Origin of the sequence: Trinickia symbiotica (assembly GCF_003028655.1) — a bacterium.
In the GTDB taxonomy this organism is placed as follows: Bacteria; Pseudomonadota; Gammaproteobacteria; order Burkholderiales; family Burkholderiaceae; genus Trinickia; species Trinickia symbiotica_A.
Genome location: NZ_PYUC01000002.1, coordinates 1 through 113,545, shown reverse-complemented (window position 1 = coordinate 113,545; position 113,545 = coordinate 1). Strand labels below are relative to the sequence as shown.

Genomic DNA, 113,545 nt, shown 5'->3' with positions numbered 1-113,545 from the left:
AAGCAAGCTGGTGTCGCGCACATCTTTTTGATGTCGGCGATGGGCACGCACGAGGAAGCCGTCCCGTCCTTGGGGGAAGCCTATTGGGTCGGCGAACAGGCACTCATCGGGACAGCGCCGCGGTGGACCATCCTGCGGATGAACTTCTACGCCCAGTCGATGGCGGACGAGATCAAGATGTCCCTCGGAGGCGGTGTGCTGGCGGGCCTAGGCGATGAGCGAGTGGCCTACGTCTCCCGAGACGACGTAGCCGCCGCGGCAGCGGGCGCGCTGCTTGGAGAAGGGCATTCGGGTGCGATCTATAACCTCACAGGTCCGGCCAGCATTACGGGTGCCGAACGAGCGTCCATCGTTTCGGAAATCGTTGGAAAGCCGATTGGCTACGTCGCCATCACGGTGGATCAACTCCGCGCTGGCCTGGCTCAAGCGGGTCTTCCCGAACTGATCCTCGATGCGATGACGGAAATCAAGACGAGCTTCATCGAGGGCAAGTTCGACATTGTGACAGGCGATGTCACGCGTCTTTCAGGTCATCCCCCTAAGTCACTGCGCGAAATCCTCGCCGTAGAGCTGGCATAGAGAGGACAGGCGCATGGCTCGAAAATACTCCTACTGGATCAGCACGGCGCTTGTGTGCCTGCTCTACGCCGCGTCGGCGACCCACTATCTGATGATGGGGGAGCTATGCTTCCGCTCATCAGGCTGTCGCGAGCAGGGCGCATCGTGAACGTGTCCAGCGCCGCCGGTTCGTTGGCAATCAATGCCGATCCCAATTCCCCGACTCGTCCCTATTTTGGGGTGACTTATGCTCTGTCCAAAAGCGCACTCAATTCGATCACCCTCGCACTAGCCATCGAACTGGAAGACGCCGGGATCAAGGTTCGCGCTGCCAGCCCTGCCATCACCGCGACGGCGATCAACGATTTCATGGGTGGCGAAACCGTCGAGGTCGGCGTGCGGTCGCTCGTCGCTGCGGCGCTCGATATCGATAGCCCGACAGGCAGCTTCACTGGACCGGACGGTCCGATACCGTGGTGATTGGGCCCGAGCTTGCGATCCCGGTCACGACAAGACGGCGCGTACCGACCGCACACCCGCGGCCTGGTCTGTTTTGCGCTGCTTCCAAACACAAATTTGCCGACGTACATGCGACGTGTCTCTTAGGGTGTATGGGCGTTTGTTTCAACCTCTCCTGGACTGCTTGACTTTCCGTTCCGACCCAGCCATTCGTGAGCCGGATCATGAGCATTCAAACTCGTCGCGAGACAGTCGAGGAACCGACGGACTCTCAGTGGCACGTGTCTCGAGGTCGGCATGAGCGCCCAAATAGGGAGGTCAAGCGGGGTGGCATCTGTCAAGGACACGCTCGTTAGAGCGCCAGAGGATATTCCGTCGACCACGTCCCAATAGGAAAGGAGGGCGATGCCAAGACCTTCAAGGCAGGCTTCACGAATCCCCTCCGCGCTTGAGCAAAGAAACCGCCCCCCAATCTTGATCATATGAGGCTCTTCCCCCCTGAGGAACGGCCAGTGCGTAGTGTGAGTAAGGCGTAGGCATTCATGCTTCGCAAGGTCGGTACCTGTCTTCGGTACTCCGTGAACTTCCAGGTACTTCGGCGATGCGCATAAAACGCGCGGGTTCTGAGACAGTTGGCGCGCCACCAGGCGAGAGTCCTTCGGATAGCCGAGACGAATCGCGACATCAATGCCCGCCTCAACCAGGTCAAGGATCTTGTCGCTCAGGATGAGCTCGACTTTGAGTGACGGGTTCTCCGATAAAAGCTTCTGAATGAGCGGCACGATAACGCGTCTTCCAAATATATGGGGACTCGTGACTTTCAGGCTCCCCGTCGCACCGTGAGTGCTTGGAGCGATTGCATTGCAAGCCGATTCACTCAGTTCCAGCAGCGAACGGGCGTACGGCAGAAACTCCTCGCCTTCGGGCGTGAGTCCGCTTGCCCTGGTTGAACGGTGGATTAAGCGAACGCCGAGCTCCTGCTCAAGCGACGCAAGAGCGCGGGATGCAGCCATAGAAGTGAGGCCGATTCGACGCGCGGCAGCGGCTAGGCTGCCCGTAGCCGCAGTCTCAACAAAAACCCGCACGTCTCTGGTGTCCATAATAACGGATTCCGTTACACACCCAATCGAAATACACCGTTTACCGCACTTTTACGCCAAGTGTACATTGAAATTTGTTACGAAGCTCTCCAATCTCGAAGTTGCATGGGTAATTCCAAGCATCGATGAACGAAGGCTTTGGCAACAGGACTAGAAAGACTCGGCGGCAGCTGATCTTGTGAGAGCCGGAGCTGCTTCGGTCTGCGTTCGAACAGTTCGAACGCTCTCCGGTGCATTGGCGAATTTGGGGGGGAACATGTGAGGCGTGCCGCAATGGTTTGGTGCGGTTCGATGTCAAACCTCCTTTGAATTTTTAACCAGTAAGGGAATTTTATGGATCTTTTTCTGAATGGCAAAACTGCAGTCGTGACCGGTGCAAGCCAAGGTCTGGGTCGCGCGATCGCGTTGGAATTGGCGAAAGAGGGAGTTAAGGTCTTCGCCACTGCGCGCAACGAAGAACTGCTCGCCAGCTTCAAGCAAGAGGTCCTGGCCGTAGGCGGCCCGGAGCCGGTGATCTTCGCTCAAGAATTTCTTGCTGCGGACGCGCCGAAGAAGATCGGCGCTGCTGCGTTCGAGAGTCTTGGAGAGATTGACATCCTGATCAACAACGCCGGCGCCAGCCAGCCCGTCGATGTTGTTGCTCCCGAGGAAGAGTGGGAGAAAGGTATGACGCTCGGCTTCACTCGTCAACGCCAGCTTGCTCAGCAGTTCTTGCCGCGAATGATGGAGCGCAAGCAGGGGTCGGTCCTGAACATTACGGGCACGACGGAGCCAACTCAGATCAACGTGTCTGCGGTTTCCAAAGCAGCAATTGCCGTTTGGTCGAAAGGTCTGTCCCGCTCGGTTGGCGCATACGGCGTTACCGTCAACTGTCTCCAGCCCGGATTGTTGGATACCGCGCAAATCCGCCGTCTTTTCCCTGGCGATGAGCGACGCAAGTTTGCGGAGCGCGAGATCTCGATGAAGGACTTCGGTGAAGCGCAGGACGTTGCCAACATGGCGACGTTCCTCGTCTCTCCACGTGCTCGATATGTTACTGGGACGGTTGCCGTCGTTGACGGTGGTATGCGCCACTACTCGTTCTAAAATTCGAACGAGCCGGACCCGTTGGGCTGCGCGGACGTTATATCAGGCCGCGCAGCCGGAAGCGTGCAGCATGCCGATGGAAGTTGAGTGGATCGGTCAACGTCTCTTGGATCGGAAATGCCGCAGCAACGCGTTGCCGTCTAGGAGGCCGAGTTAAAAAGTCACGTTTAGTCGTGTGGCACATAACGAGAAGAATGCCCACTAGCGTAGTGAGCTAGAAAATTCTCTGACAAACACCGTACCAAGGTCGCTCGGCCGTACACAAATTCCGGCGATACACGGCACGTACACACCGCGCTTCAACTGATTGGGCAGATCAGGTCGTGGGGATCCAGGGATTAATAAGCTGCAGTCCGCCCGCTTCGTAGCGCGAGGCATCGCGGGACGCGACGATGAATCCTCGCGAGGCGGCAATCGCGGCGATATAGCCGTCCGGCGTTGGGAAGCCGCGCCCGCTCTTTCTTGCCGTCGCTGCCAGTTCGGCATAGTGCTCAATCAACCCGCCCGAGCGGGCTGCGACACTTCGCGACGCCTTCGAGCGCATCCCTAAAATGTCGCCCGACGCTGCCGATCGGTACATGGCTGATATCCGAAATGCTGACTTCGACGACGAGGTGCGTGATCCGTGGCAGAAGTAATCGTCGATACATGTGTCTGGATCGATCTCAGTAAAGGCGCTCTCGACGCTGAAGCGCTCTACAACGTCGCTGGCTCCCAATTGGTCCATGTCTCCGCGATCTCGCTTGGCGAATTGGAATTCGGCGCACAACTTGCAGGCGACGTCCGCGAGCGAGCACAGCGCACTGCATTTCTGCGTGCCATCGAACGGATGTCGGTGCTTGCAGTGACACGAGAGACCGCTCGATCATTCGGACTGCTCGCGACCATGATGAAGGCGGCGGGCCCTAGCCCACGCCCGCGTTATAACGATCTCTGGATCGCTGCTCAGGCTCATGAACATCATCTGCCGCTGCTCACTAGCAACCCAGATGATTTCCGCGCACTAGACATGATCGAAATCATCGAAGCCCCGAAGAGGGCTCATTGAATGCAGGCGTCGCGAGTACGTTTGTGCTAGCGAACCGTCACATTGCTGGTGGCCAGCTTTCTACTGGCGCTGCTGGTCACATGGCCGATTGCGCGGATCGAAGGCAGGCTCCGACGGCGGCGTGCCATGCGGAGCTAAGAAGCGCAGCATGGCAAGCGGGAGAGGGTCGTGTGATTTCGATCCTGCGCCGGTTTGCACCCAGGCGAGCGAAGCCCGTTAAAATGCGCCGTCGACAATCGCATGGCGGAACATGTCCGCCGAAGATTTTCATGAGACGCCTCGTGCGCGCGGTACCCGTGCTTCTGCTCTCGGCCTCGGTCCGGCTGTACGCAGCTGATCTGCCTGCCGATGTCGCCTCGCAGCTACCGTCCGGTTTCGAGCCGATGGTCTTCGAGCCAGGCCCTCTGATCGATGGCGGGCGGCACACGTGGCTCGTCGTTGTCCACCGGCACAAGGATACGGCGGATACGCCCTCGGCACGCCCCTTCCTGATTTTCGAGGAAAAAGCCGACGGTACCTACAAGCTCGCCGCGCGCAATGACGCGGTCGTGCTGCGCGCCGACGACGGCGGCCAGTGTGACCCGTTTGAAGACGGTGATAACGGAATCGCCGTCAAAGGCAACTATTTCACCGTGCAAAACGGTGTCGCGTGCGGTGCCCATTGGACCGATTTCATAACGTTCCGCTACGCGCCTCAGCGCCACGCCTGGTTGTTTCACAGCGATATCTTCGACTCCTTCGATCCACTCGGCAACACGCCGGACACAACCCGGATGACACGTGAAAATCCCGAGAAACCTGTCACATTCGAGGCTTGGCCCCCTGAACACTGACGTTTTGCCATCGGGAGGTGGGAGGGTCGTCCGCCGGCTGCACCGATGCGGACTACCTCAACGCATCCGGCAAACATCTACGTACCTCGCACGCGCACTTGAACAGAACATGGGCGTCTTGTGACAGAGGCGATTACGATCCATCAACTGTGACCGGAAATATCACGTCTCGGACGCCGCAAAGACATGTTCACGTTTGTTCGAAAATCGCTCCACGCCTCGTCCCGGCTGGTGGTCTTCCTGATGCTGATGTTTTTGGGACTGCTCAGCTTCGGCGGCGGCTGTTCCGGATTTTTTAATGGTGCTCTATTACTGCAGGCTCGCAACTGGCCGATCACCGAAGCACGGCTTGAACGTTGCGACCCAAGTTTGTCTCAGCGAAAGAACGGAGAGTATTACTGGCGGCTTTACGCCACTTGGAAGTATGGCGATGGCATGAAACGGGGATACAGCGATCTCTGGTCACCTAACGACGCCCCCACTTATCCTGCCTCGTCTGATTCAGCCGTCGTCGACGCTCATGATCGATCCGCGATCATCGCACGTTATTGCAGTTCACTCGCGTTGACCCAGTTGCGCGCGTCACCCACTCATCCGTCGTGGGCCGTCCGCAATGACGCCGTCGAGCGCGGTGAATGGAAGCGCGAGCTCTCGATGGGCATAGCGGCAATTTTCCTTGGTTTGTTCCTGATGAGTTTCTCGCTCCTCGTTCTGCTTGTTGATGAGCGGAAGGATCCGCGCTACCCAAATACGATCAAGAGGTGCTTTCTGAAGGTCAGGGAGTTGGTCGTGAAAGCGCGTTGAAACCCGATGGGGGATTTCGTCTGCCGCTCGCGACCTTGCCGCTGCGTGGTGGGCTTAGGAGGAAGAGCGTGCTCAGTCGACGGCCTACAGTGCATTTCCCCGAACTCGAACTTTCATGTACTCAAAAACGTACTCATTCGACGTTGGCTTGTCGTAGGACGCGATTTCTTTCAGGCGTCCCAAAAGCAAAAAGCCCGCAATAGCGGGCTTCATCGCGAACATCATCCAGCAAACTGATCTCTGGATCTAATTTCCTGGTGCCAGGAGAGGACCCTCATAGAATAGATAGTGCATTGATAATAAAGACAAAATGTTCCGTGTTTGCGGAATCGTGTACTCATTAATGTACTCAACGGCGACACGCTGGAATTTTCGTCGGATCGTTGCGAAAGCGCCACGTTCAGGCGACCGGGCTAGGTTGGCGCGGCAGGTTATAACTATCTGCCAAAAGGGCCGACAACCAGAACACAAGAGCCATCATTCCTGACCGTGATGCTCGACACCGCCGCGGCCGTCGCCTACCCGGGCAAGGTCATCCTGCAATCGGGAAATGCCCGTCCGCAAGTCGCCATCGCCTCCGAACAGAAGCCGCTCGAGGTGGTTGCCGAGCACCTCGGTGAAGTCGTGATAGCGACGAGTCGGTGCGTAGGGAAACGACGAAACCAGTCTGGTCCCCGCGAGTTGATCCATGACTGCAATGACGCGGTTGCGCTGCAGAACGTATCGGTCTTCTGCAACGGAATGGCGTGCGTTTCCGGCTGCGCCATGCAGCACGAAGTACTTCATCAGTTCGGGAGAGGTCAGTGTCTCTATCGCCTGCCACGCACGCTCGGTAGCGCGTGCTCCGTTCCGCAATGGGATCGCGAGCAGCGCTCCGCCAAGCGGCGATATGGGCGTCATGTCGCGCGTTATCGTGGGATGGGACTGCAGTCCGATACGGCCGCCTTTCTGCAACAGCATGTGACTGTCGAGGAGGCCGTAGCGATTCGACCAGTGGTAGCACATCGCTGCCTTGCCGCCTCCGAACGTCTTTGCATTGCGCGTCCAGTCCATGCTGCGAAGATTGGGCGGCGACCACGGAATTAGCGCGCACAGATACTCGATTACGTTTCGCCCGCCTTCATTGTCGACGAGCAGCACGCCTCGTTCGTCGTAGATCATCTGTCCTTGCGCGCCGAGAATCTGCAGGAACGATTCGGCAAGTGGCAGCCCCGGCGCCGCATTCCACGTGATGCCCGCGCGTTCGAGACTCGGGCGATGCAGACGGCTCGCGCAGCGGATCACGTCGTCGAAGGTCCTCGGCGGGTCGAGTCCTTCCGCTTCGAAAAGATCGCGGCGATACCAGAGAAAATTAAGCGTCGGCTGCAGGGGGATCGCATAAAGCTGCCCGTCGACCCAGCCCGCCTGCCAGACGGTATCGTAGAAATCGGCCCCTGAAAAGCTTCCGCCTGCCTGCAACGACTGCAGCTCGCACAGACGGCCGTCTCCGCAAAGTTCCGCTAGCCATGGAAACGGAATCGCGACTAGCACGGGCGCGTTGGCGTCCCGTTGGCTCGTGTCGTCGAGCGTGAGATCGAGTATTCGGCGATACGCGTGCTGCGGCCAGGTGAGCACCCGCAGGCGATGGCCGAGAAAACGCTCGATGTCCGGACGGTTGCGCTTGAGGATGTCGAATACCGGGTCCTCGTACGCGACGAGCGTCAACTCTATCTTGTCGTCAAAACCCTCAGCGGCGGCACGCGGCCAGGCGATTTCCGAGGCAGGCGCGAGTGTCGCGGCATCGAAGCGATCGAACGATGATGTATCGCTTGCGCTGATGATGAGCCGTACGGTGTGCTCGGTGATCCGGTCGAAACGGGCGAGCAGCGCCGTCGAGGGCGTGATACAGGTGCGATTGCCGCTTCCCGGCAGCGCGCGAAATTGCAGCCATCCTTTCGCCTTCAGCGCGAACACGATCCGGCGCGCACTCGTGCGTGCCAACCCGGACCGATCGGCGAGCGCTGTGATGGTCGTGTCCTTGCCGTCTAGGTGAGTTCTGAAGGAGCGCGGCGAGGACCGGCCATAGCGTAGAAGCGTCCGCGCCGAGCTCGGCCCGCAGGAGGTCAGCCAGCGTATTCACGACAGCGAGCGTCGCTCGACGGTCACGTGCATGCATGGAGTCCCCTTTCCGATCGCCGTCAGTGTAGCAGCGACGGCCGCCGGAATGCGCGTAAATTCCTGGTCAACCAATTGATTACATTAAGCATAACCAAAATGGACATTGAGCGATGCGGGCCTTTGCCGGATGCCGGCATACGATGCAATCACGCCATGCCTTGACGGCCGGCAACGACACCAAAAATGGAGACGACGATGAAACGACTGTTCCGCCTCATGGCCGCGGCGGCGTGGCTGCTGTGCAGTGTCCACGCGCTGGCCGCCGGCCTCAGGTTTGTCGTGGTGACCCACGCCCCCGACGGCGATCCGTTCTGGAACGTCGTGAAGAATGGCATCGCGGACGCACAGCATGATTTCGGCGTGACGGTCGACTACCGCAACCCGGCCAACGGCGATCTCGCAGAAATGACACGTTTGCTCGAGCAGGCCGGAGCGCGTCACTATGATGGCGTCGCCACGACGATTGCCGACTTCGACGTCATTCAGCGGCCAGTGAAAACGATCGTGGAGAAGGGCGATCTCGTCATCACGTTCAACTCGGGAACGGAGCAGCAGAGCCGCCAGCTCGGTGCGCTGCTGCATGTCGGGCAGCCCGAATACGAAGCGGGCAAAGAGGCGGGCGAGCGCGCCAAGGCGGCGGGTGTGAAGCGCTTTCTGTGCGTCAACAACAACGCAACCAATCCGCTTTCGTTCGAACGATGCCGCGGCTTCGGTGACGCAATCGGTGTGGACTTCAAAAAAGCCACGCTCGATTCCGGCAACGATCCGATTGAAGTCGAAAACAAGGTGTTCGCGGCGCTTCACGCGCATCCGGAAACGCAGGCTGTGCTCGCGCTCGGCCCAACGTCGGCGGTGCCTTCGCTGCGCGCGATCCAAAAGCTCGGCCTTGCCGGCAAGATCTACTTCGCGACGTTTGACCTCACGCCGGAAGTCGATCAAGCGATCCAAGCCGGTACCGCCGCGTTCGCGATCGACCAGCAGCCCTATCTGCAGGGCTATATCCCGGTTGCGTTGCTCGCCATCATGAAGCGCGACCACACGCGCGATGTCGCCAAAGCCTGCGCTGCGCTCAAGGCCGATCCGAATTTCGAGCAACGTGTGCGGATGTACGGACTGGCGCCGCATTTCGTCAGCAACGGAGTGGACACGGGCCCGGGATTTGTGACCCGCACGAACGTTGCGCTCGTCGAAAAATACGCCGGCAAATACCGCTGATCGGCTCACGACCGTGGCCAGCCGGTGGTCGCCCACTGGCCGCTCCCCTTCCACGCAGTCTATCCAAAGGATGTTTTATGTTTCAACTAGCCGTATGCGCGGAAATGGTGTTTCGCGAGCTCCCGTTCGTCGAGCGTGTTCGCGCAATTGCTCGACTGGACTTTCAAGTCGAGATTTGGGACTGGACGAAGCACGACATTGACGCGCTCGTTGAGACCGGCGCGGTGTTTTCGTCGATGACAGGCTATACCAGCGGCGACCTTGTCACGAGGCAGGGTGCGGCGCAATTGCTCGAGACTGCCGAGCAGTCCATCGAGGTCGCGAAGCGGTTGCGCTGCCCGCGCCTGAATCTGCATGGCACCGGACTAGGCCCGCAGGGATTGCCGATTGAGCCGGCCGCGGCAACGACCGGCGAGATGTGGCTGGCGGCATATCGCACCCTGAGTGACGTTGCGCAGCTCGGGCGGCGTGCGGGCGTCACGTTTTGTCTCGAGAATCTGAATACCGAGGTCGATCATCCGGGCGTGCCGTTCGCACGCGCCGCAGATACGCTCGCGCTCGTCGCGGCGGTGGATAGCCCGTATCTGCGGCTCAACCTCGATCTGTATCACGCGCAGATCGGCGAGGGCAATTTGATCGAACTCGTGCGGCGCGCATTGCCGTACGTCGGCGAGATTCAGGTGGCGGACGTACCCGGTCGCTGCGAGCCGGGCACCGGCGAGATCCACTATCCGGCGATCGCACGGGCGTTGGCCGAAGCCGGCTATCGAGGCACGGTCGCGCTCGAGGCTTGGGCAAGCGGCAGCGACGAGCTGTCGCTGCAGCGGTTCCGGGACGCATTCGCCGTGTGAAGCAACGCCAGCTGCCCAAAGAGCGCGTTTCTTCCAGTTATATATATATCGAACTCCTAATCATCAAATACGGAGTGCAACAGCTCCGACGCATTCCAATCATCGCCGAGGTCGTTCATATGTTGAAAATTGCACTGCTGGGGGCTGGCCGGATCGGCCAGGTACACGCCCGATCGATCGCTGCCCATCGGGATAGCCAACTCGTTGCCGTAGCCGATATCGTTGCTGGTGCGGCAAGTAAGCTTGCCGCCGAGTACGACGCACAGGCTCGCTCGGTCGACGACATCCTTGCCGACTCGACGATCGACGCCGTGCTGATCGCAACGTCGACGGACACGCATGCAGACCTGATCGAGCGTGCGGCGGCAGCGGGAAAGGCCGTGCTATGCGAGAAACCCGTTGACTTGTCGGTCGAACGCGCGCTGGCGTGTCAGGCGAGCGTGAACCGCACCGGCGCCACGGTCATGATCGGCTTCAACCGGCGTTTCGATTCGAACTTCAGTGCGTTGAAAACCGCGCTGGATGCGGGGGAAATCGGCAAGGCCGAGCTGTTGACGATCACGTCGTTCGATCCGGCGCCGCCGCCGTTGTCGTATATCAAGGTATCGGGCGGCCTCTATCGGGATATGATGATCCACGACTTCGACACGGCCTGTTGGTTGATGGGCGGTGCACCGGCGCGAATTTTCGCCAGCGGGGCAGCGCTCGTCGACGCGCAGATCGGTTCAGCGGGTGATGTCGATACCGCTGTCGCGACGTTGTCCTGGGCGGACGGGCGGGTCGCCGTGATCAAGAATTCGCGCCGCGCCGGCTACGGCTACGATCAGCGCATCGAACTGCTCGGCTCGGGTGGGCTGCTCGCAGCGCAGAACGTGCTTGAAAATACGGTTGAAAGGATCAGCGACGCGGGGACGCTCTCGGCCAAGCCGGTCTACTTCTTCCTCGACCGTTATCTGCGTGCATACGAAGCGGAGTGGCGTGCCTTCGTCGATGCAGTGAGAGGGGGAACGCGCGCCGCCGTGACGCTGGCGGATGGCGTGCTGGCCCTTGCTTGCGCGGAAGCTGCCGCGCGGTCAGCGCAGTGCGGCAAAACTGAGTCGATTGCGCCGGACCTGCGTGGCACGTGACACAGTGTTGCCGGCGCAATGGTTTCTCCACATTGAACCGGGCATGGCCAAAACGGTTTGCCGAGGGTACACACGAATCACCAAGTGGAATACCGGCCTGCCGTAGCAATCGCGGGTTAGGGTAACAGCCCGGCCCGCGAGCGGAGGCGAGGGCCGGTTCGCCGCTACTTCAACGGACTCAGCGAACGGTTCATTGCGACCACGTCCTCGTGGCTGGGGTTTGCCCCCAGCTTCGCAAAATGCTCTGGCATCTGGTCACGCTTCTCTGCGGCTTGCCCTTTGATTGCAGCGGCGAGTGCTCGGCGCATTGTTTCCGCATCATAGTCGCAGCAATACGCTGGCGTGGAGGGCTGTTGGCGCCACGAACCCTCGAGTGAGCCCGCATCGATCGGGTCAAAACCAGCCTGGTTGACGAGTGACATAACGATCTGCTTCGATCGAGGGTCGTCCCCGGCGACGGCCATGGCTAAACGGCCCGGATGGCCTTCCGGCAGCCCAAGCTTCTGGAGCGAGTACGCCAACACATTGTTGAACGCCTTGATCACGGGCCGCCCGAGTTGCCTGGAAACCCAAACGCTTTCCGTCATCCCGTCGTCAATCTCGGGAATCCGGGCGTCACGAAGGCCCGGATAGTAATTGCTGGTGTCGACAACGGGTACGTTCTGCGGCACGGCATCGAACAGACCGGACGGAAGTTCGCTCATTGCTGGCAGCGGGATGGAAAGGACGACGACGTCGACGCCAGCGACGGCCCCGTATAGATCCGCCGCTTTTGCGCCGATCTCGTCAGCAAATTTGCGCACACCTTCCACGCCATCTGCGTTTGCGACACATACCTCATGCCCTCCGGCTTTCATCTTGCGTGCGATGGTGCCGCCAATGTTACCGGTTCCGATGATTCCAATCTTCACGAGAACTCCTTGAGTTTCTACGTTGGTGAACTGCGATTTTAGGTTGTTCATGTCATAATCGTAAGTACACACCAAAAAGTAAGTGACTAATCGGCATAGATATGGCGACAGATCGGGACTGGGGCTGCAACGATCCGCAGAAGAGAATCGAATGGGCTGCTGCGACCACAGAGGCTCTGCGGGTCCTCGAAGGGAAATGGAAGATCATCATCCTGTGTCAACTCTTTGCTGCAAAAGGTCCTTTGCGGTTTTCGGAGTTGGAGCGGTTGATCGAAGGCGTCAACCAGAAGATGCTGATTCAGCAGCTCCGGCAGTTGGAAAAAGACGGCATCGTCTGGCGGACGGTACATCCGCAGGTGCCGCCGAAGGTGATGTATGAACTAACAGAAAGCGGCTTTGCACTGGGGCCCTCGATTGCGTCGTTAATCGAATGGGCGGAATCGAGGCGCGAACATGCGGCTGAACCTCCCCGCGACGCCAATGCGTGATTGTCGACCAAGGGGAGTGGGGTGGTCATTGCCAGACGGTGGGCGCGGGTGACGCCTGAACGATCATTGTGACGAAGTCGGCAATGTCCTCCATTGCGCTAACGGAGTGATGCAAGCCCCCGTCCATCGTGAGAAACCCGTGGATCGTGCCGTCGTAACGCTTGACGCGCGTGGGCACGCTGGCTTGGGAAAGCCTTTGCGCATATTGCTCACCCTCTGCGCATAGCAAGTCATATTCGGCAGTAAGCACGAACGCCGGCGGCAGGTTGCGCAGATCATCAGCATACAAAGGCGCGAACCGCGGGTCTCGCCGCTGTGTTTTCGCCGGGATATATTGGTCGAAAAACCATGCGATCTCATCTCGAGTCAGAAACGGTGGCTCGAACTTACGCATAGATTCGGAATCGATGTCGCCGGCGACGCTCGGATAGACGAGAACCTGCGCGGAGATTGTCGGTCCCGCGGCATCTCGAGCAAGTTGCGACACTACTGCGGCAAGGTTACCGCCCGCACTATCGCCCGCCACGATGACCGGCACCGTCTTCCCAGCGATGCCTTCGATGTTGTTTGCCGCCCAGCACAACGCAGCATAAGCATCGTCAACAGCGGCGGGAAACGGGTGTTCAGGAGCGAGCCGGTAGTCGACCGAGATGATCGCGCAGTTTGTGCGAGTGGTCAGTTTTCGGAGGACCGCATCGTAGTCCTCAAGCGTCCCTACGGTCCAGCCCCCACCGTGGTAATAAACCATTAGCGCGGAAGGCTGCTCGCAAGGCAGGTACCTCTTGACGGCAATTGCCCTGTTTGCGGCGGGCACAGTGCACTCTTTGACGCTACAAAGCTCAGGCCCATGCAGTGCGCGAGCGCTGAGGGTCCGCGTGAGCTCTCGAAGCGCGGCGACAGAAATGCTGCCGACCTTTGGTACACCGGCGGCGGCCATGGCGTCGAGAAGTTCTTGCACACGAGGATCAACCGGCATGGATTTCTCCTTCAAAGATTTTGCTAGACCGGAATCTGCATCGGATCCATGTATTCGCGAATGGACGACACCTTGTTATCGCGAATCTGAACCAGGAAGTGGTACCGATTGCGATACGTTCGGCCATCGTGCCACTCGCCTTCCGCTTCCAACTCAACGGCGACTCGATCACCTTCTGCAGTGAGGCCAAGCACTCGGTGCTCCATTCCGTTCGGTAACACTCGATGCATATTGGTCATCATGCGACGCGTTCGTGCAGCATCCTTGGGGCCCGCGACCTTTACGCGCTCAGGGTCGCCGATGACCCACCAGGTTGCATCATCGGTGAGCAACGAGATCGCTTCCTGCATTTTCATTTCGAAGGCAAGTGCAAGGAAACGAAGTGCTGTTTGTTTGTTTGCATCAAGCTCATTACTGGGCATGTTGTTCGACGCTCGCAGATATATGTTGCGGGGGCTCGACAGAAGGCATACCGTCTGCATTAACATTCAGTCGAAGTTGCTACGTTGCTTTCCCAACGCTGCCTCGACGCCCTTGCGCAAGTCGTCAGTGGCGGCACAGTGAGCAATTGCCGTCGCTTCCTGAGCCAACTGGTCGTCAAAACTGCCGTAGGCAGCACGGTTGAGAAGAGCCTTTGTTTTGGCCATGGCGGTGGCGGGCCCTGCGGCTAGGCGCCGCGCTAGCTTTTGGGTTGCGTCCAGTAGCTCCGATTCACTTACTACTTGCGTGACAATGCCTAACTCCATGGCCTGCCTTGCATCGAGCCGCTCTCCGAGGAGCGCGAGCCGCTTCGCGGCCTTTATGCCCATCGCTGCCGTAAGCATGCCACTCAGACCACAGTCCAACGACAAACCAACGAGCACGTGCGCGGCAATGAAATATGTGCTCTCGGCGCTGATGACGAAATCAGCCGCCAAGCATAGCGATAGCCCGGCGCCAGCCACCGCTCCACGCGTGGCAACGACGATCGGTTTCGGCGAGTCGAGTAAAACCTTGGGCAGCCGGTTGCCGATCAAGAGTTTTTGCTCGAAGGCATCGAATCGCCTTTCGGAGGAGAGGTACAGGAGCTCGCTGAAGCCTTTCAGGTCTCCACCAGCACAAAAGGCTTCACCTTCTGCCTGCATGACGATGCATTTGACCGCTGGGTCGGCGCTAGCCAAACGCACTTTATGAATCAGCTCGCTCGTGAGCTCGGGGTTTAAGGCATTGCGCGCCTCGGGACGATCCAACGTGATAGTTGCGACCCGTTCGTTGACAGCAAACTTGACGTATTCGAGCATGTTCAGTTCCTCTTTCGAACCGGAAGATCTGGCTGCAACGGCACTGGTTGCGATAGTGTTGAAGGTCTTCTTGCAGCCGGTAGCCTGTTGATCCGTAGCGTGCGGTCACAGCCGATCGAAATCACGCTGCTTCGACTTCGGCGCGCCCGTTGTTGAGCACGACCACATTGCGCTCCGCTACGCGCGACCTGAAACTGAAGAGTTCACTGTCTCGCCAAATTTCGGTAACGACTGTCTCCCCGGGGTAAACCGGCGCGGAGAAACGCAATTGCATTGCGCGTAGCCGTTCAGGGCGGTTGTCACAGCATGTTTGCAAAATGGCGCACGTGCCGACACCGAACGAGCATAGTCCGTGGAGGATAGGCCGCTCGAAACCTGCCTTCTTGGCTAGTTCAGGGTCGGCATGGATCGGGTTGTAGTCACCCGACAAGCGGTAGATAAGAGCGGCTTGGGGCAGCGTATCAACGGTACATTCAAAATCTGCCGGACGCTCCGGGATCGAGTGGACCGGTGGAGCGTTGGCAATGGTGCTCCCGCACCCCCCGTCTCCGCGCAAGACGTATGTGGAGGTGACTGTGCTGACGATGTCGTCGCGATCCTTTTCGCGCAGCTGCTTTTCGAGGTACAGCATGGCACCCTTGCCGGCCCCCTTATCGATGACTCCGCTGATGCGATAGGAGCCGACGTAAGTCTTCCCCGGTTCGAGCGGACGGTGAATCGTGAATGACTGTTCGCCGTGCAGAATCTTGACCCAGTCTACTTCCAGCTCAGGTTCCTTGAGCCAAGCCCCTGGATGGCTGATTACGTTAACCATGGATGGGAATACTTTTAGCCCATTCTCGTAAGTGAACTGCAGATGGTTCCTGTCACTGGGTGCTGCGCCGATACCTATGCCAAGCGAATAGAGAATGCAGTCCTGTGGGCTAATGTGCTGAGCAATCGGGGAAAACCGCTTGGCAAGTAATCTTTCGAGGTTCATAGGTCACTGTCCCTTCAGAGATCAGACTGGGTCCCAAGTGAACACATCGCGCGACCGGTCTAAGGGAAAGAACGATCCACTCAGCATCGGAATAGCGCGCTCGACACAACTCTCGACGGTCCATCCGTCGCCGGCGTGCGCCGTTCGGATAGGGCGAGGCTGCGAGAACAGATAAATTTCGTTGCTACGCACCCCGAATATCTGACCTGTGACGTCCTTTGCGCCGTCCGTAAGAAGCGCGCAGGTGAACGGCGCGATCTTGGCGGCTTCCATGCGCATGTTGATCTTCGTGCGCTCGATCCCCTCCGGAGTGTCGGTGGGAATGGTTCCTACCATGCGAGTGAAAGCGAACGGAGCGATACAGTTTGAGCGGACGTTGAATCGCTGCATGTCCAGCGCGATTGCCTTCGACATGCCCACGATGCCCATTTTGGCAGCGCAATAGTTGACTTGCCCAAAATTTCCAATCAAACCGGATGTGGAGGTCATGTGTACGAACGCGCCCCCTTCTTGAGCCTTGAAATGCGGGGCGGCGGCACGTGACATGTTCCAGCTACCCTTCAGATGCACTCGGATTACCGCATCGAAATCATCCTCGCTCATCTTGTGAAAGATGATGTCGCGGAGGTTGCCCGCGTTGTTCACAATGCCATCGAGACGTCCATATACGTCTATGGCTTGTTGCACGATTGCCTGCGCCGCATCCCACTCGGCCACACTATTCGTGTTGGCGGTCGCTATGCCGCCGAAGCTTTGAATCTCCTTTACTGTTTGGTGTGCTGGGCCGGTGTCGCTTCCCGAACCGTCGATGTTGACGCCGAGATCGTTGACGATAACGCTCGCGCCTTGGCGAGCCGCTTCAAGGGCAATGCATTTGCCGACGCCAGCTCCGGCGCCGGTGACGATGATGACTTTTCCTTCCAGAAGACGTTCCATAGGAAGATGCTCTCGACTTTAAGTTGCGGTTAGGCGGAAGCTCCCCGGAGTTAGGGGAGTCTTTGATAAATGTACTGCATGACGATAGTATGCTTCAATACTAAGTATGCAGCGCGACCTTGGAGGCGTCAACCACGAAGTTGATGTCATTCGCAGAGCTCGTTCGCCGGGGCGCCGCGGCGATGCGAGCTACCTCTATCGGAGGAGCCGCGCACGGTGCTATTGAAGGCGGCTCGCGCTTCCCAATCAGACATCGCCCGTAAGCGATCTTTTCAAGCCGTAGCCCGTCGCAATGCCTGCGCATTGGTCCACGTCGCACACATCGACCATCGCCCAACGATTGCAGATGCTTGCATATCGTCTGCAACCATACTATAGTCGGGTTGACAGTCGACCGCCGAGCTCGAGTACTCGTGAACCTCATGGTTTAGGTCGCGCAACCCGTTTCGCGCACTGCGATTAGTGTGATGCTCGGATCCGCGTGGATGACAACAGAAAGTAGTTGGTTTAGGAGCGACTTGGCGACGGAATTCGTCGGAAAGTTATCGTGGAGCGGCAAGGAGTTCGATCATGAGCAAGATTGGATGCATCGCGGCGGTTGATCGAGAAGGTCCGCGGGTCCTGGGGCGCACATCGAGCGATTTACCCGTGATGTTTCGAGTGGTCAATCGCGTGGCGATCATTACGCTGAATCGACCGTCCGCGCTCAACACATTGTCGCCAGAAATGGTGCGCGAATTGACGCTTCACATCGAGCACTGTGGGGTCGACAGAGACATAGCGGCAGTTATCGTGATGGGGATGGGCGATACATTTTGCGCGGGCGTCGACCTTCGGACCTTGTATCTAGCCGCCATGGCAGGCGATAAGAAGTGGCGTCAGCTTATCGCCGACGAGTACCGGCTAATTTTTACCTTCCAGCAACTGAAGAAGGCGGTGGTGGCTGTAATGGACGGCTTTTCAACAGGGGGCGGCATTGGCTTGGTGCAATGCGCGTCGCTGCGCATTGTCAGTGAACGAAGCAGGTTTCAGGTAAACGGACCACGCATTGGGTTCGTTCCGGATGGAGGTGCCACATGGTTCCTGGGCAAGCTGCCGGTCGAGTTGATGCTGTATATCGGCTTGACGTCAGCAACGATAACCGGTGCCGATGCGATCGGGTGCGGTCTTGCGGACGCCTATGCATCCAGTTCGTCCCTGCGTGGATTTGAAAGGCGCTTAAATCTGCTGGATGCAAGCGACCTTCGGCAAAGCCTAAGAGAGGTATTCGTGTCTCCATCGGACGTTGCTCCGGACACCTCCTTGGCGGCTTTCCTGCCGTTGATTCGAGAACACTTCGCTGCTCATTATTCGGTTGAGCAGTGCATTGGATCGCTCTCAAATGGGTTCAGTCGTGAATCGGACGCGGCCAAGCGGGCGTGGTTTCAAGCAACGCTTGATTCCCTTCGAGCACATTCTCCACTGATGCTGAACGTGATGCGTGAAGCTTTGCTGCGCGGACGGAAAATGACGCTTGCCGAAAATTACCGCATGGAATTCGACCTGACCATGCGCGCAATAGAGGTGGGTGATTTTTGCGAGGGGGTTAGGGCGCATGTGATTGATGGCGACAACGCTCCGCGCTGGATGTTTCCTACGCTTGAAGACGTCAATTCCGCTGTTCTGGACAAGTTCTTTTCGCCGTGGACGTGTTGCGCGCCACATCCGTTAGCGTCGCTCGCGGCATGAGAGAGGATCGGGTCGCGACACGGAAGCTCGGCCTATCTTTTGGGGGGCATGGGCAGATCTATCGAAGTCATTGAATGGAATGTGAAATGAAAATACTGGTGGCGGTCAAGAGGGTCGTTGACTACAACGTCAAAGTGCGAGTCAAGTCAGACGGCACGGGTGTCGACATCGCAAACGTGAAAATGTCAATGAACCCGTTCGACGAAATTGCGACTGAAGAAGCGGTTCGTCTGAGGGAAGCTGGGATTGCAACAGAAGTGGTTGCGGTGTCCGCAGGGGGACCTCAATCGCAGGAAACCCTGCGTACCGCTCTGGCGATCGGCGCAGATCGCGCGGTTCTGATCGAGTCTGAAGAAGACCTGCAGCCGCTTGCCGTTGCCAAACTGTTGAAGGCGTTAGTGGACAAGGAGCGGCCGCAACTCATCATTCTTGGCAAACAGGCGATCGACGACGATTCGAATCAAACGGGCCAGATGCTTGCAGCCTTGGCGCACCTGCCGCAAGCGACGTTCGCGGCGAAAATCACTGTTGCTGACGGCAAAGCCACGGTGTTGCGTGAAGTGGATGGCGGCGCGGAAACGCTGTCGCTTACGCTTCCGGCTGTCATCACGGCAGACCTGCGCCTGAACGAGCCGCGCTACGTCACGCTGCCGAACATCATGAAGGCGAAAAAGAAGCCACTCGAAACGATCAAGCCTCAAGACCTTGGTGTCGATGTCGCACCGCGACTGAAAACCCTGAAGGTTGTGGAGCCGCCAAAGCGCTCCGCCGGCGTGACGGTGCCGGACGTGAAAACGCTGGTCGGGAAGCTAAAGAACGAAGCTAAGGTGTTGTGACAGGGGACTGGAGAAATGACGAAACCGGCTAATCTGGTATTGGCAGAACACGACAACGCATCCATCAAGTCCGCGACATTGCACACCATCGCCGCCGCTCAGAGGATCGGTGGCGACATTCACGTGCTGGTGGCCGGCCACAACGCCCAGGCTGCGGCGAATGCCGCTATGGCAATCGCGGGCGTCAGCAAGGTCTTGCTCGCCGACGCGCAGCAGCTCGCCGAAGGCCTCGCGGAGAATGTCGAGGCAACGGTGCTGAACATTGCAAAGGACTATTCGCACATCCTCGCGCCTGCAACGGCATACGGTAAGAATATCGCGCCGCGTATTGCCGCGAAGCTCGATGTCGCACAAATCAGCGACATCACCGCAGTGGACAGCGCGGACACATTCGAGCGGCCGATCTACGCAGGGAACGCTATTGCGACGGTGCAATCGACCGACCCGATCAAGGTCATCACCGTGCGTACGACCGGCTTCGACGCGGCAGCGGCGGAAGGCGGCACCGCATCGGTGGAGAACATCGACGCAGCGGCGGATGCAGGCATCTCGCAGTTCGTAAGCCGTGAAGTGACGAAGCTTGATCGTCCCGAGCTGACGTCGGCGAAGATCATCGTCTCCGGTGGTCGAGGTCTCGGCAACGGCGATAACTACAGGCAGGTGCTGGAACCCCTTGCCGACAAGCTGCATGCGGCGCTCGGAGCATCGCGCGCGGCTGTCGATGCGGGCTTCGTGCCCAACGACTTTCAGGTCGGCCAGACTGGCAAGATTGTCGCGCCGCAACTGTATGTCGCGGTCGGAATTTCTGGTGCGATCCAGCACCTCGCGGGCATGAAGGATAGCAAGATTATCGTCGCGATTAACAAGGACGCCGAGGCCCCGATTTTCAGCGTCTCCGATTATGGCTTGGTCGGAGACCTGTTCACGATCGTACCGGAACTCGTCAAAGAGCTTGGTTAGAAAAATGCAGCTGCGCTTGCATGCGTCGATGTTTGGCGGCATGTGAAGTCCACATCAAGACGAAACCATTATGAACTTTGCTCTTACTGACGATCAGATTGCCATACGCTCCGCCATTGAAGAAATCTGTCGAGATTTCGACGATGACTATTGGCTCAAGCGTGACAAGGATGGGGGGTTTCCTCACGAGTTCCATGCGGCCATGGCTAAGGCCGGATGGCTCGGGATAGCGATGCCGGAACAATTCGGTGGCGCAGGGCTGGGCATTACCGAGGCGGCGCTGATGATGGAGACCGTTGCGGCCTCGGGCGGAGGTCTATCGGCGGCATCAGCTATACATATGAACGTGTTCGGTCTTCATCCAGTCGTTGTCCATGGCACGGATGAACAGAAAGCGCGGTGGCTGCCATCGATCATCGACGGACATCACAAAGCGTGCTTCGGGGTGACGGAGCCAAATACGGGCCTGAATACACTCAAGCTGAAAACGGCGGCTGTTCGTCAAGGCGATCGCTATGTTGTGAATGGTCAGAAGGTCTGGATTTCGACCGCCCAGGTCGCCGATAAGATCATGCTTCTTGCGCGCACGACCTCCGCTGATGAAGCGACGGCGGCAACACGCGGCCTGAGCCTTTTCTATACGGATCTGGATCGTAGTAAAGTCGAAGTGCGAGAAATCGAGAAGCTTGGCAGAAAGGCCGTGGATTCAAATCAGCTGTTTATCGACGGACTGGAGATTCCGTTGGAGGATCGTATTGGCGAGGAGGGGCGGGGATTTGAGTATGTCCTGCACGGCCTCAATCCAGAGCGCATCCTTGTCGCAGCAGAGGCGACCGGTTTGGGCAAGGCCGCGCTGCGGCGGGCATCGACATACGCAGCGGAGCGCGTCGTCTTCGACCGTCCTATCGGCATGAATCAGGGCATCCAGCATCCTTTGGCCGAGCGCTGGGTGGATCTCGAAGCAGCAACCCTTCTATATCAACGCGCGTCGTTTCTCTACGACGAAGGACGATCCTGCGGGGCGGAAGCGAACGCAGCGAAGTTTTTCTGTGCGGAGGCGGGGTTTCGGGCCTGCGAGACCGCCGTATTGACGCATGGCGGTATGGGGTACGCAAAGGAATATCACGTTGAGCGATATTTCCGCGAAGCAATGTTGCCTCGTATTGCTCCCATCTCGATTCAGTTAGCACTCAGCTTTATCGGGCAAAAGGTCCTCGGATTGCCGAAGTCTTACTAACTGTCGAGTAGTTCATCTATATAGCTTCCCATTCGACCGGCGGCGAGCCGCTCTCGCGGCTCGATCAGTGTTGATGCATTTTCACCAACGAAAACGGAAACGGAGACACAATGCACATCGGAGTGCCTGCCGAGACGCATACGCGCGAAACACGCGTCGCCGCAACGCCCGAAACGGTTAGGAAGTTCGTGGCGCAAGGCCATAGGGTCACCATTGGTAGCGGCGCAGGAATAGCCGCCAGCTTTCAAGACGAGGCGTTTGCTGCTGCCGGTGCGGAAATCGTTGATGCAGCTACAGCTTTCGGTGGCGACCTGGTTCTCAAAGTCCAGTCGCCAACCGAGTCGGAACGGTCCTCGCTCAAGCGCGGCGCGGTTTTGATCGGCATGTTGGATCCATTTAACGCCGAAAATGCACAAAAGCTTGCTGCAGCCGGCGTGACCGCCTTCGCTCTTGAAGCGGCGCCGCGTACAACGCGCGCGCAAAGCCTGGATGTGCTGTCGTCGCAGGCAAACATTGCGGGCTACAAGGCAGTGCTCGTCGCCGCGTCGTTGTATTCGCGCTTCGTTCCGATGCTAATGACGGCGGCGGGCACCGTGAAGGCTGCGCGCATGCTGATTCTCGGCGCAGGCGTCGCGGGTTTGCAGGCGATCGCGACTGCAAAGCGGCTGGGGGCGGTGATCGAAGCGTCCGACGTACGCCCGGCGGTCAAGGAGCAGATCGAATCGCTCGGTGCGAAATTCCTCGACGTCCCGTACGAAACCGACGAAGAGCAGGAGGCTGCTCAAGGCGTAGGCGGCTATGCCCGGCCGATGCCGCAGTCTTGGCTGACCCGGCAGGCTGAACTGGTGCATGAGCGTGCGAAGCAAGCCGACATTGTGATCACCACGGCGCTGGTCCCCGGGCGCCCCGCGCCCACCCTGATCTCCGTGGACACTGTCCAGTCGATGAAGCCGGGCTCGGTGCTCGTCGATCTAGCGGCTGGCCGCGGGCCGGACATCGACGGAAGGAAGGGAGGCAACTGCCCGCTGACGGTCGCCGATCAAGTGATCGTGCACAACGGCGTGACCATCGCCGGCTACACGAACCTCGCATCGATGGTCGCATCGGACGCCTCCGCGCTGTATGCGCGCAACGTGCTCGATTTCACAAGGCTGATCATCTCGAAGGAAGGCGCGCTGACCGTCGACCTGACAGACGACATTGTCAGCGCAACGCTGCTCTGCCGCGACGGCGAAGTGACCCGCAAATAACGGAGGAGACCATGGAAGTCATCAATCACACGGTGATCAACTTGATCATCTTCGTCCTGGCTGTGTACGTCGGCTACCACGTGGTGTGGAACGTCACGCCTGCGCTGCATACGCCGCTGATGGCCGTGACGAACGCGATCTCCGCAATTGTGATCGTCGGCGCAATGCTCGCGGCGGCGCTCACCGTCGGTGCGGCCGGCAAGGCCTTCGGCACGTTCGCGGTCGCGCTCGCGGCCGTCAACGTGTTCGGCGGCTTTCTCGTGACGAGGCGAATGCTCGAGATGTTCCGCAAGAAGGAGCCCAAGCGTGTCGAGGGCGGCAAGGAGGGCGCGCGATGAGCATGAACGTCGTCACGCTGCTGTACCTCGTCGCATCGGTGTGCTTCATCCAGGCGCTGAAGGGCCTGTCGAACCCGAAGAGCGCACGGCGCGGCAACCTGTTCGGGATGGTCGGGATGGCCATCGCGATCCTCACGACGATCGCGCTAATCGTCAAGCAGGCCGCGTGGCTCGGCGCGAACCTGCCGCTCGGCATCGCGCTCGTGCTCGGCGCGCTGGTTGTCGGCGGCGGCGTCGGTGCGTTCGTCGCCGCGCGCGTCGAGATGACGAAGATGCCCGAGCTCGTCGCGGCGATGCATTCGCTGATCGGTCTCGCGGCCGTATGCATCGCGTATGCGGTGGTGTCGGAGCCGGAAGCGTTCGGCCTCGTGCCGCAGGACGCGGTGTCCTCGAGCTTCATCCCGTACGGCAACCGCGTCGAGCTGTTCATCGGCACCGTCGTCGGCGCGATCACGTTCTCCGGGTCTGTGATTGCGTTCGGCAAGCTATCGGGTAAGTACAAGTTCAGGCTGTTCCAGGGCGCGCCGGTCGTCTATGCGGGCCAGCACCTGATCAATCTGATGCTCGCGCTCGCGATGCTCGGCTTCGGCATCCTGTTCTTCATCACGCAGTCGTGGCTGCCGTTCGTCGTCATGACGGCGATCGCATTCGTGCTCGGCGTACTGATCATCATCCCGATCGGCGGGGCGGACATGCCGGTGGTCGTGTCCATGCTGAACTCATACTCAGGGTGGGCCGCGGCTGGCATCGGCTTCTCGCTGAACAACGCGATGCTGATCATCGCCGGGTCGCTCGTCGGTTCGTCGGGTGCGATCCTCTCGTACATCATGTGCCACGCTATGAACCGGTCATTCTTCAACGTGATCCTCGGCGGCTTCGGTGGCGACGCCGCCGCCGGCGGAGCGGCCGCTGCGCTGGAGCAACGCCCGGTGAAATCGGGCTCGGCGGACGACGCGGCGTTCATGCTTGGCAACGCGGAATCGGTCGTCATCGTGCCGGGCTATGGTCTTGCCGTCGCCCGCGCGCAGCACGCCCTGAAGGAATTGACGGACAAACTGATCGAGAAAGGTATTGACGTGCGCTATGCGATCCACCCGGTCGCGGGGCGAATGCCGGGGCACATGAACGTCTTGCTCGCGGAAGCCGAAGTGCCGTACGAGATTGTGCTCGAGATGGAGGACATCAACGGCGAATTCGGCCAAGTGGACGTGGTGCTGGTGCTCGGGGCGAACGACGTCGTGAACCCGGCCGCGAAGAACGATCCGAATTCACCGATCGCGGGCATGCCGATCATCGAGGCGTACAAGGCGCGCACGGTGATCGTCAACAAGCGTTCGATGGCGGCGGGCTATGCGGGTCTCGACAATGATCTCTTCTATATGGACAAGACGATGATGGTCTTCGGCGACGCCAAAAAGACCATCGAGGAAATGGTCAAGGCGGTAGCTTGACCCTACGACCCATATCGAGTCCGCGCAGTAACACGCTAACCACTGAGTGAGGAAGGCATAATGCCTAGCGACACGCTAGTCGATCAATACGGCCCACGCGATTCAATGGAATACGACATCGTGATCGTCGGCGGAGGCCCAGCCGGTCTTTCGGCCGCGATCCGGTTCAAGCAGTTAGCCGCCGATAGTGGAACCGAGATCGGCGTGTGCGTGCTGGAAAAGGGATCCGAGATTGGCGCCCACATTCTGTCGGGGGCCGTAATGGATCCGCGCGCGATCGCCGAGCTGTTCCCCGACTGGAAGGAACGGGGCGCGCCGCTCACCGTCGAAGTGACGGAAGACCGCTTCCTGTTCTTGTCCGAGAAGAGCTCGGTCGCGACGCCAAACTGGGCGCTGCCCGGCAACTTCAAGAATCATGGCAACTACGTAATCTCGCTGGGCAACGTCACGCGCTGGCTTGGGCAACAGGCCGAGGCGCTCGGCGTCGAGATTTTCCCCGGCTTCCCGGCCGCCGAAATTCTCTACAACGATGACGGCTCCGTAAAGGGCGTTGCGACTGCCAATATGGGTATGGCCAAGGACGGTGAGCCGCTCGAAAACTTCCAGCTCGGCATGGAACTCCACGCGAAGTACACGCTGTTCGCCGAAGGCTGCCGCGGCCATCTCGGCCGTCAGTTGATCTCGAAGTTCAAACTCGACGCGAATGCCGATCCGCAGGCATACGGGATCGGCATTAAGGAATTGTGGGAAGTCGATCCCGCGAAGCACAAGCCCGGCCTCGTGATCCACACGGCTGGCTGGCCACTCAAGTCGGATACGTATGGCGGCTCGTTCCTGTATCACATGGACAGCAACCAAGTGGTGGTCGGCTTTGTGGTCGGTCTCGGCTACACGAATCCGTACCTGTCGCCGTTCGAGGAGTTTCAGCGCTACAAGACGCACCCGTCGATCCGTGGGTTCTTCGAAGGCGGCAAGCGTGTGTCGTACGGCGCGCGAGCGATCACGGCCGGCGGCCTCTTGTCGTTGCCCAAGCTCGTATTCCCTGGCGGTGCGTTGCTTGGCGACGAAGCGGGCTTTCTAAACGCATCGCGCATCAAGGGCAGTCATGCGGCGATCAAGACGGGGATGCTGGCTGCCGAAGCCGCGTTCGACGCGGTTCGCACCGGCCGCCGGGCGGACGAACTGAGCGCGTACCCCGACGCATTCATGCAATCCTGGCTGTATCGGGAGCTGTATCGCGCGCGCAACTTCAAGCAGTGGATGGCGAAAGGACTGTATCTCGGCACGCTTATGGTCGGGCTCGAGCAAAAGGTGATGCGCGGTAACGTGCCGTGGACGTTACATCACAAGCATGCGGATCACGAGATGCTGAAGCCGGCTTCGCAATGCGAGCCGATCGCTTACCCGAAGCCCGATGGCAAGCTGACATTCGACCGCCTATCCTCGGTGTTTATCTCTAACACGAACCACGGGGAGAACCAACCAGCACACCTGACGCTCAGGGACGCGAGTGTGCCGGTAAATGTGAACCTGCGAACGTACGCGGGGCCAGAGAGCCGGTTTTGCCCGGCGGGCGTGTATGAATTCGTGGAGAACGACGACGGGAGCGACCGGCTGGTGATCAACGCCCAGAACTGCGTGCATTGCAAGACCTGCGACATCAAGGACCCGACACAGAACATCGTGTGGATTCCACCCGAGGGCGGCGGCGGGCCGAATTATCCCAATCTATGAGTTCAGTGGGGCCGAACGGCGAACGCCATCCACATCCGATCGGGTCCATAGGCGGCGTAATTGTCTATCCAGTGCAGGCTGTCGGCGCCACGCGACAGGCGCAAATCGGTCAGCCGTCGGGTCAGGGTTTGAAACGCGAGGCGCAGTTCGCCGCGCGCAAGCTGATTGCCGACGCATAGGTGGATGCCGGCACCAAAGCTCAGATGACTCGCACTGTTCGGGCGATCCAAGTTGACGTCCGCCGGACAGCCGAATTGGCGCGGGTCGCGGTTCGCTGCGCCGAACCGTACCTCGACCATCGAGCCGGCAGGAATGGTCACACCCCCGACCTCGACATCGATAAGCGCTCGCCGAAACAGTGTCTGCAGCGGTGCGGTCACACGCAACGTCTCTTCGACGAACGCACGTGCCCGATCGGGGTTTAGGTGGATTTCATCGACGAGTTCCGGGCGCTCGATCAGCGTCTTCATGCCAAGCGCGAGGGTCGTCGTGGTTGTCTCGTTGCCCGCGACCAAGATCTGCAAGATCAAGCTCTGCAACTCGCGCATGTCGAGCCGACGCCCATCGGTGTCGAGGTTTGCCAGACGGCTCAGGAGCTTGTCGTCGGGCGTCGCGCGCACACGTTCGATTTGGCGTGCCATATATTGCTGCATTTCAATCAACTCGCGCGCGAGATCGACCTGTTGTTCTGGCGTGAGCAGCGGGTCAAGGCTTTGCATGGCGACGTCCGACCATCGCTTGAATCGCTCCCGGTCTTCGCGTGCCACGCCCAACTGCTCGGCAATCACGTACATGGGTAGCGGCACTGCGAACGCGTCGAGGAAGTCAATCTCGGGCTGGCCTGCGAAGCCGTCGATCAGCTCGTCAATGAGCTCCTGAATTCGCGGCTCCAGGCTCGCTACCTTCTGCGTCGTGAAGACTTTATCGACGAGTGTGCGATAGGTGCGATGGCCTGGCGGGTCGTTCGACACCAGCGTGTTCATGGGCAGCCAGCCTTCCGTCTCGAACAGACGGTTGGCTTCCGGTGCCCAACGATCGCCCATCACCCCCGTGTTGTTGCTCAGCGCAGCGACATTCAGCATCGCTTTGCGCACGTCGTCGTATCGCGTCAGGATATAGTGTCCGGACTTCGGATCGCGGTACACCGGCTGCTCTTCGCGCAGACGGTCATACGCCGCAAACGGGCATGCATAGACTTCGCGGTCGGCGAAGCTGATCGGCGGGTTACTGGCTTCGATGCTCATTATCTCTCCTTGCACCCGAGCTTCGGGCGATGGGTCAAGCGGGCCTCGTCGAATGGCGCGGGCCTCGTCTGGTCGGCCTTCAATTCGGCCGTTACAAAAATGTCAACAGCGCGTCGTTATGGACGCCGATGACTTCAACTCCGTTGCATGTCAGCTTGCGCACTCGTCCACCGGCAGCTCAGATCAGCCGGCCGTAGGCGAGCGTTTCACCCGCCGCGGCCCGCACCGTGCGGTCTTAGTTTGCGGCGGAGTGAACGTCTCCCGCCGCAGTCAGGCCAGCCAGTCTGCCGAAAATTAATGCATTGGCGATACCAATCCCCCCACCGACGTAGCGGCGTCCCATGGTGCATCCAAGCACTTCGCCGCCCGCATAGAGGCCAGGAACCGATCGACCGTTCGCGTCCAGCACCCTGCCGAAACTGTCGATATCCAGTCCGGCGTGGCATGAGACGATGGTCGAAGCCCGAATCTCCAGTGCATAGAACGGCGGGGTCCGGAACGAGTACATCTTTTTCGTCTTCTTGAAAAACTCGGGATCATCGCCCGTTTCAGCGTATTCGTTGTAGCGGTCTAGCGAAGCGCGTAGAGCCTCAACGGAGATATCTGCGCGGTGGGCGAGTTCTTCGATCGAGTCGGCCACTTTCACTCTGCCGGTTTCCACGTGCCTGCGGATGACATTGACGCGCCAGCTTTCCGATCCAGGATCATTGATGTAGTGTTTCACCACATTCTCGTCGGCGCAGGCCTCGGCAAGTGCCGGCTCGTCGAAAATCGCGAAACATCGCATTTCAGGCTGTTCGTTCACCAGGTAGCCCGAGACCGCATAGGAAGCATCCTCCGCAATGAAACGGCGACCGTCGCGATTGACGACCATCGCCCAATCGGGAAGAAACGCTTCAGTATCTTTGACGAAATTCGGGCTACATACGAGTAAGCCGTTGTCAAATCCGGTAACATTGGCGCCCGCGCTCTCGCCGAGCTTGATACCGTCGCCCATATTGAACGGCACCTTTTCATAGAAGGAATACACACGGCTGCCGTGGGCCGCGGCGGTCGGCCAAAGTCGTTTGATCATCTCCAAGCTGTTTCCAAATCCGCCCGTGGTGACGACGACGGCCTTCGCACGCAATTCCGTTCCCGCAGCGCGAACCCCGCACACGCGCCCCCCCTCGACGATCAGTTCAGAAACTCGCGACCCCAGCGCCACTTCCACGCCGTTCGCACCCGCATCGTTGGCAAGCGACTGTACGATGCCGATCCCTGCGCCAATGCTTTGATGTCCACGGGGGCACCCGCCCACACCGGATTCCACGATGGCACTTGGCGGGAACTCATTGCCAAGTTCAATCAACCAGTCGATGATGGAAGCGCCACCCTCGCACATGATTTTTGCAAGCGCGGGCCGTATTGACCATTGATAAGGGACATCATGTACTGGAACATCGCCTCCGGTGAGTCGACAATGCCGGCATCCCTTTGGACACGGGTACCCGCCGCATAAACAACGCCGCCCGCAAGCGCGGTGGCGCCTCCCAGCATCTTGTCGGCTTCCAGGATCATCACGGACGCACCATTCCTTGCCGCATGGCACGCCGCGGACAATCCTGCACCTCCACCACCGATCACAATTACGTCAAAGTCAATTGCCACAGTCGGTTACCTCGTCTAGTTTTTGTGAAGTGCAACTCAATTCAAAGGAGATCTGGAGGCGGGGCTCGAGTTCTACCTCAGTCGGGGCGTTGGTTCATCGTGGCTCCTGATGAGCGGTTTTACGGGCTCGGAAAAGGAGGAGTGGATAGCTGCGAACGTCTATTCATGCCGGTGTAGCGGGCGCTTGCTTGAGGGGCAGGGAAGCGTCCGCCAGCAGGGCCGGCTCGATCTTTGCGCCATTGGCGACCAACGCGCGCCCTTGCACGAAGTCGCGAGCGGCATTGACGCAGTCGAGCGCGATCACTCGTCCGTGCCGCAGGTAGACAACCGAGAAGCTGCGTGTCGACATGTCGCCGCGGACCACGGTCTGGTCGTAGCCTGTCGACAACCCCACGGTCTGCAACTTCAAGTCGAATTGGTTTGACCAGAACCACGGCACCGCGTGGTATGGACGTGGGTCGCCGACGATCGTGCGCGCCGCTGTGGTGGCCATGTCCACCGCGTTCTGAACCGATTCGAGACGAACGTGAGCGCCGTCGGCGAACGGATTCGGGTGGAGCGCGCAGTCACCAACGGCCAGGACGTCGAGCAGACTGGTGCGCGCGAACGCGTCGACCGTGACGCCGTTGGACCCCGAGGCGCCAGCCGCGATCAGGGGCTCGACGGCAGGGTCGATGCCGATGCCCGCCACTACCATCTCCGCAGGTAAGACGCTGCCATCGGCGAGCCTGACACCGGTGGCCCGGCCGTCGCATGTCTCGATGGCATCGACCATCGCGCCAAGCTGAACGACGACGCCTCGCGCGCGGTGTTCCGCCTCGTAGAACCGTGACAGCGCTTCACCGGCCACGCGTGCCAGCACCCTTTCGCGGGCCTCTAGCACGGAGACCGACTTGCCTTTCGCCACCAGCGCCGCGGCTACTTCCAGGCCGATGTAACCGCCACCGACAATGACGACATGCTGAACGCCGGTCAGTGCACGCTGGATTTTGTCCGCATCGGCACGCGTGCGCAGACCATGGATACCCTTGGCCTCCGCGCCCGGGCAGTTAAGAGGGCGTGGCCGTCCACCGCAGGCCCATACCAGCCGACCGTAATCGAAGGTCTCGCCGCCCGCAGTCCGCACAGTGTGTGCGGCCGGGTCGACGACGACGACACGATGGCCGGTCAATACCTGCACATTGCGTTCAACCCAGAACAATGCCGGACGGATCAGCAGCCGGTCGAATGGCTTTTCTCCGCTGAGGAATTCCTTCGAAAGCGGGGGGCGCTCATAGGGCAGTTCGGGCTCGTCACCGAGCAGGGCGATGCTGCCGTCGAAACCCTGCTGGCGCAGCGCCAATGCCGTGTGGGAACCGGCATGGCCCGCCCCTACGATCAGCACGTCATACGAACGGCCCATGTCACGCCTCCTCGGCGATAGCCACGCGTAAGCCATCCAGCGCCTCGGTGAATGGAATCTGACACGACAGGCGCGATGTCGCGTCGCGCGATCCCGCACTGTCGAGCAGATCGCTCTCTTCGCCGCTCATCGGCGGCAGCCGGTCTGCAAACGCTAGATCGACGTGCACATGGCAGGTTGCACACGAGCAACACCCACCGCACATGGCGAGCATTTCGTCGATGCCATGATCGCGAATCAGTTCCATGACTGAACGGCCATCACCGGCCTCGATGATCGACTCGGCGCCATCGCGCCTGATCACGACGAGGCGGGCCATCAGGCGCGCCTCACCGGTTGAGCGTCTGGACAGACGCCGGACCGCTTTGGGCGGCCGGGTAGAGCTTGACTGGCTAATGGCGTCATCGACATCGTGTCTCCTACCCCGCGCAACCGCGAGTGCATTTGATTGAGAATCGTATTGTACAGTACGATATGGTATCGTACATAGTGAGCGGATGGATTGTCAAGGTGGCGCATAGCAAGCCGAGCTATCGGCGCGATGGTGAAGGAGACGGGAACAGTGGCGATCAGAAACTTGAAGAAACGACAAGCGATCCTGGAGGCGGCGTACCAGTTATTCCGTACAAACGGCTTCGAGAGGACCTCGATGTCTGCGATAGTGGCCGTCGTCGGTGGGTCCAAGGGGACCATCTATGCCCACTTCGGATCAAAGGAGAAGCTTTTCGTCGATTGCATGTTCTCCGTACCCGAGTACTCGATGGCCCGCATGCTCGAAGGCCTGCGCGCCGAGGGCAACGATCTGGACGCGCAGTTGCGGGAGTTCGGCGAATCCTTTCTCCGCCTAGCGTGCACTTCAGAGGTCGTCTCGGTTCGGCGCCTGATGATCAGCGAGGCGCAGCGCGGCGGTGTTGGCCGGATGTTCTACGAAAGATTCCAGACTTTCCAGCAGGAACTCGCGTCCTTCGTTTCGAGGTGGATGGCACACGGGCAGTTGCACCGAGCCGACGCGCACATTGCCGCCACGCAGCTGCGCCTGCTTCTCGAGGCGGAGGTGATCGACCCGCTGCTGCTGTGTGCGACCGATGGCCCGATTGCCGACGTCGATGTCCGGCGCATGTCCGCCCGCGCCATCGACACGTTCTTGCGTGCCTATGCACCGAAAGCTGTACAGACTACCGAACCGGCACCCCGAGGCGCCCCGGCTCAGTTCGCGCCCGGTGGCTCATGCTGACACAGGCGTTCGCGCAACTCGCGTCGAAGCAGCTTGCCCGTTGGCGAACGGGGCAACTGATGCACGAATTCGAAGCGGGTCGGAGCCTTGATGCGGCCTAGCCGCGCCAGGCACCACGCCGGCAGATCGCGTCGAAGCACGTGCTCGTCGTATCCGGCCACGGCGACAACGAACGCGACAGGGCGTTCGCCGAACTTCTCGTCCTCGGCGCCGATTACGCCCACGTCTGCCACGCCCACCATTTCCAGCAGTGCGGCTTCGATCTCCTGCGGATAGATATTCACGCCACCGGAGATGATCACGTCGTCCATGCGGTCGGTCAGGTACAGATAGCCTTCCGCGTCGAGGTAGCCGATGTCGCCAAGCGTCTGGTAGCCCTGCGGGCTCGTTCGATCCGCCGTCTTGTTCGGATCTCCGAAGTATTCGAACGGTGTCACACCAGAGAAGAAAATGCGCCCCGTGCAACCTGGTGCCAGTTCGCGGAATTCTTCGTCCAGCACATGCGGCACGCCCTTGACGGTGCGCCCGACCGAGCTTGGATGGGTCAGCCACTCCTGCGTGCTGATCATCGTAAGGCCCACGCCTTCCGAGCCCGAATAGTATTCGACCAGGATCGGCCCCCACCAGTCGATCATCGCGCGTTTCAATTGCGGTGGACACGGCGCGGCCGCATGCAGCGCCACGCGGTGCAAGGGCGCGCGGAAGTTCCGGCGTGCTGATTCAGGCAGTTGCAACAAGCGCGGGAACATAGCAGGCACCCATTGCGAGTGCGTGATGTGCTGCGTCGCGAGCAGCTGGAGCGCCTCGGCCGCATCGAACTTACGCATGCCGATTACGCAGCCGCCCGCAGCGGTAACCGCCAGTGCCGCCCGTAGTGGGGCTGCGTGATAAAGCGGCGCCGTGGACAGATAACGCACGCCCTCGTCGAAGCCGAAGAGCGGAATCAGGTCGGCCGCAAAGCTCGGGGTTGCCCGTTGATCGGCCGGCGGTAGAGGACGCCAGACTCCCTTTGGCGCCCCCGTGGTGCCTGACGTGTAGAGCATCAAGGCGCCAGGTGCTTCGCCGACTCGCGGCAACTCGCTTTGGTCTGCCATGTCATCGCTCAGCGATCGGAAGCCCGGCACCGCATCACCGTGCCAGAACCAGTGCGCCACCGCAGTGCAGTGCGCAGGCAGTTTCGCCACATGGGTTTGCGCCGATCGGTCGGCAACGACCAGACGGGCCCGGCAATTTGTGATGATGGCGGCCACATCGGGCAGCGCTAGCGTGGTGGCAATCGGCGTGTAATACAAACCGCTGCGCCAGGCGGCCCAAGCCATAACCAGCGTGAACGGCGAGTTGGTCAGGCTGGCCGCGACATGGTCGCCACGCTTCAGCCCAAGGGCGTCGAAAATCCGCGCCAGCTGATTTGCCTGGGATTCCAGCTCGGCATAGGTGAGCGCGGTATCGCCGATCTGGACGGCGATTTGCTCGGGGCGGCGCTGTGCCCAATTGCGTAGATCATAGATCATGGCAGTAAATTGTAATGGAGAGGAGGCTGCGCCACGTCAGGCTGATCCTAGGCGATCGCGATGCACACCGCCCCCCGTGCGAGGTCAGCTCAGGTACTGACTCAGTTTGGCCAGGTATTGCCGGATGCGACTTTCCGCCCCACGCAGCCGATCTCCTTGTAGCTGCTCCATCGCACGCCTCGCTAGTAGCGGTCTGCGAAGCTTCATTGCCTGCAAGAGGCGGACAGTGTCACATATTTCTCAGGGATCGCGGCGAAACGCTAGGAATCTACAATATGGTATTGTACGATACGATTATCGCTATCGCGCAACCGATGCTTTATAAGGCGCCGGCGAATCGAATGGGATGGTGCTGACTTTTGGGCGAGGTGTCGTGCGAACCTCGATTCACTCGAATCGGCGCCGCCCTTTTTCTGAACAAACGGTAAGCGAGGGCACTGATGAGCATGGGACGTCTGGCTGGAAAGGTCGCGATTGTCACGGGCGGTGCGTCGGGGATGGGCGCTGCCACAGTAAGACGATTTCGAGCCGAAGGTGCGGAAGTGTTTGTGGCCGATATTCAGGAAGATCTTGGCGGCGAAGTGGCCAAGGAAACGGGGGCGACCTTCGCACGTCTCGACGTTGCGAGCAATGAGGACTGGGTAAGCCTGGCTGCTCAGGTGGAGAAACGCTTTGGGCGCCTTGACGTTCTATTCAACAACGCGGGAGTTGTAGGCGGCGAGAACACCGTGGATCGAATCGATCTCGCTGTATGGAATCGTCTAATTTCGATCAATCAGACTGGGGTGTTGCTCGGTTGCCACCACGCCGTCAAGTTGATGCGCCGGAATCCGGGGGGGTCTTGCGGCTCTATCATCAACACGGCGTCTACCGTGTCATACGTGGCGTTGAGTCATGACATCGCGTACAGCGCGACTAAGGCAGCGGTGCGGAATCTCACGAAGTCGGTCGCTGTTTGGTGTGCTCAGGCCAAGACAAACATTCGGTGTAATTCCATCCATCCTGGGCCCATCGACACGGCTATTTTTTCGCATGCCGTGCCCGCGGGGACCGATATGGCCCCGATCATGAAGGCGCTGAACGCGATGGCCCCCGTGGGGCGCATGGGTCGGCCCGAGGAAGTTGCCGCGGCTGCAGTCTTTTTTGCGTCGGACGAAGCACCGTTCGTCACGGGCGCCGAGTTGGTCGTCGACGGGGGCATGATGTCGGTGCATCCCGACCTTCCGCGAGAATAACCGTCGTTCAGCGACGCGTCGATAGGGGCAGGCCTGATGGCCTGTTCGCGTCTCGCGATGGGCGGGGGCCCACACAATGACCATTGTCGTCACTGATTTCATCAAGGCGCCTATCGAGCGAGTGTGGATGATCGTTGCCGACTTTAGCGGGCTCAAGCGCTGGCACCCGGAAGTCGTACAGTGCGAGACCGTCGGCCACGGTGTGGGCGCCTTACGGACTGTGCACTTTCGTGACTGGTGGGCGACCGAGCGGCTTGAGCGACTGGACGGTCTCGAACACGTCATCAAGTACACGGTCGTCGAATGCAGTCGGGTGGCGAACATTGGCGTAAAGGGTTGCATTACGCTGACACCGCTTAGCGCAGAATCCACTCGCATCGACTGGGTGGCCGGCTTGGATGCTCGTAGTGAACATGCCGCGGATGTCAACATGGCGCTCAAGGCCTACTATCCCACCCGCATTGGTCATCTGAAGGCAGCGCTTGGCTTGCTCGGCTAGATTCAACGACGTCATGCGATGCGGCTATCGCCCTACGTGTGAGCGGGCGCTCATCCCGTAGTCCCGTATCGGCGCCAGTCCAACGGTAGGACATTCAGCGATCGATTTTTGTCGCGCGTACACAAGGAACGAAATGGATCTCGGTATTCGAGGGCGAAAAGCGATTATCAACGGAGGGAGCGCCGGGCTTGGTCTGGGAACAGCCTATGCGCTGGCTCGCGAAGGCGTCGACCTTTTCATCTCGGCTCGCAACGAAGCAAGGTTGACCGATGCCTGCGAAGCGATCCGTCGCTCCACCGGCGCGAAGGTGGTAGCTGTAGTCGCAGACCACGCGACGACGGAAGGGCGGGCGCGAATCCTAGCTCGCTGCCCGGACCCGGATATCCTCGTTGGCACCTGCTCGCCACCGCCCTACATCGAGGATTTTCGCTCGATCTCCGAAGATGACTGGCGTCTCAATTTCGAGCTCACGATCATTTCTCCGGTCGAGTTCATGCGATGCGTGGTAGACGGCATGGCTGAGCGCAGGTGGGGGCGCATCTTGAACATTGCTACAGCAGCGGCCAAGTTTCCGCACCCTTGGCGAATCTTGTCGGGCGCACCGCGGTCCGCATTAACGAATTACTCCGTTGCGGTGGCTCGACAGGTTGCTCAGTACAACGTCACCATAAACACGCTGCTTCCCGCGATGCACGATACGGACGGGATCCGAGCTATCTATGGTGCTAAGGCAGCCGAAAACGGCACGGATGTGGACTTGGAGATAGCGCAGGCAGTGCGATCGATACCGATTCCCGCGGGCAGGTTTGGTTCGGCGGATGACTTTGGTTGCATCGCGGCGATGTTTTGCGCTGAGCAGAGCAATTACATCACCGGGCAAAGCCTGGTCGTCGATGGCGGCGTGACGAATTCTTTGTTCTGACGGGATCGTCGCGTCAAAGACGACTTCACTGCTGGGCCTACATGAGGCAGCGAGGCTGGAATGCGGTGGCTGCCGCATCGGCCGATTTTCCGTTATTCAATGGATGAGGAGAGTAACCGTGAGCAAGCGTGACGTAGTGGTCCTTTCGGCGGTCCGGTCGGCAATCGGAAGTTTCGGCGGATCACTCGCCGACATGGAGCCCCCCGAGCTTGCCGGCATCGTCATGAAAGAAGCCGTCGCGCGCTCCGGTGTCGACCCACTTGCGGTCAACTACGTGACGGTCGGCAATACGATTCCCACTGACAGCCGATTCGCCTACGTGGCGCGCGTAGCGGCCATCAACGCGGGACTCCCGATGGATTCCGTTGCGATGTCAGTTAATCGGCTTTGCTCCTCCGGTCTCCAGGCCATTGTGACGAGTGCCCAGAGTGTTCTGCTCGGTGACTGTGATTTCGGCATCGGAGGCGGCGTCGAGGTGATGAGTCGCGGCGGCTATTTGTCCACCGCGATGCGCTCGGGCGCGCGCATGGGCGACACGAAACTAGTTGACACGATGGTCGCCACGTTGACCGATCCGTTCGGCGTGGGTCATATGGGCATCACGGCCGAGAACTTGGTGGCCAAATGGAGCATAACGCGTGAACAGCAGGACATGCTGGCCGTTGAGTCACATCGTCGTGCGGCACGGGCAATCGCGGAAGGGCGGTTTAAATCGCAGATCGTTCCTATCGTCAAGCGAACGAAAAAGGGGGAAACGATTTTCGACACTGACGAGCACGTGAAGCCGAACACGTCGCTGGATATCCTTGCCGCGATGAAACCGGCGTTCAAGAAGGACGGGTCGGTTACCGCCGGTAACGCCTCGGGCATCAACGATGGAGCCGCCTTTCTCGTAATCGCTGATTCGGCCGCAGCGGCCGCGGCCGGCCACAAGCCGATCGCAAGGCTCGTGTCTTACTCAGTGGCTGGCGTGCCCAACGACATCATGGGCGAAGGCCCGATTCCCGCCACGCGGCTGGCGTTGAAAAAGAGCGGACTTGAGCTCCATCAAATCGACGTAATCGAGAGCAATGAAGCTTTTGCGGCGCAGGCTATCGCGGTGGCACGCGCGCTCGAATTCGACATGGAGAAGACGAATCCGAATGGAGGTGCCATCGCGTTGGGTCACCCCATCGGCTGCTCTGGGGCCTTCCTTGCCACCAAGGCGATCCACGAGCTACATCGCACTGGTGGCCGATACGCGCTAGTCACGATGTGCGTCGGTGGGGGGCAGGGAATCGCGGCCATCTTCGAACGTATGTGAGGCCCAAGAGGAGACGGCATCCGAACTACGCTCGACGTCGCGCAAAGTGTTGACCAGCCCTTGGTCACGGTAACAGATGACGAGGTGCTGCGGTCATGAGAACGCGCATGTCGATGCACGCGCCTTGATAATAGATGCATGGTTCTTCGGTTACGGCGGGCCGAGAGAAAACCGCGAAACAGGCGGCGCTTACAAGACCTGCGGCCACAATCATCAAAATTGTTCGAGTGCGTCGCTTCATTGCAGTCTCCTCCAGGCGTTTCCGGTGTTTAAGAATCTTTGCGTCCTGTCCTTCGCGTATGCGAGATGGGATGATCCGAACCTTGCAGGGGGACGGTTTGCCGCTTTCCCTGCGGTAAGCGTTTATCCCTCGGAGGCGGAAACCGGGATTACCTTGATGGTGATTGAATCGCTCGAACTGACGTGGGCTGCGCTGGCTGCGATCCGCTCTTCCGGCGCCGTACCGTAGACGGTGGTCCGCTGTCGAGGCAGCCGACCCGCGGACGTGATGAGCGCCGACAGCGCTGCGGGCGTCATCTCCTGACCGTGAACCGCACCGGCGGCCCGGGTGATCGACTCGTTCATGAGCGTGCCGCCCATATCGTTGGCACCCGCACAGAGTGCGGCCCGTGCACCGAGCGGCCCCATCTTGACCCACGACGTCTGAATATTCCCAACGTGCGGATGGAGCACGAGTCGCGATACGGCATGCATGAGCAATGTTTCGCGAAACGTCGGCCCCTTGCGTGATTTTCCTTTGCGATAGATCGGCGATTCCATATGGACAAACGCGAGCGGGACGAATTCGGTGATGCCCCCGGTGTCCGCAGCGAGATTGCGCAGCCGGAGCAGATGGCGTGCCCAGTGTTCCAGCCGCTCGATGTGGCCGAACATGATCGTGGCTGTGCTCTTGAGGCCCAGACTGTGAGCAACCGACATTACTTCCAACCATTGATCCGTTTTCAGTTTGTCGGGACAAAGCGTAGCCCGCACTTCATCGTCAAGGATTTCTGCCGCCGTCCCCGGGAGCGTGCCGAGGCCGGCATGCTTCAAGCGCGACAAATATTCTTCGAGCGGTAGGCCGAGCGTTTGAGCACCTTGCCAGATCTCGAGCGGGGAGAAAGCGTGCACGTGAATGCCGGGCGCGGCTGCTTTGACGGTCTTGAGAATCGAGAGGTAGCTTTCACCCGTGTACGACGGATGAATGCCGCCTTGCAGACAAACCTCCGTCGCGCCTCGGTCCCATGCTTCGCGAACGCGATTACCGATCTCGGCTTGATCGAGGTCGTATCCGGCGCCGCGGTGGACGCGTTGGCCTTTGGAGAACGCGCAGAATTGACAGTGGAAGTAGCAGATGTTGGTGTAGTTGATATTGCGCGTGACCACGTAGCTCACCGTATCGCCGCAATGGGCTCGCCGCAATTGATCTGCCGCGTGGCAGACGTGGGAAAAATCCTCGCCCCGTGCCTGGAACAGTCGGATCACATCGTGCTCGCCTAGAGTGCCTCCGCTGGCTGCACGCCGGACGATCTCGTCCAGGTCCGGGCTGACCAGTGCTCGATCCGCTTCCCGCAAGAAGGCGAGGTCGGTGGCAGGCGGGGGCATCTGGCCTCCCGCCATCCAATCGTCAATGCGCGCAAAGCCCTCTGTGTCGATCTTGCGGAGCACAGCGGTACGCAACCCTTCGTCGACCCAACGGGCACTGTTCACGGCGTATCGCGGGTAGATGGTCAACCGCTCTTGCAGGTACTTTCCGTTCGACAGCGTTTCCCGGGTCAGCTCTTCGAGATGAGGCCAAGGGGCTTCGGGATTGACGAAATCGGCAGTCAAGGGCGACACACCGCCCCAGTCGTTGATGCCGGCCTCCAGCAGTGTGCGGAGCACGCCCGGGGAAAGATTGGGGGGCGCTTGGATCCCCATGTCCGGACCGAAAATGATCCGGGCGACAGCAATCGTCCAGCACAAATCGCCCAGGTTGGGCTCGCTTGCACCGGCCATCGGAGTGCCCGGTTTGGCGCGGAAATTCTGGACGATGACTTCCTGTAGATTGCCGTGGCGAGCGTGTATCTCGCGTAACGCTAGGAGCGCTTCGACGCGCTCGCGCCGGGTTTCTCCGATACCGATGAGAATCCCGGAAGTCATAGCGACGTTTTGCCGTCCTGCAGCCTCGAGCGTGGCGAGCCGCGCGGCGGGGACTTTATCGGGACTACCGAAATGGGGCATCCCACGCTGGCAGAGCCGATCCGATGCGGATTCCAGCATGATGCCCATCGAAGGCGCCACGCGGCGTAGCTTGGTGATCTCTTCATCGGAGAGACAGCCGGCGTTGACATGCGGAAGCAGGCCGGTCTCGTTGAATATCGCTGCGGCAACATGCACGACGTAGTCGATCGTCGTTTCGAAGCCGAGCTTATCCAGTGCTTGGCGGGCCGCGGGGTAACGCAGCTCCGGTTTCTCTCCAAGCGTCAACAGCGCTTCCTTGCAGCCCATGCGGGCGCCCGCGCGGGCCGTCTCCAGCATCTCGTCGAGCGTCAGGTACGCTGTATGGATGGACGGAGACTGTCGAGAAAAAGTGCAGTAGTGGCAGACGTCCCTGCAAAGCCGCGTGACGGGCAAGAAGACCTTTCGGGAATAGCTGACCACATTGCGCGCGCCGCGGTCGCGAAGTTCCGTCGCCGCAGCAAGCAAAAGCGGCATGTCGTCGCACGCCGCGAGCATGAGGGCTTCAGTTTCGGACAGCAGACTACCGCTCGCGGCGGCGCAAATCACAGCTTGCATATCGGTCATGGTGCGGCCTCTATTTCTTTCCGGAATACGGAGGTGGCGATTTTCGCGAGAAACGCGGCAGTGCGTGAACTACACGCGTTTGCTCGTGCAGCGTCCTTGAGCATCTCGAGATCGTCTGCGGTGTCCACGTCGAGCGCGGTAGCAGGCATGTCCACGTTGGCGACGGCGCGATGCCGCCGAACGCATTCGTCGACGTGCAGAGCATGACTATCTGCTCCGTAGTGGTAAGTGAATGCATCTGGCCGCTCAGCTAGACAAATGTTCGTACCGCCATCGCGCGAACGGGCAAGCACGACGCGCCCCGTTCCGCTGAGATTGCTCCAGGTATCGAGCACACGGGTGAGGGCACCCGCAGTCAGCAGCGGCAGGTCGGCATGCACGACCAGCAGCGCAGTCGCGCCTCTCGCGGCCGCGACTCGTGCGGTGCCCGCGATCGCGGCATTCAATCCCGGTGCCGCAGTAACGGTCTTTTCGTTTAGCCAGACCGCGCCGTTTCGCGCTGCCAGTTGTTGAACCGCGGACGAATCCGACAGCACGCAAACGTGCTGAGCGACGTTCGCGCTTCGCAGGGCGGACAGCACGTCTTCGGACATCGCGCGAGCGAGTTCGGCGCGAGCGGCGGGACTCAGGGCGGTCGCCAGCCGACTCTTCGCCATGGCAAAGTCTTTGACGGGCACGACCGCCCAAATCACGTCAGCACGTGAGCTCATGGCAATATGCGATCACGGACCGTGCCAGACGCAGTTTGTCGTCGTCGCCGTTCATCAATGTCGGCATAGCCTCGCAGGCGAGGCCCAGCCCGCGTATGCAAGCAACCTCATCACTGTCTGTCTCGTCGACGATGAAGGCGGTGATCAGATCGCGGTAGTGCTGCGCTACGGCAAGCGACGAAATCGGCATTCCCAGCTCGCTCATCATTTTTGCGGCGGGCCCCTTGACGGCCTTGCCGCCGATGATGGGCGATACCGCGACGATAGGTGCGCGGATGGACCGCAGGACCTTCTCCATGCCGGGAATGGCTAGCATGGGGGCAATACTGACGAAGGGATTCGACGGGCAGAAAATCACCGCTCGAAGAGTGGGAGAGTCGAGCACCGTGCGCAGCTCGGGATGCATGGTGGCGCGTTCCGCTCCAGCGAAGTGGAAACCCGTGACGCGAGGTTCGCAGCGACGACGTACGAAGTAGTCTTGAAAAGGCAATTCGCCTTCCGCCGTATGGACGATGGTGCTCACAGGGTCGTCGGACATGGGCAACAAGCGCTGCGCAATGCCGAAGGCAGCGCACATCTCGGCTGTGACCTCGCTCAGGCGTGCCCCTTCGCGCAGCCGCTGAGTGCGATATAGATGTGTTGCAATGTCGCGGTCGCCGAGACGGAACCAGTCCGGGCCACCGAGCTCGGACAGTGCATTCAGGCAGCTCCATGTCTCGCCCTCTACGCCCCAGCCGAGTGAGCGATTTGCCCTGCCGCAAAGGGTATAGGTGATGGTATCGAGGTCCGGGCAAATATGTAGACCGAGATGGTCGAAGTCGTCGGCTGTATTAGCGACTATAAGCAGTTCGTCGGGCGGTAGAGCGCGTGCAAGGCCGAGCGCCAGTTTTGCGCCTCCGACGCCGCCGGAGAACGCAATCGTGCTGATGTTCTTCATCGGAACAAGTCCTCACTCTTCGGGCGAATCAACGCCTTGCCGTCAGCGCTGCTGCAGCGGAAGCGAACCCCACGTGCGACTACGACCGGCGTGCCTTCGTCGGCCTGCCCCATCAAGAGGGAGCCGGCGGCAGCTAATTCATCGACGATGGCAATTTGCGTGCGTTCAAGTTTGCGCCCAAACAGGTCGGGTTGGCCCACCATGTCGCGCACCGGCTCGATGCCCGCACACCCGATCGCGAAGCCCAGGACGCCGTTGCGCCAAGCTCGTCCGGCTGAGTCGTTGATGATCACGGCAATATCGACGTTGCAACGTGCGCGCAGCGTCTCGCGCAGGGCTTGAGCCGACATGTCGGGATCTACCGGCAACAGCAGCACGCGCGGATCTTCATTGTCATCGGACGTGATGTTGGAGCGGTCAATGCCTGCGTTCGCGTGTACGTAACCAAGCCGATGCTCGACGATGATCACACCCGGCCGTTGGCGCACCACCTCACGCGACTCCTGCAAGATCAGCTCCACCACGCGTGGATCCTTCTGGGTGGTGGTGGCGAGTTCGAGGGCCGCGGCAGACGGCGTGATTTCTGACAGCCGTGCGTAGCGGCCCTCCGCTTTGGACACCACCTTTTGCGCGACGATTAGCACGTCGCCATCACTCGGTTCCAGCCTGGCTCGCGCGTAGCCGTCTGAGACGATCTGTGCAAGATCGTCTCCTGGCTCAATCGCGGGAATTTCCGGGAGCGCGGTTAGCGTCAATTGGGTCGGCACGGTTGACTCGCTTTAGTACGGTTTCCGGCAGATAACGGTCGTGGGACGTGCCTGCTAAACACCCGTAATACGGATCCCGGCATGGCATTTGAACTGGCGATTAATCGTGATCAGCACCGATGTGAGGGCTTCCGCCGCCGCGGCATTGTTGATCGGGCCCGCCTGGAAGCCGCGCATGCCGCATGCTTCGACAAGTTTCACGACCGCCGCCCGGGCCTCAGGGTCGTTGCCGCAGACGAGCACATCGCAGTTGAGATCGTGCCTCGACTGCAGGTGATCGGCCGCAACGTTCTGAAATGCCGATACCACGCGCACTGCATCGCCAAGAAAGGCTTGCGCGGCCTGGCCGGCGGAGCCGGACGCTGGCAACTGGACAGTGCCGACTTTGGGCGGCACGAGCGGTACTGTAACGTCGACCAAGATCTTGCCGTTGATATGTTCTTTGACAGCCGCTAACGTGCCCTGCTGATGGCTGAACGGGACAGTCAGCACGACGATATCGGCAGCATTGGCTGCGGCAACATTGTCCATGTCCGTCAAGTGCGCGTCAGCTACCCCTCGCTCGGCGAGAATGCTACGCAGGCGGTTGCAAGCCGCTGCCGCCTTTTCACGATCGCGTGAACCGATGATCACTGAGTATCCTGCTTCGATCCATCGAAGCGCAAGCCCTGATCCGAGGTCACCGGTGCCACCAATGACGGCTAAAGAAGGTTTGGTTTCCATGCTTCAACTCCTGACATAGTGCGAGGGTTGACGCCGTCGTCTGCTGGCTCGCGTTACTGACGAACGGTGTTCAACGCCGTTCGTTTTCTGTTGTTCGAGGTGCCGAAGCAGGACATCGTCAGACATAAAGATCGGCGTAGCCGTCGACATCATGTTGGCCCGGCCTCTCCATGGACGACGATCGAATCGGTCTCTGGGAAAGTGGGTTGCATATGCGAAACGACAGTGTGTCTCCGATGCAAGCTGCGCTGTAGCGCATCAACCGGATGCGACTACCCACACAAAAAACATAATGGCGCCTACGATGCTTCCAAGGAAGGCAAAGAAGTCCTGCTGTGCGCCGATTTTCTTGCCGATGGCGAGGCTCACGAATCCTCCGAGTGCGGTGACTCCGAAACAGACGAACAACGCCGCGCTCACGGAGATGACGAATTCCATCAGACCGTTCGAAGGATTGTCTACCAGGTACCATCGGACGCCTGCACCCAAGATGCCCAAAGCAGCGAGGACACCATACAGCGGGGCGTCGCCATGTCGAAGTGTCATCTGCATCGTCTCCATGGATATAATTTATAAGTGCCTCCTTTGATCATTAAACGTACTACCTACTACAGTCGAGCTTGCCGAGGCACTTGCGATATGCACTCTGGTTATGGACTTTTGCATACCGTATGTACACATACAATACTGTCAGAGGACGATGACGTCAAGGCGATATTCGCTTGACGTCCCTGATGGTGCGCGAGCTTTGCGGGTGATCGATTGGCTGCTTATGGGGGGGCGGCCGGGGCTTGTCCGGCGTGTGATTGCCAATCGGCCATGTGGGCAACGTTCGAGACGGACAGCGCCGAGGGAGTGCTTTGTGGCGGGACGTCGGAAATGCCTGCTAACATATGGTAAACACGTATGTCATGGTTTCCCTGAGGGGCTTTAACTTCGGCGGCCCGGAAGGGGGTAGCGAACATTCAAGGATGACGGATGAACCAAAAGGCAGAGTTGCCCGCCCGCAAGAAGAAGGCGAGTGCGCCGGCAAATAACAGCGGGCAGCAAAATCGGGAAGAAGGCGGCTGGGATCAGAGGCTCGGTTTTTTGATGCACGATGTCTCACGATTGCGCCGCACCGCCTACGACGGCTATATGAAGCCGCTGAATATCACGCGCTCGCAGTGGTGGGTGCTGATCTATCTCGCTCGCCACGACGGCATGATCCAAAGTGACCTCGCTAAATTGCTAGAGTTGGGCAAGGCCGCTCTTGGTGGACTGATTGACCGGCTTGAGGCTTCTGGCCTGGTCCGTCGTGGCGCGGATGACGCTGATCGGCGCGCCAAGCGAATCTATTTATCGCCTGCGGGCGCGAAACTGATTAAGGAAATGCAGGTACGCAGCGATCAGATGAACGAGCGCATCCTCGAAGGACTGAGCGCTGAAGACCGCGAAAATCTGACGGACTTGCTAACCCGCGTTAAACGAAATCTGCAAGCTATCGTCCGCGACAATGAATGACGCTCGGCCATTTCAGATCTCGTTATGGAGATCGCGGAGGGCAAAAAAAAGATCACGGAGTGAGTCGACGTGAGCGTGGTCTATCCATGGAGACAGGTTTTGGTAGGCTTGCGACCAGCGGGCTAGTGAGCAACCAAAAACGTCGCGACCCTTTGGGGTGACCACGAGCTGGCGTTTTCGTCTGTCACCGCCGTGAGGGATGATTGCTACTAGCTTGCGGCGGAATAGCGGAGCGAGTTGTGACGACAGATTGGAGCGGTCCATCGCTAGTGCATCTGCCATGTCGCCGAAGACCATGGGTTCTTTGTGATGCAGTAGCGCCAACATGCATAATTGCGACGCGTTAACGTCTGTGTCTCGCAACGCCACGTCGAAGAAAGTCCAGAAAGCTCGCATCGCGCGCTGAGCAAAGAAAAGTTTGAGAGTCAGCGCGGAGATTTCTGCAATCGACGTGGCCCTCGGGCCGGCGTCGTGATTTTTCATGTCGGCGTTTCCTGGTTTCCTGTGCGCTCCTGAGGGACCTTTTTAGCCAAGCCCGAACTTCTTTCTCAAGCTTGCATCGAAGGGGCCTGAGGGCACGAAGCGCCGCAATTTGCGCAACAGGGATGCTTCACCGGCCGGGGTGCGGCGCATACGCCAGGTGCCAAGCGCCGCTTCAACGATTGTGCTCGCTACGCCGTCGGGCGCGGGGGCACCTTTGACACTGTTGGCGCCTGCGCTTGATGCAAGGGCCCGCTCGCGATCATAGTCGGCGATTTTCGAGCTTGCCAGAGCGGCGTTGATGTCAAAGTTGGTCCTAGTAAAAGATGGTTCGACCAGCGTTACCCGGATGCCGAACTGGCGCACCTCGTGATCGAGGGTCTCGGTCAGCCCCTCGACGGCATGCTTGGACGCTGAATAGAGTCCCATGTAGGGGGCGGGCAAGAACCCGAGCACCGAACTGACATTGATGATCCTTCCGCCACGTTGTGCCCGCATATGGGGAAGTACTGCCTGCGTCGTGCGCAGAATGCTGAAGACGTTGGTATCGAACAACCATAGAGCCTCGGCAGTCGAAGTTTCCTCCACGGCACCGCTCAGGCTCGTTCCTGCGTTATTGACGAGTACGTCGATTCGTCCGGTGCGTTCGAGGACGGACTGGATTCCGGCCTTGACCGAAGCATCGTCGCGAACATCCATCTCGACAAGCTCGACTCCAGAGATAGGCGCCGCTTTTGCGATGCTGCGCACGGTGCCGAATACCTTGCAGCCCCGTTTGGTAAACTTCTCGGCGGTGGCGCGCCCGATACCCGATGACACACCGGTCACAACGACAACAGTGGAATTCGACATAGCGGTTCCCTTTGATACGAGTCAATGGATTGATGTTTTCAAGTACGTGCATCCAGCGGATCCTGCAGGCTCTGTTCCGAGGGCAGCGTCTGCTCATGCCGGCCTTTGCGCAAGCCAGCACTACTGCCGGGCCGGATCTTGAACCAGATGGAATACATGGCTGGCAGGAACATCAGCGTCAAAACCGTCCCTGCAAGCGTGCCGCCGATCAGCGTGTACGCGAGCGTTCCCCAGAACACCGAATGGGTCAGCGGGATGAAGGCCAGGATCGCCGCCATGGCCGTCAGGATGACCGGACGTGCACGCTGCACTGTGGCCTCTACCACCGCATGGAACGGATCCAATCCCGCGCGCTCGTTCTGGTGGATCTGCCCGATCAGAATCAGCGTGTTGCGCATGAGGATGCCCGATAGAGCGATGAGGCCGACGAGCGCATTGATGCCGAAAGGCTGACGGAACAGGATCAGCGTCGGCACCACGCCGATCAAGCCCAACGGGCTCGTCAGAAACACCATCACCATCGCGGAGATCGAGCGCACCTGGAAGATGATGATGATGAGCGTCACCGCCAACATGATCGGGAAGAGCGGCAACATGGCTGTCGTCGCTTTGGCCGATTCCTCGATGGAGCCCGCCTGCTCGATGCGGTAGCCGCCAGGCAGCTTCGCCATGATGGGCTGAAGCTGCTTGGTGATTGCCGTCGATACATCGGGAGGCTGCAAGTCGTCGGCGATATCGCCCCGCACCGTGATCGTCGGCACGCGATCGCGCCAACGCATGATCGGCTCCTCCATGCGCACCTCGACCTTGCCCACTTGCGAGAGCGGGATGCGTTGCCCACGCGCGCCGGCCAGCGTGAAGTCGCCGATCTTTGCCGGGTCGAGCCGAACGTCGCCCGCCGAACGCGCCACAACCTGTACGGTTCGAATATCCTCACGCACCTGTGTGACGGGAACGCCCGTCAGCAAAAATTGCAGTTGTTGGGCCACGCCACTGGACGTCAGCCCGAGCGCCTCCAACCGGTCCTGCTGCAAGGTGAAATGCAGCGTAGGCGTGCGCGTGCCCCAATCGGAGTTGACCGTGCGCATCATCGGGCTGGCATGCATCACCTGCTCGACTTCGCCCGCAATGCCGCGCAGCATGTCCGGGTCCGGGCCGGAGATGCGGTAGGCGACTGGAAACGGCGAATATGGACCGAATACGAGTTGCGTGACGCGCACGCGCGCTTCGGAGGCAAGACCACTAGCGATGGCTTGGCGCAGCCGCTGTTTCAATGCGTCGCGCTCGTCCTGACTGTCCGTGCGCACTACGATCTTGGCAAACGACGGATCGGGCAGTTCCGGCCCCATGGCCAGGTAAAAGCGCGGCGCACCTTGCCCGACGTAAGCCGTGACGATCTTGGCTTCCTTCTGGTTAGCCAGCCACGCCTCCACCTTCTCGGTCGCGGCGCTGGTTTGAGAAATGGATGTGCCATAGGGCATCTGCACCTCAACGAGCACTTCAGGACGGTCCGAGATGGGGAAGAACTGCTTCTTGACCACCCCCATGCCGAGGATCGCCAAGACGAAGAGGCCGACGACTGAACCCGCGACCAGCCATTTGCGCGCGATGACACGCGTGAGCAACTGACGGAAGCGGTTGTAACGCGGCGTGTCGTAGATCGCGTCGTGGCCGCCTTCGATCTTCTTGTAGTCCGGCAGCATCTTCACACCCAGGTACGGCGTGAAGATCACCGCGACGAGCCACGATGCGATCAGCGCGATGCCGACGATCCAGAACATGTTGCTCGTGTATTCGCCGGCGGTGGACCGCGCAAAACCATTGGGCATGAAGCCCACGGCCGTTACGAGCGTGCCCGCGAGCATCGGCGCGGCCGTATGACTCCAGGCGTAGGCGGAGGCGGCCACGCGGCTGTAGCCTTCCTCCATCTTCACCACCATCATTTCAATGGCGATGATGGCGTCGTCCACGAGTAAGCCCAGCGCCAGGATCAGCGATCCGAGTGTGATGCGGTCGAAGTTTTTGCCTGTCGCGGCCATCACCACGAACACGACGGCCAACGTCAACGGCACGGCCGCCGCGACCACCAGGCCCGCGCGCCAGCCCATGCTCACGAAGCTCACGAGCATGACCACCAGCAAAGCGGCAAAAAACTTCAGCATGAACTCGTCGACGGCCGAGTGAATGTTGACCGCTTGATCGGTGACCTTCGTCAAGCTCATGCCGAGCGGCAACTCGGCATTGACCGAGCGGACTTCGCTATCCAACGCCTTGCCGAGCTCGAGCCCGTTCCAACCTTCGCGCATGACGATGCCGAGCAGCAGCGCAGGCTCGCCGTTGTTGCGGATCATGAACGTCGCCGGATCTTCATATCCGCGCGTAACGGTGGCGATATCCGAGAGCTTCAGCGTGCGTCCTTGCGCCACGATGGGCGTGTCGCGGATCTTCTGCAGCTTATCGAACGCGCCGTCCAGACGAATGAACACCTCCGGTCCCTTCGTTTCGACGGAGCCGGCCGGCGTCAGCGCGTTCTGACCGTTGAGCGCGGCGAATATATCTTGTGGGCTCACGCCCAGCGTGGCCAGGCGGTCGTGGGAGAACTGGACGTAGATGCGTTCGGCCTGCTCGCCGATGATGTTGACCTTCTTCACGCCCGGCACGTGCAGCAACTGTTGGCGCAGCCTCTCGGCATCGCGCACGAGCAGGCGCTGCGGCTCACCCTTGGCCTTCAGCGCAAACAATGCGAAAGTGACATCCGCGTATTCGTCGTTGACCATCGGCCCAATCACGCCGGCCGGAAGGTTGGCAGCCTCGTCGCCGATCTTTTTCCGAGCTTGGTAAAACTCCTCCTGCACTTCCGATGGCGGGGTGCTATCGAGCAGCGTCAACGTCGTGAAGGCCAAGCCAGGGCGCGTGTAGGTCTCGGTTCGGTCGTACCAACGCAGCTCCTGCATGCGCTTTTCGATCTTCTCGGCGACCTGATCGTGCATTTCCTGAGCGGTGGCGCCCGGCCATGCGGTGATGATGGTCATCACCTTGACCGTGAACGCGGGGTCTTCCGCCCGGCCCAGCTTGAAGAACGAAAGGAGCCCGGCCAGAGAGATCAGGCAGATCAAGAACAAGGTGATGGAGCGCTCACGCACGGCGAGCGCCGACAAGTTGAATCGACCTTCGCTCACGGACGGCCTCCCTCGGAAGCCACGGCGACGGCTTGATTTGCCAAGCGGACCTGCTCGCCTTCGCGCAGCAACTGTGCACCTAGCGCGACGACGCGCTCGCCTTGCTTCAATTGACCGGCCACGCGCACGCTGTCGTCGTCCAAATGCTCGACCGTGACCGGCCGCCACGCGACCTTGGTCGGCTCGCCGTTGACGACCCACACGCCGGGCCCCTTGCCCGCGTCGAGCAGCGCGCCGATCGGCACCTGCAAGTCACTCTCGGCCGCCGAACGCGCGTCCGGAATCTGGATGGTGACGGTTGCGCCCAACGGGGCGTTGGCCAACGCGCCTTGCAGCACATACCGCGCTTCGAAGGTGCGCGTTCGCGGATCGGCCGCATCCGAAAGCTGGCGCAGCGTGGCCGCTTCACTGGCGCCGCCGTTGCCGAACAGCGCGGCTTGCGCGACCGAACCGATGGCCGGGCGCAGCGTTTCGGGTAGCTGGATCACGGCCTCGCGGCGCCCGGCGTGGGCCAGGCGCACGACGGGCTGCCCCGCGCTGACGACCTGGCCCGGCTCGGCCAACGTGTCCATCACGACGCCATCGCCATCCGCCACGAGTTCCGCATAGCGAGTCGCATTGCGCGCAACGTCGGCATCGGCCTCGGCCGCACTGAGCTGCGCTTTGGCGGCATCGGCCGCCGCCTTGACTTGGTCATACGCCGAAGCCGATATCGCGCCAGTGCCGCGCAGATCGCGGTAACGCTGCTCATCCTGCGCGGTCTGCTGCGCCCGCGCTCGAGCGGCGGTGACCGCGTCCTGCCGCGCCTGCGCGGCAAGCTTCAGGTCGATGGGATCGAGGCGCATCAGCGGCTGACCGTGTTTGACGGTTTGGCCGGCATCGACGAGCCGCTCGAGCACTTTGCCCGAGACGCGAAAACCCAAATCGCTCTGCACGCGAGCAGCCACCGTTCCGGTAAAGGACCGGGATGCGGGAATCGCGCTCTGTACGATGGCAGTCCGCACCAGCGGCGCCTCGGTGCGCGGATCGGACGGTGCCTTTGCGCCGCACGCGGCTAGCGCAAGGGGCAGGGCAGTGACGACTGCGGAGGTAACGAGGCGGCGCCGGAGCATGAAAGACCCATTGACGAAGTGATCGGGGCTTTCATTGTCGTTCTAGTGACCGTGTTAGTCAACAGTCACACTCAAATTCATTTATGGGGACAGACTGCGCAGTACAAGATTCGCCAACTGCATCGGTGCGACGTCGGTGGTATCGAGGTTGTACTGCAGCAGGAGCGGATTGAGATAAGGCCGCATCACCAGATAGATCGCCGCCGCGGTTTCGTCCAGCGGCGTCTTGCGCTCGAAGTCTCCGCTTTGCCGACCTTCCTGGAGGACGTCCTGCAACAGCTTCTGCACGCGTGCCTCGTACGCCTGTACGGCCTGCCAGTTTTCCGTGGCCGCCGATGCGGCGATGTCATAAAGCTTGCGATCCCGGAAAAACAGCCGAAGGCTCGCTTCCGTGAAAACCTTGAACATCCGCCGCAACTTTTCCGGCGGCAGCCCGGCCTCCTCGACGGCCGCACGAACGTCGGTTTCGATCTGGTGCAGACAGTTGGCGCAGATCATCTCGCCGATGGCTTGCTTCGACTCGAAGAACTTATAGATGTAGGCCTTGGAAAAACCGATGGCCTTGGCGAGGTCGGAGACCGTCGTTTTCTCATAGCCGTATCGGCTGAAATGCTCGGTGGCGGCGGCAACGATCTGATCGCGCACCTCGTGGTCGGCCGGGCCGCGGCCCGAGACCGGATAACTAGCGGCTGTTTTCATGGGCTCAAGCTTACCGCCACTCTCCGTTATGGACAACTAGTGACTATTTGGTATTATAGTCACTCACTCAGCTCTCATCGTTGGAAGAACCCATGCCCCCGCCCAAACACCTTCTCTCAGCGCTGATCGCCGCAAGCCTATTGGCAGGTTGCGCTGTCGGCCCCGATTACGTCCGGCCCGATATCGCGATGCCGCAACGGTTCGAGGGCCAGGCCGCGGTCGATCAACGGCATGCGAGCGCCTCCGCGGACCTTGCCACATGGTGGGCAGGCTTTGGCGATCCGCAACTGACGCGGCTCGTGACACTTGCGTTGGAACAGAACCTCGACCTTGCGCAGGCGGCCGCGCGCGTCGCTCAGGCGCGTGCGGGACTGGGGGCAGCCAACGCCGCGCTGCTGCCGTCCGGCAATGTCAGCGGTCAAGCGGCCAGGGTCTATCAATCCGTCGAAACGCCGTTGGGACGCGTCTTGAATTCGACGCCCGGCTTCGATCGCCACGGCAGCGACTACGAGGCCGATTTCAACGCAAGCTGGGAGCTCGACCTGTTCGGCGGCCTGCGTCGCGGACGAGAAGCCGCGCTTGCCGAGTATCAGGCGTCGGAAGCAGGCGCCGCGGCCACGCGATTGGCCGTCGCCGCGCAAACGGCCGATATCTATATCACCATTCGCGGCTTGCAAGCGCGTCTGCGGGTTGCTCGCAATCAGGTGCGCACGCAGCAGGATCTGCTCTCGACCATCAAGCTTCTGTACAGCAAGGGGTTGGCGGCCGACCTTCAAGTGAGCCAGGCCGAAGGCGCCCTCGCTCAGGTTCAGGCATCGGTCCCCGTCCTCGAGGCGGGTCTGGATGCGGCAATGAACGCCCTCGACGTCATGCTCGGCTCACAGCCGGGGACGCATCGGGCCGAGCTGGCCGAAGCGGGAGACATCCCGACCGCCCCACGGATCGAGGCCACCGGATCGCCCGGTGAGTTGCTCAGGCGCCGGCCCGACCTGATCGTGGCCGAGCGTCGCCTTGCGGCATCGAACGCACGCATCGGCGTGGCCATTGCCGAGTATTACCCGAAGGTGTCGCTAAGTGGATTGCTCGGGAGCGCCACGTCGGTGGCCAGCGGCAACCTCTTCACTAGCGGCGCCAATCAGGCCGCTGGCGTGCTGGGCCTGCGCTGGCGTCTTTTCGACTTCGGCCGCATCAATGCGCAGATCCAGCAAGCTAAAGGCCAGCAGGCCGAGATGCTAGCCGCGTATCGGCTTGCCGCGCTGCACGCGACCGAAGATGTGGAGAACGCTTTTTCGGCGCTCGTGAAGCGTGAGGAACAGGCCGCCGTGCTCGCCCAGGGAGTGGACTCGCTCAGCCGCGCGCGAGCCGCCTCGTTCGCGGCATACCAAAAAGGTGTCGTCAGCCTGATCGAGGTGTTGCAGGCCGACGACAACTTGCTACGCGCGTCGGACGAGCGCGTGCAGGCTCAAACGGAATCGGCACGTGCGGCGGTTGCCGCCTTTAAGGCGCTCGGTGGTGGCTGGCAACCGAGTGAGTCCAAGACTGTAGCAATCCGATAAGGACGATGTCGGACGCACGTCGCCGAAAACTCTGCTTTGCTCGATCGAGACGCGTTGCCGATGCGACGGTGTGCGAGCAGGCTCGACATGGCAAGCAATGCCTTGCAGTTGGTATGCTATTGATATAGTATGCAAGCGAACGTATGTGCCGAGGTGGGCCACCATCGAGCCGTCCCCGGCCATCGTGCAGCGCATGGCGAAGATTGCGGAGGGGCCTTAGACATGGCCGGACTATGGTTTGACGAGTTTGAGGTTGGGCAAGTGTTTCGGCACGGCGTGCGGAGGACCGTCACGGAGACGGACAACATAATGTTCAGCACAATGACTCATAACCCAGCGGCGATTCACTTGGATCGGGAATATGCCAGTACGACGGAGTTCGGCCGCCCGTTGATGAACAGCATCTTCACGCTGGGCCTGATGGTTGGCATTTCTGTAGGGGATACGACGTTAGGCACCACGGTTGCAAATCTCGGTTGGGACGAAGTGCGCTTTCCGAAGCCTCTCTTCGAGGGCGATACCGTTCGCGTCGAGACTGAAGTGCTTGATTTGCGCAGAAGCAAGTCGCGCCCGGACAATGGAATCGTTGTCTTTCGGCACATGGCTTTCAATCAGCGGGGAGAAATTGTGGCTACATGCAAGCGTTCAGCGTTGATGTACTGTCTGAGCGCGAAAAAGCCGTGATCGCGAGAAAAACCAGAAACAGAGGCCAAGATGATTGAGAGATCGCTTTTCTCGGCGGAGCACGAAATATTTCGAGAGTCGGTTCGCAGGTTCATCGAAACTGAAATTGCTCCGTTTCATATGGAGTGGGAGCAGCAAGGCATTGTCCCGCGTGGCATCTGGGAAGCCGCCGGTCGGGCAGGTTTGCTCGGGTGTTCAATCCCCGAGGAGTACGGAGGGGCAGGGGGCGATCACCTCTTTGATTTCGTATTGGTCGAAGAACTCGCACGCGCGGGTGTTACCGGTCCCGGTTTTGCAGTGCATAACGAGATGGTGATGCCATATATCCTCGCGTTCGGGACGGAGGAGCAAAAGCGCCACTGGCTGCCGAAGATGGTTAGGGGCGAAGTGATCGGCGCTTTGGGTCTCACAGAGCCGCACGCCGGCAGTGACCTGAAGAGTATTCGGACGCGCGCAGTGCGCGACGGCGACGCGTTCGTCATCTCGGGGCAGAAGGTGTTTATCTCGAATGGCCAACTGTGCGATGTGATCGTGTTGGCAACGAAAACCGATCCGAAGGCCGACACCGGTGGCATCTCGCTGTTCATTGTGGAGGCCTTTCGCGAAGGGTTTAAGCGTGGCCGCCGGTTGGAAAAAATTGGCCTGAAGGCTCAGGATACATCTGAACTTTTTTTTGAGGAGGTCCGCGTTCCAGCGAGCAATCTGCTTGGGCCCGAAAACGGCGGCTTCAAGTTGCTGATGAAAAATCTCGCGCAGGAACGTCTCACACAAGCTGTTCGCTCGGCAGCGGTGGTGGAGGCCGTTCTCGATTGGACTGTCGAGTATGTCGCCGATCGTAAGATGTTCAATCAGACTTTGGCAGAGTTTCAAAACACTCAGTTCAAGCTTGCCGACTTGAAGACGGAAGCTACCATCGGACGAGTCTTTGTCGATCGTTGCATGGAGTTGTTCATGGCCGGCAAGTTGGATGGCACTGATGCTGCGATGGCCAAGCTGTGGCTTTCGAATCTCCACGGACGTGCCGTCGACGAATGTCTTCAGTTCTTCGGTGGCTGGGGTTACATGTGGGAGTATCCGATCGCGCGCGCGTTTGCGGACGCGCGCGTCACTCGGATCGCCGGCGGCTCGATAGAGGTTATGAAGCACATCATTGGCCGTAGTCTCTTCTCCGTCTCCAGTAAGAGCGCAAAGTGAAATCTCATCTAGCGAGCGGGTCAGATCCGAAGCAAGAGCCTGTAGGCGAATGCGCGGGCAAGGTTGCCGCGCTGCGTTCCATGCTGTTCGTGCCCGGCGACAGCGAACGAAAGATTGCCAAAGCGATTTCATCGCATGCCGATGCGCTCATTCTCGATCTGGAAGACTCGGTCGCGCCGTCTAGGACTCACGTCGCTCGCGCTATCGTGCTTGAGTACCTGCAATCTCGGCCGCAATCGCAGCGCAAGGGGCAGCAGATTTGGGTTCGGATCAATGCCCTGTCGAATCCCGCCGCGCTTCACGACCTTTCGGTGGTCGCGGGGGCGCCGGACGGTATCGTTTTGCCTAAAGTCCATTCGTCGCACGACGTGACTCGCCTTGGGCATTATCTCGATGCCCTTGAACTGCGCGAAGGCGTCGCTGCGGGATCGATTCGAATACTACCGGTGGCGACCGAGACGCCTCAGTCGCTGTTCACGCTGGGCGGATACGAAGGGTGTGGCCCGCGGCTTACCGGCTTGACGTGGGGCGCGGAAGACATAGCCGCGGCGCTTGGCGCGAGCAACAATCGGCGGCCAAACGGCGAATACGATACGGTATATGAGTTGGCGCGAGCGCTGTGCCTCGTCGGTGCGGCCACCGCGGACGTGCAGCCGGTCGATACCATATTTGCCGACTTTCGTGATTCCGCTGGCTTGGAGACAGAGGCGAATTTGGCCCGACAAGCTGGATTTACCGGGAAATTGGCGGTTCATCCGAATCAGATTGACATCATCAACCAGGCGTTCACACCAAGCGATGATGAGATATTTTGGTCACGGCGCGTGGTGGAAGCGTTCGCGAACAATCCCGGAGTAGGGACGATGGGCCTGGATGGAAAGATGCTCGACATGCCGCATTTGAAGCGGGCGCATAAGATTCTGGCAGTGGCCGCGAGCTTGCATGGCGGGGGCGACCGGAGCTGAGTCCACAGTTATTTCCGGGCGCCGCCATGATTGCAAAATTGCTCGAGCATGCAGCGCTGCCCGGTGAGTCGGTGATCACCAAGGCGAAGCATGCAGCGCGGTAAGTCATTCATCGGCGCTGGAGGTAGATGCCGTGCCCTCGCTTTCGCGCTTGAGCACAAGCAAATTGCGCTTTACTTGCTGCAACAGCTCGGCGAGTTGCTGGCGACGGCTGTGGTCGAGATCGGCCAGAATTCGCTCGTTCATCTCATGGCTCATGGCACGCATCTGATTCACGAGACCGTTGCCGGCTGGCGTTAGGTAGACGCGCTTGACGCGTCGATCCGACCCATCTGGCCGTCTTTCGATAAAGCCCGACGCTTCTAGTCGGTCGACAAGCCCACCCAAGGCTGCTTTGCCCAGTTCAAGAACGTTAGCCAAATCGCTTTGCATCATGCCGTCATGACGAGAAAGATGGGCGATAACCCACCACTGCGAACGAGTCACGCCGAGGGGTTCTACGAACGAGTCGAAAACGAGCCGCCTCAATCGTGAGACGTCGTGCATGAGGAATCCTAGCCGCTGATCCCAATTGTCCTCATCCCTCGTCCCTTCCGCGTATGGCCGCGTCTTCTCGCGCGTTGTGGCGGCAACAGTTGATGCCGTTCTGATCACGGTATCGTTGTTCATTCGTCTTTCCTTGGCAGGTCGGCCATTGACTAGGTAGTGAAACACCTACGTGCTACGTACATACGGTATAGTAACATACGATATGCTTTTGAGAAAGTCCGGACCTAGAGTAGACCAGTTCAGCTGGATAACCGTCAGGCCTTCGATGGACGATGGATGCTCCGTGTAGAGGCATGGATGTCAGCGGAACGCTAAGTGCCGAGCGCCCGTATTCCATGTGAGGATATGCCCAGCGATCGTAGCGTAAGGCCCAAGGTGGGGGATCCCTTGTACTCGAGTAGCACGGCCCTCATCGCCCTGAATCATTTTTGACATTAGCGTATGGTATGCTAGCATACGTATAGCACTGGAGGAGACGTCAGTGCATGGCGGGAAACATCGGGTCATAGTCGATCGATGTACCGCACAGACGGAAAAATATAACTTGGTACAGGAGGCGGTCCCATGTTGAGGAAGGTCGCTAGACGCTCCAGCGGTTTATTTGGAGCATTGTTCGCAGTCTTAACGATTTCCGCCGCAGTCTGGCCAGGGATCGCCCATGCGTATAAGTTCGACACTGGTATTCCAGACCTTAGCGTCCAATGGGATAACACCTTAAGCTACAACCTTGGAATTCGCGCGCAGGACTGCGACCCCGACATCTGCGGAAACGGGAAGGGGGCGGGCGATGTTTCAGCGCACCAATCGGATCGGAAGTTCGCGAAAGCTGGGGATATCGTTACCAATCGGTTCAGCCTGTTATCCGAGTTCAGCGTCATCTATAAGGGTGACACCGGCGTCCGTTTCAGCGGGGACGGCTGGTACGATGCGGCTTACACTGGCGGCCCGAAAGGCGATCCGTTTTTCCTGTCACAGGGCATAAACGCGTTTCGAAACAATCAGTACACAAGCTATATCGATCGCTGGAACCGGGGGCCATCTGGCCAATTGCTCGATGCGTTTGGCTTTACCAGGCTCCACTTGGGCTCGGTGCCGGTCGACGTCAAGGCTGGCCAGTTCAACCAGTTTTGGGGGGAGTCGATATTCTGCTTCGTCTGTGGCGTTGCATACAATCAGGGCCCCGTTGACATTCGGAAGGCCCTGACGGATCCGAGTGCGCAAGCCCAAGAACTCTTCCTTCCCCGGCCTCAACTTTCGTTCTCTGCAACCATCAATCCTGAGCTTACGCTTGGTGCGCAATATTTTCTCGATTGGTCGCCTTCTCGGCTCCCCGATGGTGGAACGTACTTCGGCGCCGCAGACCTTTTAACCCTTGGGGGTGGGACTTTAGTGCCGTTTCTTGGTGTCCCCGCTGTTTTTCAAGGGCAGCAAAAACCTGCACACATGGCAGGTGATTTTGGCGTGGCTGTGAAGTGGCGTCCGGCCTGGCTTGATGGGACGGCCGGATTTTACTATCGGCAATACACCTCGACGTTTCCCCAGTTGGTCATTGATAGTGCTTCCGGCGGAAACTTGAATGTCGGTGTCGATTATCGTGCGCCGCGTGAGCGAATGTATGCATTCAGTCTTTCGAAGCAGATCGGAGGGATTTCGTTCGCAACGGACCTGACTTATCGCAATAACGCGGAGCTGGCAGCAACACCGTTCTCAAATGTCGTTGCTGCTAATGCGGCTGGCGCTGACTGGATTCCGAGGGGGAATGTGTTTTCAGGTGTGGTGAACATGATTGACTATTTTGGGAAAACTCCGCTATTCGATTCGGCGACGTTTATCGCAGAAGTCAATTATGCCTGGTTGCAAGGTGTTACTCACGATCCATTCAATCTGTACTATGGGCTGAAGCAAAACTGCGGTTCTGACGGCGTCGCAACGCACCATGGCTGCCCTACGCGAAATGCAGTAGGCGTCTCGGCCCAGTTCGAGCCCATCTGGTACGAGGTTTTCTCAGGTGTAAACCTGAGCATGCCGATCTTCTTCAGCACAGGCCTTTCTGGAAATTCACCAGTGCTTTTTGGGAGTAATCAAGGCGAGGGATCGTATAGCGTCGGACTCACGTTCGATGTTAGGTCGAAGTATAAGATTTCGCTAAAGTATATCGGCTATCTCGCGCTGCATAGTAATGATAACTTGGGCGTCGCCTCAAATAGCAACTCGAGTCTCGGGAAGTATTGGGACCGAAACTGGGTTTCCTTGACGTTCCAGTCGACCTTTTAAGCGGGACGGTATGGTGCGACCAGGATTCCTTCCGAAGAGGGAGCCGGTCGCACTCAAGCTAGAACTTTATAGGATCAAAGGCAAATTGTCTGAGCAAACGTCAGGCGTAATTCTGACGGACAAGCCGAGCGCTATGGGTGCACCGTTGCTCGACAACACGCCGTTGTTTCTTAGCCGTCGGTTGGATCGATTTTCGGGTTGGATACGCCCATCGGCGGTTGGTATCCGGTAGCGATTGACAAAAGGACGATCAATGTCAGTTTCTAGCAGCGCGTGGTATGGGGCCAAAAGAAATCGGAGCGGTAGCTTGATGCGCATTTGTTCGGCCATCGTTGTCTTTCTTATGGTCACATGCGCGAACGCGCGAACATTCGAAAATCCGGTGGACGTACCCGCCATGCCGACGTCACTGGCCGCCCATGCGCCGCTTATTGGCGTGGCGCAGGCTGGGCATCGGACTGTCGCAGTGGGACTTCGGGGGATCATCGTCTATTCGGATGATGGCGGCCGGACATGGGTCCAAGCAAGGGTGCCCGTGAGTGCTGACCTAGTCGCGGTTTCGTTTCCGGACGCGAAGGACGGATGGGCCGTGGGTCATGGCGGTGTTGTTATTCATACCGATGACGGCGGAACAACCTGGGTCAAGCAGACGGACGGTAAGCACCTTTCAGAGCTAGCGGCGAATTACTACAAGCGGATGATTGCCGACAACCAATCCGCGGAAGTCAAACGGGCTTTCGACGATGCTAAGGCGTCTGCTTCTGACGGTAGCCCCGAGGCTTTGCTCGACGTTTTTTTCGAGAATGAGAAGAGTGGGTTCGTCGTCGGTACGTTTAATCGCGTGTTTCACACTGAAGACGGCGGAAAGAGTTGGATTCCATGGATGGAACGCACAAGCAACCCGGACGATTTCCATTTTTATTCCGTTCATGGCAGCGGTGGCCGAATTCTCTTGACGGGGGAGCATGGCATGGTTTGGGAGCTGAATCGCGACAAGCAATTGTTCGAACCGAAGCCGACACCCTACAAGGGAACGCTATTCGGTTCTGTCGAATCGGGAAGCGATATTGTCGTGTACGGCATGCGCGGTAGCCTCTTTCGGAGCTCCGACGGATGCACGACATGGGAGAAAGTCGAGGTACCTAGCCGCGCGGGAATCACCGGGGGCGTGGTGCTTGCGGACGGATCGTTCCTTTTGGTCGATCAGGGCGGAACTGCGCTACTTAGCCGAGACGGTGGCAAATCGTTCCAGTCGGTGAAGCTTAAGCGGCCCATGCCCTACTTTGGGGTCGGCGGAGTTGCCGATGGCAAGATTGCGGTCGTGGGTGTGAATGGCGTGGTCGTCGAGGATGTTCCTCAGACTTCGGGCACTGCGGCACCCAAGGTGAATTGAGCGCAGGCCAGCAAAGTTCTAACGGAAAGGCTATAGATATGGTCGCAATCTCAAAGTCTGATGCTATGGCAGTGGTCGCGGACCCGAGTGACTTCAACAAGAGATCAGGAAACTTTCTGGAGAGGTTGATATTCAACCATCGAGGGTGGGTGATCTTCGGTAGTGCGTTGTTGACGGCGTTCTTTGCGTTTCAGTTGCGCGGCTTGGCGATTAGCGCTAGCTACGACAAGATGCTGCCCTTGTCTCAACCGTACATCAAGAATTTCATCGCCAATCGAGGTGAGTTGCGCGGATTGGGTGACAACGTACGTGTTGCCGTGGAGAACCCCCGTGGCGACATTTTCGATCCCGCATACCTTCAGACGCTGGGAAAGGTAAACGACGAACTGTTTTTGTTGCCGGGCGTCGACCGTGCGTGGATGAAATCAATTTTTACTCCGGTTGTGCGCTGGACGGAGGTGACGGAGGAGGGATTTGTCGGCGGACCGGTGTTGCCCGATACCTTTAACGGCTCCCAGCAGTCGATCGCACAATTGCGCCTGAACATCGTGCGTGCAGGCGTAGTTGGAAGCCTGGTCTCCAACGACTATCGATCGAGCATGATCGTCGTCCCTCTATTGGCGAAAGATGCCGAAGGCAAGCCACTGGACTATCACGCGCTTTCCTCTCGGCTGGACGAAATTCGCAAGCGGTACAGCCGGGTGGAGGCTGATGGCCAGCCGCAGGTGAGAATCCATATTACCGGCTTCGCGAAACTAGTCGGCGACCTGATCGATGGCCTCGGGAAAGTCATGTACTTTTTCCTGGCGGCTGCATTCGTCGCAAGCGTCGTTATCTATTTGTTCACCCGCTGCATTCGTAGCACGGTGCTGGTGGTAGCGTGCTCGTTGATTGCGGTTGTCTGGCAGCTTGGAATTGTGGCCGTGCTGGGCCACAGCATTGACCCTTTCTCTGTTCTCGTGCCCTTTCTGGTGTTCGCTATCGGAGTCTCTCATGGTGCCCAGAAAATGAACGGCATCATGCTCGACGTCGGGCGGGGAACGCACAAGTGGGTCGCAGCGCGCTACACGTACCGTCGGTTGTTTCTCGCCGGCATGACGGCACTGCTGGCCGATGCGGTTGGCTTTGGCGTGCTGATGATTATTGACATTCCGGTAATCCGTGAGTTGGCCATGACGGCAAGCCTCGGTGTGGCTGTGCTTATTTTCACCAACCTGATACTCCTGCCGGTCTTACTTTCCTATCTGGGTGTCAGCAAGTCCGCGGCCAAGCGGGCAGTGAGACAGAGTCAGGAGGAAAACCGTGGCCAGGGATTTGGGAAGATCTGGAGCGTCTTGGACCGGTTCACGGAACGTCGGTGGGCAACTGCCGCTTTAGTAGGCGCGGTGGGCCTCGGCATTGTGGGCTATTTGGGCAGCCGTGGCCTTCAGGTGGGTGACCTCGACGCCGGCGCACCTGAGCTGCGGCCCGATTCCCGTTACAACAGGGACGACGCATTCATCACGTCCCACTACAGCATCTCGAGCGACGCTTTCGCTGTGATGGTGAAAACACCACCGGGTCAGTGCCGCTCATTCGCAACGCTAGTAGAAGCGGATCGGCTCGGGTGGACTCTCGAACAGCTGCCTGGCGTTCTGCGTACGGCGTCGCTGGCCGATACCGTTCGCCTCTATACCATGGGTGATTTCGAGGGTAGCCCTAAATGGATGACGATCAGTGAAAGTCAAGGTTTGATCGATCCCCAGGTCACCAATGCATTGCTCTGGAATTCGGAATACTTGAACAACGACTGTTCTGTATTGCCTGTTGTCGCCTATCTATCGGACCACAAAGCCGCGACGCTCGATCGGGTCACGGAAGCCGTGAAGACATTTGCAGCCGCTCACGATACGCCCGATCGAAAGTTTCTGCTCGCGGCTGGAAACTCGGGTGTTGAGGCAGCAACCAACATCGTCGTTAGGGACGCGAATCGCGCCATGTTGTTCTACGTCTACGGAGCTGTCATTTTGCTGTGCCTGATTACGTTTAGAAATTGGCGGGCCGTCGTCGTAGCGATACTTCCTTTGGCGCTCACATCAATTCTGGCTGAGGCCGTCATGGTGGGGCTCGGCATTGGCGTAAAGGTGGCGACCCTGCCGGTCGTAGCCTTGGGTGTCGGCATCGGCGTCGATTACGCGCTCTATCTGCTCAGCGTACAGCTGGCGCAGCAGCGCCGAGGATTAAGTTTGCAAGAGGCATACAAGAATGCCGTTGCCTTCACGGGCAAGGTTGTGGGCCTTGTCGGTGTGACGCTTGCGGCCGGTGTGGTTACGTGGGTTTGGTCGCCGATCAAGTTCCAGGCTGACATGGGCATCATGCTTACCTTCATGTTCCTGTGGAACATGCTCGGTGCACTTGTGCTCATCCCGGCACTGTCCCACTTTCTCCTCAAGGATGTCCGAGTGAAAACCACAATGTGCACCAATTCATCTGAGGCATAAGGAAACCACCATGAACCAAGCTCGACTTCAACCCGACCGGAGTACGCTGGTGGAGATTTATCGGCGAATGGCACTCGTCAAGATGAACGATGAGAGATTTCGCTCGGTCATCAAGTCCGGTAAATTGGCAATGACCTACTACTCCCCACGAGGTCAGGAAGTAATCCCATCCGCATTGTCGGTGCACCTCACGAACGACGATTATCTTTGTACGATTTATCGCGGCATTCACGACATGCTGGCGAAGGGTGTTCCCTCGAAGCTGCTGTGGGCAGAACTCGCCGGCCGTGAAACGGGCACCTGTAAAGGAAAGGGCGGCCCGATGCATGTGACTCATCCGGCGAGCGGGATCATGGTGACGACTGGTATTGTCGGCAGCAGCATGCCGATTGCGAATGGCTTGGCTCTTGCAGCGCAGATTCGAGGCGAAAAGCGCATCGCCGTGGCGACGTTTGGCGACGGGGCGAGCAACATTGGCGCATTTCACGAGGCGCTGAATCTGGCTTCACTATGGAAATTGCCGGTCGTCTTCCTCTGTCAGAACAATCGCTTCGCGGAACATACCCCGTACGCTACCGGAACATCGATTGGTCGCATCTCAGATCGCGGAGCCGCCTACGGCATGCCGTCGATCCACGTTGACGGCAACGATCCGGTCGCCATGTGGCAGGCTGCCGGTGAAGCCGTTGCGCGAGCTCGAGAGGGAGGCGGACCGACCCTCATCGAGGCGATGACGTTTCGCTTTCATGGTCATGTGTTCGGCGACGCCGATGGTTATATGGATCCGGCAGAGAAGGCTTCCGCCATCGAGAGCGACCCCGTCCCGCGCTACAGGTCTTGGCTGATTGAACACGCCCACGCTAGTGAGAACGAACTGACGGGCATCGAACGGGCCATCGAAACCGAAATCGACGCAGCGATTGAATACGCGCTTGCCAGTCCGTATCCCGACGTCGCTGAATTGCGCCGCGATGTCTATGCTCAGGAGATCGAAGTATGAATGCTCCAAAAATGAACTTGGTTCAAGCGGTGAACCTCGCCCTTGACGATGCGCTGTCGTCCGACCAGAACGTGATCGTCTTTGGCGAAGACGTCGCGGACCGCCAAGAGGGTGGGGTGATGGGTGTGACGAAGGGTTTGTCGACGAAGCACGGAGATGTTCGTGTGCGGTCGACGCCGATTTCGGAGCAGGCGATCATAGGCGCCGCGATCGGGGCTTCGCTTGTCGGCATGCGACCGGTAGCGGAAATCATGCTTATGAATTTCACTACCGTGGCGATGGACATGATCGTCAATCACGCGGCGAAGCTGCGGTTCATGTCTGGTGGCCAGACACATGTGCCCATCACGATCCGCACGATGACGGGTGCCGGATTCGGTGTTGGAGGTCAGCATTCCGATTTTCTCGAGGCCTGGTTTGCCCACACGGCTGGGCTAAAGGTGGTGGCGCCGTCCACGCCCGCTGATGCCTACGGTCTTTTGTTGTCGTGCATCGAGGACGACGACCCATGCATTTTCATCGAGAACATGGTGACCTATTGGAACGATGGGCCAGCTCCCGAGCGCGGCGTTCGAATTCCGCTTGGTAAGGCCAAGATTGTTCGCGAGGGCGCTGACGCAACGATCATCGCGTACAGCCGCCAGGTGCTGGACGCTTGTGCGGTTGCCGAAAAATTGCAGAACGAGGGGATCTCCGTCGAGGTCGTCGACCTTCGCACGGTGGCACCGTTCGATGCTGAAACGATGCTCGATTCGGTTGCGAAGACTCGGCGAGCGATCGTCGTGCACGAGGCCGTAAAGCCGTTCGGCGTGGGTGCGGAAATTTCCTCGCGTATTCACGAAGAGTTGTTCGGCCAGTTGAAGGCCCCCGTGCAGCGGGTCGCGTCGGCCTTCTGCCCAGTGCCGTTCACCAAGCCACTCGAAACCGCTTTTGTCCCGAGCGTCGGCCAGATCGAGGCGGCTGTTCGCAAGACGCTTGGCTAATCTGAATTCAACACGTTTTCAGGGGGACTGTCTATGAGTACCGATGTTCTTATGCCCAAGCTGGGCTTTTCGATGAACGAGGGAACGCTCGTCGAATGGCTCGCGGCCGATGGCGCAGCAATCAGCGAGGGGCAGCCGTTGTATGCGTTGGAAAGCGACAAGTCGGTTCAGGAAATCGAGGCACCTGCTTCTGGGACGCTGAAGATAATTGCTAGCGTCGGCGAGGTTTATCCCGTGGGCGAGCTGCTCGCGCAGATCGGCTGAGATGAGAGTATAGAAATGATGAGCCCTTCATCTGGACTTTACGGCGATCTACCGCCTTGGCCTGAGGTGGATTTCGCGGCTTTCGGAGAAACCGAAACCGTACCGCTGTCGCGAATCCAAAAACTGACCGCTGGGTATCTATCGCGGAATTGGTTGGCGATTCCGCAGGTGACACACCACGACGAGGCCGACATCACTTCCCTGGACGCTTTTCGAGCGCGGCTAGCGGAGGACACCGGCGCGCGAGTGACCCCTTTGGCATTCATCGTCAAGGCATTGGTGGAAGCGCTGCGTCAGTTCCCGCGCTTCAATGCCTCTCTCGATGCAAGCGGCCAGAATCTGATCGTCAAGAAGTATTTCCACATAGGCGTCGCCGTGGACACGCCGTCAGGTCTGCTGGTTGCCGTGATACGCGACTGCGACAAGAAAGGTGTCGTGGAACTCGCTGGTGAGATCGGTGCGGTTTCTTCGCGCGCACGTCAGAAGGGGTTACCGATGGGCGACATGGTCGGGGGATGCATGACGGTCAGTTCATTAGGCAATATCGGTGGAACCGCATTCTCTCCGATCATCAATGCCCCTGAGGTGGCGATCCTAGGCGTGACCAAGGCGCAATGGAAGCCACTTCGCGACGGTGATGCGATCGACTGGCGGCTGATGTTGCCGCTATCGCTCACTTACGATCACCGTGTTATCAACGGCGCAGACGCAGCACGGTTCGCTGTGTTCGTTGCCGATGTGCTGAGCCGGCCGGAGTCATTGATGAAATAGGCGCAGCGAAGGAACATAGATGCGATGGTTCGGCATTTATCAATTCAAGTGATTTGCAAGGAGTTTTTATGTCTTCTAAATGGGTGCGCGACGCTAACTGTTTTGTTTCGAGATTTACTGTGGATCCGGAGCGGAGAGCTGAATTTCTCGCTGCACTGGATGAACTGGCTGGCAATGCCGCGAACTGGTACGACGAAGGCTGCAATTTCGCATTTCATGGATGGGGCCGAAACCCTAACGAATGGGTGGCGATCGCTTCATGGAAGTCGGAGGACTACGTGAACAAGATGCGCCAGACGGCTTGGTACAAGGACACTCAGCAGCGGATGCTCGAGTGCAGCTCGCATCCGATGATCATGGAGCAGTTCAGTGGCATGAACGTCGATCGCTCGGTATTTACGCGATACCCCGCCGGAAGCTCTCAAGTACACATGAAAACGAAGACCCTCGACGTGATCTTTCTCTAGCCATTAGTCGCCATCGAGCTCGCGCCTCGGATGTCGGACGCGAGCGACGCGTGGCGGTTGCGTCAATGCATACAAATAGTTTTGGAGGAAATGAGCATGCGCAAATTCAAACGCGGTCACGCCGAGGTGCGAGGTGTCGTAGATGCTCCGGCTGAACAAGTTTGGGAATTGCTAACCGACTGGGATGCCCTGCTGACTTGGTGGATCAAGCCCGAAGAGGGAGGCCGCCCGGGTCCCGATCTCGCGAGCGTCGAGTTGGAGGGAGGGCCGCACGACGTGCCTCGGACGCGCGTCGTTCGCCATGTAACGGGGTCGACTGTCGACGAAACCCTGCTCGTTCAGAACGATGAGACGCGGCGCATCTACTACAACATGGTGTACCGGCCGAACCCCGGCGGTGCGGTGCTGCGTAGCGAATTCGAGAACTACTTGGCGACCACGATGGTGGACACCTTGCCCGATGGCAAGACCTTGATGACATTCAAGGCCGAGTTCGACGTTGTAGAGCCTGCCGATCTCGATCTCATGCGTTCGATCATTGAGAGAACGTGGACAGATGCGATCTTGCAAGGTTTTCGACGTTATTTTGCGAGGACCAAGGCGTCGTAGCGTGGCGTCCGTGTGAAGCCTGTTGGGCAAGTTAATCCATATCAAAGGGCGTGCAGTTTTGAAGAAGGCCGCCGCCTTGGAGGAGGCATAGAATGATCCGCAAGACAACCCATATCGTCTCGGCCTTGCTCGCCGTGATCTTCTCCGGCCAGTGCATGGCCGCAGTTAGCGCGGCAGAAGCGCAGAAACTGAAAGGCCCCGAGCTGACACCCATTGGTGCAGAGGCCGCCGGCAATAAAGAAGGTACTATTCCGGCATACACGGGCGAAGGTCTTAAGACGCCCGCGGAATTTGGTAGCGACAAATCGGACCCGTACAAACGTCCCGATCCATTCGCCAACGAGAAGCCGCTATACACCATCACCGCGCAAAATGCCGCGCAATACGCAGACAAGCTCGACGGCATGATCGATATGTTTAAGAGATATCCCAATTTCCGGATGGATATTTATCCCACCCATCGCACGATCGTATATAACAAGACGGTGATCGCCAATACGATGAAGAACGCGACGGAGTGCAAGGGGGAAGACGGTGATCTTCGACTGGAGGGGTGTTGGGGCGGATTCGCTTTTCCAATTCCTACCAACGGCACACAGGTTATGTGGGACCACCTAACGACTTATATTGGTTATGCATGGGGGGGATATTCGAATTCCTACGTGGTGTCCGCGAATGGTTCTTCTTACCTTGTGCAAGGCAACAAGGTTTCGGAGCAGTCTCCGTATTTTGATCCAAGGGCCACGGCGCCGGCGACGGGAAAGACTATCTATTGGGCGTTTAGAGACGACACCGACGCGCCGTCGAGCCAATCCGGACAGAAGCTCGTGCTGATCGATTCTCTCGATCATGTCCGTCGGGCTTATCAGTACATTCCCGGCCTGCGCCGCGTTAAGCTCGCTCCGACTCTGGCCTATGACACCCCGAGTCCAGCCGCCGGGGGAGCGGCAACGATGGATGATGCCGAGGTCTTCCAAGGTGCGGTCGACCGCTATGACTGGAAGCTGATCGGCAAGAAAGAAAAGTACATCATGTATAACAACTTCAAGCTCGCCGACCATACGAGCTGTGATGACAAGAAGCTCCTAACCAAGAACTTCGCGAATCCAGATTGCGTGCGCTGGGAGTTGCATAGGGTTTGGGTGGTGGAAGGAAAACTTAAGCCGGGGTTCCGCCATATCTATGCGCGCCGGATGATGTACTGGGATGAAGATAGTTTCAGTGCGGGCTTGTCTGAAAATTACGATGCGGCCGGAAAACTCTATCGTATCGTTACGGCCCTCAGTATTCCGTTCTACGTGAGCGAGGGGGGCGGGGCGCTGGGCGACGATACGTTCAATTATGATCTCCAAACCGGTGTTTGGTCAGCGCAGGGCGCCTTAGGTAACGTCGGCGCAGGAGTCGTGCACCAAGAGCCGAAGGATATGAGCTTCTTCTCCCCCGACACGATGGCCGGCGAGGGCATCCGCTAGCTTGGCGCATATTTTGGTGCCCCTCCCGCAGAATCGCGCTACGGGTGGGGTTTTATGCCACAGCGCTTTCGTGGATATGCTCGCCGTGCGGCCCTCGGCCTCGGGGCAGACGATGCGAACGATGGGACGTAGATATATCGGAGGCGGAATCGGCATCGCTAATGCGTTGACGTTCGGTCGCCTTGCCGGGTTGAACGCTGCCCGGGACTCTCGACGTTGTAAGGTCATACTTATGGATCGCGTACCTGTGATCGATTCTCCGGACGGCCCGACTGTTCTTTCGTTCGATGGTTCCGGCCGACGTTCCGTAAGGCGATACAAGCCAGACGCCGTTAGCCATTACACGATTGAGCGTCTTCTACGCGCCGCGATCGCCGCGCCGTCCGCACACAACCGGCAACCGTGGCGATTCGCCGTGATTGATGCGTTCGACCGAAAGGCGGCATTGGCTACATCAATGGGCGAGCGTCTACGGAGCGACCGCCTGCGGGATGGCGACAAGGCAAGCGACGTGGAGCGTGACGTCGAGCGATCCTATGCTCGAATCACTTCTGCTCCGGTAATCATCGTCGTATGCATGACGATGGATGATATGGATACCTATCCGGATCCGATTCGCAGCCGGTGCGAACAGTTGATGGCGGTACAAAGTACGGCGATGGCGGGCGCTAACCTGCTGTTGGCCGCCCACGCCGTCGGCTTAGGCGCGTGTTGGCTATGTGCTCCATTGTTCTGCCCCGACGTTATAGCCGAGGTTCTGGGTTTGCCGGCGCACTGGCAAGCGCAAGGGCTGATCACTCTAGGGTATCCCTCGGCCGCGGCCAAGCCGTTCCTAAGACGCTCAGTCGACGAAGTCGCTATGTTCGTTCGCAGCGACACTGACGAAAGCCGTAGTAAGTGAGCGTCAAGCTAAAGGCAACCGGCAATCTCACGCCAGGAACGCGATAAACCTTCGCGGAATGCGGGGGCTGCTACATCGATCAACGCCTTGGCGCGTTCGTGGACACTTGCGCCAACCAGGCGGGCGACCCCGAATTCGGTGACGATGTAGTCGACGTCGACGCGCGAGAGTGTCGCGATCGACCGCTCGCTCAGCTGAGGCACCACGCGTGATCCCGTTCCGGCACTGTGTGTCGCCGAAAGCGCGACGATGCTCCGCCCGCCGTTGGAAAGGCGTGCTCCACGCGCAAAATCGGGTGCGCCGCCGGGCCCGCTAATGGAGCGGCCATCAGCATGCTCGAGATTGCATTGCCCGAACAAATCGACTTCAAGTGCCGAATTGACCGAGATGAAACAGTCTTTGCTGGCCAACGTCTGCAGGTTGTGCGTCACCTCGCAACCGACGACCTGAAGAGCTTCACATTCGGCTGCCCATCGGTAGAGCGATTCGGATCCTACGAGCACGCAGCAGGCGTGGATAACACTTTCATCGATTGCGCCCGCCGCGGCCAGATCGACGAAACCATCGGAAAGCATGCCTGAATGAAATCGGAGGTTGCGACGGTCTTTGAGCTGAAGGCAGAGGGCCGCCGGCACTCTACCTAGCCCGATCTGAACTGTTGATCCGTCGTCGATTAGGGAGGCAACGTGGCGCGCTACCGATACCGAGCTGTCGTCGAGTGGCGTGACGTACTGCGGGAGCGCCGAATCAACCTCGCATACGTAATCGAACCGCGAATACGGAACGGTCGCTGCTCCGGACACCCGCGGCGTGCGTTGGTTTATCAGGGCGAGGATACTTCGGGTTCTACCGATCACAGTCGGGACAAATTCCACGGCCGGCCCAAGGGAGCACAACCCTTGCTCATCGGGCGGCGAGACCTGGAGCACAGTCAAGTCCAGCTCGACGTTTTCCCTGATGTGGCGGACGAATCCCGCATACGTGACAGGAAGGAAACGATAGCGCTCGTCGCGTTGTGCGTCGTGCAACCCTGGCTGCATGAACAAGCCGCTAACGGCTGCGGTGGGATGGAATCGATCGATGTCCAGCTTGTTGATTCCGGGAACGTAGCTCGTGAGAATGCTCGCGTGCTGTGTACGGTTGGGCTCGCGCAGCAACGCAGACATGAACACGGACGGTTCGCCGCTCGACCCCGGAATGAATATGTGGTGCTGCGGCTTGACCAGTTGGGCAAGCTCGGCCTCCGCGATGTACTCAGCCATAATTGTTGTACCTGCCCGCGCACCGGTTCCCGCTGCCCTGCGGCAACCGGCCACGCGGTTCGTTAGAGAAGACCGAGAATGGAGATCGCCGCAACCCCGAGGTAGGGAACGCCGCCTAGGTTATGCGTGAGTCCGACAGTTGGGTTGTCCAACTGGCGCTCGCCAGCGCGATGCAGCAATTGGTTGTAGATCTCGTAGGCCATGCGCAGTCCCGATGCGGCGATGGGATGGCCGAAGCACTTCAGGCCCCCGTCGATTTGACAGGGGACACTTCCATCAGCATCGTAAAAACCATCGAGGACGTCGGTTACGGCTCTGCCTTCGCCTGAGACGAACAGATCTTCCATCGTAACCAGTTCGGTAATCGAAAAGCAGTCGTGAACCTCCATCAGGCTCAGCTGCTCGCGCGGGTTCGTAATGCCCGCTTCCTCATAGGCGCGTCGAGCTGCGTGGCGCGTCGTTCTGACGTAGCTCCCATCCCACTGCGTTGTGTGCGACTCAATACCGGAGCTGCTGGCGAGTTGGATTGCCTTGATCGCCACCAGATCCCGTTTTCCCAGAGACCTGGCGATTTCGGGTGTAGTGACGATTGCGCAGGCCGCTCCATCGCTCACACCACAGCAGTCGAATAACCCAAGCGGCTCGGCGATCATCGGCGCACCGAGGATCTGGTCCATAGTTACCTTCTTGCGGATGTGTGCCTTTGGGCTCTTGACGCCGTTCTCGTGGCTCTTCCACGAGACATGGCCGATCGCTCTCTTTAGATCTTCGTGCGACACCCCGTGCTTGGCGCGATATCCGGCCGCCAATTGGGCAAAGCCGGCTGGCGCGGAACCCAGGGGCAGCCAAAGGTCGTTCAGCGTTCCTTTGTAGGGCGCAGGAAGGCCGCCGTAGCCGGTGTCCTTCAGCTTTTCCGCGCCAATCGCTAGGGCGATATCTACCGCGCCCGATGCCACCGCATAGACGGCACCGCGCAATGCCTCGGTGCCGGTAGCACACATGTTCTCCATGCGGCTCACCGGCACGCCTTCCAGACGCAGTGCAAGAGACGCCGGAATCGACGAATTCCCTACGTTGATTTCGTCGAGACAGGATCCGTACCACGCGGCGTCGATTTCCTTCCGTTCAATCCCGGCATCGACCAGCGCTTCTTCAAAAGCCTCCGCCATGAGCTGATGCGTGCCTACATCCCAGCGTTCGCCAAATTTCGTACATCCCATGCCAAGAATGGCGACCTTGTCCTTGATGCCAGATGCCATGATTGCGCCCCTTATGCTTGCACCGGTGAGGTTTTCCAGAAATAACGCGGATATCCACGGTCCTTGTCTACGTCTTTGATCCGGAATACCACCTTCAGCGAGGTACCCACCTCAAGTCCGGCTGCGCCGACATCGACCGTCTCGGTCAACAGGCGAGCGCCGTTCTCGAATTGCGTGAAACCGACGTAGAGTGGCGGCGCTGGATGATACGAGAGCCAATCGGCGGTATAAGTGAGCACGTGGCACTTCTCATCCACCAGAGAGAGTTGGTGGAAGTTTTCGCTCGGTGCTGCGCACGAAGCATTGACGCAGTAGGCTAATTGGGGGAATTGGATTGTCCCGCATTTGGCACATTTGCCCGCCATGAAGTGGGCCAGTTGAAAACTGGACCGGTATTGTTCGGTTAGGGCCGTCTTAACCACCTTCTCGCCGCGCATGCCCCACTCGAGTTCGATGGCTTCATCGTAGGAGAGCATGCGCAGATAGGCATCGTGGGATTGTGCGTCGGCCAGCGCGCCGTTAATGCCACGGCGGGGTGAGAAGGACTTCAACCCGTCCGTTGTCTGGAGAACAAGCACATCCACGCCTTGGCCGAAACTGGCTAATACGATGACTTCGCCAGGGGCGGCGCGCTCCAGCACGTGCGCAAGCATGAGCAACCCGTGAGCGGTACCGGTGAAACCACAGTTCTCGCTAAGGTTGTCGGCTTCTGCTTCAGGAGGAATGCCGAGACTCTTTGCGACCATCGCGGCGATGCCTTTCATTGGTGTTGCCAAAATGAAATGGCTGACCTCGGCAGCAGGGATACCTGCTTGCGTCAACGCGGCGCTTACGGCTTGCGGAACCAGCTTTGCGTAGCCTTCGTCGCGAATCCAGCGCTCTTCCCAGACATAGTCGTATTTGGCGTTCGCCGCGCGGAAGTGATCGACGAACATTGCGTTGCGGCTAGAAGATCCGATCACATGCGCCAGAACGTTTTCGCTACCGAGAGTGAATGCCGCGGCGCCGGCTCCGTAGCCGATCTCCTGCGTGCTGGCCGGTTTGCCGCGAGGGCGGTCGCTTGCGACAAAGAGCGCGGGCCCCGATGCTGATTGCAGGGCTGCAAGAAGACCGGCAGTACCGGCGCGCTGCGAATAACCTAGATCCATTGTCCTTGCGTCGGCAGGCAAACCGAGGGCTCCTGCGACGATGGCCGAGTTCTGCAAATCGGCAAACGGCATGGTGGTGGACGCCATAGACACAGCAACAAAATGGGACGTTGGCTTGGTGTCGAGCGCATCTCGTGCGGCCTCGACAGCCATCGTTACGGCGTCTTCGTCCCAACTGCAGAATGCCCGCTGGCCCTTGCTCAGGGAGCGAAGGCTAGGCGCCATCCATTTATGCGCGGCGGCGATGGCGGCTCGCTGCATCCGGAGCCGCGGTATGTAGCCTCCGAAGCCCGTGATTCCATAGGTGTTGTTCATCGACACTTGTCGCCCTTCACGTTGATTGGCCAGTTCTGCTGTGGTAGGAGTAAAAGAAGTATGCAAGAATACGATACACTACGAAATTAGATGGGTCAACCGACGTGAAGTGATAGGTGCCCCGCAGCTGAATTCGTTCGACGTCTGCAAAGTGCTAACTGCCAGCGTCATATGTAATGTGCCACGGGTGCACGACTTGGTGCGCCGTTGGCCGGTCGAGGTGTAGGAGGGCGCTGCAGAATCGGAGGGGTGCATGGTTTCCGGTGCCAGTGCCATGCCGACTGCGGTCCTTGACAGCGCCCTCCCGTGCGTTAACCTTTACAGAATATGCAGTGCCGGATAAAGTAGGCATCAAGACGATATGTCTGCATATCAAATGGATGCCGGCGATCAAAGGCCGGGTGGGGATCGCACCCGTTCAGATGTTGTCTCCTGAGGTGGTTATGAGTTCTCCGTTGGACCGCGAATCGAAGAGCATTATCGAAAATACGTTGCTCCGCTTCATCGCAGAATCTTATGAGCCAAGCGCACGGCATCAGCGCGTGAGACAAGGCCACGTGGATTGCTTGCTGCACTGGGGGCTCTTGGCGCAGCTCGGCGTGCTCGGGCTACCTTTCGAAGAAGCTTTCGGGGGCCTCGGCGGAGCCAGTGCCGATATCGCCGATGCTGTGACAGTATTGGCTAAAGGCTTGATCTTCGAGCCCTTCATCGAATCGGCGGTGATTGCTGGAACTGTACTCGCGCGTGGTCGAGACCCGGAGCAACGGGGGCAGGCTGTCACGCAAGCGATCGAGGGCGCGAGCGTGACGGCGATGCTTGGCGGCCGCTCAGGCGTGCCGGACCAGCTCTCTTTCAAGAAAACCCCAGAGGGTTACCGCTTATCTGGGAATTTGTCGCTCATTCCCTTCGCGGAACAGGCTGATTTCTGGCTGCTGATGGCGGTTGACAGCGATGGCACACCTGCGATTTTTCGGGTTCCCCGTTCAGAGACACGGGCGCATGTCGCCAGCTATCGCCTTATGGACGGTAAGCCGGCTGCTGACATTCGTTTCGACGACACGGCTATTCCATTATTGACCGCATGGGTTCAAGGGGAGGCTGCTCGAGAGGCCATGGACCTCGCAAGCCGGCGGGCCGTCAGCGCTTACTGCGCGGACGCGGTCGGTGTTATGGCATTGCTTTTGGAAGTGACAGGCGAATATCTACGTACTCGGGTCCAGTTCGGCGTCGCTATCGGGACGTTTCAGGCATTACAGCACCGGTATGCAGATATGCACATGGGTCTCGTTCAGGCCCAAGCCATTACGCGCGAGCTTGCCGGCCGCGTCGATGCTGCGACATCGGGGGACCACACTTGGCTTTGTTTTGCTGCATCCTCGGTGGTCGAGCGGGCAGCGAAATTGGTTGGTCAGGAAGCCATTCAGATGCATGGGGGCATGGGCGTAACCGACGAACTGATCGTCAGTCATTGCAATGCAAGGCTGGTGGTCTTGACGCGGCTGATACGCGCTTGGGTCGACCAAAGCGCGGCTTCGGGTAGCTAGGCGAAGCTGTCTGCTGGGTGGTGGCCTGGGACGAGGGTAGAAACATCAGGAGAGTGCGATGGAGAGTGGTGTAGATTCGGAATTCGACGAGGCCGCGTTTCGGCGAGAGGTCAGCGCGTTCGTGCGTTCCGAACTTGCTGCCGAGACCAGGTACCGGGTAGAAAACGGCCTTTACCTGGAGAAAGCCGACTACGTTGGCTGGCAAAAGGCGCTGCACCGTCGCGGTTGGTTCGCGGCGAATTGGCCCGTGGCGTTCGGCGGACAGGGCTGGTCAATGCGAAAGGAGCACGCCTTTTTGCAGGAGTGCGCTCTCAATGCGGCGCCCATGATCATTCCTTATGGCGTCAGCATGGTCGGCCCCGTGCTCTACACCTTCGGCAATGAAGACCAGAAACGTCGATACCTGCCAGGTATCCTCAGCAGCGACACCTGGTGGTGCCAAGGATACTCGGAGCCGAATGCCGGGTCGGACTTGGCCTCGTTGTCGACGGCGGCAGTGCGCGACGGGGAGTGCTACGTCGTCAACGGTACCAAGATGTGGACGACAGAAGCGCATTGGGCCGACATGATGCATTGTCTCGTTCGCACAGATGGTTCCGGCAAAAAGCAGCAAGGCATTAGCTTTCTTTTGATCGACATGCGCACGCCCGGCATCACGGTCGAACCTATCGTGACGCTGGATGGCGAGCACCATACGAATCAGGTGTTTTTCGACAACGTTCGTGTGCCCGCCGAGAACCTCGTCGGTGCCGAAGGCGAAGGCTGGAAGATTGCAAAATTCCTGTTGTCGCGAGAGAGAACTTCAATTGCGGATACTGGAAGCAGGATACGGCAAATGCGGCAGATCAAGGGGACCTTCTCCAATTATGCCGCTCGAATGCGGGATGTGGAGCGAACGCTTGCGCGAGCGCGGATGATGGAGGTCGAAGCCAGTCTCACCGCGCTGGTCGCCTTGGAGCGCCATTACTTCGATGAATGGGAAGCTGGGCGCGATGACGGCGTCGGCGCATCGGTTCTTAAAGTGCTCAGCACGGAATTGTTGCAGCGGATGACCGAGTTCTGGCGAGATGCGCTTGGCGTGTACGGGGCATGCTATGACCCGACCTGTCGCAGAGACGGAGGGCTTGGCGCATCAGAGCCATGGCGACAGGCCGCGGCAATCAACTACGCCTACCTCTACGGCCGATGCTGGAGCATCTTCGGCGGTTCCAACGAAATTCAGCGCAACATCATTGCGGGCGCGTTGTTGCGCCGGTAATTCCTTGCAACAGGATGTGAATATGAGCGAACCCCTTGTGCTGGCTTCGGAATCCGATGGGATTTTGGAACTGGTATTGAACCGCCCATCCAAACTGAACGCCATCAACGGTGAGATGTACGATGCGTTGGTCGTACAGACGGAGCGCTTTGCTACCGAACCTTCGCTGCGTGTAATGCTGATTCGCGCGCGCGGCAAGTACTTCAGCGCGGGTGTCGATCTCAACAGCGAACTCGGCCCCGATCCTAGTCTGGCGAGCCCGACGGCGTTCCGCCAATGGTACCGAGAAGGCCGTGGCAGCTTGCACCCGCTGCTCGATCGCTTCGAGGTCATCGAAAAGCCTATTGTCGTTGCTCACCATGGTCCATGCCTTGGTGGTGCGCTGGAGATGTCGCTATCCTGTGATTTCCGCCTCGCGGCACAAAGCGCCCGTTATGGTTTGCCGGAGACAGCATTCGGCAATATTCCCGGGTCTGGCGGTACGAGCCGGATGGCTCGGCTGGTGGGGCCTCAGTGGGCTCGCTGGTTCATAATGGCGAACCTGCAAATGGATGCTACCAAAGCCGAGCGTATCGGCCTAATCCACGATGTCTATTCTGACGAGGAATTCGAAGCGAGGGTACGGGAATTCTGTCTCAATTTGGCGAAGCAACCCGCCGAAGCGATCGGCGCCGCGAAGCTCGCCATCGAATTGTGCGCCGACCTTGACCGGGCTCAGGCGCGCAATGTGGAGCGCATCGTGGCCAGCGGCCTGTTTTTCGGCGATGAATTCCGCAACCTGTTCGCCGCACTGCGCGAAAAACTTGGCAAAAGGTCTTAAGCGGAGTTCCGGTCAGACAACTGGTTGGCGAGCGCGTTCATCAATCGGCTCGCGCCAAGCCGGAACCAAGCAATGAAGCGCTCCTTTGGAGGCGACAGGAGGGACATGAAAGCGAACGAGGGTGGTTCGTCTCTGGCGGAAAACATCGCGAACGTTGAAGTTAAGCTGTCGCGTACCGCCACGTGGAGTGGTCTTGAAACGAACGCGAGTTACGGCCCGGCAGACGCCGCGAACGTTGACTACGAACGTGATCTCGGTGATCCGGGACAATATCCGTATACGCGTGGCGCGTATCCTCAGATGTACCGAAGCCGCATGTGGACCCTGCGTAATATTGTTGGCTTCGGGGCGCCAGAAGACACGCGCGGTGGAATCGAACGTGCTCTGCAAATGGGCACGGCGGGTATCAATATCGTTGTCGATACGCTCGGACAGGAGGCGATCGACGCTGACCACCCCGCGCTAACCAACGACGCCGGCCAGGAGGGCTGTTCGATCTCTTGCGTGCGAGACATGGAGGTGTTGCTGCAAGGTATCGACGTGACGCAGCAAGACGTTGCATGGCATAGCACCATGATGACTTATCCGCTGGTCGCGGCGCTGGCACAGAAGCAGGGGAAGGACATGGCGAAGCTGCAAGGTTCGCACATGCCGGACCATCTGCAACTGAGACTTGCCGGTTGGAGCGAAAAGATCGTTCCCGCGGAACTGGGCCACCGGACGACAGTGGACTGCATCGAGTACAGCGCCAAGAACAGTCCTCGCTGGGCTTTGGGGTGTCCGCAGGCGTACGATATGCGGGAGAGAGGCCTCGGTGCAGCCGGCGAAATCGCCGTAGGCATGGCGATCGTCAACCAGACGCTTATGGACCTTGGCGCGCGCGGCATGACAGCGGATCAGGTGTGCCCGAGTATGGCCTGGGTGTCGCCGTCGGACATCGACTTCTTTGAGGAAATAGCGAAGTTTCGTGCTTTGCGACGGATTTGGGCACGCACCATGAAGGAACGTTTCGGAGCGAGCGATCCCCGCGCGCAACGGCTGCGGATCGCATGTCATACCTCCGGTCGCTCCCTGGTGTACCAGCAACCGCTCAACAATCTGTCCCGTGCCGCCGTGCAGACGCTGGCAGCACTACTCGGTGGGGTGCAATCAGTCGAAACATGTACCTACGATGAACCGGTCTGCATTCCCACTGAAGAAGCCCGAGAACTGGCTACGCGCACCCAACAAATTTTGGCGCACGAAATTGGGGCGGCGCGCGTCGCTGATCCGCTCGGCGGAAGCTATTACATCGAGAGCCTCACCAATCAAGTCGAAGCCGACGCGTTGACGATGCTTGGAAAGATCGAGGATATCGGGTTGGTCAAGGCCATCGAGGATGGCTACATCGAAGGTTTGATGGATGAGTTCAACTACAACCAGAAGCAAGAACTCGATAGCAAAAAGCGGATACAGGTTGGGGTGAACGCATTTGTTCCGAAAGACGAGCCGCCTCCAAAGCGCTTTTCGTTCGACCAGCGGATGATGGCGAGCCATCTACAACGGTTCAAGGAAATGAAGGCGGCCCGCGACCAGCCGCAACTCGCGGAACGAATCCAAACACTCTACCGCGTGGCGAAGCGCCGCGAGAATTCACACCAAGCCATGATTGACGCGTTGATCGCGGATGCTTCCATTGGCGAGGTTTGGGGTACGGTTCGTGTGGCGAATGGCCTGCCGTACGATCCCTTCAGGGTGATCGAATCACCTTTTACCTATACCGAGAGCTGAGTGAGATATGACCGGTGAAAGGAAAATTCGCTGCCTACTTGGAATGCTTGGCACGGACGTGCATACCAAGGGAATCCGCACGCTGGCGCAGCTGTTTCGAGACAATGGGATCGAGGTGGTGTACCTAGGTGAGCACAACACTGTCGATGGTATGGTGAACGCAGTGATCCAGGAAGACGTCGATCTCGTCGGCATCAGTTTCTCGATCGCTACCTATCTTCACTACGCAAAAGAGCTCATCGACGCAATGAACGCGCGCGGTGTCGGCAACGTGCCAGTCATGGTGGGTGGCCTCGTGCATCCGGATGACCACGAGCCGCTGCGGAAAATCGGCGTATCAGGAATATTTGGTCCCGGGTCCGCTACGTCGGAGATATTGGCCTTTGTTCGCAGCGCTTGCCTGCCTCCTGTGCAATGAGTGAACTTGAACGGCTGTCAGTTGCTCAACAGGTCGACGCCGTCCTGTCGGGGAATCTACGTGCCGTTGCACGGCTCATCACGAGAGCTGAAAACGGAGATCCATCTATCCGTGACGTCATGAAGCAGCTTTACCGCCATGGAGGGCGAGCGCAACTAATTGGGATCACTGGTCCCCCAGGAGCAGGCAAGAGCACATTGCTAGATCAGCTCATTGCGACGTATCGACGACACGGAAAGCGAGTTGCAATCCTCGCCGTGGACCCGTCGAGTCCGTATTCGGGCGGTGCATTATTGGGCGATCGGGTCCGTATGAATCGTCACGATTCGGATCCGGCGGTCTTCATTCGAAGTATGGCGTCGCGCGGAGCGCTCGGTGGCCTCGCAATGGCGGCAGGCGACGCCCTGACTATCATGGACGCGATGGGCTGGGATGTCATCGTCGTGGAGACGGTGGGCATAGGCCAGAGCGAAATGGGCGTCATGCGCTACGCGTCATGCATCGTTCTTTTGCAAACTGCTTTGAGCGGTGACGAGACGCAGTTATCGAAGGCCGGCGTTCTCGAGATCGGGGATATCTTCGTTGTCAACAAGGCCGACGTTGCTGGAAGCCATCGCATGGTCAACGCTCTTAGGGAGATGGTCCACTCGCGCAATGACCAGAACACTTTGAAAGGGTGGTATCCCGATGTCGTCGCAACCGAAGCTACCACCGGACGCGGAGTCGATGAGTTGTACGAAAAGATTCAGCGGCGCTTTGACTTTCTGAGCGCGCATCCCGCGGCCGCGCAGGAATTGTCTTTGACTCAATTAAGAGCTCGCGCGTTCGAGATTGCAAAGGACGTCATAGGTCGTCGCATCGAACGTGAACTAGACGAACATGGAGGCGATCCGCAGCTGCTGTTGGACGCATTGAATCGAAAGATCGATCCCTATGATCTCTCGGACCGATTGTTTAACAAAGCGTCGGCTTGATGCAATTCCTGCACGGACTGATGGGTTGCCACTGATGCGGTCTCCCGCAAGGCATTGCCGTTTGCTGGATAGAGCCGGTCCCAACGCCGATAAGTCGTCTTGCAACATACGGGCCCTGCTGGCCGCCGGCTACCGGCTTTGGCCGAAGATTTCGATTACTCAATAGACAGGACGGAAAATGGACGTGGAACAGACCTGGCTTGCGCAAGAGCCACGATTCAAGGAAGGGGTGGCGATCGTTACCGGGGGAAGCGGCGGTATCGGCCGCGAAATCGCTCTGACGCTGGCGCGCGCGGGAAGCGACGTCGTCCTGACGTACGGGCGAAATAGAAAGGCGGCGGAAGAGGTTGCGGGACAGATAACGGCCATGGGGCGAAAGGCGGAGGTCGCAGGGCTGGCGATTCAGGATGCGGCAGGCGTGTCCAGGTTCATCGATGATGTGACGTCGCGCCATGCATCTTTGCACTCCGTCGTCTACGCCTCGGGCCCCGGGTTGCACATGGAGTTGATTGGCGATATCGATCCGGTCAAATGGGCAAATGTCATGGCCGTCGACGTCAACGGCTGCTTCAACCTTGTGCATGCCACGCTGCCGCACGTCCGCAAAGCTCGCGGCGCTTATGTTGCCATAATCACCGCAGCGGTTGAACGTGTGCCGGCCAGAGATATTCAATCCGCAGCACCGAAGGCCGCTATCGAAATGCTCATGCGCGGTGTAGCGAAGGAGGAGGGACGCAATGGCGTACGAGCCAACTGCGTTGGCCCCGGTTGGGTGGCCGCGGGCTTAGGGCAGCAGGTCATCGAACAGGAATTGACGCCCGAAGCGGTGGCGATGATCAAGAAGAGCATTCCGCTACGTGCCCTGGGCGAGGCCCGCGATATCGCGGACGCCGCGCTGTTCTTGCTCTCTTCGCGTGCGCGCTACATCACGGGTCAGTCGCTCGCTGTCGACGGCGGCATGCAAATCTGATCGAGACGGGAGCGGCCGCGACCGGTGAATCGCGGCGGCGCCCCGTTATTGACAACTGATCCCGCCGTCTACGACAAATTCAGCGCCCGTCGAAAAACGCGATTCGTCGCTGGCCAGAAGAAGCACGATATTCGCGACCTCGTCAGGTTCACCCCACCTCGCAGCGGGCGTCGCCGCGATAAAACGAGTGATGCTCGCTTCCGATTCTGGTGTGGGGGTGGTCATCGGCGTAGTGATCATACCGGGATGGACCGAATTGACCCTGATGTTATACGGTGCGAGTTCGATAGCAGCTGATTTGCTCATGCCGCGCACGGCGAATTTCGACGCCGTGTACGGTAGAACGTGACTTGCGCCGAACAGACCCGCGACCGACGAAATGTTGATGATGGATCCTCCGCCGGCGCGCTTCATCGATGGAATGACGGACTTCATGCCAAGGAAGACGGAGACCTGATTGACGTCGATAACGCGTCGATAGTCGCGTTCTTCCATTTGTTCGATAGCGCCATAGGCCACAATGCCGGCATTGTTGACCAGCACAGAGACGGGGCCAAACGTTTCCTCTGTCGCACGGACAACCTGCTTCCATTCGTCTTCCTTCGTTACGTCCTGGTGAAGGTAGCGCGCGTTTTCTCCCAGCGAAGAGGCGGTCGCTTCTCCGATCGCGTCGAGCACGTCGGTCAGGACGACCTTTGCCCCTTCCTGAACCAATCGGCGTGCGTGAGCGGCGCCCATGCCCTGCGCCGCGCCCGTCACGATAGCAACTTTCCCACTCACTCGACCCATTTGAGTCTCCTTCAGATATATGCGTTGGCCAAGGGCGCGGCTTGGCGCTGCGCACGCCCCGGCGGCACTCCCGATATCCTCTTTAGCCCGTTCGGGCGGGAGTCCGTTGGTTCTTCACGCCACCGTGCGTCGCTTTGCCAAATATTTGTTGAGTCCGTCGAAAATCGCATCGTAGACTGCTTCGACGGTGTTGCGCACCGCGTCCACATTGCCTGGGTCAACAACGTCAAAGGTAGATGTAATCGTCATGCGGCACCGATCTTCCGACATAGGATCCACATGCCATGAGGCGAGGTAATTCCGCACCCCCAATAGGAACCCATCGCTAGCGTTGTAGTAGAGCCGGTGTGCCAAATGATCTTCATGAATCAGCGTCTCGCGATTCACGACAGGGAGGCCGGCACCATCGGCGTTCGATCGCTCGATTACCTTCGTACGTGGCACCTTGCCTTTCTCACCCTCGAGGTAGGCTCTGCCGGCCTTCATCTCTTCCTCGGCGACATCGTTGCCCCACCAATCCAGGTTTCCCCAGTCGGTGAGCAATTTCCAGAGTGGCTCCACGTTGCTTTCGATGATTCCCTCTCGCATGCCGGAGCCACGTTGCACCTTAGACATATTGAAATCCTCCTCGGTGAGACCACTTCATACTGAGAGACAGCCGACGCGGGCATCGCACGGCCGCTTGTTGTCCATTTCTCTCGCGATCGCTCTGCTCGGAATCAAGTGCTGACGGCTTCAGGCGGAAGAGTCGGTCGAACCTTCCGCCTCGCAATCTTCCAACAACCACTGATTTTGAGATACTCGTCCTCGTACTTGATTTGATAGCGAGTGCGCTCGCCACTTTTGGACAGTGCATCAACGATGCTGAACACGGTCCCGCGAGCCGCATCGCGCTCGAGCGACCAAATGATGTGATTGCTCATCAGGTGCACCACATGCTGTGTCGTACTGACGATTTCTCGACCGTAGCGACGGATGGCCTCATGGCCTTCCAAGAGACCGGTGCCTAGTTCTGCCTCATCGAGGATCGCCGTTGGAGTGAAGACGTTTACCCAGTTATCGATATCAAAACAATCGATGAAATAGGCGTAACGGTGATTCAATTCCTGGATAGCCAAGTGATCTTCTACGTTCATTAGAACCTCGGGGAGATGTTAACTAGCTCGAAGAGAAACCGCGTTATCCGGGAAACTGCAATGATTTCAAGTTCGCAGCGTGGCTATGGGCGGCCACCGTCAACGCGGATCAGCGCTCCTGTCGTGAAACTCGCGTGTGCGGATGCAAGATACATGACGGTCGATACAATCTCTTCGGGTTCGCCGTACCGCTTGATTGCCGACTTGATGTTCTTCTCTTTGTCCGGCGACCACGACTTTGCAATGTCGGTTCGAAAGCTGCCCGGAAGTATCGCGTTGACGCGAACCTTCGGAGCATATTCGAACGCATGCGCGACGGTGATCGCATTCAGTGCGGCTTTGGCCCCCGCGTAAGGTGCATATTCGGGCTGTGGGCGGATCGAGCCGATGGAAGAGATGTTGATAATGCTGCCCCCATCGCCTTGCACCATACGGCTCCCAACCAGTGCGGTCATTCGGAATGGGCCTTTTAAATTGACACCGACTACCTTGTCGAACAGCGCCTCGGATGTTTCGAGCGAGCTGTCGGAGAGGGGGGACATCCCAGCGTTGTTGACCAAAATATCGACCTTGCCGAAGCGCTCGTAAGCGGCATTGACGAGCTGCTCGCAATCATCCCAATGACCCAGGTGGGCGCCGATGCCTAAAGCGCGCCGGCCTAATTCCGCTTCTATCTGTGCGGCCAGCCGCTCGCAGTTGTCTGCGTTACGGCTAGCGATAACGACGTCGGCGCCTTGTTCGGCGAACGACCGGACGATGGCTGCGCCCAGGCCGCGGCTACCGCCGGTGACCAGAGCAACCTTGCCGCTGAAATCGAAATATTGCTTCATGCTGGGCACCTATTCGGGAGCGGTAAGCGTTCTTCGCGCGAGAGCGGCGATAGCAGCCACGCGATCCTGGGTATGTACGATGCGTCGGTTCGCGTTCGTTCCCGCCGATGCACGCTTCAAGATGCCCTGGATCATCACGGCATATCTGAATTGAACGAAGCTCAGATAGAACTTCAGATTGGGTATAGCGCTGATGCCGGAGCGACGACAGTAGCGCTCCAGATAGCTTTCCATACTGGGAATGCCGAGCTTACTCAGGTCGAGCCCGACTAGCGTCGTTGCGGTGCCTTCCACGTAGCCGGTCGGTTCCCACCAGGCACGTGTGTTATGTGCTAGGTCGACATAGGGATTCCCCAGTGTCGAGAGCTCCCAATCGAGCACCGACCGAACTTTGGCCTCCGTCGGGTGAATCATGGCGTTGTACAAGCCAAAGTCGCCGTGCAGGATGGCCGTCGGTTCATTGTTGGGAAGCCGATCGTGGAGTGCCTTCATCAACCAGTCGATATCGGGCACATCCTCGAGCTTGGATTCCTCGTAAATGGTGCACCAGCGCTTCAGATTGCGGGCGGTAAACCCGCTCTCTCTGCCGAACGTCTCTAGGCCGAGCGCTCGATAGTCGAGCTGATGTAGGTTGGCGAGAAAGTCGTTCAACGAGTCATAGATGAGCGTTCGATGCGCTTTGTCTACGCCCGGCAGATCGGCGTTCCAGAATACTCGTCCCTCGACGAACTCGGTAACATAAAACGCTGAGCCGATGACACCTTCGTCCTCGCAATAGAGGGCGGGGCGGGGTACCGGAAATCCGATTTCCGACAGCGCTTTCGTGATTCGGTATTCGCGATCGATCGCATGTGCGGACTGCAGTAATGGGCCTGGCGGGCGCCGGCGCAAAACGTAGCTCTTGTCTCGTCCGCTCAGCTTATAAGTGGGGTTCGACTGTCCGCCTTTGAACTTTTCGACGCGGAAGTCTCTTGCCAATCCTTCCAACTGCGGGGCGAGGAACGCCGCGAGCCTATCGACGTCCAGCGCAAGATGTTCGGGGGGCGCTTCTGTGCCGCTCAGCATTTCCTGACGATCATTCATGCGCGCATACCTCGTTCGCTTTCGGCGGGGCGTACTTCTTCAGTTCGTTGCGTGCAATAACTCGGTTGTGGACTTCGTCGGGCCCATCGCCGATACGCATGACCCTCAGGCGCGCGAAGGTGTACGCCAAGCCGAAATCGTCGCACATGCCCGCTGCGCCGTACGCTTGCTGGACGACGTCACACAAACTTTGAGCCAGTTCGGGAACGATCACCTTGATCTGCGAAATCTCGCTGCGGGCATTCTTGACGCCGACCGTATCCATCAGCCAAGCCGTCTTATATACGAGAAGCCTGCTCATTTCGATGTTAATGCGAGCGCGCGCAATGCGGTCTTGCCAGACGCCTTCGTCCGAAAGGCGCTTGCCGAATGCCACCCGCGAAGAAAGCCGCGTACATAACTTTTCGAGGAGCCGTTCCGAAACGCCGATGATCCGCATTGCGTGATGTATACGGCCTGGCCCCAGGCGGCCCTGCGCGATTTCGAAGCCTCTTCCTTCACCAAGTATGACGTTCTCGGCGGGCACACGAACATTCTCAAAGACGATCTCGCCGTGCCCGTGCGGGCGGTCGTAGTAGCCGAAGATCGGCAGCGGCCGGACGATCTTCACACCGGGCGCGTTGGGTTCCACCAAGACCTGCGTCTGTTGCTTATGGCGTGGAGCGTTCGGATCGCTTTTTCCCATCACGATCATGATTTTCATGCGCGGGTTGAAAGCGTTGGTGATCCACCACTTCCTGCCATTGATGACGTACGTATCCCCATCGCGCTCGATCCGGGTCTCGACATTGGTGGCGTCGGAAGACGCCACAGCCGGCTCGGTCATTGCAAAGCAGGATTTGATCTCACCGGCCAGCATGGGCTTCAGCCACTTTTCCTGCTGCACAGGGCTGCCGAATAGCGACAGGACGTCCATATTGCCGCTGTCCGGAGCGTTGCAGTTGAACACTTCGGATGCCCAGTGGACTCGACCTAACGCCTCCGCAATCGGCGCATAGTCTACGTTGCTCAGGCTTGGCCCGTGGCGAGGGTCATGGATATGCATGTTCCATAGCCCGGCTTCTCGCGCCTTGTTCTGGAGTTCCAGCATGATGGGGGGAACTCGCCATGGATCGTCGCACTCATGCCCGAGCTGTTCCTCGTAGAGTTCCTCGTTCGGATAAACGTGCTCATCGAGAAACGTCTGTACTCGTGCGAGCCAATCTCGCCCGCGCGAACTAAGACCGAAATCCATGTAGGGCCCCCCTTCGTCGACCTGTGCTGAATAGCGCGTTAAACGAATTCCACTCCAAGGGACTGAGTCGGAAGGTGAACCTGCGACTTCCCAGCCGGATAGAGATCAAAGACGCTCCGATCCACCTTCATGCCGCTGAATTGCTCGATGATCATCGGCCCGGTGCAGCATTCGAGCATGCGCACGCTGTGCTTTTGGAACTCGGGTTCCTTCCGCAGCCGCTCAAGGATTTCCTCGCTCTTCCACGCAGCGATTACCACCCATGTATTCGGATCGCGGGCCCATCCGTGGAATGCGAAATGAGCATGCTCTTCATACCAGGGTTCTGCGAACGCGAACATGTCATTGAGTGCCGACAAAAACTCTTCACGGCGAGCCGGATCCACCGGGTAACGCGCCAAAAAGCAATTCGAATTATGAAACCAACCTTTCGCCATTTTTTGTCTCCTGAGTATGAGGCATGCCAACTGCAGTGCCCCTAATTAAGAAACCAAGGATTTGTGCTCGGCCAAGGATCATTTGCGGCCAATGAGCCGATCGATCTCGGCATGGTAGTGCCGGATACGGCACTCCGATTCCGATAGCACGTAGCCGTCAAACGCCATGGACTCGATACCTTTTTGAACTTCCGGCACTCGCACGGCGTCTTGCGCCAGCACAGAGCCGAAATCGGCAAGGGTTTGCGGAATGATCTTTGCCGGTCGCTCCGATCCATCCCAGCCCGGCGGCGACATGGCCTCGGGCCCGAATTGACCAGGGTCCATGACCATGTCCTGCGTTCCACCGACGGGCAGACATAGCGAGATCGCCCGGTAGTAACTTTTGCTCGGATCGCTCTCGTGCGGCGAAAAAATCTGGATCAGAAGCGCATCGCTGAATGCGTTGATGGTGATGTTAGGGAATACAAAATAATTCCAATCATCGTTGATTTGCGCGTCGCTGAGATCGTCGAAATGCGAGTACCCGTGGCGCTTGGCCCACTTCCTCCGGACATCCACTAGCGCCTTATAGTACTCGTGGCCTTTCAGGTGGACGTAGTCGTCCGGATTGCCGCCATAGAACTGCAGGAAGCCTTTGAGCGCATCCGTCACGGTTTCGCGGTCCTCGTTCCTGCTTGTCACGTATCCGACAGGAATGATCATCCGACTATTACCGTTGGCGTAAAGGTCGTACTGGCACTCGAGGGTCTCAGTGAAGGTCAGCAGCTGCGGATGGACGTCGTCGGCGTGATAGAACTCGATAAAAGCGTCGAGCGCTGTTTTCCAGTTCGCGTTCCAGCAGGTTTCGATGTCGCGGATTACACGGTACTTTTCGAAGGGGTAGGGCGCCAAGTGCTTCGGAATGTTATCCAAATGCTCCGCGAGCGACTTGCCGGAGGGAGCTACACTGATGAAAACGAGGCTGTTCCAGACGCCACAGCGGATAGGCTTCAGTCCCGGGCGATGCGCGACGGCTTCCTTGCGGAAGAGAAACTCGTCACGGATTTCGACATTCTTGCCATCGAGACCAAACTTCCACCCGTGAAAGTCGCATTGAAAGCAGCTTCCGCTACCGGCATTGCCGAAATCGGTATGAACGATACGGTTGCCGCGATGCGGGCACAGATTGAAATACGCGGCAATACCGTCATCGCCCTCCGCGTTGCGGACGACAATGAACGATTCCTTGCCGAGTTCGACCTTGAACCAGTCGCCGATGTTCGGGATGTCGTGCGCGAGCCCGGCGAACACCCAGCTCTTCGTCCACATATGCTCCCACTCGAGCGCCGCTTCCTCATGCGTGTAGTAACGGCGCGGGTCGATGCGAGCCTTGCCGTTATCGACATAGGGCGCCTTTGCGGCGGGGCTGCCGGGTTCCGCGTCAGGATAAGCCACAAAGCCCGTTTTGTAGTCGTAATTCATTGTCCCCTTCTCCTCGCAAAAAGCAGTTACTGGCTGCCAAGTGATCTCACCTGCGCCATGAAGTTCATGTCCGAGTTCCTTCCTCAGCTACGAGTCCCGGAAAACTGCGCAGGTAAGCGATAAACTCTTGACCCACGCCCTGATCCTGCAGGTGCTGTACAGCGATTGGCTGAGACGGAGAGTCGTACTCTGGATTACGCCGCACTTGTTCAGGGAAGTCGTGACGCAAGATGCCCGCGCGGCCGATCGTGACAAAATCGCAGCCGGCTTCGATCACGCTTGCCGCCAGAGCCGCGCTCATCACCTTGCCGGCGGCGCCGAGCCGCACGTTCCCACGCGGTAGTTCCGTGAAGTAACTCAACAACGTGCGCCCCTGGAATTCCTCCTCATGGGGTTGCTTCGTCACGTCCCACAATGACAGGTCCAGATAATCGATCTGCTCCTTCCGCATGATTTCCGTTGCGAGCTCCCGCACCTCGGCAAGGCGCATTCCGAAGCGCTCCGGCGATAGCCGAAGGCCAATCTGAAAATCGTCGCCGCACTGACTGCGGATCCCGTCGATGACTTCCAACATGAGCCGCGAGCGATTTTCGAAGCTTCCGCCGTAGCGGTCATCGCGCTGGTTGATAGTCGGAGACAGAAATTGCGCCAAGATGTAGCCGTGAGCGCCATGTATCTCGACCCCATCGAATCCTGCCGTTTCCGCACGGAGGGCGGCCGCGATGAAGTCATCCCGCAGCTGTTCGACTTCCTTCAAGTTCAGCGACCTGGCGCCGTTACGCGAGTTTTCCGAAGGGGAGACAGGGGTGCCAATCAGTTCGGGAGAAGCGCGATCGCCACCATGATAGAGCTGCACTGCTGAAAGGCTGCCGTGCGCGCGAACGGCGCTCGCGAGGCGGGAGAGTCCCTCAATGTGCAGATCCTCGAAAACACCGAGCTGCCCCGGATACCCTTGCCCGACCTGTTGGACAGGCGCAGCCGCGGTCATCACCAGTCCAAAACCCCCTTCGGCGCGCATCTCCAGCCAGCGGATCTCGTCGTCGGACAGACGACCGTCAGCGAAGCTTTGCTGGTTCGTTAGCGGTGCAAGCATGAAGCGATTCTTCATGGCCGGGCCCCGCGTCAGTGCCAGGGGCTCAAAGAGTCCGGCATGCGACATGTTCATCTCCAGTTCGCGTCAGTTCGCTGCCTTGAGCGGTTTGCCCAGCGGTGATAGGCGGCGTCCGCATCGAGAACAATCGCACGCTGCCCAGATTGCGATCCCCGGCAGTCAGATCAAAACCCGGCACCGTCGAATCTCCGTTGGGCGGATGACCCTGCCCTCTTGCAGAAGACGGCTCGATTGTGCTTGAGCGATACGGTAGCATACGATAAACAGACATACAATGTAACTTCGACCCGCGAGTTTCGCTGCATCAGTGTTGCTCACGCTCGGCTGTTCAGTCCTACCTTCTCATCGGGCGCAGCAGCCAGAGCGATAGGGCGCCGCTGCTCTCCGGAGTGTCGATGGAGCAGCAATGCACAACTAGAACGGTCGCGCATCATTCTTGGGCCATTACCAGGTCGCGCAAGACGAACTTTTGCACCTTGCCTGTGGCGGTGACCGGCATCGCGTCGAGGAAGCGCCACACCCGCGGTACCTTATGGCGTGCGATGCGGCCATCCAGAAATGCGCTGAGCGCGTCCGCATCGCAGTTGTGCCCTTGCTTGAGAACAACCGCGGCGGCTACCTGTTCGCCCCATCTTTCGTCGGGCACGCCAAAGACGGCCGACTGCAGCACTGCCGGATGTTGTGCCAGCAAGTCCTCGATCTCGCGAGGGTAAATGTTTTCGCCGCCACGGATGATCATGTCCTTTAGACGGCCTGTTATTTGAACGTAGCCATTCGGGAGCAGGATGCCGACGTCGCCTGTATGCACCCAGCCATCCGCATCGATTGCCTCCCGCGTTTTTTCCGGCATACGAAAGTATTCCAGCATGCGACAGGGCGTCTTCACGCAGATCTCGCCCGGCTGCCCGACCGGCACTGCAGCACCGTCGAGCCCGATGATTTTCACTTCAGACATCGACAGGGGCGCGCCGACGCTCTGCGTCAACAGTTCAATGCCGTCGCCCCGGCGCGAGAGGCACATCGCGCCGCCGGCTTCGGTCTGGCCGAACACGACCATCGGTTCGCAGCCAAAGCGTTCATGTATCAAGCGGATCAATTCGGGGACGACGACGGTGCCGCCGGTGATCAACAGCTCCAGCTGCGAGAGGTCGGTCCGATCGAATTGCTCGCTTTCTATCGCGGCGAGAATCATCGTCGGCACAGCCATTGTCATTCGGACGCGGTAACGCTCGAGCGCATCGAGCATCGCTTCGGGATTAAACTCGGGCAAGAGTACCTGTGTTCCGAGGCTTGCCATGCAACCGAGCGTCATGGTCACACTTCCGCCGACATGGAACATTGGCATCACCGTGAGCCAGGCGGAGCCCTCAGCCATGCCCATGCGCGCTTGCGTAAACCGGGCGTTGTTCACGACACCCGCATGGCTGAGGACGGCGCCTTTTGGTTTTCCCGTTGTGCCAGAAGTGAAAATAATCAATGCAGGCGCTTCGGGCTGCACCGTCGGAAGCGATGGTGACGCGTCGGCTGCGCTCGCCACGAAACTCGACCAGGCGTCAAGATAGAACACCGATTCGAGCTTGGGGAGTTCTGGCCGTACTGCTTCCAGCACAGCGACGTTGTCCATCTTTCGGAATGCGCGCTCAAGAAAGATGCCGCGCACCTCGGCCTGCTCGAGGAGATACTTCAATTCTTGGCCGCGGCATGCCGGATTGAGTGTGACAAGAACGATGCCGGCCAGAGCAGCACCTAGGTGCAGCATCAGCAAGTTGGAACTTGCGCCCGCCCAAGTGGCGACACGGTCGCCAGGGGCGAAGTGGACGAGGAGCGCGGCGGCTGCTCGTTCGGCCTCGGCCTGTAGTTCGCTATACGTCCAGCGCTGTTCCTCTCGCCCTTGCGTGGATGCCGGGACGATTAGAGCCGTTAGGTCAGGCCGCTGCCGGCTCGCAGTGCGCAGCAGGTCGCCGATCGACCAGGGCAGTAAATCCAGCTCGGGCTCGCCGATCATATGAGGGTGTCTCCGTATCTTGTTCGATGCGCCAGATTGCACTTGGTAATGTACAACAAGGTATGGTTGGATACAATAACTGAGTATTGATTCGGCGGAACGATGCTGAGGGCATGACGTTTCATGTCGGATCCGTTCCGGGATTTGGGCTCGCCCTGCATGCGCTGCTCGGCGCAGCCATGTGGTCAGCTGTACTACCACCACCTATACATGGGTGCGTGCGGTTGGCGGGCGAAAAACGACCATCGCCTCGCGTGGTGCGCTCGCGCGAGTCGGGTTGAGATCGATTGACATGATCGTACTGAGTATATATGGTATTGGTGCATACCATGTTGACGGTGCTGCTCAAAGCACGGCAGCGCATATTTCGCCGCCCGCCACGCGACCGAAAGATCCAGGCTACTAGGAGATCGAACTCATGAAAATCGGCATTATCGGCACGGGCCACATCGGGAAGACACTAGTCCAAAGGTTGAGCGCAGCGGGGCATGGCGTGAAGGTTGCAAACTCGCGTGGCCCGGACAGTATCGGGGCCGACGTGCTGGCCTTCGGGGGGCGCCCGGTCCAGTCTGCCGAAGCTGTGACCGATGTCGACGTCTTGATCCTCTCGATTCCCCTAATCCGCATTCCCGACATCGCGCCGGTTATCGCCACCGTTTCGGCGGAAACAGTAGTCATTGACACGTCGAACTACTATCCGGCGCGAGATGGCAACATTGGCCCCATCGAATCCGGCCAGGTGGAGAGCCTTTGGGTTGCGGAGCGGTTGGGCCGTTCGGTCGTCAAGGCGTGGAATGCCATCGGTTCTGACTCTTTCGCGAAGAAGGACAAACCTGCAGGGAGTCCCGGACGTATCGCTATCCCGGTTGCCGCCGACAGCGACGCGGACCGCAAGGTCGGAATCGCGCTCGTGGAGGACACGGGGTTCGACGGATTCGATGCCGGCACCCTTGCGCAATCGTGGCGACAGCAGCCTGGTGCGCCGTGCTATTGCACGGACCTCTCGCGCGAGGAGATGCCTGCCGCGCTGGCCACCGCGGAAGTAGCGAGATTGCCCAAACGCCGCGACCTGTCGTTCGCCGCAGTCATGGAGCGGATTGAGGGAGTCGCAACGAACCCGGATGCCGAATACCTCGTCCGCCTCAATCGCGCGTTGTTTATGTGATCACTCGTCGCAAGCCCTCATGAGGCACAGCGCTACGTGTTCGGTCCGACGGTTGGTCACTCCCGACAGCGAATTCCGACTTGGCGCTGACCTGATCAGAGGCAAATGGAAGCAGCTCGTTTTTTCGAGCGTGCATTGCGCACCTAGGCAAAATTCTAAACGGAGTTCCCATGCCATTGATCGGCCTTACTCTTGATCGCACGACTCACCAATTACCGGCTGAAAAGCTTTCCGATTTGGTGAAGAAGATAGAGCGACTGGGTTTCGAAAGCGTTTGGTTGCTCGACTCGTTCGGGCGTGAACCGTTCCTTGCATGCGGATTCATGCTTTCGCAAACGCACACATTGAAGGTCGCGACAGGGGTTGCAACCGTCTATGGCCGCGATCCGACCGGAGCCGTGCAAGCACTTCAAACCTTGTCCGAGTTTTACCCTGGCCGATTCATCATGGGCCTCGGCGCCTCGAACCCGATTGTGATAGGCAAGCGCAAGGGCGAGTGGGTGGCACCACTGCCGAAGATGACCGCATATCTTGAAGAGATGGCGGAGGTCAAACTCATTTCCGCCAAGCCGGAGCTGATGGCGCCCTTGTATATCGCGGCCCACGCGCCGGGTTTGCAAAAACTTGCAACCAAGCATGCTCAGGGCATGGTCACATGGATGATGCCCACCGCCGTGATCAAGGAAGCGCGCGAACGTGTCGGGTCTGGCCTGAACATCACCTCCCAGATTATGTGCGTGATGAGTTCGGATGCGAACCAGGCCCGAACAATTGCCCGCACATATCTATCGATGTACCTCGCGCTTCCGTATTATCAGGCCGCGTTCGAGAAGGCCGGCTTTGAAGCGAGTGATTGGAGCGAGGGCGGAAGTGATCGACTCATCGATTCCCTCACTGCTTGGGGAAGCCCTTCCGACATCCTTGCCCGAGTCGAGGAGTTCGGAACGGCCGGCGTGGACCGGGTTGTCCTCAACGTAGTTCGCGAAGACGAAACTCAACGCATAACAGGGAAGCCGCCCGTCATCATCGGGGATTGGGAGGGTATTGACGCGCTTTCCGCAATACTTCGGAAACAGTAAGGGGCAGCCGTCTTACCGTTTACAACATCGACATTCACCAAAGGCGATTCCATCGGTCTCGGCTGCTTGGATTTCTGTCTGGAGGCATGACGCCTGCAACGTTATGCCTCGACCGGGAGGTAATAAGAATGGGACGTTTGTCTGGAAAGGTTGCGGTTATTACGGGAGGCGCGTCGGGGATAGCTTACGGCGTTGTAGAGATGTATGTGTCCGAGGGCGCCAAGATCATCGTTGCAGATATCCAGGCGGAGAAGGGTGCGCAGTTAGAGCGGCGATTTGCTGGGACGGTCTATTTCAACGCCTGCGACATCCGCAACGAAGAGGACATTGCCCGGACGATGGCGATGGCAGAGGAGAAGTTCGGCGGCCTTGATGTCGTCGTTCATGCAGCGGCCTCGGTGGATCACAAGCAAAAGATCGCAGACATTACGGTTGAGGATTGGGACGACGGACAGGCGAATCTTTTGCGCAGCCACGTGATGTGCATAAAGCACGCAGTCGGCCCGATGCAACGGCGTGGCGGGGGCTCCGTGATACTGGTTTCGTCTGCTGCCGCGGAGAACTTCTCGCCAGCTGCAAGCGTGCTGTACGTTGTTTGCAAAGGCGCCGTGCTTTACTTGGCGCGCTGGGCCGCTTTTGAACTCGCCAGCTGCAAAATCCGAGTGAATGCGATCGTTCCTGGCCCCTTTGCGACGTCGATGTGGGGGCAGCTTGTCGGGGCGAGCCGGGAGGTGGCCGACGCCATGCCGGTGCATCTCGACGAAATGATGGCGGGTTCGCAGCCGCTACCAATAGCCGGCAAACCACAGGATATCGCCTATGCGGCGACCTACCTCGGTTCAGACGAGGCCAGGTTTGTGACTGGGGCGCAGCTTGCGGTGGATGGCGGCCTCTCGGTCTTCCGACCCGCTGTGCCGAAAGAAAAGATCATGGATTACCTCCAGCGAGCGAAGGTGCAGGCCGAGGAGGATTTGCGATCCATGGGGAAGTCGGCCTAGCGCGTCTTGTTGAATGTCGCTATTCAAATTGCCGGGCGTAGCGCACATGCACTCGCGGCTGATGGCGATATGTGTTGTTGAATCTTACTAATTGCGCGACGAACAGCCCTCCGCGCGGCGAAATGGCGGACATTCTCATGTCGAGACAGCACGTGCGCGATATGAAGCGCGACATCAAGGTTGGAATGGTTTCCGGCCGCGCGCCTGAGGCAGGTGCTGCGGCTCGGACTGCCGCATTGAAGCTATTGGATCGGAGTATAGCCTTCGGTCATTGCCGTCTTGCCGTTATCCGGTTTTTGGTCGCTGCGGAGGTCGGGGCCGGCATTACGCTCGATCGCGTCAGATACCGTGAAGACGCGGTGGTGAAATGTAACGATGCTTCGCTTAGTCAGTCGTTTTCGGCGGCCTTGAAAAGGATTTTCGTTTTTCCCCCGGCAGATACTTTGTGAATGGCAATTGCCTGACGAGGACGATATGGGTAACCGTCTCAGCAAAATTACGACGCGCACAGGTGACGACGGGACCACCGGGCTGGGTGACGGTAGCCGAGTTCGTAAGGACAATGCACGAATCGCGGCGATTGGAGAAGTTGACGAACTGAACTCGCACATTGGCATGTTGCTGTGCGAGGACATGCCAGATGACGTACGGGGAGCGCTCATCGCCATCCAACACGACCTTTTCGATCTGGGTGGTGAGTTGTGCATACCAGGTCACGCCATGATATCGGACGAGCACCTGGCGCGGATCGATGGCTGGTTGTTGCATTACAACGCCACCATTCCCCCGCTACAAGAATTCATTCTCCCGGCAGGTTCCCGGCCCGCAGCGCTTGCGCATGTTTGCCGAACGGTATGTCGGCGAGCGGAGCGTTCGATCGTGGCGCTCGGGCAGGTCGAGCAAATCAATACGGCTCCGCGACGGTATGTAAACCGTCTGTCGGATCTGCTCTTTGTACTGGCGCGTGTGCTAAATCGCACGGACGGAGGCAGCGACGTGCTGTGGCACCATCAGCGGGTGGCTGGCTGAACATAGGCGATTGGCTGCTGGTCGATGTCGGGCAGATCCGCGATGGTGCCTTATTTCAAGGCGATGCTGTATATCGTCGTGCTGCCGACCAGCGCGAGTGGTCGGAGTATTCGCAATCGAACAAGGCATGCACGGAGCGGACCGGAGTTGCGAAGCTGGCTGGAGTGGTTACCTGCGCTGCTGCCGCGAGAAATTGATTATATGCGGCGCTTGATGACTAAGCGTCGGCGAGTGAAGCTGAGGCTTGTCAACTTCAGCGGTCGTAGATGACTTTGCGTACTATCGGCGGGTAGGCGAAGAACTGGATGACTTGCTCCGTGAGCCGCTGTCGTGTTCAGATAAGGTCGGCTGCCCGAAGGGCAGCGGCAGTGTCGCCATAGATCACTTCCAACTTTCGCGTTTTCCCATCGACGATCGTCCATATCTCGACCATCCGAAACGAGATTGTCTTCCCCGATTTTCTGCCGGTGATGGTGAGTTCCCCCACCAAGATCACGTCGTCGCCATCGGCAATCATTTTGTGCTGGGTGAATTTCGGGTTGGAAAAATGCTCCTTCACCAGACCCATGAGCCTTGAAAAACTGTCGATACCCTTATGGACGCCTCCATACGGCAGAGAAGCAGCCTCGTGGATCTCGGTCTCGGCCGTGAAGCTGGCCGTGAAGCCCTGACGGTCTCCGCGCGCGTTGGCCGCGTAAGCGTCTTTAACGATCTGGATATTTTGCTGTTCGACCGACACGCTCACATCCTCCTTTGAACAAGACCACCCGCGAACCGAGGCTTGGCGGGCCGACCACCAGTTATTGATTTATGTCTCGACGTTCTTGCGACGGCTAGCGGAGCTTCGCGATCACGTCGTTGCCGAAGCGATTTATCGCGTCGAGCTTTGCGTCAATCGAAAGTCGGGAAGAGGGTAAGAGCACCACCCCGTAGTCCGTGACCCCAATTTCTTCTAGTCGACGAAAGTGATCGAGGTCCACGCTTCCTTGCCCGCCCGTTTGGAAATCCGACTCTCGCGCATGAACTTGAAAGTCGCCGCCTTCTTTTCCGTACTCGCGCCGAAGGCTGGTCAGCGTTTCGACAGTTTCCTTCATCATGTCGAACTTCATATTGACGGCTGTCCAGCCATCGCCGATCCGAGCCGCTCGTCGCAAAGCGGGCTTGGAATGACCTCCGATCACAACCGGAACGGGGAGAGTGGGCGTAGGATTGATTCTGATCGGACCAAATTTGTTGTGTTTGCCTTCATAGGAGAAGACCTCACCAGTCATAAGGCCGCGCAATATCTCAATCGATTCATCCAATAATTCGCCCCGCGCTTCCCACGGAAGGTTGTTATAGACATAGTCTTCCGCCCAAGGCCCGATGCCAGCTCCATAGATGTAGCGGTTGTTTGAAATCACAGCGAGAGACGCAATCTGCTTGGCTAGAAGGATCGGCTGGCGAGACGCGGTCTTCAGGACGTTCGAAAATAGCTTTATTCGGCTGGTTTGGCCTGCAAGCCAGGAAAGCACAACAAAGGTTTCTACGAACGGCGTATTTTTGATGTAGTCTCTAATGACTTTGGTTTCATTGTAGGGATACGTAGAGTCAGTTTCTTCTGGGTAGAAAATGCTATCGGGTATGGAAAAGATGTCAAAGCCGGCGTTTTCCGCTGCAGCGGCCATAACCGGCCAATCTTGATAATCGCCGTGAGTGACTGAAAGATTGAAGCGCAATGTTGTCTCCTTGATTTCCTAGAGGATCCGGCTTGAATAGAAGGGTCGCCCCCGAGTCGCGTCAGGACAAGTGCGAAGCTCGGCGCCGGCGGGACGCCGACAGACTCGCCAAGCGATATGCTCCAAAGTCACCGGTGATTCATTTGTTTATCGCGCCCGCTGCGCATACTGCTTTTCGAAATGCACATTGAGACCTCGGATCATGGAGTCGTAGACTGCTACGAGCGTTGCACGAAGCTTGTCGATATTGCCGGTCTCCATAACGTCGAAATTCGCTTCGACTGTGATGTGGCAACGATTATTTGGAAGCGGATCGAGAGCCCAATTGGCGATGTAGTTCCTGATGCCGTGCAGGAAGCCGTCCACGCAATCGTAATAGAACCTGTAGGCGGTTCGGTCTTCACGCAGCAGAACTTCGCGGTTCACCAGCGGCAGGCCGCTTCCCTCCACATTGGAGCGAGTCATTACGCGAACACGAAACTGTGCGTTCTTTTCGCCCTCGAGATGGACTTTACCGAGCTCCATCCCCTCCTCGGTCACATCGTTGAGAAGCCAATCGAGATTGGCCCAGTCGAGCAGCAAGTCCCAGACATCGTCGATGTTCGCGGAAACCTCGCCCTCGAAGTCAGCTTTTCCCCTCTGCACTTTGCTCATCGGAAACCCCTCAAGATCTGATTGTCAAACGGTGGCTCGATCGAGTTGGGCGGCTTAGCGCACTGACAATTTCCATGGTGCCGCCGCGCGTCACAGGTCTCGAAGATAAGCCGCCGCTAAGCCGCTTTTATGACGCCGCGTTCGTCGACGGCTTTAACTTCCACGTCGCCGCGGCCGGCACGGCGGGCGATTTGCTCGAACAAGCGGACATAGCCTGTGCGCGCGATCTTCCATTGGCCGTTCACACAGCGGTAGTCGTCGTAGTAATAGCCGGCGCCGGTGATTTCCTCGCCACCGGTCAGGTTCCTCACCGGGTCAGGTACGGGACCCTTGAAGTGAACGATATCTTGCAGCCGCCAAGTACCCTTGGCGGTGTCCGGACCGGTCAGCTCGATCTCCGGCTGCAGCGCGATGTGACTGCTGTAGACGACCGGAAGGAACCAAGCCTTGAGCCTCGCGATGATATTGTCGGGGCCCTCTGCGGTGAACTTTCCTTGGTTGTACCAAACGCTTGCATCATCGGTGAAGCAGCTGCGAAGCAACTCCCAATCTTGAGTATCGACTGCACGCAGGTAGCGGTATTTGGTCTGGCTGATCTCATGCAGCGCAGTAAACTCATCGAGCGTCATCGTGCGATTCTCCAACTGTTGTAGAGCGTCGGGGGGCGGGCGAACTGCACACGGACCCCGGGCTAGGTATTCGCAACCGAATTTCCTACGACTCCGGAATCGTGCGTTCTGCTGCGCCGCGCAGACCCTTGGCGTCTCTCGCCGCCGAGGCGCCGGCCAGACGGCCAAAGGTAAGGGCGTTGGCCACGCCGATGCCGCCGCCGACATACCGTCGACCCAGAGTGCACCCCAACACCTCGCCGGCCGCGTAGAGGCCCCGGATGGCTGTCCCGCTTCGGTCGAGCACGCGGCCGTCATTGTCGATGTCGAGGCCGGCATGGCAGGACGTGATCGTGGAAGCGCGCATCTTCACGGCATAGAAGGGACCTTTGCGGATCGGATAAAACTTGCTGGTCGACTTGAGGAAATCCTCGTCCTTCCCGGCATCCGCAAACTGGTTGTAGCGCTCGACCGTCGCAATCAGACCGGGCGCGTTGATGTCTGCTCGCTGAGCTAGCTCCTCGAGGGTGTCGGCCGTCTTCACCCGTCCTTCCTGAATTTTGCGACGGATCACGCTGACCCTCCAGCCTGCCGGACCCGGATCGTTCACATAGTGCTTGACCACTATGTCTTCCGCGCAAGCCTCGAGAAAGGCTGCGTCGTCGAAGATGACAAAGCAGTGCATGCCGGGCTGGTCGTTGATGAGGTAGCCCGAGATCGCATAGGAGGCGTCCTCCGGCGCGAAGCGTTGGCCGTAGCGATTCACCACCATCGCCCATTCGGGAAAGAAAGCCTCTAAGTCATACGGCGCCAGAGCAGAGTTGGGTGTCAGCAGGCCGTTGTTGATGCCGGTGATCCGCGCGCCAACATCCTCGGCGATCCTGATGCCGTCCCCCACATTGAAGGGTACCTCGTGGTAGATGGAGAAGACACGCTCGCCGTGCGAGGCGGCCGTGGGCCACAAACGTTCGATCATTTGCGGACTGTTCCCGAATCCACCGGTGGTGATTACGACGCTCGGCGCGCGCAGTTCGGTTCCCTCCACTCGAATGCCGACAACGGCCCCGTCTTCCACGAGTAGTCCGCCGACACGCGAGCCCAGAGCGACCTCGACGCCGAGAGGGCCCGCGTGGTTGATCAGGGACTGGACAATGCCATAACCGCTGTTGATGGACTGATGCCCACGCGGACAGCCGCCGACCCCGGATTCCACGATGAGGTGCGGTGGGAAGTCATTACCCAGCTCGATCAGCCAATCGATGATGGAGGCGCCTTCATAGGCCAAGATACGGGCCAGGGCCGGCCGGATGGACCACTGGTTCAGACTCATCAAGTGGTTGAACATCGCCTCCGGCGTGTCTTCGATCCCAGCAGCGCGCTGCGGGGCAGTTCCAGCAGCATAGACCACACCGCTGGACAGAGCGGTTGCTCCCCCCAGCTTGGTGTCCGCCTCGACCAGCATTACAGAGGCGCCCGCCTTGGCCGCCGCGATAGCCGCTGAGAGGCCCGCGCCACCTCCGCCCACGACGATGACGTCATAGTCCATCCCACACCTTTCCAATTTTGCTTCGCGCCCCTTTGGTGCCGCGCCGACCGCCGCGGTCACAAGCCGCCAAGTCAGTCAGCAACTCCAAAATCTCGTCGATTGACGCGTCGACGATACCCCGCACCTCGGCGTGGCCTCTCTGAGACTTCCGCATGTGGTTTGCCTCTCTAAAGGAAAACGACGTTGGGCGTCTTCGTCTTCATGCACCTGAGAACTGCCAGCAGGGTACATGTCGACCGCTGATGGTTCCGATGACGACATCAAGTATGCTAGCAGATGATATTATGCCGATCAAATCGGGGTATACCAAGAATTCACGAGAGCTACATTGATCATCCTTGTTTTCACTCGGGAACTGCCGGCAGGGTACATGTCGATCGACAATGGTGTCAATACTTGCATACGGTATGTATCGATACAATAATTATAAACACGCTGGAGTGGGCCGGGAATTTAGCCCGCAGTTCGTGCTTGCGGTTGCGGTGGCATTCACCGATGGGCTGGTGGCGCGACACGTGAGGCGTGTGCAGGGCGGGCACGAGTCCGCAACGCGTTATCACCACGCAAAGCACCTGCTGATGTTCGGCGTGATCCCGTTGGGGGCGATCATCTGGCTTGTGGCGCGGTGCCGCTACCGATCTAGCTCCATTTCTGGCCGGTCTCGTTGATGACGGTGATCACGGTATGGATCATGACCAAGTACTTCAAGAAATACACCTAGGCTTTAATTTGCCGCCCTATACTGCGACGACAAAAAAGGAGGACAGGCAGGTCATGCAGCGACGTGTGGTGGTTCGGCGCTCGCCTGTGCACGGGCGCGGCGTGTTCGCGTTGCGGGCAGTTGAGCCCGGCGAGCAGTTATTCGAGTACAAGGGCGAGGTCATCGCCTGGAGGACAGCCATCAGGCAACACCCGAAGAGTGGTGCTACTGGCCACACGTATTTCTTCGGCTTGTCCGACGGACGCGTGATCGACGGCGGGCGAGGGGGAAATAGCGCACGCTGGCTGAATCACTCATGCCATGCCAACTGCGAGGCAATCGAGATCGAGGACCGTGTGTTCATCCACGCATCGTTAGCGATCGCGCCGGGCGAGGAACTGTTTCTGGATTACCAGTTGACTGTTGACGATCCGGCGGACGAAGCAACAAGATTGAGTTATGTGTGCCGATGCAACGCGTTGGGATGCCGCGGCACGATGCTGGCTATCGGGTCGTGAGACCGCAGGCGCAGCAATCCCGTGGTCGTCGCCCTTGTAGTCGTCGAGATCGACCGCGGTCCATTCGGCATATCGGACCATTCCGGGACGGCTTGCTGTCCAGATCGTCATCCAGGCTGCGACATAGGCGATCAAGCGACTCGTCGACTTCTCGAGCACGCGCAGAAAATCGGGCAGTTCTGGTTCGAGGAGGTGAGGGTAGCGCTTCGCCTTCGGGGCGGCTTTCGCGATGACCTTCAGTTCGGACGCGGGATTGAATTCGCACTTGCCGCGCGCGATCGCCTGACTGAAGATCTCGCGCAGCCAGCCGCGGGCCTTCTTCGATACGTTCGGGGCGTCGTGCTTTTCGAAACGTTCCTGGACGCGTGTGCGCAGTCTGCGCGCGTGATGTTGACCAGCTTGATCGAACCGAGCTCGGGCAGAATGTCGTTGTCGAGGTACGTCCGGATCTTATCGAGCGTCGAGGCGGACCGACCCGCATCCAGTTTGCTCTTGTACCAGAGCTCCGCGGCTACCTTGAACGTGCCGTCGTCGCTGCTATCCGCTAGCTGTCGGTCTATCCGTCGTTTTGCGCGCGGATCGGCGCCGTCGGCAACGAGGGTCCGGTATGCCGCTGCCTGCTGCCTCGCTTTCTGGAGCGTGACGCCGGGGTAGCGTCCCAACGAGATACGCGGCTGCTTGCCGTGCAGGCGATAGCGGAAATGCCAGAACTTGTTGCCCTCCGGCGTGATCCTGAGAACCAAACCGTCGCCATCGGCGACATCGTAGGGCTTTGGCTGAGGCCGGGCTGCTTCGACTTCGCCGACGGTGAGAGGCATGGTGAGTACATTTCTTGATCTTGAACTTTCAATGTACTCAAAAACGTACTCACCAGCACGTGGCTTGCCGTATTCCCGCTTAGACAGCAATAAACAAAAAACCCCGCAAATTCAATGATTTCGGGGTCTTCTGGACTTCTCTAAACAGCCTTGTGGTGCCCAGGGGAGAGTCTCTTGTCTGCCAGAACTCGAGACCCCCGCAGTGTGCCACGTGAGTATCCAGAACCCCAACTTTTATCGCCTGCTGCTACTTATCGATCAGGACTACGCCGAACAGACCCGCGCGCAGCGTTGTCGCTGCGGTGGCGTACTCCATAGCGCCCGCTACCTCGCGCAAGCCGCGCGGAATTTCACACGACGCCCGCTGCCACTGCGATTTTCGCTACAGCTTCTGCTGCGCTGGCTGTCGCCGCCGTACCACGCCTTTCTCCGTGCGCTTTCTTGGCCGGCGCGTCTACGTCGGCGCAATCATGGTCACCGTCAGCGCCACCCGGGCTAGCGCAGGGCCAGCGCCGGTACGGCTGTGGCAATGCGCCAGCTCGATGCGCTGGGCGTACCGCCCTCGACGATTGCGCGATGGCAGCACTGGTGGACGACCGGCTTCGTCGGCACACCATTCTGGTCGCTCGGACGGGCGGCGTTCGTGCCGCCCGTCGAGATCGCACAGGTGCCGGCAAGCCTGCTCGAGCGCTTCGCTACCACGCAGCCTGCCGAACCATTGTCATGCCTGCTGCGCTGGCTCTCGCCGCTCACCAGCGGCAGTGCCGTGAGCATCCTGCGTGAGGGACGGTAACCGCCCGCAGAACTTGTTGCTCGCCCCCTCCGAACAGCGCTTGTAGTCTCGCCTCTCCCCTGAATCGCGGCGCGTTGCGCCGCATCTTTGGAGAACGTATGACTGAACTTCACGATTTACCCTTGCGGGATCGTTGGGCACGCCTGCGCTTTGCGATCGTGGGCCCCTTGCTTGCCGCACCACCTGAACCCGGCGAGTTGCGCGAACTCATCACCGCGCTGGCCGCCAGACGCTGGCGTCATCCCGTCACTGGCGACGATATCCAGTTCGGCCGCTCGACCATTGAACGATGGTTCTATCAGGCCCGCCAGGCGCCACACGACCCGGTGGCGAGGCTGCGCAACCGCAAGCGCCCCAACGGCGCCGGCGCAAGCCTGTCGCCGCAGACGGTACAGGCGATCCGCACGCAGTACCGCGACCACCCCGGCTGGACCTGCCAGTTGCACTTCGACAACCTCAAGGTCACGCTCGGTGCGCAGAACCTGCCGTCGTACACGACCGTGCGCCGTTACATGCGTGCGCAGGGCCTGTTCCGGGAACGCCAGCCCCGACACACGAGCACCGGCGCGATGCTCGCGCGTGATCGTCTCGAGAAGCTCGAGGTCCGCAGCTTCGAAGTCGAGCACGTCAATGCGCTCTGGCATCTCGATTTCCATCACGGCTCGCGCAAGCTGCTCATGAGTGACGGCGAATGGATCACGCCGATGCTGCTGTGCGTGATCGATGACCGCTCGCGCGTCGTCTGTCACGCGCAATGGTTTCTCGACGAGACTGCACGCAGCCTGATTCACGGACTCACCCAGGCGTTCCAGCGCCGGGGGCTGCCACGCGCGCTGATGACCGACAACGGCGCGGCAATGCTTGCCGAGGAGACGACCGCCGGGCTGCTCGCGCTGGGTGTGCTGCACCAGACGACGCTGCCATATTCTCCGTACCAGAACGCGAAGCAGGAAACGTTCTGGGCGCGCATAGAGGGGCGCGTGATAGCCATGCTCGAAGGCGAGCCCATCTCACGCTCGAGCTGCTCAATCAGGCCACCGACGCCTGGATCGAGCGCGAGTACCATCACGCGCATCATTCCGAGATCGGCGGCACGCCGCTCAAACGCTACCTGGCCGGTCCCGACGTGCGGCGCGAGTGCCCCGCAAGCGACGCGCTGCGCGCAGCATTCCGTATCGACGTCACACGAACCCAGCGGCGTTCGGACGGCACCGTGAGCCTGGCCGGCACGCGCTTCGAGATCCCCTCGGCTTACCGGCACCTGCCGCGCGTGCGCCTGCGCTACGCGCACTGGGACCTGAGTCGCGTCGATATGGTCGACCCCGACAGCGATGCCGTGCTGTGCCCGCTGCGGCCACTGGACAAGGCCGCCAATGCCGACGGCCAGCGCCGTCGTCTTGATGCCGTCAATGTCGAGCCGCCACCGGCCAGCGCGCCCGGCATTGCGCCGCTGCTGCGCCAGATGCTGGCTGAACATGCCGCGACCGGCCTGCCGCCGGCCTGGGTTCCCGCTGACTGGCAGGAGGGGGTATGAGCCCGCGTCTGCAGGCCCTTTATGGCCTGAAGTGGAACCCGTTCTCGCCGGAGCTGCCGCTCGAAGCGCTGTACGTGTCGCCGCGTGTCGAGAACTTCTGCTGGCGCATCGAGAACGCGCTCGTGCGTGAAGGCGGCTTCGCGATGATCCACGGCGAGCCCGGCACCGGCAAGAGCGTGGTCATGCGCGTGCTGGCCGAGAAGCTCGAGCGTCTGACCGATCTGACGGTCGTCTCAATCAATCATCCGCAGAGCAACCTCGCCGACTTCTATCGCGAGATGGGCGACATCTTCGGCCTCGAACTCAAACCGCGCAACCGCTGGGGTGGCTTCAGGTCGCTGCGCGACCGGTGGCTGTCGCACCTGCAGAGCACGCGCCGTCGTCCGATTCTGCTGATCGACGAAGCGCAGGAGATGAGCCCCGGCGTGCTCAACGAACTGCGGCTCATGGCCAGCGCCCGCTTCGATTCGCAGCCCCTGCTGTGCGTGGTGCTCGCCGGTGACACCCGCCTGACCGACAAGCTGCGGCGCGACGAACTGCTGCCACTGGGCAGTCGCATCCGTTCGCGCCTGGCGAGCGAGAAGGCTTCGGCCGACGATCTGCTGGCCTGCCTCGATCATCTGCTCACCAGTGCCGGCGCCCCACAGCTGATGACGCCGCCGCTGCACCACACGCTATGCGAACACGCGCTGGGCAACTATCGCGTGCTTACTACGCTCGCCAATGAACTGCTCACTACCGCCGCGCAGCGCGAACTGCCCGAACTCGACGAGAAGCTGTACTTCGAGGTCTTTGCACCATCAACACAGTCCTCGCGCCGCACGCCAGCGCGTCAATCCAACGGAGCCAGATGAGATGTCCCGCAGAACACCAACTCACCAAACCGATGTCTCTCGACGCTTGCCATTGCCTGAGCTCTCCGATGAAGCTGCCTACATGATGCAGTTCTTCATTGAAGATCTGTATCTATGGTTCAGCCGTGCCTACGCGACCCAGATCCGGCGCTATCGCGAGCCGTGGTACCCCGGTCCGGAACAACCGCCGCATCGGCCGGCCGACGAGCCGTTCTGAAACGACAGCGGGGGCATCATCGCCCCCGTTTTACTTGGCCCCTTCAACATCATTTATCTTGATCATTGCCCCATCGATTTACGTGCTCACGCTCACTTTGAGCCACGAGGACATTCGCTCGACGGTGCTTCGCACCCTCCGGACTAAAACCGGGGGCAGGTCAGGTGCTTTAGCTCATAAGTTGCGTCCGTTGCTCGCCGAATGCAACCCCAAATCCATGATGTTGGCGCCGACCTGATACCAGGGTGTGATCTCTGTTGTTCAGTGGTTCAACCAATGATAATATCGACCAACGTTTTTAGCCGAGAGGAGTAGGTATGACGATCAAGGGCAAGGCTTGTATAGCAGGGGCTTTTGAACACCCGACCCGCAAAGCGCCTGAGACAACGGTGGCGCAACTGCACGCCGAGTGTGCAAAAGGAGCGCTGCTTGATGCTGGTTTGACGCTGCAGGACGTCGACGGGTATTTCTGCGCAGGGGACGCCCCCGGCGTAGGGGCGAATAGTATGGCGGACTACTTTGGGCTGACGCGACTGCGCCATGTGGACACGACGGACACCGGAGGGTCGGCGTACCTGATTCATGTCGCTCATGCGGCTCAGGCGATCGCGGCGGGCAAGTGTGACGTTGCGCTCATCACGTTGGCTGGCCGTCCTCGTACGGAGGGCGGCGGCGGAGTTGGCGTTGGCGCACGCCTTGTAACTGCGACCACGCCAGACGTTCCGTGGGAAATGCCGTACTCGCCGGTAACGGTCAATATGTACGCACTGGCCGCAGCACGCCACATGCACGAATATGGGACGACATCCGAGCAACTTGCCTGGATCAAGGTTGCTGCAGCAGCACACGCTCAGCACAATCCTAATGCCATGCTGCGTGACCCGGTTACGATGGAGGATGTCCTAGCTTCACCTATGATTTCAGATCCCCTCCATAAGCTCGATTGCTGCGTTGTGAGTGACGGCGGCGGCGCGCTGGTCGTTGTCCGGCCAGAAATTGCGAAAGGGCTCAAACGTCCCGTCGTCAACATCCTCGGTGCTGGTGAAACTATCAAAGGTCAACTCGGCGGAAGCGTGGATCTTACTTGGTCAGGCGCAGCAATTTCCGGGCCAATTGCATTCACCGAGGCAGGGGTGACGCCAGCCGACATTCAATATGCCTCAATTTACGATAGCTTTACGATCACAGTTCTGATGCAGCTCGAAGACTTGGGATTCTGTAAGAAGGGTGAGGGCGGCAAGTTCGTCGCGGACGGTAATCTTATTTCTGGCATTGGAAAATTGCCATTCAACACGGACGGCGGCGGTCTTTGCAACAATCATCCGGCGAACCGTGGTGGCATTACCAAGGTGATTGAAGCGGTTCGTCAGCTACGTGGCGAAGCACATCCCAAAGTTCAGGTCCCGAATTGTGGCCTTGCGCTTGCTCAAGGCACCGGCGGATTGCTGGGGTCTCGCCACGGTAGTGCAACTTTGATTATGGAGCGGATATAAGAAATGGCTACTCCTTATTCTGATCGCCCACTTTCCGCGCCGTTGGTCGATGCGTCGACGGAGTTCTTTTGGAATGCCGCAAAAGACAAGCAACTTTATAGTCGCCGCTGCCGATCGTGCGGAAAGCTGCATTGGTATCCACGAGCATTGTGTCCCTTCTGTCAAGGGGAGACGGAGTGGGAACGTATGTCGGGAGATGGCACCATCTATACCGTGAGTGTAACGCGCAAAGCTGGCCCTATCCCTTACGCCATTGCATATGTAACCCTTGATGAAGGTGTCACGATGCTGACAAACATTGTCGATTGCGATCTTGACAGCCTGCAGATTGGTCAGCGCGTGCGTGTGTGTTTCAAGCCAGCGGAAGGCGGTGGGCTGGTTCCAATGTTTGCCCCACTGTGAGAGGTCGAGCGGGATGGAGACGTTAGAGTTCGAAGTAAAAAATAAAGTTGGCTGGATTCGCATGATGCGTCCAGCCAAGCATAATCCCTTTGATGCTGAGCTCCGTGCGAATCTAATGCATGTATTGGACAACGTTCGGAGCGACCCAGAGATTCGAGTGCTTGTGCTGACTAGCAGTCCTGGTGCGTTCTGTGCGGGAGGAAACCTTCAGGTTCTGCACGAGAACGTCGATTCTGGCCCAACGTATTGGCAGCAGCGTATCACCCAAGGACTGCGCTTCATTCACGATATGCTGAATATCGGAAAGCCAGTAATCGCAGCAGTTGACGGTCCCGCGTTGGGTGCCGGATTCGCGTTGGCGCTAACGGCGGATATTGTGCTTGCTACGCTGCGCGCCCGGTTCTCAATGGCTTATCTCCGCCTCGGTTTGGTCCCCGATCTCGGCGCACTTTACTTGCTACCCCGTGCCGTGGGGTTGCAACGGGCTAAAGAGCTGATGTTTTCGACTCGGGACGTGGGCGCCGAGGAGGCCAAGCAACTAGGGCTGGTCATGGAAGTTCACGAAGGCGATCAATTTGAAGAGCGAGTGCGCGAGATCGCGGAGAGTCTGACCGTTGCGGCACCTGCAGCACTCGCGCTAACTAAAGCCGCGCTTAACTCATCGCTGGATTCTGACCGGCAGACAATGTTCAGCATGGAGGCGAGCAGTCAAGCCGCCGCGTTTTCTGCTTCTGAGCCTAGAATCGCTATCGAGGCGTTAGTCGCCAAGAAGTCACCTCCTTTTAGTGGATTTCCTCGACCTGCAGGAGAATTGATATGAACGCGTCCCACCCCGCGACCGAGTGAGCAAAGGAAGGTGGATCCTCACGGGCCGACGGCATCGATGTGCCCAAAGTGGAAAATATGGAATTTTCCAAGGCAACCGGAGGATCCTGTGATGAATCGTACAGCAGTAGGTGTGGACATCGCAAAGTGTTCCAGGTGCACTACGTCGATCAGGAAACGGGTGAGCTTGTGAACAAGCCGATTAAGCGGGAAAAGTTCCTTGAGCACTTCGCGAACCGGGCACCCTGCGTGATCGGGATGGAAGCATGCGGTGGAGCGCACCACTGGGCCCGGCAACTGATGAAAATTGGCCACGAGGTGAAGCTGATGCCGGCAGAGTTCGTGAAGGCGTTCAGCATACGTAACAAGAACGACGCGGCGGACGCCAGGGCGATCTGGCTGGCAGTGCAGCAGCCAAGCAAGGCGGTCGCGATAAAAACCGAGATGCAGCAAGCAATGCTGGGGCTACACCGTATGAGGCAGCAATTGATCAAGTTCCGAACGATGCAGATCAATAATCTGCGGACTGCTGACGGAATACGGCGAGGTGATGAGCAAGGGCCGGGCCAACCTGGACAGGGAGATACCGTTGGTACTTGGGCGGATCGCTGAGCGCCTGCCCGCGGTGGTCATTGACACGCTTCGCGAGCAGTGGAACGGACTGGCAAAGCTGGACGAGCAGGTAGCGCAGATCGAGCGCCGCATGCGCGAGTGGAAGAAGGAAGACAGGTCGGTGAAAGCCGTTGGCGAGATTCCCTGCGTCGGACTACTGACGGCAACAGCGGCAGTCGCAATGATGGGTAATCCGGAAGTGTTCAGTTCTGGGCGGGAGTTTGCCGCGTGGGTGGGGATCGTACCGAAGCAGACGGGTTCGGGTGGCAAGGTGAACCTGCACGGCATATCGAAGCGCGGCGACACGTACTCCACACACTGCTGATCCACGGCGCGCGCAGCGTGATTGAGAACGCAAAGGAACCCGGTGAATGGGTCGAGCAGATGAAGAAACGGCGGCCGAAGAATGTGGTGATCGTCGCATTGGCCAACAAGATCGCGCGGACGATCTGGGCGGTGCTCGCCCATGACCGGCCGTACCAGAAGGGCTACGTGAGCGTGAAGCCGGCTTAGAGACGGTTTCATAAAGGCTGCCGAGTCCTCTGCAAAGTGATCCAGCAGATCATGGAGCAACCGAGTTTGAGGAACGCTTCATGAATGTCGGCACGTCGTTCGAATCGGATACGGAGACGTCGAAAGTGGTGCATCCAGGCATGCGTGCGCTCAACGACCCATCGAACCTTCCCAAGACCGCTGCCGTGTGGTTGTCCACGTCGGGCAATGCTGGTGGGAATGCCTCGCTCGTGCAGGATGCGCCGGTACTTGTCGTGATCGTAGCCTCGATCCGCATAGACGCGTTTGGGCCGGCTCAGTGGCCGACCGCGAACGCCTTTGATCGGCGCGATCGCCTCGATCAGGGGGATCAGTTGCGTGACGTCATTGCGGTTGGCGCCGGTCAAGATTGCCGCGATCGGCGTGCCGTTGGCGTCGGTGGCGAGGTGGTGTTTGGAACCGGGTCGCGCTCGATCGGTGGGGTTCGGGCCAGTTTTTCGCCCGCCCCAACCGCACGAATCGACGAGGAGTCGACGACCACACGTGAGAAGTCGATCTGGTTTGCCGCGCGTAGTTTGGCCAGCAGCAACGCGTGCAATGCATCCCACACGCCGGCCTCTTGCCAGTCCCGCAGCCGCCGCCAGCAACTCACACCCGAGCCACATCCCATTTCCGCAGGAAGATCGCGCCAGCGAATGCCGCTCTTCAGCACGAACAGAATGCCCGTCAGTGCTGCGCGATTCGGCACGGGCTTGCGACCCGGGTACTTGAACCGACGGGGCTTGGCAGGTGGTAGAAGTGGCTCGATTAGTTTCCACAACTCGTCGTCAATGATCGGCTTGCCCATCTCCCTGATCCGGTTGTCACGACGGCTCAGGTTAACAGGTCAAGAGAAAAGTTATAATAACAGTAGCTACTCGTCTTTAGAGGGTAGCCACGTTTCCTCTCGGAAACGCGGCCCCCGAAGAACCGTACATGCGAGTTTCCCCGCATACGGCTCGCGCACGGCATAAAGCATCTCGGCGATGCCGGTTGCGAATGTGCATACACAACCTTCGTTGACGTCACATCGTCGATTCCTCCCGTTGCCGGAAGACGGGCGCTGAGCCGTAATCAAACCGGCCTCTCACAAGCTTCCCATTGGTGAATCCCTGATATGGACCAACGACAACCGCACCACGCGCACGTCAGCACCCTTTCAGGTTGGGGCAAATCTCGAACCCCTATGTCACCCATTACAGGCAACCCTTCGCTTCTTGCGCGTTCTCACTCCCGCTTCCCCAACAGTGTTCCTCACGGGCCACCTGCCGCCGCTCCATTGAGCCGGAGCGAAGGCGGAGAATCGGGGTTCCCGCGTTCCCATCCCTGCCGACCCGAGCACTTCGCACGGATCTATCCGTTTAGCACCTGTCTATTCCCCGATGGCACCGTGACGACGTGCACCCAATTCAAAGAGATGCAACGTAAGCGTGTCGCGAACGCCGTCTTGACGACGGCGCCTTGATGTCAGCTGTCGTTGCGGAGTTGATCCGCTACGACCCACGGCATGAGCTGGTCCACGCGATTGATCGCGTGATCGGCGATTCGGGCAAGTACGAAGCGCAAATATGCCTCGGGATCGATCTCGTTCAGCTTTGCTGTCCCGATCAGGCTGTAGATCGCGGCGGCGCGTTCGCCGCCGGAATCAGCGCCGGCAAATAGGTAGTTCCGCCTTCCGATGGCGAGTTCGCGCTCATTCTGCCCATATCGGGCAGGAAGTTGAGGTTCATTACCGTTGGCATCCGCTTTATGGCCGCCGCGTCAAGGTTCGAGACGTCGAGCAGCGCGGCACTGGCCATGTGGTGCACGTCGAGGCCGCCACCGGGGTAATCAAGATGGTGGCCGCATGGATGCTGGATCGCGCTGTTTGCTCGACCATGGAGCTTGGCGAGCCAAGGGTGAGCGTGGCGGTGTTATACGGCCTGCAGCAGATGCTTGTTGCTCGCCGTTTCCATGCAAACTCGCCGGACGATTTCAATATCGTTCGGGAGAAGCGGAATGAACAAGCAGTCAAAGGGCAGTTCAGTGCGGACGCCCCCGTTGACGGGGATGCCGCGCCAGATGAACATGAGGTTCGACAACGCCGAACTTCAGGGAATGAGCGCGGCGCAGCGCGCCGCGGTGATCACGTCTCTCGCAAGCCTGTTGATACAGGCCGCGGGAAGCGCGGCCGGGAAGGAGCGTGACGATGACGAACGCTGATCGTTTGCCGCCCCCCCTTCTCAACCGCAAGGCGGTCGTTTATGTCCGACAGTCGACGCAGGCTCAGGTCCAGCTGAATCTCGAGAGCAAGCGTCGCCAGTACGAACTCGTGGACGAGGCAAAGCGTCGCGGGTTTCGAGATATCGAGGTCATTGACGATGACCTGGGCCGCTCGGCGAGCGGTACGGTGGCAAGGCCTGGTTTTGAGCGCCTGGTGGCATTGCTCTGCGCTGGTGAGGTAGGTGCTGTTCTTTGCCTGGATGCGTCGCGTCTTGCCCGTAACGGGCGCGACTGGCACCATCTGCTCGAACTGTGCGGACTCGTCGAGGCGAGGGTCATCGACCTTGACGGCGTGTACGATCCTTGCCGACCTAACGACCGGCTACTTCTCGGCATGAAGGGCAGCATCAGTGAGTTCGAACTCAACGTGCTCCGAACGCGTATGCTTGATGCTGCGCGAGCCAAGGCGCAGCGCGGCGAATTGCGTATCAGCGTCCCGATTGGATACCTCTGGGATCGCGATGTCGGCCTGGGTCTTGATCCGAACCAGCGACTTCAGGAAGTTATTCGCCTGATCTTTACGCGCTTTCGCGAACTCGGTAGCGCGCGGCAGGCCTTCCTGTCGTTGTGGTCCGAACAGGTCCATTTTCCGCGCCCAACCGACGGCAGGACGCTGACGCACTTCGAATGGACGTTGATACGTTACCGTAATGTGATCTCAGTGCTTAGGAATCCGTTCTATGCCGGAGCCTATGTTTATGGCAAGAGTGGGAAGCAGACGACCATCGTCGATGGGCGTGCACACAAGACCTACAAACACCGCAAGCCGTTCGGGGAGTGGGAGGTTCTGCTTCGGGAGCACCACGAAGGCTACATCGACTGGGCAGAATTCGAGCGAAACCAGAAGCTGCTCGCCGCCAACGCCTATGGCAAGGCAGGTGACGTAAAATCGGCGCGTGGTGGGCAAGCCCTGTTAGCGGGCCTGCTGGGATGCGCACGCTGCGGGCGTCGACTGACAGTGGCCTATACTGGGCGCACCCCGCGACCAGTTTACCGATGCTATCGCTTTGACCTGCCACCGAAGTGCATGAGGTTCGGTGGACCCCGCATAGACGCCGCGATTGCAAGAGAACTAATGCGTGTCGTAGAGCCACTGGCTATAGAGGCAGCCGTGCAGGCCGAACAAATGCAAATGGACACCTTGAGCGAGCAGCGGCGCGTTATTGAACTCGAATTGCAGCAGGCTCAGTACGAAGCCACGCTGGCAGAGCGGCGCTATGCTGCCTGCGATCCTGATAACCGCCTGATTGCCGCGCAACTGGAGAAGAACTGGGAAGCGGCGTTACGCCGTGTCCAGGCCTGCCAAGTACGCCTGGACGTAGCACATACACCGGCAACACCGGCCTCTGCTGATGACTTTGCGAAGCTCGCAGAGGACCTCAATGCTGCCTGGAATGCTCCGGGTGTCACAACGCGCATGCGCCAGCAACTGGTTCGGGCGCTGATTGTCGATATCGTTGCAGATGTGGACGAAACGGCGCGTGAGGTCATACTCACGATTCACTGGCAAGGCGGTCAGCATTCACAGTTACGCATCCGCAAGCCCAAGACCGGAGAACACGGATGCAGCACGTCTGACGAAGCGCTCGCCGTCATCCGTAGAATGGTAACCCGATGGTCTGATCAGGACATCGCCGCATCACTAAATCGGATGGGGATACGCACGGGCCAGGGCAAGACCTGGACCGCACATCGAGTCAACTCCGTTCGGCGAGTGCGTGATATCCATGCGTACAAATCGGCCGAGAAGGATGGTGTCTGGTTGACGATGTCAGAGGCGGCGCAAGCGCTTGGCGTCACCAATCACGTGATCCGCCGTCTGATCAAGGACCGAATTCTGCCCGCGGAACAGGTGATGCCGGACGCTCCCTGGCAGATCCGTGCGAGCGACCTACATACCGAGGTGGTTGGTACCGCACTTGCCACTTAGGCCGCACATGACGGATCACACGGAAGCTTGCGGGCACGTACTCGAGTTGCTCGGCAACGTCTTCGCCCAGCAGCTTCATCTTGCCGCCGCATTCCGAGCATGTCTCGGTCGATTCCGGCAAGTGCGTTTGCACTTCACGTGGCAGATGCTCGGGCAGCGGTTTCCGAGGCGACTGTTCCGGCGCTGTACGAGGTGTCTTCGGGATTTCGATAGGAGCCGCGCCTTCGTCCGCTTCGAGCTCTTCCAGACGCAGTTCGAGTTGCTCGATCTGACGATCGAGCTTCTCCGACTTGCGGCCGAACTGCATGCGGCGCAGCTTCGCAATCAGCAGCTTCAGATGCTCGATCTCCGCCTTGGCGGTAGCGTTCGCCGCCTTGTGCGATTCGACTACGTCCTCCAGATGACCAATGCGAGTATCGCGCTCGAGCAGCATGGCTTTGAGCGCTTCAATGTCGTCTGGATAGGCGTTGGCCGCGGTCATGCCCGCAGTTTACGCGGCGGCCCGCAGGTTTACAACGCCGATGTCGGCTCTGCCGTTCGTATCGGCTGGCGCCAATCGATGCCTTCGAGCAGCATCGACAGTTGCGCTTGGCTCAGGCATACGACGCCACCGTCCGCGCGTGGCCACACGAATCGCCCTTTCTCCAAGCGTTTGTAACTCACCTCGGAATGCAGGCCTTTCCGCGGCCTCGACGCAGCTTGTCCGCATAACCCATCCCTTCCATCCGTTTAGCGGCCGGCAGCTCGTTTGCGTCGGTGAACGCTATAACCGCTCTGGC

105 protein-coding genes and 7 pseudogenes (1 of these 112 cut by a window edge) are annotated in these 113,545 nt (G+C 59.2%); 63 read left to right on the top strand and 49 right to left on the bottom strand.

Annotated elements, in window-relative coordinates:
• A protein-coding gene (locus tag C9I57_RS04015) for an SDR family oxidoreductase (protein WP_107149375.1) crosses the window boundary here: on the top strand, window positions 1–579 show its 3' portion. 270 nt of this gene lie to the left of the window's left edge; the window shows 579 of its 849 coding nt (coding positions 271–849); its start codon lies off the left edge, out of view; the stop codon is at window positions 577–579.
• A gap of 105 nt (window positions 580–684) precedes the next feature.
• The gene (locus tag C9I57_RS04010) at window positions 685–1,038 is read left to right on the top strand and encodes an SDR family NAD(P)-dependent oxidoreductase (protein ID WP_107149374.1); all 354 of its coding nucleotides are present in this window, start codon (window positions 685–687) and stop codon (window positions 1,036–1,038) included.
• A 122-nt stretch (window positions 1,039–1,160) separates the two neighbouring features.
• Here C9I57_RS04010 and C9I57_RS04005 read toward each other — a convergent pair whose 3' ends face one another.
• On the bottom strand, window positions 1,161–2,117 hold the full coding sequence (locus C9I57_RS04005; RefSeq protein ID WP_107149373.1) for a LysR family transcriptional regulator: 957 nt from the start codon (window positions 2,115–2,117) through the stop codon (window positions 1,161–1,163).
• A gap of 333 nt (window positions 2,118–2,450) precedes the next feature.
• On the opposite strand from C9I57_RS04005, the gene C9I57_RS04000 reads away from it, so the two are divergent.
• The gene (locus C9I57_RS04000; RefSeq protein WP_107149372.1) at window positions 2,451–3,203 is read left to right on the top strand and encodes an SDR family NAD(P)-dependent oxidoreductase; all 753 of its coding nucleotides are present in this window, start codon (window positions 2,451–2,453) and stop codon (window positions 3,201–3,203) included.
• 316 nt (window positions 3,204–3,519) lie between these two features.
• Here the strand turns inward: C9I57_RS04000 and C9I57_RS03995 are convergent.
• Window positions 3,520–3,690: pseudogene (locus C9I57_RS03995) on the bottom strand (VapC toxin family PIN domain ribonuclease); the annotation flags it as partial.
• Window positions 3,691–3,828: 138 nt separating this feature from the next.
• Between C9I57_RS03995 and C9I57_RS03990 the strand changes: the two are divergent.
• The 3 genes from C9I57_RS03990 (at window position 3,829) to C9I57_RS03980 (ending at window position 5,888) form a co-directional block, all read left to right on the top strand.
• Window positions 3,829–4,251 (top strand): type II toxin-antitoxin system VapC family toxin, encoded by a 423-nt coding sequence (locus C9I57_RS03990; protein WP_107149371.1) that lies wholly within the window; start codon window positions 3,829–3,831, stop codon window positions 4,249–4,251.
• Window positions 4,252–4,520: 269 nt separating this feature from the next.
• Window positions 4,521–5,084, top strand: a complete 564-nt coding sequence (locus tag C9I57_RS03985; RefSeq protein ID WP_107149370.1) for a hypothetical protein — start codon at window positions 4,521–4,523, stop codon at window positions 5,082–5,084.
• A gap of 186 nt (window positions 5,085–5,270) precedes the next feature.
• Complete coding sequence (locus C9I57_RS03980) at window positions 5,271–5,888, top strand: hypothetical protein (protein WP_146166167.1); 618 nt, start codon at window positions 5,271–5,273, stop codon at window positions 5,886–5,888.
• Between the two features lie 477 nt (window positions 5,889–6,365).
• Here C9I57_RS03980 and C9I57_RS03975 read toward each other — a convergent pair whose 3' ends face one another.
• A complete protein-coding gene (locus C9I57_RS03975) occupies window positions 6,366–7,895 on the bottom strand; it encodes an ABC transporter substrate-binding protein (protein ID WP_369008106.1) in 1,530 nt (509 codons plus the stop codon).
• Window positions 7,896–8,240: 345 nt separating this feature from the next.
• Between C9I57_RS03975 and C9I57_RS03970 the strand changes: the two genes are divergently transcribed.
• The 3 genes from C9I57_RS03970 (at window position 8,241) to iolG (ending at window position 11,238) form a co-directional block, all read left to right on the top strand.
• Entirely contained in the window at window positions 8,241–9,260 is a 1,020-nt protein-coding gene (locus C9I57_RS03970; protein ID WP_258187489.1) for a sugar ABC transporter substrate-binding protein, read from the top strand.
• Between the two features lie 77 nt (window positions 9,261–9,337).
• Window positions 9,338–10,111, top strand: coding sequence for a TIM barrel protein (locus tag C9I57_RS03965; RefSeq protein ID WP_107149366.1), 774 nt, complete (start codon window positions 9,338–9,340; stop codon window positions 10,109–10,111).
• Between the two features lie 119 nt (window positions 10,112–10,230).
• Entirely contained in the window at window positions 10,231–11,238 is a 1,008-nt protein-coding gene (iolG, locus tag C9I57_RS03960; protein WP_107149703.1) for an inositol 2-dehydrogenase, read from the top strand.
• Window positions 11,239–11,402: 164 nt separating this feature from the next.
• On the opposite strand, the gene C9I57_RS03955 is transcribed toward iolG, so the two are convergent.
• Window positions 11,403–12,200, bottom strand: a complete 798-nt coding sequence (locus C9I57_RS03955; RefSeq protein ID WP_369008105.1) for an NADPH-dependent F420 reductase — start codon at window positions 12,198–12,200, stop codon at window positions 11,403–11,405.
• A 50-nt stretch (window positions 12,201–12,250) separates the two neighbouring features.
• On the opposite strand from C9I57_RS03955, the gene C9I57_RS03950 reads away from it, so the two are divergent.
• Window positions 12,251–12,637: a winged helix-turn-helix transcriptional regulator gene (locus C9I57_RS03950; protein WP_107149365.1), complete on the top strand. Its 387-nt coding sequence runs from the start codon at window positions 12,251–12,253 to the stop codon at window positions 12,635–12,637.
• Window positions 12,638–12,662: 25 nt separating this feature from the next.
• On the opposite strand, the gene C9I57_RS03945 is transcribed toward C9I57_RS03950, so the two are convergent.
• The 5 genes from C9I57_RS03945 to C9I57_RS03925 form a co-directional block, all read right to left on the bottom strand.
• Window positions 12,663–13,613, bottom strand: coding sequence for an alpha/beta hydrolase (locus C9I57_RS03945; RefSeq protein WP_107149364.1), 951 nt, complete (start codon window positions 13,611–13,613; stop codon window positions 12,663–12,665).
• A gap of 23 nt (window positions 13,614–13,636) precedes the next feature.
• Window positions 13,637–14,035, bottom strand: a complete 399-nt coding sequence (locus C9I57_RS03940; protein WP_026229272.1) for a nuclear transport factor 2 family protein — start codon at window positions 14,033–14,035, stop codon at window positions 13,637–13,639.
• A 66-nt stretch (window positions 14,036–14,101) separates the two neighbouring features.
• Window positions 14,102–14,893: an enoyl-CoA hydratase/isomerase family protein gene (locus C9I57_RS03935; protein ID WP_107149362.1), complete on the bottom strand. Its 792-nt coding sequence runs from the start codon at window positions 14,891–14,893 to the stop codon at window positions 14,102–14,104.
• A gap of 121 nt (window positions 14,894–15,014) precedes the next feature.
• Complete coding sequence (locus C9I57_RS03930) at window positions 15,015–15,872, bottom strand: MaoC/PaaZ C-terminal domain-containing protein (RefSeq protein ID WP_107149361.1); 858 nt, start codon at window positions 15,870–15,872, stop codon at window positions 15,015–15,017.
• 21 nt (window positions 15,873–15,893) lie between these two features.
• Window positions 15,894–16,808, bottom strand: coding sequence for an SDR family NAD(P)-dependent oxidoreductase (locus C9I57_RS03925; RefSeq protein ID WP_107149360.1), 915 nt, complete (start codon window positions 16,806–16,808; stop codon window positions 15,894–15,896).
• Between the two features lie 651 nt (window positions 16,809–17,459).
• On the opposite strand from C9I57_RS03925, the gene C9I57_RS03920 reads away from it, so the two are divergent.
• From C9I57_RS03920 to C9I57_RS03885, 8 genes are all read left to right on the top strand, one after another.
• Window positions 17,460–18,536, top strand: a complete 1,077-nt coding sequence (locus C9I57_RS03920; RefSeq protein ID WP_258187523.1) for an enoyl-CoA hydratase/isomerase family protein — start codon at window positions 17,460–17,462, stop codon at window positions 18,534–18,536.
• Between the two features lie 86 nt (window positions 18,537–18,622).
• Entirely contained in the window at window positions 18,623–19,372 is a 750-nt protein-coding gene (locus tag C9I57_RS03915; RefSeq protein WP_107149701.1) for an electron transfer flavoprotein subunit beta/FixA family protein, read from the top strand.
• A gap of 15 nt (window positions 19,373–19,387) precedes the next feature.
• Complete coding sequence (locus C9I57_RS03910) at window positions 19,388–20,332, top strand: electron transfer flavoprotein subunit alpha/FixB family protein (RefSeq protein WP_107149358.1); 945 nt, start codon at window positions 19,388–19,390, stop codon at window positions 20,330–20,332.
• Between the two features lie 70 nt (window positions 20,333–20,402).
• A complete protein-coding gene (locus tag C9I57_RS03905) occupies window positions 20,403–21,569 on the top strand; it encodes an acyl-CoA dehydrogenase family protein (RefSeq protein ID WP_107149357.1) in 1,167 nt (388 codons plus the stop codon).
• A gap of 110 nt (window positions 21,570–21,679) precedes the next feature.
• Window positions 21,680–22,819, top strand: a complete 1,140-nt coding sequence (locus C9I57_RS03900; protein WP_107149356.1) for a Re/Si-specific NAD(P)(+) transhydrogenase subunit alpha — start codon at window positions 21,680–21,682, stop codon at window positions 22,817–22,819.
• 11 nt (window positions 22,820–22,830) lie between these two features.
• Window positions 22,831–23,157, top strand: coding sequence for an NAD(P) transhydrogenase subunit alpha (locus C9I57_RS03895; RefSeq protein ID WP_107149355.1), 327 nt, complete (start codon window positions 22,831–22,833; stop codon window positions 23,155–23,157).
• Window positions 23,154–24,608 (top strand): NAD(P)(+) transhydrogenase (Re/Si-specific) subunit beta, encoded by a 1,455-nt coding sequence (locus C9I57_RS03890; protein ID WP_107149354.1) that lies wholly within the window; start codon window positions 23,154–23,156, stop codon window positions 24,606–24,608. The genes C9I57_RS03895 and C9I57_RS03890 overlap by 4 nt, the downstream gene beginning before the upstream one ends.
• Window positions 24,609–24,668: 60 nt before the next feature.
• Window positions 24,669–26,342, top strand: a complete 1,674-nt coding sequence (locus C9I57_RS03885; protein WP_107149353.1) for an electron transfer flavoprotein-ubiquinone oxidoreductase — start codon at window positions 24,669–24,671, stop codon at window positions 26,340–26,342.
• 2 nt (window positions 26,343–26,344) lie between these two features.
• Here the strand turns inward: C9I57_RS03885 and C9I57_RS03880 are convergent, their stop codons facing one another.
• The 4 genes and pseudogenes from C9I57_RS03880 to C9I57_RS03865 form a co-directional block, all read right to left on the bottom strand.
• Window positions 26,345–27,586 carry a cytochrome P450 gene (locus tag C9I57_RS03880; protein WP_107149352.1) on the bottom strand — a complete coding sequence of 414 codons (1,242 nt, stop codon included), beginning with the start codon at window positions 27,584–27,586 and terminating at the stop codon, window positions 26,345–26,347.
• 235 nt (window positions 27,587–27,821) lie between these two features.
• Window positions 27,822–29,212: pseudogene (locus tag C9I57_RS03875) on the bottom strand (FAD-dependent oxidoreductase).
• Window positions 29,213–29,399: 187 nt separating this feature from the next.
• Window positions 29,400–30,638, bottom strand: a complete 1,239-nt coding sequence (locus C9I57_RS03870; protein WP_107149351.1) for an NAD(P)/FAD-dependent oxidoreductase — start codon at window positions 30,636–30,638, stop codon at window positions 29,400–29,402.
• Between the two features lies 1 nt (window position 30,639).
• Window positions 30,640–30,957, bottom strand: coding sequence for a 2Fe-2S iron-sulfur cluster-binding protein (locus tag C9I57_RS03865; RefSeq protein WP_107149350.1), 318 nt, complete (start codon window positions 30,955–30,957; stop codon window positions 30,640–30,642).
• A 243-nt stretch (window positions 30,958–31,200) separates the two neighbouring features.
• Here C9I57_RS03865 and C9I57_RS03860 point away from each other — a divergent pair, with 243 nt between their 5' ends.
• The gene (locus C9I57_RS03860; protein WP_181321719.1) at window positions 31,201–31,872 is read left to right on the top strand and encodes a TetR/AcrR family transcriptional regulator; all 672 of its coding nucleotides are present in this window, start codon (window positions 31,201–31,203) and stop codon (window positions 31,870–31,872) included.
• Here the strand turns inward: C9I57_RS03860 and C9I57_RS03855 are convergent.
• Window positions 31,845–33,383: an AMP-binding protein gene (locus C9I57_RS03855; protein WP_107149348.1), complete on the bottom strand. Its 1,539-nt coding sequence runs from the start codon at window positions 33,381–33,383 to the stop codon at window positions 31,845–31,847. The two genes, C9I57_RS03860 and C9I57_RS03855, sit on opposite strands and share 28 nt — an antisense overlap.
• A gap of 440 nt (window positions 33,384–33,823) precedes the next feature.
• Between C9I57_RS03855 and C9I57_RS03850 the strand changes: the two genes are divergently transcribed.
• The 4 genes from C9I57_RS03850 to C9I57_RS03835 all read left to right on the top strand — a co-directional run bounded on the left by C9I57_RS03850 (window position 33,824) and on the right by C9I57_RS03835 (window position 37,342).
• Window positions 33,824–34,618 (top strand): SDR family NAD(P)-dependent oxidoreductase, encoded by a 795-nt coding sequence (locus C9I57_RS03850; RefSeq protein ID WP_107149347.1) that lies wholly within the window; start codon window positions 33,824–33,826, stop codon window positions 34,616–34,618.
• Window positions 34,619–34,694: 76 nt separating this feature from the next.
• Window positions 34,695–35,117 carry an SRPBCC family protein gene (locus C9I57_RS03845; protein ID WP_107149346.1) on the top strand — a complete coding sequence of 141 codons (423 nt, stop codon included), beginning with the start codon at window positions 34,695–34,697 and terminating at the stop codon, window positions 35,115–35,117.
• A 133-nt stretch (window positions 35,118–35,250) separates the two neighbouring features.
• On the top strand, window positions 35,251–36,039 hold the full coding sequence (locus C9I57_RS03840; RefSeq protein ID WP_107149345.1) for an SDR family oxidoreductase: 789 nt from the start codon (window positions 35,251–35,253) through the stop codon (window positions 36,037–36,039).
• 103 nt (window positions 36,040–36,142) lie between these two features.
• Complete coding sequence (locus C9I57_RS03835) at window positions 36,143–37,342, top strand: acetyl-CoA C-acyltransferase family protein (RefSeq protein ID WP_107149344.1); 1,200 nt, start codon at window positions 36,143–36,145, stop codon at window positions 37,340–37,342.
• A gap of 363 nt (window positions 37,343–37,705) precedes the next feature.
• Here the strand turns inward: C9I57_RS03835 and cofH are convergent, their stop codons facing one another.
• From cofH to C9I57_RS03805, 6 genes are all read right to left on the bottom strand, one after another.
• Window positions 37,706–40,129 carry a 5-amino-6-(D-ribitylamino)uracil--L-tyrosine 4-hydroxyphenyl transferase CofH gene (gene cofH, locus C9I57_RS03830; protein ID WP_107149343.1) on the bottom strand — a complete coding sequence of 808 codons (2,424 nt, stop codon included), beginning with the start codon at window positions 40,127–40,129 and terminating at the stop codon, window positions 37,706–37,708.
• Window positions 40,126–40,839: a 2-phospho-L-lactate guanylyltransferase gene (gene cofC / locus C9I57_RS03825; protein WP_107149342.1), complete on the bottom strand. Its 714-nt coding sequence runs from the start codon at window positions 40,837–40,839 to the stop codon at window positions 40,126–40,128. Before cofC ends, cofH begins: the two co-directional genes overlap by 4 nt.
• Window positions 40,823–41,776: a 2-phospho-L-lactate transferase gene (gene cofD, locus C9I57_RS03820; protein ID WP_107149341.1), complete on the bottom strand. Its 954-nt coding sequence runs from the start codon at window positions 41,774–41,776 to the stop codon at window positions 40,823–40,825. The genes cofC and cofD overlap by 17 nt, the downstream gene beginning before the upstream one ends.
• Window positions 41,773–42,543, bottom strand: coding sequence for a coenzyme F420-0:L-glutamate ligase (gene cofE / locus C9I57_RS03815; RefSeq protein ID WP_107149340.1), 771 nt, complete (start codon window positions 42,541–42,543; stop codon window positions 41,773–41,775). Before cofE ends, cofD begins: the two co-directional genes overlap by 4 nt.
• A 54-nt stretch (window positions 42,544–42,597) precedes the next feature.
• Window positions 42,598–43,266 carry an NADPH-dependent F420 reductase gene (gene npdG, locus C9I57_RS03810; RefSeq protein ID WP_107149339.1) on the bottom strand — a complete coding sequence of 223 codons (669 nt, stop codon included), beginning with the start codon at window positions 43,264–43,266 and terminating at the stop codon, window positions 42,598–42,600.
• 258 nt (window positions 43,267–43,524) lie between these two features.
• The gene (locus C9I57_RS03805; protein WP_146166166.1) at window positions 43,525–43,812 is read right to left on the bottom strand and encodes a hypothetical protein; all 288 of its coding nucleotides are present in this window, start codon (window positions 43,810–43,812) and stop codon (window positions 43,525–43,527) included.
• 432 nt (window positions 43,813–44,244) lie between these two features.
• Between C9I57_RS03805 and C9I57_RS03800 the strand changes: the two genes are divergently transcribed.
• A complete protein-coding gene (locus C9I57_RS03800) occupies window positions 44,245–44,769 on the top strand; it encodes a MarR family winged helix-turn-helix transcriptional regulator (protein WP_107149337.1) in 525 nt (174 codons plus the stop codon).
• A 12-nt stretch (window positions 44,770–44,781) separates the two neighbouring features.
• Here the strand turns inward: C9I57_RS03800 and C9I57_RS03795 are convergent, their stop codons facing one another.
• From C9I57_RS03795 to C9I57_RS03775, 5 genes are all read right to left on the bottom strand, one after another.
• The gene (locus tag C9I57_RS03795; protein ID WP_107149336.1) at window positions 44,782–45,252 is read right to left on the bottom strand and encodes a MarR family winged helix-turn-helix transcriptional regulator; all 471 of its coding nucleotides are present in this window, start codon (window positions 45,250–45,252) and stop codon (window positions 44,782–44,784) included.
• Window positions 45,253–45,294: 42 nt separating this feature from the next.
• Window positions 45,295–46,101: an oxidoreductase gene (locus C9I57_RS03790; RefSeq protein ID WP_107149335.1), complete on the bottom strand. Its 807-nt coding sequence runs from the start codon at window positions 46,099–46,101 to the stop codon at window positions 45,295–45,297.
• 38 nt (window positions 46,102–46,139) lie between these two features.
• Window positions 46,140–49,280, bottom strand: coding sequence for an efflux RND transporter permease subunit (locus C9I57_RS03785; protein WP_107149334.1), 3,141 nt, complete (start codon window positions 49,278–49,280; stop codon window positions 46,140–46,142).
• Window positions 49,277–50,392, bottom strand: coding sequence for an efflux RND transporter periplasmic adaptor subunit (locus C9I57_RS03780; RefSeq protein WP_107149333.1), 1,116 nt, complete (start codon window positions 50,390–50,392; stop codon window positions 49,277–49,279). The genes C9I57_RS03785 and C9I57_RS03780 overlap by 4 nt, the downstream gene beginning before the upstream one ends.
• Before the next feature lie 81 nt (window positions 50,393–50,473).
• Entirely contained in the window at window positions 50,474–51,091 is a 618-nt protein-coding gene (locus C9I57_RS03775; protein WP_107149332.1) for a TetR/AcrR family transcriptional regulator, read from the bottom strand.
• Window positions 51,092–51,183: 92 nt separating this feature from the next.
• Here C9I57_RS03775 and C9I57_RS03770 point away from each other — a divergent pair, with 92 nt between their 5' ends.
• From C9I57_RS03770 to C9I57_RS03755, 4 genes are all read left to right on the top strand, one after another.
• Entirely contained in the window at window positions 51,184–52,647 is a 1,464-nt protein-coding gene (locus tag C9I57_RS03770) for an efflux transporter outer membrane subunit (protein ID WP_107149331.1), read from the top strand.
• A 222-nt stretch (window positions 52,648–52,869) separates the two neighbouring features.
• The gene (locus C9I57_RS03765) at window positions 52,870–53,331 is read left to right on the top strand and encodes a MaoC family dehydratase (RefSeq protein ID WP_107149330.1); all 462 of its coding nucleotides are present in this window, start codon (window positions 52,870–52,872) and stop codon (window positions 53,329–53,331) included.
• Window positions 53,332–53,361: 30 nt separating this feature from the next.
• Complete coding sequence (locus tag C9I57_RS03760; RefSeq protein WP_107149329.1) at window positions 53,362–54,525, top strand: acyl-CoA dehydrogenase family protein; 1,164 nt, start codon at window positions 53,362–53,364, stop codon at window positions 54,523–54,525.
• Between the two features lie 80 nt (window positions 54,526–54,605).
• A complete protein-coding gene (locus tag C9I57_RS03755; RefSeq protein ID WP_107149328.1) occupies window positions 54,606–55,490 on the top strand; it encodes an HpcH/HpaI aldolase/citrate lyase family protein in 885 nt (294 codons plus the stop codon).
• A 105-nt stretch (window positions 55,491–55,595) separates the two neighbouring features.
• Here C9I57_RS03755 and C9I57_RS03750 read toward each other — a convergent pair whose 3' ends face one another.
• Window positions 55,596–56,159, bottom strand: coding sequence for a MarR family winged helix-turn-helix transcriptional regulator (locus C9I57_RS03750; protein ID WP_107149327.1), 564 nt, complete (start codon window positions 56,157–56,159; stop codon window positions 55,596–55,598).
• Window positions 56,160–56,603: 444 nt separating this feature from the next.
• Between C9I57_RS03750 and C9I57_RS03745 the strand changes: the two genes are divergently transcribed.
• The 11 genes from C9I57_RS03745 (at window position 56,604) to C9I57_RS03695 (ending at window position 68,653) form a co-directional block, all read left to right on the top strand.
• Window positions 56,604–58,313: a DUF1302 domain-containing protein gene (locus tag C9I57_RS03745; RefSeq protein WP_107149326.1), complete on the top strand. Its 1,710-nt coding sequence runs from the start codon at window positions 56,604–56,606 to the stop codon at window positions 58,311–58,313.
• 310 nt (window positions 58,314–58,623) lie between these two features.
• Window positions 58,624–59,706, top strand: coding sequence for a WD40/YVTN/BNR-like repeat-containing protein (locus C9I57_RS03740; RefSeq protein ID WP_258187522.1), 1,083 nt, complete (start codon window positions 58,624–58,626; stop codon window positions 59,704–59,706).
• A gap of 38 nt (window positions 59,707–59,744) precedes the next feature.
• The gene (locus C9I57_RS03735; RefSeq protein WP_107149324.1) at window positions 59,745–62,186 is read left to right on the top strand and encodes an efflux RND transporter permease subunit; all 2,442 of its coding nucleotides are present in this window, start codon (window positions 59,745–59,747) and stop codon (window positions 62,184–62,186) included.
• A gap of 10 nt (window positions 62,187–62,196) precedes the next feature.
• Window positions 62,197–63,186, top strand: a complete 990-nt coding sequence (locus C9I57_RS03730) for a thiamine pyrophosphate-dependent dehydrogenase E1 component subunit alpha (RefSeq protein ID WP_107149323.1) — start codon at window positions 62,197–62,199, stop codon at window positions 63,184–63,186.
• A complete protein-coding gene (locus C9I57_RS03725; RefSeq protein WP_258187488.1) occupies window positions 63,183–64,169 on the top strand; it encodes an alpha-ketoacid dehydrogenase subunit beta in 987 nt (328 codons plus the stop codon). Before C9I57_RS03730 ends, C9I57_RS03725 begins: the two co-directional genes overlap by 4 nt.
• A 33-nt stretch (window positions 64,170–64,202) precedes the next feature.
• Window positions 64,203–64,433 carry a biotin/lipoyl-containing protein gene (locus C9I57_RS03720; protein ID WP_018442715.1) on the top strand — a complete coding sequence of 77 codons (231 nt, stop codon included), beginning with the start codon at window positions 64,203–64,205 and terminating at the stop codon, window positions 64,431–64,433.
• A gap of 15 nt (window positions 64,434–64,448) precedes the next feature.
• Window positions 64,449–65,204 (top strand): 2-oxo acid dehydrogenase subunit E2, encoded by a 756-nt coding sequence (locus C9I57_RS03715; protein ID WP_258187487.1) that lies wholly within the window; start codon window positions 64,449–64,451, stop codon window positions 65,202–65,204.
• A gap of 68 nt (window positions 65,205–65,272) precedes the next feature.
• On the top strand, window positions 65,273–65,671 hold the full coding sequence (locus tag C9I57_RS03710) for a putative quinol monooxygenase (RefSeq protein WP_258187486.1): 399 nt from the start codon (window positions 65,273–65,275) through the stop codon (window positions 65,669–65,671).
• A 96-nt stretch (window positions 65,672–65,767) separates the two neighbouring features.
• Entirely contained in the window at window positions 65,768–66,280 is a 513-nt protein-coding gene (locus tag C9I57_RS03705; protein ID WP_181321718.1) for an SRPBCC family protein, read from the top strand.
• Window positions 66,281–66,372: 92 nt separating this feature from the next.
• Window positions 66,373–67,752, top strand: a complete 1,380-nt coding sequence (locus C9I57_RS03700; protein WP_107149318.1) for a DUF1329 domain-containing protein — start codon at window positions 66,373–66,375, stop codon at window positions 67,750–67,752.
• A gap of 232 nt (window positions 67,753–67,984) precedes the next feature.
• Window positions 67,985–68,653: a nitroreductase family protein gene (locus tag C9I57_RS03695; RefSeq protein WP_107149700.1), complete on the top strand. Its 669-nt coding sequence runs from the start codon at window positions 67,985–67,987 to the stop codon at window positions 68,651–68,653.
• 8 nt (window positions 68,654–68,661) lie between these two features.
• Here C9I57_RS03695 and C9I57_RS03690 read toward each other — a convergent pair whose 3' ends face one another.
• From C9I57_RS03690 to C9I57_RS03680, 3 genes are all read right to left on the bottom strand, one after another.
• Window positions 68,662–69,915 (bottom strand): acetyl-CoA hydrolase/transferase family protein, encoded by a 1,254-nt coding sequence (locus C9I57_RS03690; RefSeq protein WP_107149317.1) that lies wholly within the window; start codon window positions 69,913–69,915, stop codon window positions 68,662–68,664.
• A gap of 62 nt (window positions 69,916–69,977) precedes the next feature.
• Window positions 69,978–71,174 carry an acetyl-CoA acetyltransferase gene (locus C9I57_RS03685; RefSeq protein WP_107149316.1) on the bottom strand — a complete coding sequence of 399 codons (1,197 nt, stop codon included), beginning with the start codon at window positions 71,172–71,174 and terminating at the stop codon, window positions 69,978–69,980.
• Window positions 71,175–71,185: 11 nt separating this feature from the next.
• A complete protein-coding gene (locus C9I57_RS03680) occupies window positions 71,186–72,637 on the bottom strand; it encodes a 3-oxoacyl-[acyl-carrier-protein] synthase III C-terminal domain-containing protein (RefSeq protein ID WP_107149315.1) in 1,452 nt (483 codons plus the stop codon).
• A gap of 332 nt (window positions 72,638–72,969) precedes the next feature.
• Between C9I57_RS03680 and C9I57_RS03675 the strand changes: the two genes are divergently transcribed.
• The 7 genes from C9I57_RS03675 (at window position 72,970) to C9I57_RS03645 (ending at window position 80,391) form a co-directional block, all read left to right on the top strand.
• Window positions 72,970–74,181 (top strand): acyl-CoA dehydrogenase family protein, encoded by a 1,212-nt coding sequence (locus C9I57_RS03675; protein WP_181321717.1) that lies wholly within the window; start codon window positions 72,970–72,972, stop codon window positions 74,179–74,181.
• A gap of 58 nt (window positions 74,182–74,239) precedes the next feature.
• Window positions 74,240–75,439, top strand: a complete 1,200-nt coding sequence (locus tag C9I57_RS03670; protein WP_107149313.1) for an acyl-CoA dehydrogenase family protein — start codon at window positions 74,240–74,242, stop codon at window positions 75,437–75,439.
• A gap of 22 nt (window positions 75,440–75,461) precedes the next feature.
• Complete coding sequence (locus tag C9I57_RS03665) at window positions 75,462–76,259, top strand: enoyl-CoA hydratase/isomerase family protein (RefSeq protein WP_107149312.1); 798 nt, start codon at window positions 75,462–75,464, stop codon at window positions 76,257–76,259.
• A gap of 105 nt (window positions 76,260–76,364) precedes the next feature.
• Window positions 76,365–78,029 carry a methylmalonyl-CoA mutase family protein gene (locus C9I57_RS03660; protein ID WP_258187485.1) on the top strand — a complete coding sequence of 555 codons (1,665 nt, stop codon included), beginning with the start codon at window positions 76,365–76,367 and terminating at the stop codon, window positions 78,027–78,029.
• Window positions 78,030–78,036: 7 nt separating this feature from the next.
• The gene (locus C9I57_RS03655; RefSeq protein WP_020566433.1) at window positions 78,037–78,447 is read left to right on the top strand and encodes a cobalamin B12-binding domain-containing protein; all 411 of its coding nucleotides are present in this window, start codon (window positions 78,037–78,039) and stop codon (window positions 78,445–78,447) included.
• On the top strand, window positions 78,444–79,421 hold the full coding sequence (meaB, locus tag C9I57_RS03650) for a methylmalonyl Co-A mutase-associated GTPase MeaB (RefSeq protein ID WP_107149311.1): 978 nt from the start codon (window positions 78,444–78,446) through the stop codon (window positions 79,419–79,421). Before C9I57_RS03655 ends, meaB begins: the two co-directional genes overlap by 4 nt.
• Window positions 79,422–79,599: 178 nt before the next feature.
• Window positions 79,600–80,391 carry an SDR family NAD(P)-dependent oxidoreductase gene (locus C9I57_RS03645; RefSeq protein ID WP_018442699.1) on the top strand — a complete coding sequence of 264 codons (792 nt, stop codon included), beginning with the start codon at window positions 79,600–79,602 and terminating at the stop codon, window positions 80,389–80,391.
• A 45-nt stretch (window positions 80,392–80,436) separates the two neighbouring features.
• Here the strand turns inward: C9I57_RS03645 and C9I57_RS03640 are convergent, their stop codons facing one another.
• From C9I57_RS03640 to C9I57_RS03595, 10 genes are all read right to left on the bottom strand, one after another.
• Window positions 80,437–81,180 (bottom strand): glucose 1-dehydrogenase, encoded by a 744-nt coding sequence (locus C9I57_RS03640; protein ID WP_026230044.1) that lies wholly within the window; start codon window positions 81,178–81,180, stop codon window positions 80,437–80,439.
• 114 nt (window positions 81,181–81,294) lie between these two features.
• On the bottom strand, window positions 81,295–81,795 hold the full coding sequence (locus tag C9I57_RS03635) for an SRPBCC family protein (protein ID WP_258187484.1): 501 nt from the start codon (window positions 81,793–81,795) through the stop codon (window positions 81,295–81,297).
• A 104-nt stretch (window positions 81,796–81,899) separates the two neighbouring features.
• Window positions 81,900–82,316, bottom strand: a complete 417-nt coding sequence (locus tag C9I57_RS03630; RefSeq protein WP_107149309.1) for a nuclear transport factor 2 family protein — start codon at window positions 82,314–82,316, stop codon at window positions 81,900–81,902.
• Between the two features lie 83 nt (window positions 82,317–82,399).
• Window positions 82,400–83,146: an SDR family NAD(P)-dependent oxidoreductase gene (locus C9I57_RS03625; RefSeq protein ID WP_107149308.1), complete on the bottom strand. Its 747-nt coding sequence runs from the start codon at window positions 83,144–83,146 to the stop codon at window positions 82,400–82,402.
• Between the two features lie 9 nt (window positions 83,147–83,155).
• Window positions 83,156–84,229, bottom strand: a complete 1,074-nt coding sequence (locus C9I57_RS03620; protein WP_107149307.1) for a phosphotransferase family protein — start codon at window positions 84,227–84,229, stop codon at window positions 83,156–83,158.
• Window positions 84,222–85,463 carry an acyl-CoA dehydrogenase family protein gene (locus C9I57_RS03615; RefSeq protein ID WP_107149306.1) on the bottom strand — a complete coding sequence of 414 codons (1,242 nt, stop codon included), beginning with the start codon at window positions 85,461–85,463 and terminating at the stop codon, window positions 84,222–84,224. The genes C9I57_RS03620 and C9I57_RS03615 overlap by 8 nt, the downstream gene beginning before the upstream one ends.
• A 38-nt stretch (window positions 85,464–85,501) precedes the next feature.
• Window positions 85,502–85,900: a putative quinol monooxygenase gene (locus C9I57_RS03610; protein ID WP_020566430.1), complete on the bottom strand. Its 399-nt coding sequence runs from the start codon at window positions 85,898–85,900 to the stop codon at window positions 85,502–85,504.
• Window positions 85,901–85,978: 78 nt separating this feature from the next.
• Window positions 85,979–87,364 carry an aromatic ring-hydroxylating oxygenase subunit alpha gene (locus tag C9I57_RS03605; protein ID WP_018442691.1) on the bottom strand — a complete coding sequence of 462 codons (1,386 nt, stop codon included), beginning with the start codon at window positions 87,362–87,364 and terminating at the stop codon, window positions 85,979–85,981.
• Between the two features lie 64 nt (window positions 87,365–87,428).
• Window positions 87,429–88,523, bottom strand: a complete 1,095-nt coding sequence (locus C9I57_RS03600) for an NADH:flavin oxidoreductase (RefSeq protein WP_258187521.1) — start codon at window positions 88,521–88,523, stop codon at window positions 87,429–87,431.
• A gap of 382 nt (window positions 88,524–88,905) precedes the next feature.
• Entirely contained in the window at window positions 88,906–90,480 is a 1,575-nt protein-coding gene (locus tag C9I57_RS03595; protein ID WP_107149304.1) for a class I adenylate-forming enzyme family protein, read from the bottom strand.
• A 418-nt stretch (window positions 90,481–90,898) separates the two neighbouring features.
• Here C9I57_RS03595 and C9I57_RS03590 point away from each other — a divergent pair, with 418 nt between their 5' ends.
• From C9I57_RS03590 to C9I57_RS03570, 5 genes are all read left to right on the top strand, one after another.
• Window positions 90,899–91,645 carry an NADPH-dependent F420 reductase gene (locus C9I57_RS03590; protein ID WP_107149303.1) on the top strand — a complete coding sequence of 249 codons (747 nt, stop codon included), beginning with the start codon at window positions 90,899–90,901 and terminating at the stop codon, window positions 91,643–91,645.
• Window positions 91,646–91,815: 170 nt separating this feature from the next.
• A complete protein-coding gene (locus C9I57_RS03585) occupies window positions 91,816–92,724 on the top strand; it encodes an LLM class flavin-dependent oxidoreductase (RefSeq protein ID WP_107149302.1) in 909 nt (302 codons plus the stop codon).
• A gap of 86 nt (window positions 92,725–92,810) precedes the next feature.
• Window positions 92,811–93,722 (top strand): SDR family NAD(P)-dependent oxidoreductase, encoded by a 912-nt coding sequence (locus C9I57_RS03580; protein WP_107149301.1) that lies wholly within the window; start codon window positions 92,811–92,813, stop codon window positions 93,720–93,722.
• Window positions 93,723–93,844: 122 nt separating this feature from the next.
• Window positions 93,845–94,171 (top strand): hypothetical protein, encoded by a 327-nt coding sequence (locus C9I57_RS03575; protein ID WP_107149300.1) that lies wholly within the window; start codon window positions 93,845–93,847, stop codon window positions 94,169–94,171.
• 25 nt (window positions 94,172–94,196) lie between these two features.
• Window positions 94,197–94,751, top strand: a complete 555-nt coding sequence (locus C9I57_RS03570) for a cob(I)yrinic acid a,c-diamide adenosyltransferase (RefSeq protein ID WP_018442111.1) — start codon at window positions 94,197–94,199, stop codon at window positions 94,749–94,751.
• 334 nt (window positions 94,752–95,085) lie between these two features.
• On the opposite strand, the gene C9I57_RS03565 is transcribed toward C9I57_RS03570, so the two are convergent.
• From C9I57_RS03565 to C9I57_RS03545, 5 genes are all read right to left on the bottom strand, one after another.
• Complete coding sequence (locus tag C9I57_RS03565; RefSeq protein ID WP_181321716.1) at window positions 95,086–95,490, bottom strand: nuclear transport factor 2 family protein; 405 nt, start codon at window positions 95,488–95,490, stop codon at window positions 95,086–95,088.
• 94 nt (window positions 95,491–95,584) lie between these two features.
• Complete coding sequence (locus tag C9I57_RS03560) at window positions 95,585–96,469, bottom strand: TIGR03619 family F420-dependent LLM class oxidoreductase (protein ID WP_107149298.1); 885 nt, start codon at window positions 96,467–96,469, stop codon at window positions 95,585–95,587.
• Between the two features lie 147 nt (window positions 96,470–96,616).
• Entirely contained in the window at window positions 96,617–97,123 is a 507-nt protein-coding gene (locus C9I57_RS03555) for an SRPBCC family protein (protein WP_107149297.1), read from the bottom strand.
• Between the two features lie 116 nt (window positions 97,124–97,239).
• Window positions 97,240–97,752, bottom strand: a complete 513-nt coding sequence (locus tag C9I57_RS03550) for a nuclear transport factor 2 family protein (protein WP_107149296.1) — start codon at window positions 97,750–97,752, stop codon at window positions 97,240–97,242.
• Between the two features lie 85 nt (window positions 97,753–97,837).
• Entirely contained in the window at window positions 97,838–99,277 is a 1,440-nt protein-coding gene (locus C9I57_RS03545; protein ID WP_107149295.1) for an FAD-dependent oxidoreductase, read from the bottom strand.
• 458 nt (window positions 99,278–99,735) lie between these two features.
• On the opposite strand from C9I57_RS03545, the pseudogene C9I57_RS03540 reads away from it, so the two are divergent.
• A pseudogene (locus C9I57_RS03540) lies at window positions 99,736–99,998 on the top strand (DUF4400 domain-containing protein); the annotation flags it as partial.
• Between the two features lie 53 nt (window positions 99,999–100,051).
• Window positions 100,052–100,495: an SET domain-containing protein gene (locus C9I57_RS03535; protein WP_107149294.1), complete on the top strand. Its 444-nt coding sequence runs from the start codon at window positions 100,052–100,054 to the stop codon at window positions 100,493–100,495.
• A gap of 236 nt (window positions 100,496–100,731) precedes the next feature.
• Here the strand turns inward: C9I57_RS03535 and C9I57_RS03530 are convergent, their stop codons facing one another.
• On the bottom strand, window positions 100,732–101,313 hold the full coding sequence (locus C9I57_RS03530; RefSeq protein ID WP_258187482.1) for a tyrosine-type recombinase/integrase: 582 nt from the start codon (window positions 101,311–101,313) through the stop codon (window positions 100,732–100,734).
• 529 nt (window positions 101,314–101,842) lie between these two features.
• Between C9I57_RS03530 and C9I57_RS33115 the strand changes: the two genes are divergently transcribed.
• The 8 genes and pseudogenes from C9I57_RS33115 (at window position 101,843) to C9I57_RS03490 (ending at window position 108,556) form a co-directional block, all read left to right on the top strand.
• Entirely contained in the window at window positions 101,843–102,106 is a 264-nt protein-coding gene (locus C9I57_RS33115) for a hypothetical protein (protein ID WP_258187481.1), read from the top strand.
• 98 nt (window positions 102,107–102,204) lie between these two features.
• A pseudogene (locus C9I57_RS03520) lies at window positions 102,205–103,640 on the top strand (DDE-type integrase/transposase/recombinase).
• Complete coding sequence (locus C9I57_RS03515) at window positions 103,637–104,494, top strand: ExeA family protein (RefSeq protein WP_107149293.1); 858 nt, start codon at window positions 103,637–103,639, stop codon at window positions 104,492–104,494. The pseudogene C9I57_RS03520 and the gene C9I57_RS03515 overlap by 4 nt, the downstream one beginning before the upstream one ends.
• Window position 104,495: 1 nt before the next feature.
• Complete coding sequence (locus C9I57_RS03510; RefSeq protein WP_090873790.1) at window positions 104,496–104,711, top strand: hypothetical protein; 216 nt, start codon at window positions 104,496–104,498, stop codon at window positions 104,709–104,711.
• 317 nt (window positions 104,712–105,028) lie between these two features.
• Complete coding sequence (locus tag C9I57_RS03505) at window positions 105,029–106,204, top strand: thiolase domain-containing protein (protein WP_107149292.1); 1,176 nt, start codon at window positions 105,029–105,031, stop codon at window positions 106,202–106,204.
• Window positions 106,205–106,207: 3 nt separating this feature from the next.
• Entirely contained in the window at window positions 106,208–106,606 is a 399-nt protein-coding gene (locus C9I57_RS03500) for a Zn-ribbon domain-containing OB-fold protein (RefSeq protein WP_107149291.1), read from the top strand.
• 13 nt (window positions 106,607–106,619) lie between these two features.
• Complete coding sequence (locus tag C9I57_RS03495) at window positions 106,620–107,426, top strand: enoyl-CoA hydratase/isomerase family protein (protein ID WP_107149290.1); 807 nt, start codon at window positions 106,620–106,622, stop codon at window positions 107,424–107,426.
• A 117-nt stretch (window positions 107,427–107,543) separates the two neighbouring features.
• Window positions 107,544–108,556 (top strand): annotated as a pseudogene (locus C9I57_RS03490) (IS110 family transposase).
• Window positions 108,557–108,564: 8 nt separating this feature from the next.
• On the opposite strand, the gene C9I57_RS03485 reads toward C9I57_RS03490, so the two are convergent.
• Together C9I57_RS03485 and C9I57_RS03480 are read right to left on the bottom strand one after the other, a co-directional pair.
• A protein-coding gene (locus tag C9I57_RS03485) for an IS5 family transposase (RefSeq protein WP_107149289.1) occupies window positions 108,565–109,382 on the bottom strand; the annotation gives its coding sequence in 2 pieces (ribosomal slippage) (window positions 108,565–109,034 and window positions 109,034–109,382; 819 coding nt in all).
• Between the two features lie 659 nt (window positions 109,383–110,041).
• Window positions 110,042–110,266: pseudogene (locus C9I57_RS03480) on the bottom strand (transposase domain-containing protein); the annotation flags it as partial.
• A gap of 306 nt (window positions 110,267–110,572) precedes the next feature.
• On the opposite strand from C9I57_RS03480, the gene C9I57_RS03470 reads away from it, so the two are divergent.
• Window positions 110,573–110,776: a hypothetical protein gene (locus C9I57_RS03470; RefSeq protein ID WP_107149287.1), complete on the top strand. Its 204-nt coding sequence runs from the start codon at window positions 110,573–110,575 to the stop codon at window positions 110,774–110,776.
• Window positions 110,763–112,766 (top strand): recombinase family protein, encoded by a 2,004-nt coding sequence (locus C9I57_RS03465; protein ID WP_107149286.1) that lies wholly within the window; start codon window positions 110,763–110,765, stop codon window positions 112,764–112,766. The genes C9I57_RS03470 and C9I57_RS03465 overlap by 14 nt, the downstream gene beginning before the upstream one ends.
• Here the strand turns inward: C9I57_RS03465 and C9I57_RS03460 are convergent.
• Window positions 112,762–113,247, bottom strand: a pseudogene (locus C9I57_RS03460) (IS66 family transposase zinc-finger binding domain-containing protein); the annotation flags it as partial. The gene C9I57_RS03465 and the pseudogene C9I57_RS03460 overlap by 5 nt on opposite strands.
• A 29-nt stretch (window positions 113,248–113,276) precedes the next feature.
• Entirely contained in the window at window positions 113,277–113,429 is a 153-nt protein-coding gene (gene tnpB / locus C9I57_RS03455) for an IS66 family insertion sequence element accessory protein TnpB (protein ID WP_369008104.1), read from the bottom strand.
• Between the last annotated feature and the right edge of the window lie 116 nt (window positions 113,430–113,545).

Excerpts from the sequence above, each read along its gene's own strand:
- C9I57_RS04010 (WP_107149374.1), top strand. The coding sequence starts at position 685 with ATGCTTCCGCTCATCAGGCTGTCGCGAGCAGGGCGCATCGTGAACGTG.
- C9I57_RS04005 (WP_107149373.1), bottom strand. The coding sequence starts at position 2,117 with ATGGACACCAGAGACGTGCGGGTTTTTGTTGAGACTGCGGCTACGGGC.
- C9I57_RS04000 (WP_107149372.1), top strand. The coding sequence starts at position 2,451 with ATGGATCTTTTTCTGAATGGCAAAACTGCAGTCGTGACCGGTGCAAGC.
- C9I57_RS03985 (WP_107149370.1), top strand. The coding sequence starts at position 4,521 with ATGAGACGCCTCGTGCGCGCGGTACCCGTGCTTCTGCTCTCGGCCTCG.
- C9I57_RS03980 (WP_146166167.1), top strand. The coding sequence starts at position 5,271 with ATGTTCACGTTTGTTCGAAAATCGCTCCACGCCTCGTCCCGGCTGGTG.
- C9I57_RS03970 (WP_258187489.1), top strand. The coding sequence starts at position 8,241 with ATGAAACGACTGTTCCGCCTCATGGCCGCGGCGGCGTGGCTGCTGTGC.
- C9I57_RS03965 (WP_107149366.1), top strand. The coding sequence starts at position 9,338 with ATGTTTCAACTAGCCGTATGCGCGGAAATGGTGTTTCGCGAGCTCCCG.
- iolG (WP_107149703.1), top strand. The coding sequence starts at position 10,231 with ATGTTGAAAATTGCACTGCTGGGGGCTGGCCGGATCGGCCAGGTACAC.
- C9I57_RS03955 (WP_369008105.1), bottom strand. The coding sequence starts at position 12,200 with ATGAACAACCTAAAATCGCAGTTCACCAACGTAGAAACTCAAGGAGTT.
- C9I57_RS03950 (WP_107149365.1), top strand. The coding sequence starts at position 12,251 with ATGGCGACAGATCGGGACTGGGGCTGCAACGATCCGCAGAAGAGAATC.
- C9I57_RS03945 (WP_107149364.1), bottom strand. The coding sequence starts at position 13,613 with ATGCCGGTTGATCCTCGTGTGCAAGAACTTCTCGACGCCATGGCCGCC.
- C9I57_RS03940 (WP_026229272.1), bottom strand. The coding sequence starts at position 14,035 with ATGCCCAGTAATGAGCTTGATGCAAACAAACAAACAGCACTTCGTTTC.
- C9I57_RS03935 (WP_107149362.1), bottom strand. The coding sequence starts at position 14,893 with ATGCTCGAATACGTCAAGTTTGCTGTCAACGAACGGGTCGCAACTATC.
- C9I57_RS03930 (WP_107149361.1), bottom strand. The coding sequence starts at position 15,872 with ATGAACCTCGAAAGATTACTTGCCAAGCGGTTTTCCCCGATTGCTCAG.
- C9I57_RS03925 (WP_107149360.1), bottom strand. The coding sequence starts at position 16,808 with ATGGAACGTCTTCTGGAAGGAAAAGTCATCATCGTCACCGGCGCCGGA.
- C9I57_RS03920 (WP_258187523.1), top strand. The coding sequence starts at position 17,460 with ATGTTTCGAGTGGTCAATCGCGTGGCGATCATTACGCTGAATCGACCG.
- C9I57_RS03915 (WP_107149701.1), top strand. The coding sequence starts at position 18,623 with ATGAAAATACTGGTGGCGGTCAAGAGGGTCGTTGACTACAACGTCAAA.
- C9I57_RS03910 (WP_107149358.1), top strand. The coding sequence starts at position 19,388 with ATGACGAAACCGGCTAATCTGGTATTGGCAGAACACGACAACGCATCC.
- C9I57_RS03905 (WP_107149357.1), top strand. The coding sequence starts at position 20,403 with ATGAACTTTGCTCTTACTGACGATCAGATTGCCATACGCTCCGCCATT.
- C9I57_RS03900 (WP_107149356.1), top strand. The coding sequence starts at position 21,680 with ATGCACATCGGAGTGCCTGCCGAGACGCATACGCGCGAAACACGCGTC.
- C9I57_RS03895 (WP_107149355.1), top strand. The coding sequence starts at position 22,831 with ATGGAAGTCATCAATCACACGGTGATCAACTTGATCATCTTCGTCCTG.
- C9I57_RS03890 (WP_107149354.1), top strand. The coding sequence starts at position 23,154 with ATGAGCATGAACGTCGTCACGCTGCTGTACCTCGTCGCATCGGTGTGC.
- C9I57_RS03885 (WP_107149353.1), top strand. The coding sequence starts at position 24,669 with ATGCCTAGCGACACGCTAGTCGATCAATACGGCCCACGCGATTCAATG.
- C9I57_RS03880 (WP_107149352.1), bottom strand. The coding sequence starts at position 27,586 with ATGAGCATCGAAGCCAGTAACCCGCCGATCAGCTTCGCCGACCGCGAA.
- C9I57_RS03870 (WP_107149351.1), bottom strand. The coding sequence starts at position 30,638 with ATGGGCCGTTCGTATGACGTGCTGATCGTAGGGGCGGGCCATGCCGGT.
- C9I57_RS03865 (WP_107149350.1), bottom strand. The coding sequence starts at position 30,957 with ATGGCCCGCCTCGTCGTGATCAGGCGCGATGGCGCCGAGTCGATCATC.
- C9I57_RS03855 (WP_107149348.1), bottom strand. The coding sequence starts at position 33,383 with ATGATCTATGATCTACGCAATTGGGCACAGCGCCGCCCCGAGCAAATC.
- C9I57_RS03850 (WP_107149347.1), top strand. The coding sequence starts at position 33,824 with ATGAGCATGGGACGTCTGGCTGGAAAGGTCGCGATTGTCACGGGCGGT.
- C9I57_RS03845 (WP_107149346.1), top strand. The coding sequence starts at position 34,695 with ATGACCATTGTCGTCACTGATTTCATCAAGGCGCCTATCGAGCGAGTG.
- C9I57_RS03840 (WP_107149345.1), top strand. The coding sequence starts at position 35,251 with ATGGATCTCGGTATTCGAGGGCGAAAAGCGATTATCAACGGAGGGAGC.
- C9I57_RS03835 (WP_107149344.1), top strand. The coding sequence starts at position 36,143 with ATGAGGAGAGTAACCGTGAGCAAGCGTGACGTAGTGGTCCTTTCGGCG.
- cofH (WP_107149343.1), bottom strand. The coding sequence starts at position 40,129 with ATGACCGATATGCAAGCTGTGATTTGCGCCGCCGCGAGCGGTAGTCTG.
- cofC (WP_107149342.1), bottom strand. The coding sequence starts at position 40,839 with ATGAGCTCACGTGCTGACGTGATTTGGGCGGTCGTGCCCGTCAAAGAC.
- cofD (WP_107149341.1), bottom strand. The coding sequence starts at position 41,776 with ATGAAGAACATCAGCACGATTGCGTTCTCCGGCGGCGTCGGAGGCGCA.
- npdG (WP_107149339.1), bottom strand. The coding sequence starts at position 43,266 with ATGGAAACCAAACCTTCTTTAGCCGTCATTGGTGGCACCGGTGACCTC.
- C9I57_RS03805 (WP_146166166.1), bottom strand. The coding sequence starts at position 43,812 with ATGACACTTCGACATGGCGACGCCCCGCTGTATGGTGTCCTCGCTGCT.
- C9I57_RS03800 (WP_107149337.1), top strand. The coding sequence starts at position 44,245 with ATGAACCAAAAGGCAGAGTTGCCCGCCCGCAAGAAGAAGGCGAGTGCG.
- C9I57_RS03795 (WP_107149336.1), bottom strand. The coding sequence starts at position 45,252 with ATGAAAAATCACGACGCCGGCCCGAGGGCCACGTCGATTGCAGAAATC.
- C9I57_RS03790 (WP_107149335.1), bottom strand. The coding sequence starts at position 46,101 with ATGTCGAATTCCACTGTTGTCGTTGTGACCGGTGTGTCATCGGGTATC.
- C9I57_RS03780 (WP_107149333.1), bottom strand. The coding sequence starts at position 50,392 with ATGCTCCGGCGCCGCCTCGTTACCTCCGCAGTCGTCACTGCCCTGCCC.
- C9I57_RS03775 (WP_107149332.1), bottom strand. The coding sequence starts at position 51,091 with ATGAAAACAGCCGCTAGTTATCCGGTCTCGGGCCGCGGCCCGGCCGAC.
- C9I57_RS03770 (WP_107149331.1), top strand. The coding sequence starts at position 51,184 with ATGCCCCCGCCCAAACACCTTCTCTCAGCGCTGATCGCCGCAAGCCTA.
- C9I57_RS03765 (WP_107149330.1), top strand. The coding sequence starts at position 52,870 with ATGGCCGGACTATGGTTTGACGAGTTTGAGGTTGGGCAAGTGTTTCGG.
- C9I57_RS03760 (WP_107149329.1), top strand. The coding sequence starts at position 53,362 with ATGATTGAGAGATCGCTTTTCTCGGCGGAGCACGAAATATTTCGAGAG.
- C9I57_RS03755 (WP_107149328.1), top strand. The coding sequence starts at position 54,606 with ATGCTGTTCGTGCCCGGCGACAGCGAACGAAAGATTGCCAAAGCGATT.
- C9I57_RS03750 (WP_107149327.1), bottom strand. The coding sequence starts at position 56,159 with ATGAACAACGATACCGTGATCAGAACGGCATCAACTGTTGCCGCCACA.
- C9I57_RS03745 (WP_107149326.1), top strand. The coding sequence starts at position 56,604 with ATGTTGAGGAAGGTCGCTAGACGCTCCAGCGGTTTATTTGGAGCATTG.
- C9I57_RS03740 (WP_258187522.1), top strand. The coding sequence starts at position 58,624 with ATGCGCATTTGTTCGGCCATCGTTGTCTTTCTTATGGTCACATGCGCG.
- C9I57_RS03735 (WP_107149324.1), top strand. The coding sequence starts at position 59,745 with ATGGTCGCAATCTCAAAGTCTGATGCTATGGCAGTGGTCGCGGACCCG.
- C9I57_RS03730 (WP_107149323.1), top strand. The coding sequence starts at position 62,197 with ATGAACCAAGCTCGACTTCAACCCGACCGGAGTACGCTGGTGGAGATT.
- C9I57_RS03725 (WP_258187488.1), top strand. The coding sequence starts at position 63,183 with ATGAATGCTCCAAAAATGAACTTGGTTCAAGCGGTGAACCTCGCCCTT.
- C9I57_RS03720 (WP_018442715.1), top strand. The coding sequence starts at position 64,203 with ATGAGTACCGATGTTCTTATGCCCAAGCTGGGCTTTTCGATGAACGAG.
- C9I57_RS03715 (WP_258187487.1), top strand. The coding sequence starts at position 64,449 with ATGATGAGCCCTTCATCTGGACTTTACGGCGATCTACCGCCTTGGCCT.
- C9I57_RS03710 (WP_258187486.1), top strand. The coding sequence starts at position 65,273 with ATGTCTTCTAAATGGGTGCGCGACGCTAACTGTTTTGTTTCGAGATTT.
- C9I57_RS03705 (WP_181321718.1), top strand. The coding sequence starts at position 65,768 with ATGCGCAAATTCAAACGCGGTCACGCCGAGGTGCGAGGTGTCGTAGAT.
- C9I57_RS03700 (WP_107149318.1), top strand. The coding sequence starts at position 66,373 with ATGATCCGCAAGACAACCCATATCGTCTCGGCCTTGCTCGCCGTGATC.
- C9I57_RS03695 (WP_107149700.1), top strand. The coding sequence starts at position 67,985 with ATGGATCGCGTACCTGTGATCGATTCTCCGGACGGCCCGACTGTTCTT.
- C9I57_RS03690 (WP_107149317.1), bottom strand. The coding sequence starts at position 69,915 with ATGGCTGAGTACATCGCGGAGGCCGAGCTTGCCCAACTGGTCAAGCCG.
- C9I57_RS03685 (WP_107149316.1), bottom strand. The coding sequence starts at position 71,174 with ATGGCATCTGGCATCAAGGACAAGGTCGCCATTCTTGGCATGGGATGT.
- C9I57_RS03680 (WP_107149315.1), bottom strand. The coding sequence starts at position 72,637 with ATGAACAACACCTATGGAATCACGGGCTTCGGAGGCTACATACCGCGG.
- C9I57_RS03670 (WP_107149313.1), top strand. The coding sequence starts at position 74,240 with ATGGAGAGTGGTGTAGATTCGGAATTCGACGAGGCCGCGTTTCGGCGA.
- C9I57_RS03665 (WP_107149312.1), top strand. The coding sequence starts at position 75,462 with ATGAGCGAACCCCTTGTGCTGGCTTCGGAATCCGATGGGATTTTGGAA.
- C9I57_RS03660 (WP_258187485.1), top strand. The coding sequence starts at position 76,365 with ATGAAAGCGAACGAGGGTGGTTCGTCTCTGGCGGAAAACATCGCGAAC.
- C9I57_RS03655 (WP_020566433.1), top strand. The coding sequence starts at position 78,037 with ATGACCGGTGAAAGGAAAATTCGCTGCCTACTTGGAATGCTTGGCACG.
- meaB (WP_107149311.1), top strand. The coding sequence starts at position 78,444 with ATGAGTGAACTTGAACGGCTGTCAGTTGCTCAACAGGTCGACGCCGTC.
- C9I57_RS03645 (WP_018442699.1), top strand. The coding sequence starts at position 79,600 with ATGGACGTGGAACAGACCTGGCTTGCGCAAGAGCCACGATTCAAGGAA.
- C9I57_RS03640 (WP_026230044.1), bottom strand. The coding sequence starts at position 81,180 with ATGGGTCGAGTGAGTGGGAAAGTTGCTATCGTGACGGGCGCGGCGCAG.
- C9I57_RS03635 (WP_258187484.1), bottom strand. The coding sequence starts at position 81,795 with ATGTCTAAGGTGCAACGTGGCTCCGGCATGCGAGAGGGAATCATCGAA.
- C9I57_RS03630 (WP_107149309.1), bottom strand. The coding sequence starts at position 82,316 with ATGAACGTAGAAGATCACTTGGCTATCCAGGAATTGAATCACCGTTAC.
- C9I57_RS03625 (WP_107149308.1), bottom strand. The coding sequence starts at position 83,146 with ATGAAGCAATATTTCGATTTCAGCGGCAAGGTTGCTCTGGTCACCGGC.
- C9I57_RS03620 (WP_107149307.1), bottom strand. The coding sequence starts at position 84,229 with ATGAATGATCGTCAGGAAATGCTGAGCGGCACAGAAGCGCCCCCCGAA.
- C9I57_RS03615 (WP_107149306.1), bottom strand. The coding sequence starts at position 85,463 with ATGGATTTCGGTCTTAGTTCGCGCGGGCGAGATTGGCTCGCACGAGTA.
- C9I57_RS03610 (WP_020566430.1), bottom strand. The coding sequence starts at position 85,900 with ATGGCGAAAGGTTGGTTTCATAATTCGAATTGCTTTTTGGCGCGTTAC.
- C9I57_RS03605 (WP_018442691.1), bottom strand. The coding sequence starts at position 87,364 with ATGAATTACGACTACAAAACGGGCTTTGTGGCTTATCCTGACGCGGAA.
- C9I57_RS03600 (WP_258187521.1), bottom strand. The coding sequence starts at position 88,523 with ATGTCGCATGCCGGACTCTTTGAGCCCCTGGCACTGACGCGGGGCCCG.
- C9I57_RS03595 (WP_107149304.1), bottom strand. The coding sequence starts at position 90,480 with ATGATCGGCGAGCCCGAGCTGGATTTACTGCCCTGGTCGATCGGCGAC.
- C9I57_RS03590 (WP_107149303.1), top strand. The coding sequence starts at position 90,899 with ATGAAAATCGGCATTATCGGCACGGGCCACATCGGGAAGACACTAGTC.
- C9I57_RS03585 (WP_107149302.1), top strand. The coding sequence starts at position 91,816 with ATGCCATTGATCGGCCTTACTCTTGATCGCACGACTCACCAATTACCG.
- C9I57_RS03580 (WP_107149301.1), top strand. The coding sequence starts at position 92,811 with ATGACGCCTGCAACGTTATGCCTCGACCGGGAGGTAATAAGAATGGGA.
- C9I57_RS03575 (WP_107149300.1), top strand. The coding sequence starts at position 93,845 with ATGGCGGACATTCTCATGTCGAGACAGCACGTGCGCGATATGAAGCGC.
- C9I57_RS03570 (WP_018442111.1), top strand. The coding sequence starts at position 94,197 with ATGGGTAACCGTCTCAGCAAAATTACGACGCGCACAGGTGACGACGGG.
- C9I57_RS03555 (WP_107149297.1), bottom strand. The coding sequence starts at position 97,123 with ATGAGCAAAGTGCAGAGGGGAAAAGCTGACTTCGAGGGCGAGGTTTCC.
- C9I57_RS03550 (WP_107149296.1), bottom strand. The coding sequence starts at position 97,752 with ATGACGCTCGATGAGTTTACTGCGCTGCATGAGATCAGCCAGACCAAA.
- C9I57_RS03545 (WP_107149295.1), bottom strand. The coding sequence starts at position 99,277 with ATGGACTATGACGTCATCGTCGTGGGCGGAGGTGGCGCGGGCCTCTCA.
- C9I57_RS03535 (WP_107149294.1), top strand. The coding sequence starts at position 100,052 with ATGCAGCGACGTGTGGTGGTTCGGCGCTCGCCTGTGCACGGGCGCGGC.
- C9I57_RS03530 (WP_258187482.1), bottom strand. The coding sequence starts at position 101,313 with ATGCCTCTCACCGTCGGCGAAGTCGAAGCAGCCCGGCCTCAGCCAAAG.
- C9I57_RS33115 (WP_258187481.1), top strand. The coding sequence starts at position 101,843 with ATGCGCCAGCTCGATGCGCTGGGCGTACCGCCCTCGACGATTGCGCGA.
- C9I57_RS03515 (WP_107149293.1), top strand. The coding sequence starts at position 103,637 with ATGAGCCCGCGTCTGCAGGCCCTTTATGGCCTGAAGTGGAACCCGTTC.
- C9I57_RS03510 (WP_090873790.1), top strand. The coding sequence starts at position 104,496 with ATGTCCCGCAGAACACCAACTCACCAAACCGATGTCTCTCGACGCTTG.
- C9I57_RS03505 (WP_107149292.1), top strand. The coding sequence starts at position 105,029 with ATGACGATCAAGGGCAAGGCTTGTATAGCAGGGGCTTTTGAACACCCG.
- C9I57_RS03500 (WP_107149291.1), top strand. The coding sequence starts at position 106,208 with ATGGCTACTCCTTATTCTGATCGCCCACTTTCCGCGCCGTTGGTCGAT.
- C9I57_RS03495 (WP_107149290.1), top strand. The coding sequence starts at position 106,620 with ATGGAGACGTTAGAGTTCGAAGTAAAAAATAAAGTTGGCTGGATTCGC.
- C9I57_RS03470 (WP_107149287.1), top strand. The coding sequence starts at position 110,573 with ATGAACAAGCAGTCAAAGGGCAGTTCAGTGCGGACGCCCCCGTTGACG.
- C9I57_RS03465 (WP_107149286.1), top strand. The coding sequence starts at position 110,763 with ATGACGAACGCTGATCGTTTGCCGCCCCCCCTTCTCAACCGCAAGGCG.